Annotated in this window: 100 protein-coding genes, 1 tRNA gene, 26 pseudogenes, 1 riboswitch and 1 other annotated feature (1 of these 129 running past the window's edge); of the genes and pseudogenes, 11 read left to right on the plus strand and 116 right to left on the minus strand. The window is 44.1% G+C overall.

The features are described from left to right. Positions 1–261: IS3 family transposase (locus XI25_RS24280; RefSeq protein ID WP_046680651.1), on the plus strand; the 261-nt coding region annotated here is incomplete at its 5' end. 707 nt (positions 262–968) lie between these two features. Here the strand turns inward: XI25_RS24280 and XI25_RS24285 are convergent. The 29 genes and pseudogenes from XI25_RS24285 to XI25_RS31655 all read right to left on the minus strand — a co-directional run bounded on the left by XI25_RS24285 (position 969) and on the right by XI25_RS31655 (position 25,075). After that, a pseudogene (locus tag XI25_RS24285) lies at positions 969–2,831 on the minus strand (alpha/beta fold hydrolase). A 72-nt stretch (positions 2,832–2,903) separates the two neighbouring features. Then, positions 2,904–3,458: pseudogene (locus tag XI25_RS24290) on the minus strand (TetR/AcrR family transcriptional regulator). A gap of 295 nt (positions 3,459–3,753) precedes the next feature. Then, a pseudogene (locus tag XI25_RS37040) lies at positions 3,754–3,861 on the minus strand (ArsA-related P-loop ATPase); the annotation flags it as partial. Positions 3,862–4,248: 387 nt separating this feature from the next. Further along, a complete protein-coding gene (locus XI25_RS35925) occupies positions 4,249–4,971 on the minus strand; it encodes an alanine--tRNA ligase-related protein (protein WP_327204858.1) in 723 nt (240 codons plus the stop codon). Beyond that, positions 4,940–5,068 (minus strand): hypothetical protein, encoded by a 129-nt coding sequence (locus XI25_RS35930; RefSeq protein ID WP_268794574.1) that lies wholly within the window; start codon positions 5,066–5,068, stop codon positions 4,940–4,942. Before XI25_RS35930 ends, XI25_RS35925 begins: the two co-directional genes overlap by 32 nt. Beyond that, a pseudogene (locus tag XI25_RS35285) lies at positions 5,025–6,101 on the minus strand (alanine--tRNA ligase-related protein). Before XI25_RS35285 ends, XI25_RS35930 begins: the two are co-directional and overlap by 44 nt. 96 nt (positions 6,102–6,197) lie before the next feature. Further along, positions 6,198–6,441, minus strand: a binding site (T-box leader). A 599-nt stretch (positions 6,442–7,040) separates the two neighbouring features. Next, positions 7,041–7,487: a GNAT family N-acetyltransferase gene (locus XI25_RS24305; RefSeq protein WP_235440237.1), complete on the minus strand. Its 447-nt coding sequence runs from the start codon at positions 7,485–7,487 to the stop codon at positions 7,041–7,043. A gap of 1,978 nt (positions 7,488–9,465) precedes the next feature. Beyond that, positions 9,466–10,064: pseudogene (locus XI25_RS24315) on the minus strand (chloramphenicol phosphotransferase CPT family protein). A 200-nt stretch (positions 10,065–10,264) separates the two neighbouring features. After that, entirely contained in the window at positions 10,265–10,633 is a 369-nt protein-coding gene (locus XI25_RS24320; protein WP_046680654.1) for a hypothetical protein, read from the minus strand. Between the two features lie 639 nt (positions 10,634–11,272). Continuing rightward, complete coding sequence (locus tag XI25_RS24325; protein WP_046680655.1) at positions 11,273–11,989, minus strand: nucleotidyltransferase family protein; 717 nt, start codon at positions 11,987–11,989, stop codon at positions 11,273–11,275. A gap of 612 nt (positions 11,990–12,601) precedes the next feature. Further along, entirely contained in the window at positions 12,602–12,790 is a 189-nt protein-coding gene (locus XI25_RS35290) for a hypothetical protein (RefSeq protein WP_235440239.1), read from the minus strand. Positions 12,791–12,794: 4 nt separating this feature from the next. Next, positions 12,795–13,685 (minus strand): nucleotidyltransferase domain-containing protein, encoded by an 891-nt coding sequence (locus XI25_RS24335; RefSeq protein ID WP_235440241.1) that lies wholly within the window; start codon positions 13,683–13,685, stop codon positions 12,795–12,797. A 155-nt stretch (positions 13,686–13,840) separates the two neighbouring features. Next, positions 13,841–14,107 (minus strand): CD3324 family protein, encoded by a 267-nt coding sequence (locus XI25_RS24340; protein ID WP_046680656.1) that lies wholly within the window; start codon positions 14,105–14,107, stop codon positions 13,841–13,843. Positions 14,108–14,913: 806 nt separating this feature from the next. Continuing rightward, positions 14,914–15,318, minus strand: coding sequence for a hypothetical protein (locus XI25_RS24350; RefSeq protein ID WP_046680658.1), 405 nt, complete (start codon positions 15,316–15,318; stop codon positions 14,914–14,916). Positions 15,319–15,365: 47 nt separating this feature from the next. Next, the gene (locus XI25_RS35295) at positions 15,366–15,725 is read right to left on the minus strand and encodes a hypothetical protein (RefSeq protein ID WP_235440243.1); all 360 of its coding nucleotides are present in this window, start codon (positions 15,723–15,725) and stop codon (positions 15,366–15,368) included. A 230-nt stretch (positions 15,726–15,955) separates the two neighbouring features. Further along, positions 15,956–16,330 carry a hypothetical protein gene (locus tag XI25_RS24360; RefSeq protein ID WP_046680659.1) on the minus strand — a complete coding sequence of 125 codons (375 nt, stop codon included), beginning with the start codon at positions 16,328–16,330 and terminating at the stop codon, positions 15,956–15,958. Positions 16,331–16,918: 588 nt separating this feature from the next. After that, positions 16,919–17,319, minus strand: a pseudogene (locus XI25_RS32490) (phosphotransferase-like protein). Between the two features lie 379 nt (positions 17,320–17,698). Next, positions 17,699–18,304: an SGNH/GDSL hydrolase family protein gene (locus XI25_RS24365; RefSeq protein WP_046680660.1), complete on the minus strand. Its 606-nt coding sequence runs from the start codon at positions 18,302–18,304 to the stop codon at positions 17,699–17,701. Positions 18,305–19,441: 1,137 nt separating this feature from the next. After that, positions 19,442–19,849, minus strand: a complete 408-nt coding sequence (locus tag XI25_RS35300) for a copper amine oxidase N-terminal domain-containing protein (RefSeq protein ID WP_235440245.1) — start codon at positions 19,847–19,849, stop codon at positions 19,442–19,444. Further along, a complete protein-coding gene (locus XI25_RS35305; protein ID WP_235440247.1) occupies positions 19,836–20,078 on the minus strand; it encodes a stalk domain-containing protein in 243 nt (80 codons plus the stop codon). The genes XI25_RS35300 and XI25_RS35305 overlap by 14 nt, the downstream gene beginning before the upstream one ends. 115 nt (positions 20,079–20,193) lie before the next feature. Next, positions 20,194–21,438 carry a stalk domain-containing protein gene (locus tag XI25_RS24375; protein WP_235440266.1) on the minus strand — a complete coding sequence of 415 codons (1,245 nt, stop codon included), beginning with the start codon at positions 21,436–21,438 and terminating at the stop codon, positions 20,194–20,196. A 25-nt stretch (positions 21,439–21,463) separates the two neighbouring features. Then, positions 21,464–21,613 (minus strand): hypothetical protein, encoded by a 150-nt coding sequence (locus tag XI25_RS35310; protein ID WP_235440280.1) that lies wholly within the window; start codon positions 21,611–21,613, stop codon positions 21,464–21,466. A gap of 19 nt (positions 21,614–21,632) precedes the next feature. Continuing rightward, positions 21,633–21,800, minus strand: coding sequence for a hypothetical protein (locus XI25_RS33510; RefSeq protein ID WP_160308954.1), 168 nt, complete (start codon positions 21,798–21,800; stop codon positions 21,633–21,635). Between the two features lie 431 nt (positions 21,801–22,231). After that, positions 22,232–22,645: a GNAT family N-acetyltransferase gene (locus XI25_RS24380; protein WP_046680661.1), complete on the minus strand. Its 414-nt coding sequence runs from the start codon at positions 22,643–22,645 to the stop codon at positions 22,232–22,234. 420 nt (positions 22,646–23,065) lie between these two features. Then, a riboswitch (cyclic di-GMP riboswitch) is annotated at positions 23,066–23,150 on the minus strand. A 166-nt stretch (positions 23,151–23,316) separates the two neighbouring features. Further along, on the minus strand, positions 23,317–23,604 hold the full coding sequence (locus tag XI25_RS35315; RefSeq protein ID WP_235440287.1) for a UbiA family prenyltransferase: 288 nt from the start codon (positions 23,602–23,604) through the stop codon (positions 23,317–23,319). Beyond that, entirely contained in the window at positions 23,538–24,134 is a 597-nt protein-coding gene (locus tag XI25_RS24385) for a protoheme IX farnesyltransferase (protein ID WP_235440289.1), read from the minus strand. The genes XI25_RS35315 and XI25_RS24385 overlap by 67 nt, the downstream gene beginning before the upstream one ends. A gap of 37 nt (positions 24,135–24,171) precedes the next feature. Beyond that, positions 24,172–24,245: transfer RNA gene (locus tag XI25_RS24390), tRNA-Cys, on the minus strand. 193 nt (positions 24,246–24,438) lie between these two features. After that, positions 24,439–24,822 (minus strand): HAD family hydrolase, encoded by a 384-nt coding sequence (locus XI25_RS37045; protein WP_442950433.1) that lies wholly within the window; start codon positions 24,820–24,822, stop codon positions 24,439–24,441. Next, positions 24,716–25,075, minus strand: a complete 360-nt coding sequence (locus tag XI25_RS31655; protein ID WP_052759754.1) for an HAD hydrolase-like protein — start codon at positions 25,073–25,075, stop codon at positions 24,716–24,718. The genes XI25_RS37045 and XI25_RS31655 overlap by 107 nt, the downstream gene beginning before the upstream one ends. A 124-nt stretch (positions 25,076–25,199) precedes the next feature. On the opposite strand from XI25_RS31655, the pseudogene XI25_RS24400 reads away from it, so the two are divergent. Continuing rightward, positions 25,200–26,097 (plus strand): annotated as a pseudogene (locus XI25_RS24400) (LysR substrate-binding domain-containing protein). Positions 26,098–26,122: 25 nt separating this feature from the next. On the opposite strand, the gene XI25_RS24405 reads toward XI25_RS24400, so the two are convergent. From XI25_RS24405 to glyA, 8 genes and pseudogenes are all read right to left on the minus strand, one after another. Further along, a complete protein-coding gene (locus XI25_RS24405; RefSeq protein WP_046680662.1) occupies positions 26,123–26,884 on the minus strand; it encodes a type 1 glutamine amidotransferase in 762 nt (253 codons plus the stop codon). 1 nt (position 26,885) lies between these two features. Then, on the minus strand, positions 26,886–28,115 hold the full coding sequence (locus tag XI25_RS24410; RefSeq protein WP_082112499.1) for a cysteine desulfurase: 1,230 nt from the start codon (positions 28,113–28,115) through the stop codon (positions 26,886–26,888). Next, complete coding sequence (gene hemL, locus XI25_RS24415; protein WP_046680663.1) at positions 28,115–29,428, minus strand: glutamate-1-semialdehyde 2,1-aminomutase; 1,314 nt, start codon at positions 29,426–29,428, stop codon at positions 28,115–28,117. Before hemL ends, XI25_RS24410 begins: the two co-directional genes overlap by 1 nt. 17 nt (positions 29,429–29,445) lie before the next feature. Continuing rightward, positions 29,446–30,915: an aminotransferase class I/II-fold pyridoxal phosphate-dependent enzyme gene (locus tag XI25_RS24420; RefSeq protein ID WP_046680664.1), complete on the minus strand. Its 1,470-nt coding sequence runs from the start codon at positions 30,913–30,915 to the stop codon at positions 29,446–29,448. A 171-nt stretch (positions 30,916–31,086) separates the two neighbouring features. Further along, on the minus strand, positions 31,087–31,614 hold the full coding sequence (locus XI25_RS24425; RefSeq protein ID WP_235440295.1) for a MarR family winged helix-turn-helix transcriptional regulator: 528 nt from the start codon (positions 31,612–31,614) through the stop codon (positions 31,087–31,089). Positions 31,615–31,874: 260 nt separating this feature from the next. After that, positions 31,875–32,075: pseudogene (locus XI25_RS24430) on the minus strand (thioredoxin family protein); the annotation flags it as partial. Positions 32,076–32,230: 155 nt separating this feature from the next. Further along, positions 32,231–33,317: pseudogene (gene serC, locus XI25_RS24435) on the minus strand (3-phosphoserine/phosphohydroxythreonine transaminase). Positions 33,318–33,323: 6 nt separating this feature from the next. Then, complete coding sequence (gene glyA, locus XI25_RS24440) at positions 33,324–34,571, minus strand: serine hydroxymethyltransferase (protein ID WP_152669223.1); 1,248 nt, start codon at positions 34,569–34,571, stop codon at positions 33,324–33,326. 143 nt (positions 34,572–34,714) lie between these two features. On the opposite strand from glyA, the gene pdxR (XI25_RS24445) reads away from it, so the two are divergent. After that, the gene (gene pdxR / locus XI25_RS24445) at positions 34,715–36,151 is read left to right on the plus strand and encodes a MocR-like pyridoxine biosynthesis transcription factor PdxR (protein ID WP_046680667.1); all 1,437 of its coding nucleotides are present in this window, start codon (positions 34,715–34,717) and stop codon (positions 36,149–36,151) included. Between the two features lie 102 nt (positions 36,152–36,253). Here the strand turns inward: pdxR (XI25_RS24445) and XI25_RS24450 are convergent, their stop codons facing one another. The 12 genes and pseudogenes from XI25_RS24450 to XI25_RS37055 all read right to left on the minus strand — a co-directional run bounded on the left by XI25_RS24450 (position 36,254) and on the right by XI25_RS37055 (position 45,278). After that, positions 36,254–36,607, minus strand: a complete 354-nt coding sequence (locus XI25_RS24450; RefSeq protein WP_046680668.1) for an aminotransferase class III-fold pyridoxal phosphate-dependent enzyme — start codon at positions 36,605–36,607, stop codon at positions 36,254–36,256. A gap of 2 nt (positions 36,608–36,609) precedes the next feature. Next, positions 36,610–37,491, minus strand: coding sequence for a pyridoxal 5'-phosphate synthase lyase subunit PdxS (pdxS, locus tag XI25_RS24455; protein WP_046680757.1), 882 nt, complete (start codon positions 37,489–37,491; stop codon positions 36,610–36,612). A 26-nt stretch (positions 37,492–37,517) separates the two neighbouring features. Beyond that, positions 37,518–38,147 (minus strand): annotated as a pseudogene (locus XI25_RS24460) (benzoate/H(+) symporter BenE family transporter); the annotation flags it as partial. Between the two features lie 143 nt (positions 38,148–38,290). Beyond that, the gene (locus tag XI25_RS24465; RefSeq protein WP_046680669.1) at positions 38,291–39,034 is read right to left on the minus strand and encodes a YggS family pyridoxal phosphate-dependent enzyme; all 744 of its coding nucleotides are present in this window, start codon (positions 39,032–39,034) and stop codon (positions 38,291–38,293) included. A 30-nt stretch (positions 39,035–39,064) separates the two neighbouring features. Next, on the minus strand, positions 39,065–40,654 hold the full coding sequence (gene serA, locus XI25_RS24470; protein WP_442950434.1) for a phosphoglycerate dehydrogenase: 1,590 nt from the start codon (positions 40,652–40,654) through the stop codon (positions 39,065–39,067). Between the two features lie 191 nt (positions 40,655–40,845). Next, on the minus strand, positions 40,846–42,033 hold the full coding sequence (locus tag XI25_RS24475) for a MalY/PatB family protein (RefSeq protein WP_046680670.1): 1,188 nt from the start codon (positions 42,031–42,033) through the stop codon (positions 40,846–40,848). A gap of 20 nt (positions 42,034–42,053) precedes the next feature. Next, positions 42,054–42,161, minus strand: a complete 108-nt coding sequence (locus XI25_RS37050; protein WP_442950435.1) for a PLP-dependent transferase — start codon at positions 42,159–42,161, stop codon at positions 42,054–42,056. A gap of 55 nt (positions 42,162–42,216) precedes the next feature. Then, positions 42,217–42,605: pseudogene (locus XI25_RS32500) on the minus strand (PLP-dependent transferase); the annotation flags it as partial. Positions 42,606–42,632: 27 nt separating this feature from the next. After that, positions 42,633–43,328 (minus strand): YggS family pyridoxal phosphate-dependent enzyme, encoded by a 696-nt coding sequence (locus XI25_RS24485; RefSeq protein WP_046680671.1) that lies wholly within the window; start codon positions 43,326–43,328, stop codon positions 42,633–42,635. 280 nt (positions 43,329–43,608) lie between these two features. Further along, positions 43,609–44,146: pseudogene (locus XI25_RS24490) on the minus strand (aminotransferase class III-fold pyridoxal phosphate-dependent enzyme); the annotation flags it as partial. A 109-nt stretch (positions 44,147–44,255) separates the two neighbouring features. Continuing rightward, a pseudogene (locus XI25_RS24495) lies at positions 44,256–44,940 on the minus strand (MOSC domain-containing protein). Positions 44,941–44,954: 14 nt separating this feature from the next. Continuing rightward, the gene (locus XI25_RS37055; RefSeq protein WP_082112500.1) at positions 44,955–45,278 is read right to left on the minus strand and encodes a dihydroneopterin aldolase; all 324 of its coding nucleotides are present in this window, start codon (positions 45,276–45,278) and stop codon (positions 44,955–44,957) included. A gap of 154 nt (positions 45,279–45,432) precedes the next feature. Between XI25_RS37055 and pdxR (XI25_RS24505) the strand changes: the two genes are divergently transcribed. Next, positions 45,433–46,851, plus strand: a complete 1,419-nt coding sequence (gene pdxR, locus XI25_RS24505) for a MocR-like pyridoxine biosynthesis transcription factor PdxR (protein WP_046680672.1) — start codon at positions 45,433–45,435, stop codon at positions 46,849–46,851. A 42-nt stretch (positions 46,852–46,893) separates the two neighbouring features. Here the strand turns inward: pdxR (XI25_RS24505) and XI25_RS24510 are convergent, their stop codons facing one another. From XI25_RS24510 to pdxT, 3 genes and pseudogenes are all read right to left on the minus strand, one after another. Beyond that, on the minus strand, positions 46,894–47,454 hold the full coding sequence (locus XI25_RS24510; RefSeq protein WP_046680760.1) for a peroxiredoxin: 561 nt from the start codon (positions 47,452–47,454) through the stop codon (positions 46,894–46,896). A gap of 82 nt (positions 47,455–47,536) precedes the next feature. After that, positions 47,537–48,469: pseudogene (locus XI25_RS24515) on the minus strand (pyridoxal phosphate-dependent aminotransferase). A gap of 168 nt (positions 48,470–48,637) precedes the next feature. Next, complete coding sequence (gene pdxT / locus XI25_RS24520; RefSeq protein ID WP_046680673.1) at positions 48,638–49,231, minus strand: pyridoxal 5'-phosphate synthase glutaminase subunit PdxT; 594 nt, start codon at positions 49,229–49,231, stop codon at positions 48,638–48,640. A 249-nt stretch (positions 49,232–49,480) separates the two neighbouring features. Here pdxT and asd point away from each other — a divergent pair, with 249 nt between their 5' ends. Continuing rightward, a complete protein-coding gene (gene asd / locus XI25_RS24525) occupies positions 49,481–50,305 on the plus strand; it encodes an archaetidylserine decarboxylase (RefSeq protein ID WP_046680674.1) in 825 nt (274 codons plus the stop codon). 426 nt (positions 50,306–50,731) lie between these two features. Here asd and XI25_RS24530 read toward each other — a convergent pair whose 3' ends face one another. From XI25_RS24530 to XI25_RS24595, 16 genes and pseudogenes are all read right to left on the minus strand, one after another. Beyond that, positions 50,732–51,391 (minus strand): hypothetical protein, encoded by a 660-nt coding sequence (locus XI25_RS24530; protein ID WP_327204857.1) that lies wholly within the window; start codon positions 51,389–51,391, stop codon positions 50,732–50,734. A 336-nt stretch (positions 51,392–51,727) separates the two neighbouring features. After that, on the minus strand, positions 51,728–52,132 hold the full coding sequence (locus XI25_RS35325) for a hypothetical protein (RefSeq protein WP_235440305.1): 405 nt from the start codon (positions 52,130–52,132) through the stop codon (positions 51,728–51,730). Positions 52,133–52,228: 96 nt separating this feature from the next. After that, positions 52,229–53,182 carry an MFS transporter gene (locus tag XI25_RS24540; RefSeq protein ID WP_046680675.1) on the minus strand — a complete coding sequence of 318 codons (954 nt, stop codon included), beginning with the start codon at positions 53,180–53,182 and terminating at the stop codon, positions 52,229–52,231. Continuing rightward, positions 53,179–53,972, minus strand: a pseudogene (locus XI25_RS24545) (ABC transporter ATP-binding protein). Before XI25_RS24545 ends, XI25_RS24540 begins: the two are co-directional and overlap by 4 nt. 1 nt (position 53,973) lies before the next feature. After that, a pseudogene (locus XI25_RS37060) lies at positions 53,974–54,281 on the minus strand (iron chelate uptake ABC transporter family permease subunit). Continuing rightward, positions 54,163–54,969 (minus strand): FecCD family ABC transporter permease, encoded by an 807-nt coding sequence (locus tag XI25_RS36560; RefSeq protein WP_442950436.1) that lies wholly within the window; start codon positions 54,967–54,969, stop codon positions 54,163–54,165. Before XI25_RS36560 ends, XI25_RS37060 begins: the two are co-directional and overlap by 119 nt. Beyond that, entirely contained in the window at positions 54,857–55,456 is a 600-nt protein-coding gene (locus XI25_RS35330) for a hypothetical protein (protein WP_235440390.1), read from the minus strand. Before XI25_RS35330 ends, XI25_RS36560 begins: the two co-directional genes overlap by 113 nt. Positions 55,457–55,617: 161 nt before the next feature. Next, the gene (locus tag XI25_RS24555) at positions 55,618–56,616 is read right to left on the minus strand and encodes a helix-turn-helix domain-containing protein (RefSeq protein ID WP_046680676.1); all 999 of its coding nucleotides are present in this window, start codon (positions 56,614–56,616) and stop codon (positions 55,618–55,620) included. Between the two features lie 151 nt (positions 56,617–56,767). Continuing rightward, positions 56,768–57,182: pseudogene (locus tag XI25_RS32510) on the minus strand (CatB-related O-acetyltransferase); the annotation flags it as partial. Positions 57,183–57,279: 97 nt separating this feature from the next. Continuing rightward, positions 57,280–57,612, minus strand: coding sequence for a hypothetical protein (locus tag XI25_RS24565; protein ID WP_235440347.1), 333 nt, complete (start codon positions 57,610–57,612; stop codon positions 57,280–57,282). Positions 57,613–58,122: 510 nt separating this feature from the next. Continuing rightward, on the minus strand, positions 58,123–58,581 hold the full coding sequence (locus tag XI25_RS24570) for a hypothetical protein (RefSeq protein WP_152669218.1): 459 nt from the start codon (positions 58,579–58,581) through the stop codon (positions 58,123–58,125). A 372-nt stretch (positions 58,582–58,953) separates the two neighbouring features. Continuing rightward, positions 58,954–60,295, minus strand: a pseudogene (locus tag XI25_RS24575) (erythromycin esterase family protein). A 1,059-nt stretch (positions 60,296–61,354) separates the two neighbouring features. Next, a pseudogene (locus XI25_RS24580) lies at positions 61,355–62,106 on the minus strand (MerR family transcriptional regulator). After that, on the minus strand, positions 62,081–63,007 hold the full coding sequence (locus XI25_RS24585; protein WP_046680679.1) for a DUF2268 domain-containing protein: 927 nt from the start codon (positions 63,005–63,007) through the stop codon (positions 62,081–62,083). Before XI25_RS24585 ends, XI25_RS24580 begins: the two are co-directional and overlap by 26 nt. A gap of 446 nt (positions 63,008–63,453) precedes the next feature. After that, positions 63,454–63,678, minus strand: a complete 225-nt coding sequence (locus XI25_RS24590; RefSeq protein ID WP_046680680.1) for a hypothetical protein — start codon at positions 63,676–63,678, stop codon at positions 63,454–63,456. Between the two features lie 264 nt (positions 63,679–63,942). Beyond that, positions 63,943–64,526, minus strand: a pseudogene (locus XI25_RS24595) (chloramphenicol phosphotransferase CPT family protein). A gap of 700 nt (positions 64,527–65,226) precedes the next feature. Here XI25_RS24595 and XI25_RS24600 point away from each other — a divergent pair. Both XI25_RS24600 and map read left to right on the plus strand, forming a co-directional pair. After that, complete coding sequence (locus tag XI25_RS24600; protein WP_046680681.1) at positions 65,227–65,811, plus strand: TetR/AcrR family transcriptional regulator; 585 nt, start codon at positions 65,227–65,229, stop codon at positions 65,809–65,811. Between the two features lie 7 nt (positions 65,812–65,818). Continuing rightward, positions 65,819–66,565, plus strand: a complete 747-nt coding sequence (gene map / locus XI25_RS24605) for a type I methionyl aminopeptidase (RefSeq protein WP_046680682.1) — start codon at positions 65,819–65,821, stop codon at positions 66,563–66,565. Between the two features lie 2,681 nt (positions 66,566–69,246). Here the strand turns inward: map and XI25_RS24615 are convergent. The 10 genes and pseudogenes from XI25_RS24615 to XI25_RS24655 form a co-directional block, all read right to left on the minus strand. Beyond that, positions 69,247–70,141 (minus strand): annotated as a pseudogene (locus XI25_RS24615) (DMT family transporter). 34 nt (positions 70,142–70,175) lie between these two features. After that, a complete protein-coding gene (locus tag XI25_RS24620) occupies positions 70,176–71,588 on the minus strand; it encodes an NAD(P)-binding domain-containing protein (RefSeq protein ID WP_046680762.1) in 1,413 nt (470 codons plus the stop codon). 734 nt (positions 71,589–72,322) lie between these two features. Beyond that, the gene (locus XI25_RS33515; RefSeq protein ID WP_160308958.1) at positions 72,323–72,478 is read right to left on the minus strand and encodes a hypothetical protein; all 156 of its coding nucleotides are present in this window, start codon (positions 72,476–72,478) and stop codon (positions 72,323–72,325) included. A 411-nt stretch (positions 72,479–72,889) separates the two neighbouring features. Continuing rightward, the gene (locus XI25_RS24625; RefSeq protein WP_046680684.1) at positions 72,890–73,786 is read right to left on the minus strand and encodes an AraC family transcriptional regulator; all 897 of its coding nucleotides are present in this window, start codon (positions 73,784–73,786) and stop codon (positions 72,890–72,892) included. Between the two features lie 515 nt (positions 73,787–74,301). Further along, on the minus strand, positions 74,302–74,736 hold the full coding sequence (locus XI25_RS24630) for a hypothetical protein (protein WP_235440307.1): 435 nt from the start codon (positions 74,734–74,736) through the stop codon (positions 74,302–74,304). A 698-nt stretch (positions 74,737–75,434) separates the two neighbouring features. Next, positions 75,435–75,959 (minus strand): hypothetical protein, encoded by a 525-nt coding sequence (locus XI25_RS24635; RefSeq protein WP_046680685.1) that lies wholly within the window; start codon positions 75,957–75,959, stop codon positions 75,435–75,437. An 86-nt stretch (positions 75,960–76,045) separates the two neighbouring features. Continuing rightward, on the minus strand, positions 76,046–77,377 hold the full coding sequence (murD, locus tag XI25_RS24640) for a UDP-N-acetylmuramoyl-L-alanine--D-glutamate ligase (protein WP_046680686.1): 1,332 nt from the start codon (positions 77,375–77,377) through the stop codon (positions 76,046–76,048). 546 nt (positions 77,378–77,923) lie between these two features. Further along, positions 77,924–78,283: a hypothetical protein gene (locus XI25_RS24645; protein WP_046680687.1), complete on the minus strand. Its 360-nt coding sequence runs from the start codon at positions 78,281–78,283 to the stop codon at positions 77,924–77,926. Positions 78,284–78,675: 392 nt separating this feature from the next. Further along, positions 78,676–79,254: a dihydrofolate reductase family protein gene (locus tag XI25_RS24650; protein WP_052759760.1), complete on the minus strand. Its 579-nt coding sequence runs from the start codon at positions 79,252–79,254 to the stop codon at positions 78,676–78,678. Continuing rightward, entirely contained in the window at positions 79,255–79,554 is a 300-nt protein-coding gene (locus XI25_RS24655) for an SRPBCC family protein (RefSeq protein WP_052759761.1), read from the minus strand. It lies immediately after the preceding gene. A 109-nt stretch (positions 79,555–79,663) separates the two neighbouring features. On the opposite strand from XI25_RS24655, the gene XI25_RS24660 reads away from it, so the two are divergent. After that, positions 79,664–79,945, plus strand: a complete 282-nt coding sequence (locus tag XI25_RS24660; RefSeq protein ID WP_046680688.1) for an ArsR/SmtB family transcription factor — start codon at positions 79,664–79,666, stop codon at positions 79,943–79,945. Positions 79,946–80,304: 359 nt separating this feature from the next. Here the strand turns inward: XI25_RS24660 and XI25_RS24665 are convergent, their stop codons facing one another. The 33 genes and pseudogenes from XI25_RS24665 to XI25_RS24825 form a co-directional block, all read right to left on the minus strand. Then, a complete protein-coding gene (locus tag XI25_RS24665; RefSeq protein WP_046680689.1) occupies positions 80,305–80,760 on the minus strand; it encodes a DinB family protein in 456 nt (151 codons plus the stop codon). A gap of 455 nt (positions 80,761–81,215) precedes the next feature. After that, positions 81,216–81,974, minus strand: coding sequence for an ABC transporter permease (locus XI25_RS24670; RefSeq protein ID WP_046680690.1), 759 nt, complete (start codon positions 81,972–81,974; stop codon positions 81,216–81,218). Beyond that, positions 81,971–82,756, minus strand: a complete 786-nt coding sequence (locus tag XI25_RS24675) for an ABC transporter permease (protein WP_046680691.1) — start codon at positions 82,754–82,756, stop codon at positions 81,971–81,973. The genes XI25_RS24670 and XI25_RS24675 overlap by 4 nt, the downstream gene beginning before the upstream one ends. Before the next feature lie 18 nt (positions 82,757–82,774). Next, a complete protein-coding gene (locus XI25_RS24680; RefSeq protein ID WP_046680692.1) occupies positions 82,775–83,467 on the minus strand; it encodes an ABC transporter ATP-binding protein in 693 nt (230 codons plus the stop codon). Between the two features lie 141 nt (positions 83,468–83,608). Next, positions 83,609–84,577, minus strand: a complete 969-nt coding sequence (locus XI25_RS24685; protein WP_235440309.1) for a HAMP domain-containing sensor histidine kinase — start codon at positions 84,575–84,577, stop codon at positions 83,609–83,611. After that, positions 84,574–85,252, minus strand: a pseudogene (locus tag XI25_RS24690) (response regulator transcription factor). The gene XI25_RS24685 and the pseudogene XI25_RS24690 overlap by 4 nt, the downstream one beginning before the upstream one ends. A 597-nt stretch (positions 85,253–85,849) precedes the next feature. After that, positions 85,850–86,668, minus strand: a complete 819-nt coding sequence (locus XI25_RS24695) for a CPBP family glutamic-type intramembrane protease (protein ID WP_052759762.1) — start codon at positions 86,666–86,668, stop codon at positions 85,850–85,852. 890 nt (positions 86,669–87,558) lie between these two features. Then, positions 87,559–88,326, minus strand: a complete 768-nt coding sequence (locus tag XI25_RS24700; protein ID WP_046680693.1) for an ABC transporter permease — start codon at positions 88,324–88,326, stop codon at positions 87,559–87,561. Beyond that, on the minus strand, positions 88,327–89,085 hold the full coding sequence (locus XI25_RS24705) for an ABC transporter ATP-binding protein (RefSeq protein ID WP_046680694.1): 759 nt from the start codon (positions 89,083–89,085) through the stop codon (positions 88,327–88,329). A 15-nt stretch (positions 89,086–89,100) separates the two neighbouring features. After that, a complete protein-coding gene (locus XI25_RS24710) occupies positions 89,101–89,451 on the minus strand; it encodes a DUF1048 domain-containing protein (RefSeq protein ID WP_046680695.1) in 351 nt (116 codons plus the stop codon). 13 nt (positions 89,452–89,464) lie between these two features. After that, positions 89,465–89,813, minus strand: a pseudogene (locus XI25_RS24715) (DUF1048 domain-containing protein). Beyond that, positions 89,810–90,119 (minus strand): annotated as a pseudogene (locus XI25_RS24720) (PadR family transcriptional regulator). Before XI25_RS24720 ends, XI25_RS24715 begins: the two co-directional pseudogenes overlap by 4 nt. 396 nt (positions 90,120–90,515) lie before the next feature. Next, entirely contained in the window at positions 90,516–90,803 is a 288-nt protein-coding gene (locus XI25_RS24725) for a hypothetical protein (protein WP_046680696.1), read from the minus strand. Positions 90,804–90,807: 4 nt separating this feature from the next. Further along, positions 90,808–91,806 carry a DMT family transporter gene (locus XI25_RS24730; RefSeq protein ID WP_046680697.1) on the minus strand — a complete coding sequence of 333 codons (999 nt, stop codon included), beginning with the start codon at positions 91,804–91,806 and terminating at the stop codon, positions 90,808–90,810. A gap of 43 nt (positions 91,807–91,849) precedes the next feature. Then, positions 91,850–92,794: a response regulator transcription factor gene (locus tag XI25_RS24735; RefSeq protein ID WP_235440311.1), complete on the minus strand. Its 945-nt coding sequence runs from the start codon at positions 92,792–92,794 to the stop codon at positions 91,850–91,852. A 7-nt stretch (positions 92,795–92,801) separates the two neighbouring features. Next, positions 92,802–93,980, minus strand: coding sequence for a histidine kinase (locus XI25_RS24740; protein WP_046680698.1), 1,179 nt, complete (start codon positions 93,978–93,980; stop codon positions 92,802–92,804). Positions 93,981–94,233: 253 nt separating this feature from the next. After that, the gene (gene eutM, locus XI25_RS24745) at positions 94,234–94,515 is read right to left on the minus strand and encodes an ethanolamine utilization microcompartment protein EutM (RefSeq protein ID WP_019419482.1); all 282 of its coding nucleotides are present in this window, start codon (positions 94,513–94,515) and stop codon (positions 94,234–94,236) included. 94 nt (positions 94,516–94,609) lie between these two features. After that, the gene (locus XI25_RS24750) at positions 94,610–94,891 is read right to left on the minus strand and encodes a BMC domain-containing protein (protein ID WP_046680699.1); all 282 of its coding nucleotides are present in this window, start codon (positions 94,889–94,891) and stop codon (positions 94,610–94,612) included. Further along, the gene (locus tag XI25_RS24755; protein ID WP_046680700.1) at positions 94,863–95,552 is read right to left on the minus strand and encodes a phosphate propanoyltransferase; all 690 of its coding nucleotides are present in this window, start codon (positions 95,550–95,552) and stop codon (positions 94,863–94,865) included. Before XI25_RS24755 ends, XI25_RS24750 begins: the two co-directional genes overlap by 29 nt. Then, the gene (locus tag XI25_RS24760; RefSeq protein ID WP_082112502.1) at positions 95,552–97,024 is read right to left on the minus strand and encodes an acetaldehyde dehydrogenase (acetylating); all 1,473 of its coding nucleotides are present in this window, start codon (positions 97,022–97,024) and stop codon (positions 95,552–95,554) included. The genes XI25_RS24755 and XI25_RS24760 overlap by 1 nt, the downstream gene beginning before the upstream one ends. Before the next feature lie 27 nt (positions 97,025–97,051). Further along, positions 97,052–97,846, minus strand: a complete 795-nt coding sequence (locus XI25_RS36565; RefSeq protein WP_046680701.1) for a BMC domain-containing protein — start codon at positions 97,844–97,846, stop codon at positions 97,052–97,054. 14 nt (positions 97,847–97,860) lie between these two features. Then, positions 97,861–98,517 (minus strand): cupin domain-containing protein, encoded by a 657-nt coding sequence (locus XI25_RS24770; protein WP_046680702.1) that lies wholly within the window; start codon positions 98,515–98,517, stop codon positions 97,861–97,863. A gap of 228 nt (positions 98,518–98,745) precedes the next feature. After that, a complete protein-coding gene (locus XI25_RS24775; protein ID WP_046680703.1) occupies positions 98,746–99,009 on the minus strand; it encodes a EutN/CcmL family microcompartment protein in 264 nt (87 codons plus the stop codon). Then, positions 98,996–99,316: a hypothetical protein gene (locus XI25_RS24780; RefSeq protein WP_006677923.1), complete on the minus strand. Its 321-nt coding sequence runs from the start codon at positions 99,314–99,316 to the stop codon at positions 98,996–98,998. Before XI25_RS24780 ends, XI25_RS24775 begins: the two co-directional genes overlap by 14 nt. Beyond that, positions 99,317–100,156, minus strand: coding sequence for an ethanolamine utilization protein EutJ (eutJ, locus tag XI25_RS24785; RefSeq protein ID WP_046680704.1), 840 nt, complete (start codon positions 100,154–100,156; stop codon positions 99,317–99,319). Continuing rightward, the gene (locus tag XI25_RS24790) at positions 100,114–100,818 is read right to left on the minus strand and encodes an ethanolamine utilization cobalamin adenosyltransferase (RefSeq protein ID WP_046680705.1); all 705 of its coding nucleotides are present in this window, start codon (positions 100,816–100,818) and stop codon (positions 100,114–100,116) included. The genes eutJ and XI25_RS24790 overlap by 43 nt, the downstream gene beginning before the upstream one ends. Before the next feature lie 19 nt (positions 100,819–100,837). Next, the gene (locus XI25_RS24795) at positions 100,838–101,269 is read right to left on the minus strand and encodes a EutP/PduV family microcompartment system protein (protein WP_046680706.1); all 432 of its coding nucleotides are present in this window, start codon (positions 101,267–101,269) and stop codon (positions 100,838–100,840) included. Next, positions 101,266–101,619 carry a BMC domain-containing protein gene (locus XI25_RS24800; protein WP_046680707.1) on the minus strand — a complete coding sequence of 118 codons (354 nt, stop codon included), beginning with the start codon at positions 101,617–101,619 and terminating at the stop codon, positions 101,266–101,268. Before XI25_RS24800 ends, XI25_RS24795 begins: the two co-directional genes overlap by 4 nt. A gap of 84 nt (positions 101,620–101,703) precedes the next feature. Continuing rightward, the gene (gene cutD / locus XI25_RS24805; RefSeq protein ID WP_046680708.1) at positions 101,704–102,666 is read right to left on the minus strand and encodes a choline TMA-lyase-activating enzyme; all 963 of its coding nucleotides are present in this window, start codon (positions 102,664–102,666) and stop codon (positions 101,704–101,706) included. Positions 102,667–102,753: 87 nt separating this feature from the next. Further along, complete coding sequence (gene cutC, locus XI25_RS24810) at positions 102,754–105,309, minus strand: choline trimethylamine-lyase (protein ID WP_046680709.1); 2,556 nt, start codon at positions 105,307–105,309, stop codon at positions 102,754–102,756. A gap of 46 nt (positions 105,310–105,355) precedes the next feature. Continuing rightward, positions 105,356–106,498 (minus strand): 1-propanol dehydrogenase PduQ, encoded by a 1,143-nt coding sequence (locus XI25_RS24815; RefSeq protein WP_046680710.1) that lies wholly within the window; start codon positions 106,496–106,498, stop codon positions 105,356–105,358. 36 nt (positions 106,499–106,534) lie between these two features. Continuing rightward, a complete protein-coding gene (locus XI25_RS24820) occupies positions 106,535–106,828 on the minus strand; it encodes a BMC domain-containing protein (RefSeq protein WP_006677931.1) in 294 nt (97 codons plus the stop codon). 23 nt (positions 106,829–106,851) lie between these two features. After that, positions 106,852–107,148: a BMC domain-containing protein gene (locus XI25_RS24825; RefSeq protein ID WP_046680711.1), complete on the minus strand. Its 297-nt coding sequence runs from the start codon at positions 107,146–107,148 to the stop codon at positions 106,852–106,854. A gap of 409 nt (positions 107,149–107,557) precedes the next feature. On the opposite strand from XI25_RS24825, the gene XI25_RS24830 reads away from it, so the two are divergent. Beyond that, positions 107,558–108,415, plus strand: coding sequence for a choline kinase family protein (locus XI25_RS24830; protein ID WP_235440312.1), 858 nt, complete (start codon positions 107,558–107,560; stop codon positions 108,413–108,415). A gap of 757 nt (positions 108,416–109,172) precedes the next feature. Here XI25_RS24830 and rarD read toward each other — a convergent pair. After that, positions 109,173–110,050, minus strand: a pseudogene (gene rarD, locus XI25_RS24835) (EamA family transporter RarD). 529 nt (positions 110,051–110,579) lie between these two features. On the opposite strand from rarD, the gene rsgA reads away from it, so the two are divergent. Both rsgA and XI25_RS24845 read left to right on the plus strand, forming a co-directional pair. Then, a complete protein-coding gene (gene rsgA / locus XI25_RS24840) occupies positions 110,580–111,653 on the plus strand; it encodes a ribosome small subunit-dependent GTPase A (protein WP_052759768.1) in 1,074 nt (357 codons plus the stop codon). Further along, entirely contained in the window at positions 111,650–112,660 is a 1,011-nt protein-coding gene (locus tag XI25_RS24845) for an aminoglycoside phosphotransferase family protein (protein WP_046680712.1), read from the plus strand. The genes rsgA and XI25_RS24845 overlap by 4 nt, the downstream gene beginning before the upstream one ends. Positions 112,661–112,861: 201 nt before the next feature. Here the strand turns inward: XI25_RS24845 and XI25_RS24850 are convergent, their stop codons facing one another. The 4 genes and pseudogenes from XI25_RS24850 to XI25_RS24860 all read right to left on the minus strand — a co-directional run. Beyond that, a complete protein-coding gene (locus XI25_RS24850) occupies positions 112,862–113,320 on the minus strand; it encodes a cupin domain-containing protein (RefSeq protein ID WP_046680713.1) in 459 nt (152 codons plus the stop codon). An 88-nt stretch (positions 113,321–113,408) separates the two neighbouring features. Then, positions 113,409–113,604 (minus strand): annotated as a pseudogene (locus tag XI25_RS32525) (ethanolamine ammonia-lyase reactivating factor EutA); the annotation flags it as partial. 495 nt (positions 113,605–114,099) lie between these two features. Next, complete coding sequence (locus XI25_RS24855) at positions 114,100–114,657, minus strand: class I SAM-dependent methyltransferase (RefSeq protein WP_046680714.1); 558 nt, start codon at positions 114,655–114,657, stop codon at positions 114,100–114,102. 358 nt (positions 114,658–115,015) lie between these two features. Beyond that, a protein-coding gene (locus XI25_RS24860) for a DUF4367 domain-containing protein (RefSeq protein ID WP_046680715.1) crosses the window boundary here: on the minus strand, positions 115,016–115,343 show its 3' end. Its footprint extends 452 nt past the window's final position; the window shows 328 of its 780 coding nt (coding positions 453–780); its start codon lies off the right edge, out of view; its stop codon occupies positions 115,016–115,018.

Consider the following 115,343-nt stretch of genomic DNA (forward strand, 5'->3'; position numbering starts at 1 on the left):
ATGGATGCGTTGTTAAAGACCTTTAATATTGGTCGTTCGCTGAGCATGAAGGGATGCCCTTACGACAACGCCGTTGCTGAAGCCACCTACAAAGTAATGAAAACCGAGTTCATAAATCAAATCAATTTCCAAAGTCTTCACCATCTAAACGTAGAATTATATGATTATGTGAACTGGTTCAACAGGCATCGAGTTCATGGCTCACTAGGTTACATGACACCAGTTCAGTACAAAGCTGCAGCCCTTAAAAAAGTTGTCTGATTTACTGTTGACAGTCCAGTACAAGTTCTTGTCCCTCGACAGTCGTCGAAATAAAATAGCCTCCGTTATAAAAAAAAACGAAGGCATCTACTCATTAGTAAAGATGTTTTTGAAACTTCTATTTATCTTTTGTAGACATAAGATCAGAAAATATAGCTCTTATCAATTCAATATGTGCTTTGTCGTAAGTCAGAATGCCGACTTCCTGCAGTAGATACTCACTCTTGACAGGAAACGGTTCGAGGTGAATTGTTAACATGTACTCATTATCTACTATAATACGAGTTCCTCTGACATCAGAGAATTCCTTAGTCGCAGCACTCTTTTCATTTATCTTCCCTATTTATAATTGGCTTATTGCCATTTCACTTGATAAGAGTACTTATAAGCGTCCATTTTTTCTAACAGCGAATAACTTGAAGATCACTTTCCATCAAAATCACCTCTCTGTATCTTTCATAACTGAGATTATCTTATATTTTATTTGCTATACAAATTTATTCAATCCCCTCAGTCCATTTAATTAGATTATACCAAAATAATCCAAACCCCTGTTGAACTATTCTCCCCTTAGCCATCCATGTCGCGTACAATCAACACTACACCACAGAAAATGAAAGATTATTACGTTCTTTCATGGGAGTTTAAGTATATTTCTTCAAAAGACACAACGATCTTACTACCCACTTTTTATTTATCCCACACACTCATCTGCTAGTACTACTATTTTTTTATTACCAAATTAGCCGTTTCACTCGGATGGTTAAGAGGAAAATGATGACCATATGGAACAAAATCAACCTTACCCAGATGCGAAGGAGCAGAATAGCCTCTGTCAGAATCCCCCCAAATAATGTGAAGATTATACTTTGTTACTTCATTGAAATCACCTTGAACGTTTTTCGATAGTAAACTGTTAAGCTGAACGGTAGTATTTAAAATTCTAGGAGAAGTAAAACTTTTACTTATTTTTTCAATATAATGTTCAGGGATGCTCTCTATACTTTCAAATAAACCATTACTTAATAAATATCGCTCTATCAAATTAGTAGTTGCCAATTTCAATGTCCATTTGTTCATAAATTGAGGAACATATATCGATTTAGCATTTTTTTTTAGCAATAGGTGGCTGAAGTAAAGTAATTGTATACTTCTTATCTATGTACTTTTGTACTAATGCTTCCAAAAGAATATACGCACCAAATGAATGGCCAATTAGATGGGCACCGTTAGTAGCTTTCTCCAATAACTTTTTTAATACATTCAAATAGATATTTAAAAGATTTTTCTCTCGTTTAAAAGGAGAACGTCCCAAACCTGGAAGATCCAAGATCCATACAGGTTGACCCGTTTTTTCATGAAGCTCTTGCGCTAAAGGAAATAAATCCTCTCCATCACTCAATAAACCATGTAATAAAATAAACGGTTTCCCCTCTCCTTGTAATTGGTAAAGGGCATTGTTATCGCATAATGTTCGCTCAAATAAATGATGATGCTCACCATTTTGATACATCAATCGATAATCCAGATCAGCTACTACGGCAGGGAAAAAGTTCATGACACTCATCTTCTTAAACCAATCTCCCCCCCTCATGTTTTTCACCGAAACATTTGAAAATGTTCGTTTTGTTATAAAATTCAGTCCATCAGAAGGAATGTTTGTTATTTTACTTACTCCACTTTTCATTATTGTTTTCATAAGCGGCATTGGAACAGAGATTTTTGGTGCCCTCATATTCATACTTACCGACATAACACTTAATAATTCAGCAATGTTCGGATCGTTCTCTTTGTCTTCAACAAGTGTATATGTTTGAATAGCCGGCTGCTCCAATTTGAAAACCTGCACAATAAACTTCGCAAACTCATCGTTTGAAATCAGTGGCAACCTATATCCCTTACCTCCAGGAATCACTGGCATGAGCCCTCTTCGCATACTTGTCACAAGCAAACCTAATCCTGCTATCTGCTCTGTACTCCCTGTTTTACTACTACCGACCACAGTTGGCGGATTAATGACAGACAGCGGATAACCTACTGCTGATGCCTGTTGACGGATATAAAGATCTGCTAAAAAATTTTGTTTTCTCATATGGATTTTTTTATTTTCAAATAATTGTTTCCTTCTTTAAACACATCAATTGCAATCTTGCTATTTTTATCATCAAAGGGACTCATATAACCTACAACATGAATAAATTGCTGCAAGCCCTTCAATTGGTGAATACTTTTAGCGAATTCACTAATATGTTTGGCACCATTCAAAAATACAGAAGCTGCCTCTTTGCTTGTCGCTTGAATATCCATGGAGCCTCCTGCGTGAATAATCACATCCGTTTTCAATACCAACTCCTTATCTTCAGCACTTAGACCTAAGTCTATTTTTGTCAAATCACCTTCAATAAACTGCATAACTGCCTTTTTTTAAGATGCCTCTTTCCTGAAAAATGTGTGTTGCTTTACTTTTCGACCTCACTAAAAGAAGAATGTTCACATCCTCTTTGGCTAATTCATTCACTAATTGCTTTCCAATAAAACCTGTTCCACCCGTTAAAAAATACTGTTCTCATAAAAATCCTCCTTGTAGTACTATTTAGTACTAATTTGATGTAAAAAAAAAATGCTTCTTTTACCGAAGCAAGTTAAAAAAAATGATCTGCTGTTTTCGTGATTACTGTTGCATCCTCCAGTGTTTCTGAAATAAATAGCGCTCCTTCAAGATTTGTAATAAAAAAGAGATGCAACCTCGTCAATATTTATTGTCTTTCTAAATTCACCATTCTCTACCCCTTGTTTAAGTAATGAGAAACTTTCGTTTGTAATCCATTAAAAAAAAAGACCTATTTTCTCTTTTACTTTTGTGGCATTTGTAGGACTTTGAATATAAAGCGTAATAAACGGACAGCTCCCCCTTATATTCTCTCGTCTGCACTCCTTGTGATAATTGCTTTAAAAAACAGTTGGATACGATCTTCAACTAATAATTGGTTTTGAGATAGTAAGCCATCAATTGCAGATTGATACATTTCAATCCAATAATCAACTACCCCTTCCAACAATTCTTCCTTATTAGAGAAGTGATAATACACATTAGACTTTGAAACTTTGCTTACACGAACTAATTCATCCATGCTTGTATAAGCAAACCCTTTTTCTAAAAATAATGATGCAGCTACTTCAATCACACGTTTTTTGATTCATTAATTTTACCTTTGTCATAATTAGTACTGTACAGTACTACAATAGGTATTGCAAGTATTTTTGTTAGTTTAATAAAAAAATTGATCAAAAAAGCTATACTTTAATTGATTTTACTGCTAAAAATTAATTTCATTTTAAACAAAGTTGAACTGAACCCCAAAACTGTTTTGGATGCTTGCAATTTTTCAATTGTGTTTTAACGCTAGGTTCATATATTTTTAAAAAGAAAACAAATATGTTTTTTTTGGAAGATACATACGAATTTATTTTTTGTAGTCACTAAATTGTTTAGATGGCTATTGATAGGCTACAAGCAACAGATGTTTTTCCTACGCCCCCCTTCCCCGTAAAAAACAGGAACGGGGTGTCAGGGAAATAACTTCTTGTAAAACGTTCCATTTTAGGTATCTCCTTTTAGTGACAAGCGTACTTTCGGCTTTTGTAATAGTTCTTCCTCTGAAAGTCCTGACCAATGTGAAAATTGGAACATGTTCTTATCCATTTCGGCAATCGGTACAAGTTCTTGTCCTTGGCTCGGGACAAGAACTTGTACCGATAAAATAAAAAAGCCGCTAAAATAGCGACTTTCAATGGGACCATGTTCTTGTCCCTCGACAATTTAATCCGAATTGCTTTTTCTTTGAATACTGTGCTCCGGTACCGCCAACCGATTGCCGGATTTATCATTCATCATGGATTCCCGGCAACTCATAACGTTGTTACAAATGGCAATCCTAAAACATCAGCTATTGTTCCGCGTTTTTATTAATTACTCCTTTAATCCTTCTAACTCCAGCAGCAGAAGATTGTTCTTTTTTTAATACTGAACTTTCCTAAGTTTGTTGTATCTTCTACATGAGGTCCTCCACATACTTCTCGACTCCAAACTTTCCCTTTGTTATCTTTGATTGTATACACCTTAACGATATCCGGATATTTATCCCAAAAATTCCCTTCAACATTACTTTCTTTCGCTTCAATTTTAGGCATCTCTGAAATATAGGTAACTGCTTTTGATGAAATCGCATCATTCACATACTTTTCCACCTCAGCTATTTGCTCTGGCGTAAGTTTTTCATCATGGTTGAAGTCAAACCGTAATCGTTCTGAAGTAATATTACTACCTTGTTGATGAACATGATCACCTAAAACTTCCCTTAAACCAGCAAGTAATAAATGAGATACCGTGTGCAGCGCTGTTGTTTCTGTTGAATGTTCAGCTAATCCACCTTTAAATTTACCCGCAGAAGCAGTTCTGCTCTTTTCAGCATGTTTCTTTGCCGCCTCTATATAAGACGCCTTGTCCTCCATGCTATATCCACTTTCAGTTAGAAACTCTTCCGTCAACTCCAAGGGAAACCCATATGTTTCGTAAAAATAAAAGGCATCTGCACCTGTAACTTTACCCTTATTCTTAAGATGTTTTTGTATTTCAAATTCTCCTTGCTGTAAAGTTCTATAGAAAAGATTTTCTTCCTTATTTACTATTTCGATAACTTTCTTTTTTATTACCGATCAAATCTTCATAAGCTGTTGCTTCATCAATATAAACTTCAGACAAATCACCCACAAAACTTCCTTGTATACCTATTTTTTTTACCTGCACGAATCGCCCTTCTTAATAACCTTCTTGTTATATACCCTGCATCACTATTAGCTGGCTCCGCACCATCATTAATTAGAAAAGTAGCCGCTCTCACATGATCAAGTATGATTCTAAACGACTTTAAATCGTCAGTATATTGTTTACCACTTAACTCCATCAATTTTTTTCTTGGGATTAAGGAAGAAAGCCGTATTATAAATATCCTTGTCACCATTAAGGGCTGTTGCAACCCTTTCTAATCCGCCTCCATAATCAATATTGGGATTTTGCATTTTTTACAAATCCTGTGTCTTCTTTTTTTGTAACACATAAATACGTTGTTCCCAATTTCTAAAAACCTCTCGCTTACAGAAGCAGGATGATCCAGTGAATCACCGCCTGGTTCAAGATCATAGAACATTTCACTATCAGGCCCACCCGGTTCACCAACAGGCATATCCAATGGACTTCCGGCTCGACTCCACCAATTTTCTTTTTCATCGTATAAGAATATTCTTCCACCTCTAGATGCCCCATATTGATAGGGATCATCTTCAATGATAGGTTCTATACCAACTGATTTAAATTTTTCTGACCAGATTTGAATGGCTTCCGTATCTTTCTGTATATTCAAATCATCACTTCCTATAAAAGCACTGATATACAGCCTGCCAGGATCAATTCCTAATTCGATAATATGCCAATTCCAAATAGCATCGATTTGCTTTTTCTTATAGTTATTTTCATTTGCTTTAAACTCCCATCGACCTATCATTTCAAAAAATGTCAGATGCGACGTATCTCCTACTTCATCAATATCCACTGTCCTTAAACACTTCTGAATATTAGCAATCTCATTACCTATCGGATGCTTTTCCCCCAATAAATATGGAACCATAGGTTGCATTCCACTTCCTGTAAACAACGTTGAGGGATCATTTTCTGGTAACAAGCTAGAAGAGGGCACTTGGCTAGCCCCTATTCCTTTCATAAAATCAATATATGATTTTCTTAACTCATCTGGTGTCATTTTCACCATGCTCAATACCTCCATTTCAATTATTATTTATTCTCGGAAAATTATTTTGCAAATATTCAAAAGAGAAGAAATAAAAACAAAAAAAGCCCTAAGCTGACATATTTCTTGTCAACTTAGGGCGAACTATTATGTCCGTGTTACCACCTAATTTCAGATTTCTCTGCACTCTATCAATACGGGATATCTCCGATATTGTTTCCTGAATAACGGTGGAACTCCGTTGAAGCCTACTAAGATTCCTCTGTTCGGTTCACAGCTCCGAGACTGCTTCACTATTAGATCAATGAAGATTCGCACCAACCATCTTCTCTCTGTGAGATCCCTAATACCTACTATTTCTCATCATAGCCTTTTTCGTTTTAAGTTAAACCAATGCTATCACACTCAACTTGCTCCGTCAATTAACATTTGTGTTAAATTCTGATAAGGGGGGATTAGTTAATCTGACCTTTTCTTTGAAGGTTATTGCTTGTTAAAGAGATAGGATTCATTCGTTGATAAACTTCTCAAATTCATTTTTCAGCCAATGCTGATGGGTTATTGATCCAGAAGGAATAGGTATCCACCAAAACACAATTCGTAAGAACCAAGAACTTTAAACAACACTAGGTGTGCTTCTGAGAGAGGGCGTTGCTGGACAATTACCTGGAAAGCGGTCAGCAGGAGGACTTCCGTCAGCCTTTGATTTGTCCGAAACAGTTCGGTCAGAAACTTGTTCGCAGTGGAGCCTCACTAGCCATAACTGCCGTACTTTTTATATTCGCAATTGAAAACGATTGAGAATCAAGATTATCTCTAAAACTTGGAATTTATCAATTTGACTTTCATAATAGCATTTAAAGGCATATTACATTATCAATTGTTTTTTTATTTTGTATTATGCTCATTTTGTTCGCTCTACAGAATACAGAAAAAAATTCCATATCTATATTCCTAAAATTCTTAGTATCTTTATCAATAATATTCATACCGTTTCGAACAGCAACTTTTTTGAGAGGCTATATTTGTGTCCCTAATAATAGAATAAACCCTATTTGCATTAAGAACTGAGAAAGCGTATTCCTTGCAAGCAATTGCCGCTTCTGTTGCGTAACCTTTGTGCCAATACGCTTTTTGAAACAAAAATCCTATTTCCAAAATTTCTTTTTCTCTCCAGCCTTGCATTGTCAAGCCACATTGACCAATCATTTCGTTTGTTTCTTTTAATACAACAGCCCAAAGTCCAAAACCATACTCTTCATATCTTTTAAGATGTCTGTTAAGCCAATTTTGTGCTTCTTCTAAGTTGAATGCACTTTCATAAGCAGCACGCATTACTTCCTCATCACACAATATTCCGCACAATGCATCATAATCGGACTGCACCATTTCTCTAATTATAAGACGTTTTGTTTCTATCAAAAATCTCCCACCTTTCTATCATCTCCATCCCCCAATTATTTACTTAAATAGATTCGACATTGTTTGATATCACACCTTGTTCAAGTACCAATAATTCGCTTTATGGACATACCTAGCCGCCTCTGTTCGCCTCTCCTCAAAGAGTTGTTCCATAACAATGTGAAAAACTGTCATGCATCATGGTGTTATTGAGGTTTTAACTACATATGCTTATTATTTAGATGATCATCTAATCGGTAATCGGAATATGTTCTTGTCCATTTCGGCAATCGGTACAAGTTCTTGTCCTTGGCTCGGGACAAGAACTTGTACCGATAACAATAAAAAAGCCGCTAAAATAGCGACTTTTCAAGAACGGTTCTCATCGAGCTAATCTACAATTAGTGCTCTCGGAGTTATCCATAATTTTAGTGATTATGTAGGTATCTGTGTCATCTATATATTCTTTTGCCGATTTCGATTGAGTTAATCTTGATTTGACTTCTTCAAGTATTTTTTATGGCTTCTGCTAGTTTTTAAGGAATCTTTTTTTATTTATAAATGCAGATAGGTTAACATCAATAATGTTTTTGATTTCTTTTTAGTTCAGGATCTTTTCTTGTTGCTTTTGCAGTATTTCCATAAACCAATGAAATCGATTTGTAACTGACTCACTTTAAGTGCTGAATTGTTTCTTTTCTTTAGACCCACCAGTGCTAAATTTACTGAATAATATATGTTTCTTATCTTCTTAGATTCTATTTTATTCTTACGATCTTGATAATACTGTCCAATAGTATCAAAGATGATATATGATAAAAAATGCTTCCTTTATTGTAGGAAGAAGAATATTCATTGTCTTCGCGTAATCATTGTAAACAACTTCCTGATTAATCATATTGCCGAACCAAGACATGAACGGATAAAATAAATTGCCAAATATACCAGATGTAAATAAAGTTAAATTTGAGAAGACATACACTCCTCCAGCAATCCAATACAAACCTATCCTGAATTTAAATTTAATATACAATATAAAAAATAAATATAAGCGCTACGAAGTAAAAATGATCCACTTAAGATAATGGAATCTAAATTCGATAATTGTTTCATGTAAAATATAACATTAGATATATCCAAGTGTTTATTATTCAAGTAACTCATGAATGCATCATTCTTCACTAACTCTTCCTTGAGTAAATCTTCATCTGCTAGCAGATCTGAAAACAGCTGTTGTTTAGTAGAGGGAACCTCCTTGTTCTGTAAATCTAGAATCGTTTTTATAGTGGTAAGTACTTTCGTTTGAGAATCGACTTTCTCCGAGAAGTATACATCCTCTGCAAATTTATCTTCTGTAGCAAACCTGTAATATATTCCAGTATCAACGTAATTAACTACATTGAAGAAAAGCATATACGTTAAAAAAACATGCAGGAATATAGAGCACTACCATCAAAACTATAACAAATAACAATTTTGTAGATCTGTCCATGTAACTACTCCATCTCACAATCTCAAAAGGGTATTTTTTTATTATTGTACTTGCCCCCATAGCATAAAAATTTTTTTTAGTTTATGTTAGTCTCATAAGCTTCCGTTTAATAAATCAAGACTAATATTGGATTATGGTCTAATTTTACTGTATAAAGTTGGACATCCGATCATAGACGTTTTTACCATAGTAGATCTTTTTTCAATAAAGTGTTTCTAGTATATATCGGTCAGTCTCTATTTTTGATGAATAAACATATTATGCCTCTTGAAACATTAAGAACATAACCATCTATTTTATTCCTTGTAAAAATCTAGGCTAAGCTATATAAATATAGCGTAATAAAATTAGCTCAAAAAACCGCCGTTTTTGCATCCATCTCACTAACATAAGTTATTTTTGAACAATTCATAAACCCTTCGCTTAGTTTTATTATTTACATTCTTACTATTTATACAAATTTATAGCCGCAATGCTTAAATATGTTTTTTCTGATGGGTTCGCCTTCTATGAAACACTAATCTCTCTTTTACTTAATTTCTTATATACAGAGTAATCCTGATCGGACTTAATAAAACTCAATATTTTTTTCTGCACATTCGGTTGGACTCAACTCTTCCGTATTTACTTCAAGATCATATTCATTATAGGAATATACTTTTTCGAACTGGGAATGTGCTAGTCCAATCAATCGATCTCCCCTGCTCTGCTCTCTTCTTGTGAGTTCTTCTTTCGAGCATAATACGCCTACAAACAATATAGGAAAATCAGAAAGTAACTCATGAAAATCATTAAACCGCTTGTCGTTCTCGATGACGGTATCAACGATGACATTCAAACCCATTTCGGAGAACAATTTAATGGTTGCATAGTATACTGAGGCTATGGGATCAAAAAGTATTTCTGCGACAACTTGATCATCCAATTCTCTTGTAGGTTCCATATCTGGATATGTATTATCAATAAAATGATTGTAATTACCGAAAAAATCATCTATAGATAAATGATGAAATGGAATCTCTTTCTGATTTTTTTAGTTCCATAGAAATACTAGTCTTTCCTGAACTTGAAGTTCCGTTCAATAACACAATAAGTCCTTGCTTCAAACGAATCACCCTCATTTCAACAAATTTTGTTAAATTACTCAACTGATAAAATATTCGAGAAACGATTCAACTATCCTGCCCGTTAGCTTAATGAACTAGAGCAGTGAAATGTAGTTAAATGCTTGTTTAATCGGTAATCGGATCATGCTCTAATCCCCCGACAGATCTTTGTGGCCGACTGCAGCTGGTTGTTTTTTTTACTATTTCTTTTTCTTCTTTTTTCCATATAGGGCTAGCTTCAGCAAATTTGCTCCGTCTTTTTTGATAAATGGAATGGTTGCAATTCCTAATACGACGATATAAATAAATGCAACTGTAAAACAAGTTGAGGTAATTTTAGTGAATTGGAACAAACTCTGAGTATCCGTAAAATAGCAAATTAATTTCAGGAAAAATATGTTCAAGGCTATGGAGGCCAAAGTGACAAAACCTGAGATTGTACGTTTCCCCTCATTTTCAAATTTTTGGGCACGAAATATCATCGACCAGAATAAAGCTGTCCATAAATAATATAGAACAACAATCAAAAACCAAATAAACCAGAAAAATGCATAGATTAACAAAAGCATGTCTCCAACTCCCTTCTGTGTTAAATCGTAGCTTTATGGATGATATTGCTGTTTGGAGGAAATCTCTTGATGACCATTGTGTTACTTTCAATTACAGATTACTCTCAGCCTACTTCCACAAGCTCCCGCATATATTTTAATTCTATTGTAAAAGATTTTACTGTAAGTCGGGGAAAACAATCGATCGACACTCCACTAAACTGCCCGTTAGCTTAATGAAATATAGTTAGATAATTATCAAATCGGTAATCGGAACTTGTTCTTGTCCTTTTCGGCAATCGGTACAACTTCTTGTCCTCGGCTTTGAGACAAGAACTTGTACCGACAAAACAAAAAAAGCCGCTATAATAGCGACTCTCATTGGGACTATGTTCTTGTCCCCCGACAACCTTTGTCCCTATCTTCGGCAAGAACAGTTAATTATCCTGCCCGTTGGATTGGCTGCCGTTTCTCTGTCCTTTATTGATCTATCGTGTCCCGTTAGCTTAACGACCTAGTCTCTTATCTATGTACGGTTCACCGTAATGTATCTAAACACAAGTAAAGTTTGACCACAATATTTACATCAGTCTACAAAGACAAAGCCACTCCCGACATGGAGTGGTTTCATTGGATAGAACCCCTGTGTTTTATCTATAATCAAGAGCATTCTTTGAAGTTGGCTACTCGTTTTGATATTCCTGTAGCTATATCTAATAATGCTATAAGTACATCTGTTGGTGCTAAGGTAATATCTTGATTAAACTTCTCTTTATCGAGAACCCATTCTACTGCTTTGGTTTGTGGTAAACCTAAGGACAGATTTAAGAGTTCCTTAAAGTTTCGTGGGTAGTTTTGAATTATTATATATCGCTCAATTCGTAAAGCCACACACAAGGGTTTCAACACCCATCTTTTAAGTCGTCCATCCACTAAATTTTCCACAGGTTCTTGTGCAGTTATATAATGTCGAATACTCATTATGACTTCAGAAATGATATTTTCAAACAAAGGAATAAATTCTCCTTTGGAAGGTTTTGTGCCAAAGTCTTCACCGTACATCACTTTTGATTCAAAATATTTAATTGGTGTAACAAAGGCTCTGCCAAACCCTTGACGAGTGTATTCATCCACCGTCATACATTGGAGATTCAATTCAAATTTATTATATAGAGAAGGGAGTTTTCCAACAATCTCACCAGTCGTTATCAATTCCCATGATGTTAAATTTTCAAATAAACAATAAATGTCCATGTCAGAATCTTCGGTATTATCTCCTCGTACATAACTTCCGCACAAAACAATGGACTTAATGTTATCACCAAACGTTTCCGTCATTTGTTTTACAAATTGAGATATTAGATATTCGGCGTCCAATTCATATCCCTCCTTTTGCGCTATTGTTCCTCGTTAGCTGAATCGCTAAATTTTAATAAACCTTGTCCCATCATCTTTGCGGTTTCCAAATAAATCCTTCTCTTTAACAATCATATCGCTACACTGACCCGAAGGCCCCAGATGTATCTGATGCTGGTTTTCATCATTCGGTGCTACCTCCTTTAAGGATTTGGGACAAAGAGTTAATTACCCTTTCCTTTATCTCTACGGGAATTCGAGGACTCAACGTGATCAGTACATCATCGTTGACCTTGACCGTTTCATGATTATTGTTGGGCTGATAAAAGGGCATGAGTTCCCCGATTTTACGAATTTCTTCGACTGACATGGTGCTAAGCTTTTCTTGGACTACCTGCAAGGACTCGCCTGCCTTTGACAGAGTACGGATTGCGCGAAAATAGTGCCCGTTAGCGTAATGCTTCCGCCTTTTTGCTCGTTCAAACTCTTTATGTAAAAACTCTTTAGCCGTTCCTCCAAATGAAAAAGACCGTATAGAAACTAATTCTACACGGCCCTTCAAAAATCCTATTTTATTGGATAGATTGTCAACAGTCACGTTTCCGCGGACTTATTACGAACTGGGATATAAGATCAATGATTGATATAATGGGCATATAATTGCTCGAAGGTTGTAAAACGTTTGACTTCTCTGCCGACCTTACCATATTCGTCTACATATTCATCCATCATTTCAAGGAACTTCTCTTTCATTACTGGTAAATCACTTGCATCAAAGTACTGCATGAGATCAAATTTCTTGGTTCCTTTCTCCGCAACCATTTCATCAAGATATCCTTGTGCTCCAAAGGCCGAAAGAAAGGCATAGGATGCATCGTTCGTTTTTAACACTGTTCAAGATTTTATTGCGGTAGTTGCACCACAATTCTTCGTAAGTTCCCTTCAGATTATCAAAAGTCGGAGCAGGTTTAACAATGAAGTTATCACACATCTTGCTATGTAACCTCGTAACGCTATTCAACATATTAAATGAAGTAATTCGGATATCCTCAATGGTATGAGCTTCGATGACTAACATGTATAAGGATTCGAGATCATCCGGAACATAGCGATACGAGCGTATTTCTTCTAAATATCGCTTGATTCCTCGTTTGATGCATGTGTTATTCATGCTGACCAAAGCATTGACCAGATTGTACAGAACGCCGGCAGATGCATGTCGCACTGAACCGATATTATCACCCAGCATCGTATCGCTGTATGCTTGCTTAGCCAGATCGATCCATTTTTTTGCTCGATTAAGACACGCTTCTCCTATCGGCTCAGCAAGCGCATCAAGAGCTTTTTGCCTAAAGTCGTTCAATTTCTCCAAATCCTCAGGCTTTGCATAATAGAGAATTTTGAGCTCGGTTAGGCTCGATACGTTAGGACTCTCTAAGATGGATTGCGCGTGTATTCTTGTATCCCATGGCGTGCAATAGATGTCATAGCCAACGTCATCTAAGATGAAGCAATCGGATATTTCCCATCCCCTTTCTGTATTATTAATGATAATTAAATCAAGATCGCTCTTCTCGTGAAAGTCTCCGGTGCTAAACGAACCAGTAAGCCCAATAATTGCGATATCGTCTAGAAAATCTCTTCTTGCGCGTTCGATCACCATGTTGATCAGCAGTTCATTTTTGTCCAGCAGCTTCTTCTTTATGATTTCGTTCATTCGTTACACCCCTTCGTATGAACCGGCCGTCCTTCATCACAACAACCTCAACTAGAGTCTATCGATTTAGAGGTGCGGTTGCTATGTATAAGTTGATTTAATTCATCTTTGCACAAAATCCGCTAAACCGTCGATATGACGATTTAGCGGATTCATTAGTTCTTTTTATAAATAATTTTCTTTATGCTTTCGCAGGACAAGAAATACCGATCCGCCAACTCCCTTATGCTGACTCCATTGCGGAATAGGGATTGAATCTCGGCGTTTCGAGCAGAGACCATACTTTTGCTACGTGTTTTCTCGCCCCACTTTAAGTGTGCCTCTTTGGGTTTTGGGATATAAACCAATTCGCCTTGAACGTATTCTTGAATGATACGAAGCAATTCTTCCGGAAAAATAAACTCGGCTTTTGAATATTTCACGTGCCTCACTCCTTATTTAATAAATCAATAAGGTGCAAAGCCAGTTAGAAGAATATTACGATTCGTCGTTGGCAATGTGATTGTTCCTAATCTCTATGCAAAGCATTGCCATATCCTTCACTGGCTTTGCATAGAGCCATGCATGTAAGAATCCTACCCCGATTGTTTTCAATAGCCTCACCTCCATAAAAAAATAGATGTCTGCTATCTGCTATTATATCAGAGCTTTGTTGTTCAAGTGTTTATGAACCATGTCTTTTATGGCTGACACGGATGTACGCTTATATTGAAGTCCCAGCCGAAGCACTTTCAATTGCTCCCTGCGAGAGAGGTGCTTGAACCGAGGTCCTGCTTCAAGAAGCGCTGGATGCATCGCCCAGCTGTTTGCCGGGGGCCGTTCCCGTTTGATGTACGGTGCTTCATATGGCAAATTCGGCTTGCGCATACATACATGAATCCTCAATGAGCCAGAGCTCCTGTTGATCCACGGCACTAGAAGACTGATACCTATGAAGACGGCTGGATCATTAAAAAATTATCATACAAAACGAATTTCTACTCTGATTTTTCACCGAAGAGTTAAACTATCCTGCCAGTTAGTTTAATAAAAGGGCGTCTGCCGCCGTCGATAAAATCATATCGGGAATGTATCAATGTTCTTGTCATCTGTCGGGAATGTTATCAAGTTCTTGTCATTGTGATTTGACAAGAACTTAATAACATAAATACAAAAAGCCGCTAATCAGCGGCTTCTAATGTTACTATGTTTTTGTCACCCGACACATGTTTGTATAAGCATCTTGCTACTATTGATAATAGATGTCTTTCTGCTTCCAGATGCCATTATCACACTCTATGTTGGATCTTAACTCTACGTTTACATAATCTCCCCAATATCCCATTGTAATAGAGTTTTCAAGTAATGAAATCCACTGTAAGGACACGATAAAATTTTCTATTTTAAAATTACTGTTTTCATAGACCTCTTTACAATAAAGCTGCACTCCATTATCAAATAGATCAATTTTAGATAGAAAGTGTTCAAACATTTGATGAGAGATATTTTGGATACCGTCTACTTCTATTGACCAATCCGAATTGGCAGATTCTAATAGTATTACATCTTTTGATTTATCCGCGTTTTCCCATGCTGTCAAAACTTCATTTGCTGAGAATCTGTTGAATTTAAATAACAGATGTTGTTTTATCATTAGTGTCACTTCCTTTCAAACTTCAATTACCTCTGCTCCTAAATTCATCAAGCGTCTTTTTTGCTTTCTCCTAATGAGCGAAGTTGGACAATATCCCCTCTTTCATTTAAAGTAAAATGTCCTTTGAAAGCATCTGGCATGGCATTATATTGTTTTTCTTCCTGCTCATATGCCTGAATAAAACAAGCATATCCATATTGATTTACTAAATACGGTAGCCCAAAAGCAGAACGAAGCAGCTCATATTCTTGAAAGTTATAAGGGGTGCTTTTAGGACGCTTCATCAGAATTTCTATGAATTTAGACATCAGTTTCTCTACTTCTTTTTCAGTCGCATACTTTGCATAGCCTCGAATTGCAGTCAGTCTCATATCTAGGTAGCGCTCTTTTTTAAACGCTTTTTTCACGGCTAACTCACGAGTGGCATAAACACCTATTGGAAAGAATTTGGAAAAGCAGTTGTTTCAGCAACAACGAAAATTCCCCATACGTAATCATTTGGCACATCATTAACCCTTATCCTTTTAACTTCTTAAACCTAGTTAAATATTCATTGACCAATTGGATTAAATTGCGATAAAAAACAGCCAATCGCTTATCTTGCTCTCCTTGTGTTAAATTGCACTAACGTGTCCCGTTAGTGCAATGGAGTGTCACCTAAATATAATTCTGAATTGTATAGATTGTTTTCTTTAAGAAATGTTTTTAAAGTGTCGCCTTTAATATAGACAGCCACAAAATTATTTTCCTTAGTAAAAACCAGCATGGTTGGATTATAAGCTTGTATCTTCCCAACAAAAATAACTACTTCCGTAACTGTTCCCGTTATCCATTTATTCTGAACTATGTAAGGAGGAGTAAGCGGGAACTTAATCGCTATGCCATCGCTTGGTTCGATTCTTAATGCCCCTGCTATACCGCTTACAGATGAAGACAACCAGTTTTTAACTTGGTTTTGTAAAGAATTTGAATTGGGGAGGGTAAGTACGATCTCACCTTTTTTTAATATCAAACACTTCTGGTCCCTCTGTGGCGTCAACTGTTAGAGAATTATAGCAACAAACTATTCCCACTACAAGCAGCATACAAAACATCTTCATATCAGATTTATACCTCCACATTATTATAAAGGTAACATTCCCCATCTGCCTGATAATAATGACCACCCATTACGCAAAACTGCCCGTTAGATTAATGAAATTGCATGGAAAACATAGTTAGATGCTTATCTAATCGGTAATCGGCTCATGTTTTGTCCTTTTTGGCAATCGGGACAAGAACTTGTACCGATAAAACAAAAAAGCCGCTAAATTAGCGACTTTCTATGGACCATGTTCTTGTCCCTCGACATTTTCTCTCCCTAAGTGTAGAAGGAGCAAGATCTCGTGGATCTTGCTCCTTGTTTGTTGTGTTTTGGTGTTTTGGAATGTGTCTCGGGATTCGTGCCTTTCAACTTCATACTGGATGATCACATGACCGGCTGCCGCTGAGTACATTCAACTATCGTTCCTCGTTAGCTTAATTCCGAAATCCCTCGGGCAGGCCCAGGGGCGATAGCCCCAATGCTTGAAAATATGGTGTTATCTGATGGATACGCCATCTAGGAAACACTAACATTTCTTTTACTTAATTTCTTAAATACCGAGTACTCCTTATTGGACTTAATAAAACTTAATATTTTTTCGGCGCATTCTTTTGGATTCAACTCTTCAGTATTTACTTCAAGGTCATATTCATCAATGCAATATACTTTGCTGAACTGTGAAGCTGCTAGTCCAATCTTTCTATCTCCTCTTGTTTGCTCTCTTCTTATGAGTTCTTCTTTCGAGCATATTACACCTATAAATAATGTAGGCTGATCAGAAAATACATCAAGACACTCATTAAACCACTTGATAAATGATGGAAAAGAATCTCTTTCTGATTCATCAGCTCCATAGAAATACTAGTCTTCCCTGAACTTGAAGTTCCGTTCATCAACACAATGAGTCCTTGCTTCAAACGAATCACCCTCACTTATAAGATTTGTGTATCTTTCAGATAACTTTAAATTGGACAAAGTTTATAAAATTTTCTAAGTCAGAAAATATTCGAGAAACGATTGAACTATCCTGCCCGTTAGTTTAATAAAAGGGCGTCTGCCGCCGTTGATGAAATCATATTGGGAATGTAACAATGTTCTTGTCATAAGTCGGGAATGTTATTAGTTCTTGTCATTGTGTTTTAACAATTAGCGACTTTCAATGGGACCATAATCTTGTCCCCCGACAAGCTTTCACAATTTCTTCTGAATGGTGTACTAAATTGCTTCTTGTTTTATTGAACTATCGTTTCCCGTTAGCGTAATGATTTCTATTCCAATGATTTATATCACATGTTACTACAACCAGGTCCTAACGATTTCGGCAAGCGTTATTTTAGTCGATCCCTCGTCCGAAGGGTGAATTCCATCCGGAATAAGCCGATCGAATTCGGCGGGGGTTACGTCTAACATTCTCCGCCAAACCGGGTAATGGTCTATGAGCAAAAGTCCGCGCTTACGAGCCGTATCTCTATACACCTGATAATATTGCTCAATCAGAGGACGAATTTCTAGGTGTTCCCGAACCGGTGGATTCATGGTCATCAACAGAATTTCGCAATTCTTGTTGGCAGCATGAACTCGATCGATAAGAGCATTCAGGTTTTCACCGCATTTCGTAACACTCGTCTGATAAGGCAAATACGAGTCGTTTATAGCGAATTCCAGAAAAACGGCGTCGGGAGCGAAAGCGATTACACGTTCCTCCAAATTTTCAAGTCCCCAGCCCGACCATTGTGCAGCTTTGGCGCTGTTAGTCAACTTAACTTGCCCCGGAAACCGGCGATCCAGAATCTCCTTTAATCCACTGACCCAAGCGCCGCCTTCGGTTAGACTGGTTCCATAAACGACGATGTGCTGATGTTTGCCGTTTTCCAAATTGCTGATTGTTGCCGATAGGCTCATACTGCTCAGCTCATCCTTCCATTTCTGATTTAGATAAAAGCAGTTTTTTGCTTATTCTATTCGCCCTTGAGCCGCGCAATCCTGCCCGTTTGCTTAATGAGATTGCATGGAAACCCAGTTAGATACTTATCTAATCGGCAATCGGCTCATATTCTTGTCCTTTACGGCAATCGGTACAAGTTCTTGTTCCCTGACATTAAAGGACAAGAACTTGTACACTTTGCCGTAACTTGCCCTTTTCCCTCTTAGATTTCTTCCATCATCGTTTTCCACGTATATGAGCAGAAGACGTTCTGTTTATGCGAGGTGCGTGAGTTTGGAACCAGAGTAGCTGACGATTATTAATTAGATTTCTGTCTAATCGGTTATCGGACCAAGTTCTTGTCCTTGGCTCGGGACAAGAACTTGTACCTATAAAATAAAAAAAGCCGCTACAATAGCGACTTTCAATAGGACTATGTTCTTGTCTCTCGACATTTGTTTGTTGTATTTGGTGTCAAACACTCCTGCGTTAGCTTAGCTTAATGGATCACATTTGTAGTCTTAATGCAACCTACCACCACTTATTCCATTAATCTCCCTTTACTTCAATGCCAGCCATTCCGCTGACTTTCCGGATTCCATCAATCGTTCATTCAGTAAGCAACGTCCTAGTTCAAATTTCAAGAAGCGATGACCTGCCTGCATAAGATGATACTTAACCTTAAGCGTTGTCCATTGCCAGCATGAATATACTTCATAAAGGGCCCCATAACGATGAAGTTCCCCATGAGTCTGCCCAATTTGTTGGGCGAGTTCCATCGCCGGGCTATATCATTTCAAATAAAATTATATAACCATAAAACCACACCATAACTGAATTAAACTGCCCGTTAGCTGAACAAAAGCAGCCGATCCCCGTGGATCGGCTGTTTCAAAAACCTCCTGTGAAGATATCATCCAACGACATCTTAATTCATCTAGCCAAAATCCTGCCCTCGTCCGTATTATGGCGCAATAATTTGTCTGCCCACGTTCACATCGTCTACCTTCCATTGGTTATCAACAAATCTATAGAATACATATCGATCAACGAGCTCGAGATTGATAGGACCGCTTTCAAAGTAAGCCGATTGGTGCATTCTCGCCGCTGTGGTACTACTGTAGGTAATATCGGCCTTTTTTTGTTAGTATAGCGTTATTTTTAATGCCATTACTGTAAATAATCTTGTTTATAAAGGAGTCCGTGAAATAAGGTCTGAAATGTGTTCGGATTTGCGAATAGCTTGACAGATCGGTGGCTTCATTTATCTTTTCATTAAGTACGTTTATTCTCTCTTGACTCATTCTCCAATGCTTGTGCGGCTCTGTATGGATAAAGACCTGTTGCAGACCGATCGTAATGGTTGCTTTTCGTTCTTGTTCGGACCACAGCGCTGTACCGCCAAAGGCTTCAGCAAAAACACGTGCTGGTACATAAGTTGTTCCATTTTCAATTTTTGCTGGCACATCAAGGCTGAAAGCAGCGTTATTTAATAAAGCAGTGCGAGAATTAACATGCAGCAATAGATCTCGTTTGCCACGAATAATCGAAATGCTTTTTTTTTGCCTGGTTCCAAGTCACTTCTGAATTGAATCTCTTTGAAACAGCACGTAATGGAATCAGCATTCGTCCATTTTCAATTTTTCCATTGTCAACCGTATTCGAAAGGTTATTGGCGAAGCTTATCGCTGGATTACCGAGTAGTAAGGTACACACTAAAGAAAGTGTTAGTGCGATTATTGTTTTTTTCATAGATGATTCCTCCCACGGTTCCATTATATCCTTGACCCTAACTCAATTCTTGTTTTTTTTAAAACAAAACCCTCCAGCAAATTATGCCGGAGGGATCAGGCAGTACGTAATGAAGCTATTTTTGCTCAAATATGATTACCGTTTTGGGATTCGCCATGTATTCTACGGGGGATCCTAACAGCTCGGACACTAAGCGTACGGGTATAAACGAACTATTCTTCTTCAACAGTAACGGCGCATCAAATGAAACGGTTTTTCCATTCACGTTTGCTTTCTTCTCATTCACTTTCCAACGGATCGTCGTGTTGTCTTTGCTGATCGTTACCTCTTGTTTGCTTTGGTTCCACCCTACCTTCGAACCCAATCGCTCGGATACAAATCGAATCGGGACATAAGTGCGGCTCGATGCAATAAACGGGGCTTCGCTTAACTTAAAGGAACTCTCTCCTACGTAAGCAGTTCTACTCCCGATCACTAATCGCTGGGCTTTCAGTTGGGAAGACCCATCTCCACCAAGCTTATTGAGAAGTTGATACGTTTTGGTCGTACTTCTTAAATCCAAATAGTTACCGCTTAAATCCAACGCGTATCTAATTGCTCCCGTGTCAAAATGAGGAGGATCGAACGTATGATTTCGAATGGGATTCAAATTCCATACACGGTTATCCGCTAGATGTAAATAATGAAGTTCGCTTAGGGATTTCAAAGGCTCAAGATTGTAAACCAAATTAGAGTTTAGATTCAAGGAAGACAGGTTAGATATTTTTTTCAGTGGATCTAGTTTCTTGATCTGATTGTTTTCCGCGGAAAGAGCCCTCATTAGCGTCATCCCTTCAAGCGCACGGAGATCCGAAATTCGATTGCTTCCGATGTTAAGGCTCATTAAACTTTTGGATAGCGGTTTAAGTGGACTCAGGTCCGAGAATCGATTGCTCGCTAGTTCCAAATTCTTTAGCTTGGTTAATCTGCTCAAGGGCTGAATTTTCGCGATCTGGTTCCCGTTCAGTTGTAACCATGTTAATTCGGTGGCCGACGATAATGCCGTAATATTCGAGATTTGATTATCGTTCGCTTCGAATGTATGCAGACGCCCAAGCTGCTTGATCACATCAATCGACGAAATTTGGTTCCGGTTTACGATCAACATTTCCAAATCCGTCATGGCGGACAAATCCTGAATTGAAGCGATCTGATTGTCCGCAATATCAAGTTCGCGAATCTTAGTCAATGGCTTGAGTGGCGTAATATCGTCAATTTCATTATTGGACAAGTCAAGATATGTCACATTGGAAGCATATTGCAAGCCTTGAATGCTTTTAATTCCTCGTCTTGAAAGATCAAGTAATGTTAATGGTTCCATATCTTTCTGTGTAACAGCCGCATTTTCATCCTTTTTTTAAAATTTCTTTTATTGCTTGCTCCAACTGTTCGTCCTGAAAACTTACTTCCAAGGAAGCCTGCTCCATAGATCCCTGGCCCGGTAAGCTGATCATCATTACCAAAACGAATACCAGCCCTGATAAAGCCTTATTCATTTTGTTCCTATCCCCTCTTCTACTGGTGTCTTATGGTAATGACGATATAACCGATAAAAAAGTTGCGGGCCACTTTTTTCCATTCTGCCACGCTTTGTACCATAGCGACCCAGTCCGGATTCAAAATCATGGCATGGCCAAGCTCAAGCTCGCCATCATGTCTGGCTGGATAGTGCTCAATCTGCACTTACCGTGCTCGCACTCTCCCTTTCTATCGTTGCCTGGGCGCGTTGTCCGAGCTCGGACTTCATGCCTCTTGCAGCAACCATCATTACACCCGCGTCAGGAGAGGCACATTATATTAGATATGCGTCAAATCGGTAATCGGAACATGTTCTTGTCCTTTCCGGCAATCGGGCAAAGTTCTTGTCCTCGACTCGGGACAAATACTTGAACCGATAAGAGCAAAAAGCCGATAAAATAGCGACTTTCAATGGGAATATGTTCTTGTCGTCGGCTTTAGACAAGAACATATATCGTTAAAATACAAAAAGCCGCAAGCTCCGCGGCTATTAAGCGTGTATGTTCTTGTCGTCTTAATTTGTTTCTCTCCCTTCTGTAGTATAATACATCTATACGCTGTTAGACGATGTTAATGCACCCTCGAATTACTGAAAACTAGTTTAGATCTTTCTTGTAGTAATAGTGTTTATTACCTAAAGGAGCATTATCAATTACTGCCATTTCGTAATATCCATACTTCTTATAGAATACTGGTGCTTGAAAACTGAAGGTGTTTAACTTAATGAATGAACAATTCTTTGCTCTTGCAATTCGTTCAGCTTCCTCCAATAATCTTCTTCCGAAGCCTTGTCCACGATGGTCATCTTCTACCCATAAAATATCAATCTCCATCCAATTCCAACATATTGCACTATTGAGGCCGGCTATAATCTCGTCTTTATCATCCTTTAAACACAAATTAATTTCCTCATAAGTTCCGTTTGGTACTTGCTTTGAATTGAACTCAATAAGTTTATTCCTTACATAATTCGCTTCATCATTTGTCCCGTTTATTATCTTTATTGACATGAGATCCTCCTGTAATTTTTGTGTTATTATCTCGCATTAATTTCGTCTAACGTCTTTATCCACGAACTTCGTGAATTACTCCATAATGTAGATATTCGCGAAATTATTGAGCTATCCTGCCCGTTTCTCTATCTGTAATTGCATACTTGCTTGAATCGCTGTTTCTTTTGTTGAAACAATTCGATACTTTCATATCCGGTTCAGAATTGATTAACGTAGCGTGACGTTGTTGCCAATCATGGTCACTGTCAGCCAGTAATACTTTTTATGCTCCGGCTCTCTCTAAGAATCAATTCTTTAATCTCTTCTTGAATAATTCTCCAATCTATCCATAAATAATAACCTCTTTTCCACTTTAAAAACAGAAACAGACACAGCCTCCTCCGAGCTGCATCTGTTTCTCAGCATCGTGTATTTCGAGAGGGGAACCCGGCGATCATTGCATTAAGCAGAAGACCCGTGGCTTTGCGTCCCAGTCTTTCGATCTGGTTTGCCATTATCCTTCAAGGTAGAGATAACATAGAGCAAGTTCGCTTACATATTAAATGTGCCGAAAGCTGCACCTATGCCAATCAGATGACTAAAATAGAGCAATCTCAAATATCATCATCAACAAAGAAAACGTCAGGAAATAAAGAGAGAGTCGAAAGTTGTTTGAAGCCCATCTCGCTTCATTTTTTTGTAATCAACCCATGTAGACATGCGATCAACCAAATTATTAACAGCGCACCAGAAACGATCAAATATCCTACACCAACGTAGTTATAATCAAATAACAAATAATTAACGAAAAATAAGCTCACAACATACGGTAGCATCTGTATTTTTGTGCGATATACACCTTTTATAACGGGAAGTAGCGGATATCCTGCTGCCCGGTATTCTTCTTTTTTTAAAATCCCAAGTGACCAAAAATGCGGTGGCTGCCATAAAAAAAAGAAACAAGAATAAAAAGCCATGCGCCGAGTTCCAGCTCATTTGAAAAACCGCAGTAGCCGATCATTGGTGGCATAGATCCGGAAATACCTCCGATTGAAGTACTCCAGGTTGATGTCGGTTTAAGCCAAGCCGTATAGATCACTACGTAAACAAAAAGTCCAATGAAGCCCAAGGCTGCGCTTAATGGATTAACGAAAATATACAAAGTAGCCAATCCAACGAACCCCGTTATAATCCCAACTATCAATACATTTCGAGGTTTCAGTCGCCTGCTCGGTAACGGGCGAACACGGGTCCGTTCCATTTTTAAATCTCGGACACGATCCAAGAAGTTATTTAACATCGAAGCAGCCGCAACAACTAATGTTGTTCCAAACAGAATGAATATCAAAGTTATGTCGTCAAACTTCAATCTTGAAGCAAGACAATAACCAGCAAACGCACAAAATAAATTAGAAGCCAAAATTCCTGGTTTAATAACAGAAATCCAATCTCTCCAGGGTTGGATTTCTATTAACGACTGGCCTGAGGCTCCACTGCTGTTCTGCATTTTGTTCCACCTCGTATCTTCCAGAAAAAAATGATGTTGGAGGAGGTATCTGGATTCGAACCAGAAGTGAGGGTTTTGCAGACCCTTGCCTTACCTTTTGGCTATACCTCCAATAGTAGAAGATAAAGTGATTATCTTTGATAATTAAATCTTAGTCGCTTCCTTTCATAGGATCAATTCTAATTACAGGATGATAACGATTAGTTTTTCCTATGATAATGAGTGTTTCTCAATCACAAATGGTTGTGCAGACTGAAACTTCAGCAACAAAAGGCTGAAATTTCAGTCTATATTGTATCTTTTTTCAATTCGTGTAATCATTACCTACAATGCGGAGTAGGTCATCAGGTCGATTCAATCTGTAATTTGCGACAGTGCGTTCTGGTTGCTTGGCTCCCCACATCGCTATAGCGAAGTCAATTTGAGCACCGTTCGCGCATTGCTGATCAAATACGGTATCTCCGACATAAAGCGTTGTTGTCGGGTCGATTCTGGTTTGCTCTACATATTTGATTAACGGATCAGGCTCAGGCTTATGCTTGGACGTATCATCTGCACAAATAATGTGCGAGAAGTACTCACTAATACCGTGCGGCATAAAGTCGAATTTGAATTCCTCGCGTGTTTTGGACGTAACAACACCCGTATGGATGCCTTTTCCGGCCAACTTTTTTAAGCATATCTTCAATCCCGGGATAGAGGGTCATCAGATAAGTATTCTTTTTTACATAAAGCGTCAGCTTTGCAGCAGCATGCTTTACATCCGGAACCCCCAAGAGGTTCATACTATTCTCACTAGTCATCCCCAATACAGGAATCAATTCTTCACTTGGGTACTCCATGTTCTTTTCTTCTCTTAAAACCTGCTGCAAGGCTAGAATGATCGCTTGGTCTGAATTAAGAAGAGTCCCATCCACGTCAAATATAACGGTTTGAATCATATTAAAAACCTCCTTTTTTCATTCACAATTCCCGCTAAAAACCCATTAGTAATTCAATATCATTTATCGTATAATAATAGAAAATTCCTATCATTATAAAAGCAACACAAAAGGAGGAAGTCCAGTGGAACTGAAGCAATTGGAATACTTCATGACGTTAAGTCAAGAACTGCATTTTACCCGTGCTGCCGAAAAACTAGGTATTACCCAGCCCTCGCTTAGCCAGCAGATTCGTTTGCTGGAGCACGAGGTCGGCATGCCTCTCTTTGATCGTGTCGGCAAAAAAAACAATGCTTACCGAAGCAGGCAAAGCGTTACAACATCACGGCTACAATGTGTTTCATGAACTCTCACAGGCGCGTGCAGTAATCAGTGAACTACAAGGCTTAAAGAGAGGTACATTGAAAATTGGCGCACTCTTGACCGTTGTTAATTACTTGCTTCCTCCTACGGTGATGGGATTCCATAACCGTTATCCCAATGTAGAGCTTTCTGTGCTTGGGATGCGGACCGGCGATATCTATAACGGACTTCTGCAAAATGAGCTTGATCTGGGAATTGTATTCTTGCCAATGGAACATGAAGAGCTTGAAACTATCCCACTTTATAAGGAATATCTTGCCCTTGCAGTATCTGTAGATCATTCCTTGGCCCAAGCATCGTTTGTGACGCTTGACATTTTAAAGGAAACACCTTCTGTTCTATTGCCGAATTCCTATTTCTTACGGCAAGTGATTAATGAACAGTGCCGGTCATTGGCATTCACGCCCCAGCCAGTGATGGAAATGACAACGATGGAATCGATCATCACGATGGTTGGCAGAGGTGTCGGCGTTACCGTCCTGCCGAAAGGGTACTTGGATTATATTGATCATCCACAAATCCGAACGATTCCGATTCAAAATCCGGTGCTCACCACACAAATTGGAGTCGTATATCGTAAGAATAAACATTTATGTGCAGCTAGCCGTGTATTTATGGAACAATTAGTTTCAACGGTTAAAAACAAAAACTTTTTGTAAACGAAAAGCTACCGGCGAAACTTGCTTAGTCGCCAATAATAGGGTAGGGTACATTGCTTTTATAAATCAAATCCTGACCCTTATTAAGAGTTCGATAATTTTTTTCCATTGTATCGAGCAAATGTACCAAAATGGTATTCGAATGAGCCAAGAAAGACGTCTGATCCAACATGTGACCCGGAAGTTGGACGTACATACCGGGTTCGATTTCATCACTACAATATTCAATCAGCTTTTTGATGCTGTCATTGCTGCTCTCCAGATGAAATTGCAGCCCAATCACATGACCACTATACTCGAATGCCTGATTAGCGCAACCAAGACTGATTGCAGCCGTCTTGACTTCATCAGGTAATTCAAACGTATCTCCATGCCAATGAAAAGGAACATACTCCTTCGGAAATTGTTTGAAAAATACAGAACTCTGAGACTCTTCAGTCATTTTTACAGGATGCCAGCCCATTTCCTTATAGTGATTTCTGTATACTTTTCCGCCAAGCGCTTCAGCAATCAGTTGCGCGCCCAAGCATATGCCGAGTACCATCTTCCGCTGCCGGATCGTTTCTTTAATAAACGCCTTTTCACGGACAAGCCATGGAAACTTCTCCTCATCGTACACCCCCATCGGGCCGCCCAAAATGACAAGCATATCGAACTCCGACTGAAGTGGGAAATGCGTGCTTTCGTATAATAAAGTGCCCGTTAACTTATAGCCTTTGTCCCTAACCCAATCCGATATTCGTTCAGGCGATTCGAATGGAACATGCTGCAAGTAATGAATTCTCATCTTATTCCACTTCCCTAAAGTATTCTTTCGTTTTGTTCAGTGCAAAAAGAAGTTGCTCTACATCCTCTTCCGTATTATATAAATAAAAGCTGGCACGAGCCGTAGCACTGGCTCCAAAATGTCTCATCAACGGTTGACAGCAATGATGCCCGGCACGAATCGCTACGCCGTACGAGTCCAAAACCGTAGCCAGATCATGCGGATGGATCGTGCCCAAATTAAACGTCACCAGTCCAAACCGACCTTCCTCCGGACCATACATCGTTAAATGTTCGATTTGCTTCATTCGTTCTACCGCATAGCTGGTCAATAGCTTGTCATGCGCTTCGATGACATCCAGCCCGATTTGCTCAAGAAAATCAATAGCCGAGCCCAAGCCAACTGCGCCTGCGATAATTGGCGTGCCCCCTTCGAATTTCCACGGGAGCTCCTTCCAGGTTGCGTCATACAGACCTACACCAGCAATCATTTCTCCACCGAATTCAATCGGCTCCATTTGCTCGAGATAAGCTTTTTTTCCATATAACACCCCAATGCCGGTTGGCCCGCACATTTTATGTCCCGAAAAGGCATAAAAATCGCAATCCAGCTCTTGCACATCCACCTTGATATGGGGGGTACTCTGAGCTCCATCTACCATGACGACTGCCCCATGCTTATGGGCGATTGCCGCGATTTGCTTCACTGGATTGGCAACACCCAATACATTGGAAATATGTGAAACAGATACGATTTTCGTGCGATCTGTGATCGTTTTCCCTGCTTCTTCGATCGAAAATGTCCCATCGGCTTGCAGCGGTATATATTTCAATACTGCCCCCGTCGCCTTTGCTGCTTGCTGCCAAGGAAGAAGATTGCTGTGGTGTTCCATAGCGGAGACAACAATCTCATCGCCCTCTTTACATATCGCTCGTGCATAGCTGCTGGCCACAAGGTTAATAGATGAAGTTGTCCCGCGCGTAAAAATAATTTCCTCAACCCGTTCTGCATGGATAAAACGGGCAACTTTCGCCCGCGCCCCTTCATAAGCCTCCGTTGCGCGTGAGCCTAACGTGTGAACACCCCGATGGACGTTCGCGTTATCTCGTTCATAAAAGTGTTTCAAGGTCTCTATCACCTGAATCGGTTTTTGAGCCGATGCCGCGCTATCCAAATAGACGAGCGGGTGACCGTTAATTTTTTGACCCAATATAGGGAAAAGTTTTCTTATGTTAAAAGTATCCAGAACCATCACCTCCTATTGCTGATTTTAATCAATGCCTGATAATGAGCACTGATCGTCCTTTCGATATCTTCGTCGGAATGAGCTGCCGAAACGAAACTCACCTCGTAAGGTGTAGGGGCAGTTAAAATGCCGTGCTCCAGCATGGCTACATAATATGCTTTAAAAAACTGCATATTTGAACTTTTAACTGTATCGTAGTCCACAACCTCCTGCTCCGAAAAAAAGGCTGAAAACATGGAGCCGACCCTGTTTATTTTTAGCGGTATGCCGGCCAGTTTGGCATTTTGTGCAAAACCTTCTGCCAATCTGGCCGCTTTTCTATCCAACTCCTCATACAATCCTGGCTCTTCAAGCAATCGCAAGGTTCTATACCCGGCTGCCATGGCGAGCGGATTGCCTGATAATGTGCCCGCCTGATAGATGGATCCAACAGGAGCAACCTGTTCCATAATCTTACGTTTACCGCCGTAAGCGCCGACGGGCAACCCGCCTCCAATGATCTTGCCAAGACAGGTAAGATCCGGGATAATTCCATACAGCCCTTGCGCCCCATGAAAACCTACGCGATATCCCGTTATGACTTCGTCAAAAATAAGCAAGCTGCCATACTGCTTCGTAATCTCGCGCAACCCTTGGAGAAATCCAGGAGCTGGCGGTATGACCCCCATGTTCCCCGCAACAGGCTCGACGATAACAGCAGCAATTTGTTCTCCAAGTTGTTCAAATAGAAAGCGGACACTGTCCATGCTATTATAGGGCGCTGTAAGCGTATGGGCAGCAACACTATCGGGTACTCCCGGGCTATCCGGTAATCCCAGGGTAGCGGCGGCCGATCCTGACTTGATTAATAACGCATCGGCATGTCCGTGGTATCCGCCTTGAAATTTTACGATTTTTTGCCGCTTCGTATAACCTCTTGCTAATCGCAATGCGCTCATCGAAGCTTCCGTACCGGAATTCACCATACGCACCATTTCAATAGATGGCATACTTTTGCATATCCATTCAGCCATTTTGATTTCAACCTCCGTAGACAAGCCAAAGCTGGTTCCGCGAGACGCTGCTTTCTTGATCGCCTCCACCACTTCAGGATGAGCATGCCCGAGGATCAAAGGCCCCCACGACCCGATATAATCGATAAATTCGTTGCCGTCGATATCGAATACGCGCGCCCCTTGACCTCTTGCTGCAAAAACAGGCGTTAAATCGACCGATGAAAATGCGCGAACAGGGCTGTTTACCCCGCCAGGTATTACTCTTTTGGCTTGCTCAAATGCTGCTATAGAATACGAATCCTTTCTTTTTGTGCTGAGATTCATAGATGCTCCCCCTTTGGCTAAATCGCCTTGGTTTCGATAACTACCTTGATATTTTGCACTTTTAAATCTTGAGGTCCTCTCACAGGAAGACCAACTTCCAAATGCTCTCGAATGTAACGAATATGTTGTTCCGCGATGACTTCTCCAGGCAGTAAAATAGGAATACCCGGAGGATACACATAAACGGACTCTGCCATAATGCGCCCGGCAGATTGCTCAAAAGGAATAAGTTCAACCTCCCCATAAAAAGCATCTCTCGGTGTCAGAGCAAGCAGCGGAATTTCAGGTAATTTTACATCAATGGCTTCAGCTTCCGCTTTTGGTTTTTGATGAGCTTTGGCCAGTTCAGTTAAAGCGTCCAGCAAGCAATCTACCGTTTCTGTCGAATCACCTGGTGTGACCAAGCAAAGAATGTTGTACAAATCGCTCAGTTCTACTTCAATATTGCAGTACTTCCGCAGCCATTCTTCCGCAGCATATCCGGTAATGCCTAACTCTCGGACATGTACGGTAAGCTTCGTAGGGTCGAAATCAAAGGCCGCATCCGTCCACAGAATCTCCCTTCCGAAAGAAGCCAGACCGGGAATTTGGTTGATTTGAACTCTAGCGTATTCTGCCAGTTGAATTGCTTTTGAAGCCATTTTCGAGCCATTCAAGGCAAGATGCTTCCGTGCTGCGTCCAGGGAAGCCAAAAGAATATAAGAAGTGGATGTGGTTGTCAGCATGCTAAAGATGGTTTGTACTTTTTCACGCTGAATGAGCCCTTTTTTGATATGGAGCAGCGAGCTTTGTGTCAGCGATCCACCAAGCTTGTGCATGCTTGTTGCAGCCATATCTGCTCCAGCCTGCATGGCGGATAACGGAAGCATGTTATGAAAGTGGAGCAATGCCCCGTGCGCCTCGTCGACAAGTACCGGTATGCCGTAATCATGAGCTGAATCAACAATGGCTTTCAGATCGGTACATACACCGAAATAGGTTGGATTGATTACCAGCACCGCTTTGGCGTCCGTATGCCTTTCAATCGCTTTCTTCACCGAACGAATAGAGATGCCATGGTCGATCCCCCATCGTTTGTCTCTTTCAGGAGTGACAAATACAGGCTTGGCTCCTGCAAAAACGATTGCAGATAAAATCGACTTATGCAGGTTGCGCGGCACGATGATTTTATCGCCAGGTCCACATACAGACATGATCATCGTTATAATCGCACTGCTCGTTCCTTGCACAGAAAATAATGTATAATCTGCGTCAAAAGCATGAGCAGCCATGCGCTGTGCTTCGTCGATCACGCCAGTAGGCTGGTGCAAATCATCCAATGGCGCAATATTAATCAAATCGATGGATAAGGCATTTTCACCCAGAAATGTTTTAAACCCGTATTCCATCCCTTCTCCTTTTTTATGGCCTGGTATATGAAAAGGAATCGGGTTTCGACTCGCATGTTCTATCAAAGCAGTAAACAACGGTGTACGACGATGATCCATCCTATTGTTCAATTCCTTTCGAAACGAGATATCGAAATCAATAACATTAATCATAAATCGAGCTAGATTATTGTTCAATCCAATTAATTATATAATAACGATAGGATGTGCCTATGATAAAGAAGAAGGAAATCAAGCCAGATGCAAGGATGGCGTTCATCCACTGCCATTCTAGACTTGGAATGAGGAAGTATGTTCGGGGCATTCTTGGAGTGAGGCTTCGTGGGTAAGATACTTTTGGATCATCTTGCAATAATGAGGCGCTGCTATATCGCCGGTATTCGGGAGAAAATGAATGCAACCTAGACAGGGTTCCGATACAATGAGATGCCCCTCCTTTTGCAGGGTAGAAATAATAGAGCCAATCCCAATCTCGAAATGCGCCAGCAACTCCTCCGGAATAGGCTGGAGCGCATCATCTAGTAGATGTCCCCAATTGTCAAGCTTGTTAACGATCTCCCTTCCCTTTGAAGTTAAAGAGAGCAAGGTCACTCGACGATCTTCGGCTTTTTGCGATTTATTGATCAGTTCTCTTCTCACTAATCCATTGAGTATTTTCACAGCCGTTACATGAGTCGTACCGATCGTATTGGCGAAGTTGCCTACCGTGGCCACATCGCTTCGTGTGTAAGCTGCGAACAGCAGTGCCTGGATTTGTACAGGGGATAATCCCAGGGTATCGCTTTCGGCCTGTGTCACTTTTTTTGATCGCCTGGGACATTCGGAACAAAGCCATGCCGATGCGCGCTGAGCGATTATCCTTTCGATGCTGAGGGTCAAATATCATTGCTTGTCGTACCTTCCATATTCATTTTGCTTACCTCTGACGGTGCCCCGTAACAGCGGGATAGTTGTCTCTTATATATATATTACATGCAAAATAAGTCGAATAAAAGCAGATTCAATGAAATGTGTTGACAAAAAAAAGGCCCCGCTAAGGGCACCTTCTTTTGTGATGTTTAACCTTTTACGTCCTCGAGACTTGCGCCGAAATTGATATGATATACATTTCCGCCAATCACCAAGGCTGGAACGGATTTAACACCCGCCTTCTCCGCTTCTTCGATCCGGTTTCGCGCTGTACCGAGATGCACAATTTCCGTAGTAATCTTTGATTCGTCAAGATAATTAACCACCACTTGCGCCGCATCTACACAAACGGGACAACCTGCATGATAAAAAAACTGCTTGTGCCATTGACATTCGCTCCTTTAAATTTTATGTAGCTTTGCTACTTATTAAAAGTATAAAAAAGGATACGGGTATGATCAATCTCAAATTGCTTATCGTTATCATAGGTAAATGTAATGATTATTCAGCCGTTCCTCTTTTGAAACTCAGTCAGAAAATCCGCCAGTGCTTTGCAATGCTCATAAGGTACCGCATTATAAATGGAAGCTCGGAGATGCCCCGCATTCCGATGGCCTTTTAATCCCATGAATCCTTCCTGCTCCAGTTCAACGAGCAACTTATTCTCAATTTCCGGACTGGATACACGGAAGGTAACGTTCATCATGGACCTGCTGTCCTGATAAGCCAATCCTTTATAAAATCCGCCGCTGTTGTCGAGTACATGATAAAGTAATTCCGCTTTTCGCTGGTTGCGGACAGCTATGCTCTGTACTCCCCCCTGATTCACAATCCACTTCAATACAAGGTTCACCATATACACAGAAAAAACGGGGGGTGTATTGTAGAGCGAATGATGTTTAACTTGTGTGCGATAACTTAATATATCGGGGATTGTTTCAGGAATGCACTCCAGCAAAGAGCGGCGGACAATGACAATCGTAACACCCGCAGGTCCCAGGTTTTTCTGAGCGCCTGCATATATTAATGAAAATTGAGATGGTTCAATGGGACGAGAAAAAATATCACTAGACATATCCACTACTAAGGGTACATGTCCGGTATCAGGGAAGCGTTGGTACTGTATGCCGTCAACCGTTTCGTTTGATATGAGATGGACATACGCCATATCCTTCGGAATATTCAAGTTGCTTAGATCGGGCATCTGTTTAAAACTTTGTTTCTCCCCGCTTGCCAACAGGAGGGTCTTCCCTATTTTCTGCGCTTCATGCCACGCCTTTCCCGACCATGTCCCACAGTGTATATACCCCGCTATTTTTCCTTCTGTCAAAAAAGTTGATCGGCACCATCGAAAATTGCAGGCTTGCCCCTCCGTGAAGAAATAAAACCTCATAATCTGAAGAGAGACCCATCAGCTCTTTAATTAACTGTTGCGCTTCATGATGGATGGCTTCGTATGCTTTGCTTCGATGGGAAATTTCCAGAATGGATGCGCCAATCCCTTGATAATTTTGCAGTTCTTCTCGTGCTTCCTGCAATACTTCCGCCGGCAAAGCTCCCGGACCGGCATTAAAATTATAGGTATTAGCCACAGCTCATCACTCCTGTAGACCTTCATATAAAGGGAATTGCGACGTGATTTCCTGCACGCTTCTTCGTATTTGCTCCTTGGCGACTGAACTCTCGGGATTTTTAAGTGCAAGTCCAATCAGCCGAGCAATTTCTTTCATTTCTTGGGGTCCCAATCCTCTTGTTGTCATAGCTGGAGTCCCGAAGCGAATGCCGCTCGTCACAAGCGGGCTTGCCGTATCATGAGGAATCGCGTTTTTATTCGCCGTAATCCCCACCTCATCGAGTATGCTTTCAGCTTCTTTTCCAGTTAATCCAATCGGGCGTAGGTCGAGCAAAATAATATGATTGTCCGTCCCTTCCGATACAACAGTTAACCCTTCATTTAATAATGCCTCAGCCAATACTTTGGCGTTAACCAGCACTTTTTCGATATAAGATTTGAATTCTGGTTGCAATGCTTCGCCGAAGGCAACCGCTTTTGCCGCGATGGCATGCATAAGAGGACCGCCTTGGACTCCAGGGAAGATCGCGTTATCAATCGCTTGCGCCCACGCCTTGTGGCACATGATGATGCCGCCTCTTGGGCCTCGCAGCGTTTTATGCGTTGTCGTCGTAACAAAGTGCGCATGCGGAATGGGGCTAGGATGGAATCCTGCCGCGACAATTCCTGCAATATGCGCCATATCCACAAAGAAAAGAGCTCCCACTTCGGCTGCGATTTGAGCAAACGGCTCAAAATCGATCGTTCGCGGATAAGCGCTGGCGCCAGCGACGATCATGCGCGGATGATGTTTATGAGCGAGTCTTCGCACTTGGTCAAAGTCTATGCGCCCCGTCTGTTCATCGACGCCATAAGAGACAAAATTATAAAGTCTCCCGGAAAAATTCACCGGACTCCCGTGTGTAAGATGGCCGCCATGAGATAGATTCATGCCCAAAATCGTGTCACCTGGATTGACTGAAGCAAAATAAACCGCCATATTCGCCTGTGCGCCGGAGTGAGGTTGCACATTGGCATGTTCAGCACCAAAAAGCTCTTTGACACGTTGAATGGCGAGCTCCTCGATCCTATCGACATACGCACATCCGCCATAATATCTTCTTCCCGGATACCCTTCAGCGTATTTGTTGGTCAGCACCGTACCCGTGGCTTCCATGACAGCCCTGCTTACAAAATTCTCCGAAGCAATCAGCTCTATTTTATTCTGTTGCCGAGTAGCTTCTTGCCAAATGCCGTTCGCAATTGTTTTGTCCTGTTGTTCCAATAATTTCACAGACATCTTCCTTTCCACCAACGCGTTGCAATAGCAACGATTTTCATGATAGTATATCAATCAATGGATTATAAATAACTATCCATAAACCATTCATCTGAACAATCCATAATTTCAAAATAAATGTTGGAGGTGAATCCGAGCTGCTCAAAGTGAACCGAGATGACGAACGTCCCATTTGGCAGCAGTTGCTTGACCAAGCGATCCATAATATTACGACCGGAAAATGGCCGCCTGGTGAATTATTGCTCCCATCCCGCGAGCTTGCGCAACTGATTGGGGTTTCCCGTTCAACCATCCAAATTGTGTATGAGGAGCTATTCAGTCGCGGATACACCGTAACCTCTCGCCGCGGCGGAACAAGAGTTAGCGAATGGACGTATAAGCCTCACTCGGCAGACGAAGTTCCAGCCCAAGGACCTGTTCCGCCGGAATTACCGCTATTAGACACCGCCATCGGCCATTTGCATAGCTGGTTCGGAAACAAAGAAAATGGTAGAGATGAGATCGATTTCAGTCCCCATGAACCGTATTTGGATGAGCACTTTCTAAATAATTGGCGGCAATCCTTTTTACAGGCTTCCACAGAAACAGCCCTTGACAGTTGGGCCTACGGCGATGCCTATGGATATCTGCCGCTGCGAGAACAGATTCAACGCTATTTGTCGCTTGAACGAGGCGTTCATGTGGGCGTCGATCAAATTCTGCTGACCTCAGGCGCACAACATAGCCTCGATTTGATTGCCCAAGCCCTGTTGCATGAAGGAGCAATCGTTTCGGTCGAAGATCCCGGCTTCCCTGCTGCCTGGATGGCGATGAAGTACCGGCGAATGCAAGTTGTATCTGTCCCGGTCGACGAGCATGGGCTATGCGTAGACGGCATTCACCCTGAATCCAGACTTGTATATGTTACGCCATCGCATCAGTGTGCGGTTGGCGTGATTATGTCGGAACCTCGCAGGCAGCAATTGCTGCATTTGGCTGCGGAGCAGCAGTTTTGGATCGTTGAGGATGATTACGACAGCGAATTTCGCTATCGCGGCGACCCGCTTCCCACTTTGCTCAGTCAGCGGCCTCAGAACACGTTATATATGTTGAGTTTTTCCAAAATGATCGCTCCCGGTATTCGAATGTCGGCCCTCGTTGGTCCCAAAGAGGCCATTCGTCAGCTCGCTCGCGTCCATGAATTAACTTATCGTCATCTTCCGATTATGGAGCAATTAACGCTCGCCCATTTTATCGAACACGGTCACTTCATGCGCCATATGAGAAAAGTGCGGAATATATACCGACGCAGACACGCAGCCATGACGAAAGCCCTCATTTCGACAGGCTTGACCGAACACTTCACGCTAAGCGGCGCAGAAACAGGGCTGCATATGCTGCTTGAAGCTGAGCCATCGTTTGACGAGGCTGCCGTGACGAACCTGGCGCTGGAAAGAGGAATCCGTATCTATCCGCTCAGCCAGTATGGTTTGGAAAGCACGCGACAAGGCTGGGTGCTGGGTTTCGCTAAAGTTGATGAAGCGACCATTAAAGAAGGGATTGAACGCCTGGCAGAGATCCTTTTAAACAAGTAGCTCTGCCAGCGTTTGATTATAGGGCAGCTCCGTCTGCGCTGCCATCCCGTTCTTTCAGCACCTTGCTCAGAATGCCGATCGCTTGATCGATCTCATCGCAGGTTACGCATAGGCTTGGCATAAAACGGATGACGTGAGTTCCCCCGGTAAAACAAGCAGTCCGTTCTGATGCAGTTTCTGAATGATCGGCGCAACTGGTTCTGTAAATTCAATGCCTATCAGCAATCCTAGTCCTCGAACGATACGGATGGCTGGATAAGCTTTTAACTCCTTGCGCAGCTTATCCAGCGCATATGCTCCCGTCTGTTGCGCAAGTCCCGCCATAAAGTCCAAATACGATTTCCCTTCATCATCCCATAAGGTTGTCCGATGCCCACTCACCAGTGTGAGCGGGAACTTATTATAGGTAGGAAATAAATAACTTTTATTCAGGTTAACCACCGCTTTCTCATACACTGTTACTTACCGCGTTCCTGCATCCGTTCATGCTCCTGCAAACTGGATATTTCAATTCCTTTCATCGGCGTCCCCAAGTTTTTCGATACACTAGCGATTAACGTATAATCTTCATAGTGTGTCGTGGCTTCAACAATCGCGCGCGCAAACTTCTCAGGGCTATCCGACTTAAAAATACCTGATCCTACAAAGACGCCGTCAGCGCCCAGATGCATCATTAGCGCCGCATCGGCTGGTGTTGCCACCCCGCCTGCAGCAAAGTTGACTACCGGCAGCTTGCCGGATTCGTGAACCTGCAGCAGCAAGTCATACGATACGCCGTGCAGTTTCGCTTCGTGGTACAATTCGTCTTTAGACAAACCCTGCACTTTGCGAATTTGACCGTTGATCAAGCGCATGTGACGTACCGCTTCCACAATGTTACCTGTCCCTGGTTCGCCCTTCGTGCGAAGCATGGCGGCTCCTTCCTGAATACGGCGCAGCGCTTCGCCAAGGTCTTTAGCACCACATACAAACGGTACGGTGAATTCATTCTTGCTAATATGGAAAACTTCGTCTGCAGGCGTCAACACTTCGCTCTCGTCGATATAGTCTACGCCTAACGATTCGAGTACTTTGGCTTCTACATAATGGCCGATGCGGGCTTTGGCCATCACCGGTATCGATACAACCTTCATTACCTCTTCCACAATGGTCGGATCAGCCATGCGGGCTACTCCGCCAGCTGCGCGAATATCGGAAGGCACGCGCTCCAGCGCCATAACGGCTGTTGCTCCGGCCGCTTCTGCAATCTTGGCTTGCTCGGCATTCATCACGTCCATGATGACGCCGCCTTTTTGCATTTCCGCCATCCCTCTTTTGACCCGCTCTGTACCTGTATTCATGTTCGTATTCATGTTCACGCCTCCTGTTATTTTTGTTCGGCTCGTTGTGCATCACTGAGCCGGTATTGCTTCTTACGAAACTTCCCATGAATCAATAAATGTGCAGCCAACCCCGCGACAAGTCCCCAAAATGCGCCGCCGACGCCAAGCAAGGTCACATTTGCAGCTGTTGCTAAAAACGTAATCAATGCGGTCTCACGTCCCTTTGGCTCCGTTAAAGCATTAGCGAGACTGCTGCCAATGGTACCCAGCAATGCCAATCCTGCTAATGTAGCGATGTAGGTTGCAGGAAGAATTAAAAACAGCGCAGCCAACGTCACGCCAAAAATACCGACAATCGTGTAGAAAATGCTGTAAGCAATGCCTGCAATATAACGCTTTGACGCATCCTCATGCGCGTCTTTTCCTGTGCAAATCGCTGCTGTAATGGCTGCCACATTAAAAGCATGCGAGCCAAACGGCGCTGTAAGGAGTGAGCCCAAACCCGTTACGGTCAAAATCGGATTCGCGCTTGTCTTGAACCCGTCATTGCGTAATACGAGCATACCGGGCATGTATTGTCCTTTTAAAGTAATCATAAACAGCGGCAAGGCAAGCCCCAATAAAGCCTGTAATGAAAACTCCGGAGCGACAAATACCGGTGATGCAATGCCCAGCGACTCTTGCCGCCTGAAACACGAAAATAAATGTTCCGCCGTAGTTGACGATAACAGAGATTAAAGCTGCGATTGTCGGTGATATAAAGTCGCGGCCACACAGCGCGGTTTGTTGATGTGTTCATATTTTTTCTCACCCCCTTTCACTCGTCCTGACGCGCATTTTCGTCCCAGTAATAGTTGTCCGGCAAATAACGCTCTCCGAATACTTTTGTCCCTACCCGAATGATTGTCGCTCCTTCCTCAATGGCTACCTTGAAATCACCGGACATGCCCATCGAGAGTACGTCCATTTCTACAAGCGGGAAGCTTCTTTCCTTAATTTGGGCTTGTATGGATTTCAAAAGCCGGAAGCAATGCCGGGTCTCCTCGTTTGTCGCATTCAGTTTGCCAATCGTCATCAGACCTTTTAGGTTTAACGTTTCGAATTGGGACAGTTGTTCTACCAACTCTAGTGCTGTTTCAGGAGAAGCCCCGAATTTGCTCTCCTCGTAGGACGTATTGATTTGCACCAAAATATCCATCGTCTTGTTCTCTTTGATGAGCTGCTGGTGCAGGGCCTGCCCCAATTTCAAACGGTCCACAGAATGAATGAGCGTCACATATTTGACGACATCCTTTACTTTATTTGTCTGCAAATGCCCGATAAAATGCCACTCCACCCGGTTATATTGCTGCATAAGCGGGAATTTGTCCCGAAGCTCCTGGGCTTTGTTTTCCCCAAACAGAACCTCCCCCGCCTGCATCGCCATTTGCAATTTTTCAAGCGTTACAGTTTTGGTTGCTAGCAATAATTTCACGTCCTCGGTTTTACGCCCCGATGTTTGGCAAGCTAATTCCATCTGCTGTCTTACGCTTTTGAGATTCTCTTCAACTAAATTGCTCATGTCTCCTCCCCTCTTTCCTCACGGCCCTCGTCAAAGGAGATTTCCCGTACGCGCTTGATTTCCGGTATCGCGAGTAAGGACTCCATCACGTTCCTTGATGTTTTTTTTATCGATTTTTAAGATCATCACTGCTGAGCCGCCAACTTCGTTTCGCCCGACTTGCATCGTGGCGATATTAATGCCGCTATCCCCAAGCAATGTTCCAACACGTCCAATGATGCCGGGCTTATCTTGCTGTGAAATCAACAAAACATGTCCTTCAGGTGGAAGCTCAACCGGATAGGGACCAATTTGGACAAGACGTCCGCCAACGCCGGGCAGTGATGTCCCTGTCACCCATCTCTCTTCGATGGTTGTCTTTAGTCGGATGGTAATCTCGCTGGACGCGTTCTCGGTGAGCAACGATTTTCGTACCGAAAGATGAATGTCGCGAAGCTTCGCCAGGTGAATGGCATTGACGATATTGACCTGTTCCGCGCCGAGATGGCGAGAAAGTATCCCCTTAAGCACATACGGGATGAGCGGCGATGTGTCCAAATCCGCAAGTTCGCCTGCGCATTCCACCGTGACTTCTCGGATCGCGCCATCTGTCATCTGGACAAGCGATTTCCCCAGTTGTTCACATAAGGTGAACCAGGGCTGTAATTGATTGAGCAGGTCGGATGGAACGGTTGGCATATTGACTGCACTTTTAAACGGTTCTTCTCGCAGGATATGAATCACTTGTTCAGAAACATCAACAGCGACATTCTCTTGCGCTTCCAAAGTGGACGCGCCCAAGTGAGGGGTAACGATGATTTTGGGATGCCTTAGGAATGGGTGATCCGGCGCCGGAGGCTCGTGCTCAAATACATCGAAGGCGGCGCCTGCCACAATCCCTTCATCGAGTGCTTCAACAAGCGCCGACTCGTCAATAATTCCCCCGCGCGCGCAGTTGATAATCCGCATTCCCCGTTTCATGACATCGAATTGCAGCCCCGCAATCATATGATGCGTTTCATCCGTCAGCGGCGTATGCACCGTTATAAAATCAGCTGTCCGTATGATGGTATCTACGGTCGCCAGCTTGATCCCCAGTTTTCCCGCCCTTTCCTCCGATAGAAAAGGATCGTAGCCAATAACGGTCATGCCAAACGCCGTTGCGCGTTTAGCTACTTCGATCCCGATACGGCCCAGCCCAAGTACGCCAAGCGTCTTGTTTCGCAATTCAACGCCAAGGAATGATTTGCGATCCCACTGCCCAGCAACGGTTTTGGTATAGGCTTGCGGAATATGCCGGGCGAGTGACATCATCATCGCAAAGGTATGCTCGCACGTCGTGACCGTATTGCCGTCGGGTGCATTGACCACGACAATCCCTCGGCTTGTCGCAGCATCCAGATCAATGTTGTCCACCCCAACTCCTGCCCGACCTATGACTTGCAAGCGAACGCCTGCCTCTATGATGCGCTTAGTCACTTTCGTTTGAGAACGGACGAGCAGCGCATCATAGGAATGAATGACAGAAATGAGCTCCTCTTCGCTCAGCTCCGTTATTTTGGCGACCTCCACATCTTCAGCATGCGTCAACTGCTGCAATCCAAAATCACTTATTGGATCTGATACCAGAACTTTAAACATGATCTTCCCTCCCTCTCTATGCGAAGACTGTACGATAATGAATGCGGGCTTGTAGTCTGTATACCCAGGTGTTTGAGAAACACAACGTCAGTTTATCAAAGTATGGTTTGTTTCTATATATCCAAAAACGATGTATTTGAGCAATCCATAAAAACCGCAAGAATCGCCAGGATTCCTGCGGTCTATTTTTGTTATGAACGGATTGCGTTCTCCTCCTGAATCGCTCCGGCAAACTTATCCAGCGCCTTCAGCAGCAAAGCGCGCGGACATGCCAGATTCACGCGCAAGTAACCGGCTCCTTGTTCGCCGAATACGGAGCCTTCGACGAAGGCGACGCCCGCCTTGTCGAACATGAGCCGTTTCAGCTCCGCAGGCTTGTCCGAGATCGCTGTACAGTCCAGCCATACCATATACGTTCCTTCCGGCGACATCGCTTTCACCTGCGGCAAATGCTCCGTCACGTAGGCGAGCAACGCATCGCGATTGCCCTCCAAATAGACGAGCAGTTGGTCCAGCCATTCGTCACCGTGCGTATAGCTTGCCTCGGTCGCGGTCAGGCCGAAGTACGACTCCATATGAATGGACAGCGTTTTGAGCGCCGTATTGTATTGGCGGCGAATATCCGCATTCGGGATGACGACGGCTGCCGCCTGCAAGCCCGCGAGATTGAACGTTTTGCTCGGCGCAATGCAGGTAATGGAGTGCTGCGCGCACGCCTCGGACAAAGCGGCGTACGGCACGTGCTTATGCCCGGAGAAGACGAGATCGTGATGAATTTCGTCCGCGACGACAAGCAATCCGTGCTTTGTGCAAATTTCCGCCACCCGCTCCAACTCCTCGCGCGTCCACACGCGTCCGCCCGGATTGTGCGGCGTACACAGCAGTAGCACTTTCGCCCCGGCCGCGGCCTGCTTTTCAAGCAGCTCGAAATTCATCTCGTATCGGCCGTCCCGAAGGATTAGCGAATTGTTCACGATCTCCCGCCCATTCATTCGAATGACATCGTAGAACGGATAATAAACCGGCGATTGCAAAATAATGCCGTCTCCCGGCTGCGTGAACGTCTGCACCGCCAGACTCAGGGCAGGCACGACTCCTCGGCTGGATGAAAGCCAGTCTTGCTCGATTCTCCATCCATGGCGTCGCGACAGCCATCCGACAATCGCATCGTAATAGCTTTGCGGTCGCATCGTATACCCGTAAATGCCATGCTCCGCTCGATGTTTAATTGCCTCTACGACTTCCTTCGGGGGTTCGAAATCCATGTCCGCTATCCACAAAGGCAAAATATCGGAGCGCCCGAACAGCTTCTCGGATTGATCCCACTTGTAGGAGGCTGTCCCCGTCCGGTCGATGTGTTTGTCGAAATCGTATTTCATGAGTTTTCCTCCGATCCGTTTTATCCGCTGATTTCCTGTTCCGCAGCCTCGATCGCTTGCCGCAGATCCTCCAAAATATCGTCCGCATGCTCGAGCCCGACGGAAAACCGCAGCAGCCGGTCATCCATGCCGACCGCGCGGTGAATTTCTTCCGGAATGTCTGCGTGCGTCTGCACCGCCAAATGGGATCGTAGGCGTCTCAATCAGCATGGCCTTCGTATTCAGCTTGCGGTGCGATTCCAGCGCATCCAGATCTTTCGTATCGATATAGGTCGCCGTCACGTCGAATCCGGACAGCACTTGCTCCAGCAGACGTTAGGTTCCCCCGTACAGATCGAGCGACACGAGCAAATGATCTCCGGTACTGAACAAGGAGAAGACGATCTGCAGCGCGGCCATGCCCGAGCTAGTCGTAAAGCCTGCGTCCCCGCTTTCCAGATCGGCGCGTGTCGGGCTTTTCGATCGGGGTAATCGAAGCCTGTGCTCTGCCCAAGGCGGGGATGTTGAAATGCGGTGGACGGATAGATCGGAAAGCTTACCGCTCCGGTCTGAGGATCGTTCTGCGATCCGATTTGGGCTAAGCGATCTTTCCATTTTCATCATGATTCGTGTGCCTCCTTTCCAACTAATACCGATCCAAGCCTCAACCAGGTAGCCCCTTCTTCGATCGCAACTTCGAAATCATTGGACATCCCCATGGAAAGATGTTCCACAGGATAGGAAAAAATATCTCTTATATTAAGTTCATCGCGTAACCGTTTCAATTCTCTAAAAACCGGTCTAGTCGCTTCAGCATCGAGCTCGTACGGGGCCATCGTCATCAACCCCACGACTCGAATCTGTTTCATCCGTGAAACTTCCTGCGCAAATGAAAATAAAGCTTCCGGAGAAAGTCCTTGTTTACTCTCCTCCCCCGAAACGTTAACCTGAATAAAACAATTTACGACGATATTCAAATCAGCGGCCTTCTTCTCTATTTCTTTCATCAAGGATAAGCGATCTAATGAATGTATATACTCAAATTTACCGATAACATCTTTTACTTTATTGGTTTGCAAATGACCGATAAAATGCCACGTTCCTCGTGGATGGAAGGCCTCCCATTTAGATTGAGCTTCTTGCGTACGGCTTTCGCCGACATGGCCTATACCAGACAACAATACTTGCTCCACGGTTTCCATCGTCGTATATTTCGTCACAGCTATGATCTGGATCTCCTCTTCGCTTCTGCCGCATCGCCCGCAAGCTTCGCGGATGCGATGTTCGACCGTGGACAGACGATCTTGCAAATTCATTGGATCACTCCTCTTATCTTACGGGTTGCTTGTCCCTCTCAAAATTTCCGATTGCAAAGCCAAAAGCGGCGTTCGTTCTGTCGTCACTATTTTTGTCCATTTCGCGAAAGGAGGCTTCGGCCGCCTCAAGCGTGTCGTCGATATCCTGCTCCGTATGGGCCGTCGTCAGAAACCAAGCTTCGTATTTCGACGGTGCCAGATTGACGTTGCGATCGAGCATATGCCGAAAAAAAGCGGCAAATGCTTCGCCGTCCGTGTCCTGCGCCTCATCATAATTGGTGACTTCCTGCGCGATGCTGAACGGCACACCTGCACTATCCGGCATCCCCAGTGTGGAAGGCCCAGATCCCGCCGCAACGAGCACAAGATCCGAATGGCCGTGGTAGCAGCCAGCAAATTTGATGATTTTAATCCTGCCCGTATAAGCGCGTGCGATGCGGATCGTCGTCATGACCGATTCGGTGCCGGAATTGACGAAACGGACCTTTTCCATGGAAGGGATGGCTTCTTTGAGCATACATGCCATTTTTATTTCGAGCTCGGTAGGTGTGCCGTATAGCAAGCCGTTTTCAGCGACGCGCGTGATCGCCGCTGTGATGTGAGGGTGGGCATGTCCAGTAATGATCGGGCCAAAGGCCGCCAAATAATCGATGTAGCGGTTGCCGTCTTCATCCCAGAAGTAAGCGCCTCTGGCCCTCTTCATAAATACGGGCGCTCCGCCGCCTACCGCCTTAAATGAACGAGACGGGCTGTTGACGCCCCCGACGGATATGCTGAAGTGCTTCCCGGTAAAGCTGTTCAGAACGAGTACGATTCATTATGGATTCAATTCTTCATTACAAAATACGCGCCATTAACGACGTGAATAAACGAAGTTTCATGGATGGATGTTCGGCCAGGGACAGACGACATTGCAGATTCATTGCCTTACGTGTTGCCTGTAAGTCTTTCTCGAGAATCCGTCTCGGTTCCCGCCAAACGTTTTAGAAACGTATTTCTCCAATTCAAGGACAATTCTTCCACTTCGAGGATTTGTCTGATGCCCTCGATATTATCCTTCTCTCGGTGCATAATCCGATTGGCAAATGAAACTGAAATTTCCTTAGGATGACGATGAAGAAGCGATAGTCCGTCGTCTTTAGAGACAACCCCCTCTGCCAGAACGCGGAAGTAAAATCCCGTATAGCCCGTTTGTTGTACCTTCAAGAGCATATCCGGTACACCGTGCCTGATCGTCAACTTGTAACAAGGTTGTCTCGGCTGACTAACTTGAACGATTGCTTTACCAAGCTCAAAAAACGTCCCCAATGCAGACATCAGTTTCCAACAAGCCTTTTATCGTTAAATTTTCCCCTAAGGCCCCATACTCTAACGGTCTTTTCAATTCATTTTCCCAAAATGGATAGTGTTCGTAAGGATAGACGCATACAGCCTTCTCCCTGCCTCCATGATGAACGAGATCACCCTGCCCATCCCCTTCAAAGTTTAGATAAGATAAATGCAAAGCTTCGTCTGTAGCCGTTTTGAATATTCCTGTGGACACATCTTTCTGTTGAAATTGGACCTGCTTGGGCATGCCCACATTTAATGAAAGAATTTCAATAGATGCCATTTGAATCACCTCACTCAAAGATTTGGATCAATAAGTTTGCTGTTGCGACTATATACCACGTTCTTGTATTCGTTTACGACGAATCTCAACAGCAAGCCCTGAAAAATGAATTGCAACCGGAGGGTTCTCTTGGTCACACGAATCGTAACCTCACTGATCCTGGAGTACGAATCCAGAAGGGTGGATGCAATGTTTTCGGCCAAAGCTTCTACCAAGGCAACTGGTGGACCCTCGACTACTTTTTTAATCACCTCATACAAATCGGCATAATTTATTGTCAACTCCAAACCATCCGCCACCCCTGCGGGAGACGAATCAAGATATAAAACTACATCGATCGTCCACTATGCGAAAACTGTACGGCATTGCATAGAAGAAGAACACTATGCTAGTATATCAATAGGTGGATTGGTTACATACATCCAAAAGTTATGTATTCGAGCAATCCAAAAAGGGCGCTAATTTCACTTCATTCCATACGGGGGGATCAAATTGCTGAAAGTAAACCGGGACGATAAAAGACCCCTATGGCAGCAATTGCTCGATCAAGCCATCGATCATATTAACAATGGTGTCTGGAAACCAGGGCAGCTCTTGACGCCCACTCGAGAGCTCGCCCAGCAGTTGGGAGTGTCCCGCTCCACCATCCAAATTGTGTATGATGAACTGCTAACCCGTGGTTATACGGTAACATCAGGACGCGGGGGGACACGCGTTAATGATTGGATTCAGATCACTGACAAATGTGCTCCCTCACTTGATCCGCCACAGCTTCCTGAACTGCCTTTGCTGGTCGAACAGTCGCAACACTGGTTTAGAAGTAAGGATAATCAGGAATCGGTCATTGATTTTAGTCCCTATCAACCTTTTGTAGATACGCAGTTGTTAAAAGCGTGGCGCAAATCGTATTTGAATGCCTCTTCCCAATTCAATGTTTCTTCCTGGTTTTACGGGGATGCTTATGGTTTTGAGCCGTTACGCCGACAAATCCAACGATATTTATCGCTAGAACGCGGGATTCATGTGCAAACGGATCAAATCTTGCTAACATCCGGGGCCCAGCACAGTATTGATCTCATCGCACAAGCACTTTTGACCAAAGGAGATATCGTAACCGTCGAGGACCCAGGCTATCCGGTTGCTTGGATGACGATGAAATACCGGCAAATGAAGGTTACTCCAGTTCCTGTTGATGAGCACGGCCTTGTCATAGAGAAGGTGCCCGCTGACGCGAAGCTCATACTTGTGACCCCTGCTCATCAGTGTGCCGTAGGTGTAATGTTATCAGAACCACGCAGGCAACAGCTTTTGCATAGAGCCGCTCAGCAACGTGCATGGATTGTCGAGGATGATTATGACAGTGAATTCCGGTACCGTGGAGATCCGATGCTCACTTTATTTAGCCAACTTCCACAAAATTGTCTCTATTTAATGAGTTTCTCGAAATTGACCATGCCGGGCATTCGCATATCCGCTATTGTCGGCCCTGCCGAAGCCATTGCACAACTGGCTCGCGTGCAAGCATTCACCTATCGCCACCTCCCGATCATGGAACAAGTGGCACTAGCACATTTTATCGAGCATGGGTATTTTATGCGCCATATGCGACGAGCCAGAAATATTTATAGACGTCGTCATGAAGTCATGCAAAAGGCGATTACAGCCAGTGGTCTCGGAAACAAGTTCACGTTGCAAGGGATTGAAACCGGCTTGCATGTACTACTGGAAGCGGATGAATCGTTTGACGAGGATACGATGACCCTTCGGGCGCTTCAGGGCGGAGTTCGGGTACACCAGCTTCATTCCTATTGTTTGGAGAGTAGACGCAAAGGGTGGGTATTGGGCTTTGCCAAGGTAGACGAAAGGCTTATCGTGGAAGGCATGTATCGACTTGCTGAAACGGTCTTGTAGCATGCTCTGGATATAACACATCATCCTGTGATGTAACAGGTTTTAGGTTTTTCGCGATGAAAGCCACGCCATTACATCCGAGGCATTTCGCTCCGGTAGAAACACTGGATAGAACACATGCTCAATCCTTCCATTATCGATAATCAAGGTTAGCCTTTTGATGAGTGTCATTCCTCCCACTTCAAGAAGTGGGAGTTCCAAAGCGCGAGAAAGGGAGAGCGAACTGTCTGACAACAGAGGGAACGGCAGATGAAGCCGCTCGGCGGCTTCTTTTTGGTAGTCCGTGGATTGAGTTGAAAGACCGAACAGCCGCTCGACGCCCATCCCCTTCAGCTCGGCAAAATGATCGCGAAATGCGCACGATTGCGAAGTGCAGCCGCGTGCCCCGGGGATTGCATCCCATCCTTCCAGAGCGCCGCCGACTGCGGGGCTTGTACGCGGATACGCGTAGACAACGGTTAAGCCGCCTTCTGCAAGGTCAACAGTAGTGCCGTCAGTTGCAGCCAGACCGATGCTGGGGATCTGTAGGCAACTAAGATGCGCGACCTTCCCGACATCTTCCGGCAGGGCAAGATGCCCCGGCCCAAATTCTTTTTCAGCCATTGCAGCTTCTCTTCCCTTCTCCATCTGTCCTTATTTCTTACGCTTAATCACAAAACCATTTTCTATTTTCTCAAACCCGACTTTAGGATAGTACGCCATTGCACTTGGTGCGGCCAATAATCTTGTCGTTCTGTTCAGCACTTCCAACCGTTACTCTGATGTGGGTTGGAAAACCCAGGGCATGGCCTCCCCGTATGATAATGCCTCTCTTAAGCAACTCATCAAACATGGTTTTGGACGGGCGTTGTACATCAACCAAGATAAAGTTGCCATGCGGTTCGAAATAACGTAATCCCATATTGTCAAATTCTGAACTGAGTTGAATGACCCCTTCCCGATTGTGCATACGGCATCTCTCGACGAACGCCTGATCTTCCAGCGATGCAAAGGCTGCTGCCTGTGCGAATCGACTCGTATTAAACGGTTCCCTGACCTGATTGATTGTACGGATCACATCAGGGTGTCCGATCCCGTATCCAATTCGCATGGAAGCCAGTCCATATATTTTCGAAAATGTCCGGAGAAGAACAAGATTAGGATAGTCCTTCAACAGACGAAGCCCGTCCGGATAATCTTTATGCGTGACATAATCGGAATAGGCTTCGTCCACCACGACACGAGCACATGTGGCGGAACCAGGCGCAGAAAGCGCTCTAATTCAGAATGACTAACCATCGTTCCCGTCGAATTATTGGGATTGCAAATCCAGACAATTTTAAGTTCGCTCGTTCATTCTTGACAGCATGCCATGGAGATCATGTTTCCCCTCTTTATTATGCGGGACCTCAATGCAGACTGCGTTTTCTATCTCTGAATTATGTTTGTATTGGGGAAAAGTGTGCGTCGACATCATCGTCTCATCCCCCGCAACCAAATAAGCACGAGCCAGCATCAGAATCACCTCATCCGACCCTGAGCCCAAAATAATCTGATTGAGCTGAACATCGAGCAGCTCAGCCACCTTGAGCCGCAATGCACCAGCTTCGCCGTCTGTATAGTAATGGATGTTTTCCATTTATGCACGGATTGCCACAATCGCTCTTGGTGAGCAACCAAATGGATTTTCGTTGGAGGCTAGCTTGATCACCTCCGTCAAACCCAATTCACGCTTCACTTCTTCAATCGGTTTCCCCGGCTGATATACAGGCAAATGCAGCACATTCGTTTTCGGTTCATTCGTTTCTCATCCTCTTACGCAATCTCTTGATTCAAGGACCATTTGTAGAAAATAGGAATGTAATGAAGTATCATCAGTCAATTCAGGGTGAAAGGAGGTCGCGAGTAAAAGTCCTTGTCTTGCTGCTACAATTCGGTCATGAATGGTTGCTAAAACCTCGACACCAGTGCCTACCTCTTGGATTAGAGGAGCTCGAATAAATACGGCCCGAACAGATTGAGGGATACCTTTTATCGACAAAACAGTTTCGAAGCTTTCTTTCTGCCGTCCGAAGGCATTGCGAGATACTCTCATATTCATGAGAGAAAGATGAGCTTCCTCACCACTATCTATTTCATTGGCAAGAACAATCAGTCCTGCGCAGGTACCAAATATAGGTTTTCCAGACATAGCAAACAATCGAATCTCCTCGATAAACCCATATTTCTTCATCATTTTCCCTATTGTTGTGCTTTCACCTCCAGGAATAATGATGCCATCTATACCGGTTAATTGTTCTTTTCGTTTGATGGCAATGCCAACTGCACCAACTTCATGAATCATGTTCAGATGCTCTTCCACTGCCCCTTGTAGTGCTAAAACGCCTATTTTCGTTTCCATAATCGCCCTCGTTCCTGCATGCTATTTATTCGCTTAAAATTTGGAAATCTCGATACAAGATCATAAGTTGAGTATAATATCGAATTTACGATAAGACTATTCTGTTAATATTATAAAAACGATAGTTTTATCCTATGATTCAAGCAAACCTATCATTGCGATAGGCAAATCATAATTGATGCGGCTTGAAACCCTGTTATATAATGCTTCTTAAATCATTTTATAATCAAAGAAAAGTTGGCGATACTTATGGCGATTCAACGTTTATTTCATACGTTAACTGAACTGACATCTCATAAATGGTCCTCAAAGTTGATCGGGTCATTTACTAAAACAAGAACCAGCCGCTGGCTTCTTCCCTGGTATTCCAGAGCGTATGGAATTCGTACCGAGGATGCTGAAAAGCCTTTGAAAGCTTATCAGTCATTAAATGAGTTTTTTATTCGACGTTTGAAGGACGGCCTTCGTCCGATTAATCCAGATAACGCCGCGTTAGTCAGTCCCGTGGATGCCACCATTACCGGAATAGGCCGAATAGACGATAAAAGTGCAATCCATGTTAAAGGCCAGAATTATACTACGGACGAGTTGTTGGGTTCTGCTCCAACCTTTAACAGATATCGTGGAGGTTTCTTTATTGTACTTTATTTGAGTCCATCTGATTATCATCGCGTTCACTCACCGGTTACCGGAACGATCATTGCGAAGAACCATATTTTAGGAAGAACGTATCCTGTAAACGAGTTTGGGTTAAAGCATATGCACAAAGTATTAAGTCGTAACGAGCGACTGATCACTTATATGAGGCATCTATACGGCATTTTATCTATCGTTAAAGTCGGTGCAATGAACGTAAGCAGTATCAATTATACGAACTCGCTCGCGACCCATCTCAATAAAGGGGATGAGCTTGCTTATTTTGAGTTCGGGTCAACCGTTGTTCTTTTCGTTGAGAACGGATCTTTCGAGTTTCTCCAAGAGCTATGTTTAGGAAGCCAGGTACGTGTAGGTGAACCACTAGGTTATTGGGGGGCAGGCTTTCAGAACGGACAGAAAATGGATGCGGGCAACTAACAACGTAAATTTAGTTACTCATCTCGTTTGCACCTATTAAACCATTTCCTACATCAACATTCGTAATGTAGGAAAGCTGCATATCTGATATATTGAGCAGTTCCGCCAATTCTGTTTGGAACACCTAATCGACAAGGGTCCTCCACAATGTACCCAATTTTGTGACAAAATCCTACAATGTGGTCACTTTTTTGCATTTTTTAATTACAATTTTGGGTACATAAAAATAATAAAAGCCCGACAAATCAGGCCTTTCAGCTTTATTAAATGTAGACACTTTTGTGTCATTAGACAGGACCGTTTCAGCCCTCTTTCTCGGGTAAACATAAAATAAACCAAAGATCCGCAACAAAGAAGCGTCAAAGAGGTAGTGAACTGTTGTTTGACGCTTCAATTAACGAGAATTTGTGGATCCCCGCGTTGCTTCTATCGGCAAGTCAGGTTAGCCAATCGCCGTATCTCATCGCTCAACCTTCGATTGACTGGATACACTTCTTCTATGAAATTTAAAATACGAAGAGCCGATTCGGGAACATGATCGTAACCCTGTATCATATCTCCTATGATTTCCGCAAAACGGGGGTATCTCCTCTCTAGCCGCCTCTCATTGCCGAATGGGTCGGGAAAGTAGTCCACCTCTTGCTCCAGTAGATGGAGCACGGATAGAATCCTGTCCACTGCGTAACCTTGAACAAACCTCGTCGCGGATAGACGCTCTCCCCTTGCATAGCGACCGAGCCCCACGTATAGATTTGTTAACGCTTCATTCAAAGGAAAGTCCAAGGAATCCACTTTTAGGCTGGGGACCGGATTGGAAGGTTTGGCGATTGCCGTATTGGCATACATGGGGTCCTTCCATATGACCCGGCCTTCCGTATAGGTCGCGTTCGCCAGCTCCCATTCCTCGAATACAGCATATTCCCCGAAAATACCGTCCTCGAACAGTACTTTGTAGCCAACATCCGAATTCTTAAACGAATAGGCAAGAGGGTGTACGTCCTCGAGCCAATCCAATCGGTCTATATATCTGTTTTTCTCCCCGGGCTTTACAATGACAAAGAAATCTAAATCCGAATATTCATCCAACCGTCTTGTCTCGACCCCAACGGAACCAACTCCTAATAATAAAAAAAGCTCCCCCCTTGCGTTCGAGCGACTTGCCGATCTCGCCCAGCCGCTGTAACAGCAATTCTGTTCTCAACATTACGAATCCTCCCCTAGTTTTGGAATACAAAAAGGGTCCAACCCACTTCTCAGCGAGGTTGAACCCAAAGGTTGCATTGCCTTTATTATCCTGCCATTAAATTATCACGTATTCTTGTTGCTGTCAATCGAAAAGGAAATCTAAATTTAAAATCCACAATTAAATTAAAGACTAAGCCAAGTAATTAATACCTCAAGGGTATGCTACCTGAAATTACATTACTTCCGCTCTCCCTTGAGCATACAAATGCAACCAAATGCGGCAAAAGCTAATGTTCCGCACACAGCAGCCGATACGGAGAAGGCTCTGACGTAATCCGATAGGCCTGCTTCAGCAAAGGACGCATGGAGCGAAAAGGAAAACAAAATGCTTATAAGCGCCACGCCCAAAGCATTCGCTATATACATAAAGGTGGTAAACAGCCCTGAACCGGTTCCAGCCGATGCCGTCGGCACGCGCTTCAATATCGTGTTGGCAAGCGGCGTTGTAGCCATGCCCAGCCCAAATCCATATACCAACAGAATCAATATGTTTTGGATCTGGAGTAAATGGACCCCATCCGCATGCAGAGACCAAATCAACAAAAATAAGCAAGTCCCCATCGTAAGAACGCCTGTTTTCAATACCTTATCCCCCCCATCTTTTCACCATTCGCGACGAAAATAATGAAGTGGAAAAACATCCTAAGCCAATCGGCAAAAAAAACAAGGCTTGTCGATTTAAGATCGAAATGCAGTCCCGCCTGCAAATAATAATTTAATATGAAGAAAAAAAGTAAACATGCTGGAATAAACAACTACCTCCGTGATAATTCCGATCCGGAATGAACCTATTTTGAAGATGGAAAGTTCCATGAGCGGCGTGCGTCCCGTCTCTTCTCTCCGCTTCTGCGTAAGAACAAATACCAGCAAAAGCAAAACGGATAAAAGCAAGCATCCCCAGGTCCATATCGGCCAGCCTTGTTTTTGCCCTATCGTTAACGGATAAATGAGTGATAGCAATCCAGGCATAACTAGAGCCAGACCGATCCAGTCGATACCTTGATTGGCATGCCCGCGCGATTCCGGAACAATCGGCAATCCCATCAGCACTAGCAACCCAAATGGCACATTAAAGAAAAAGACAATTCTCCAGCCAAGGCCGAATAGGTTCCAGTCCACCAAAAAACCGCCCAAAATCAGGCCAAGGGTGAAGCCAATGCCAATTACGGCCCCGTAGATGGCAAAAACTAACCCCTTTTCGCTCTGATGGAAGCCGCTCTGCAAAATTGACAGAACCTGCGGTTGAATCATCGCTGCTGATAATCCCTGAATGATGCGAATGATAATGAGTAAAGTTGGGTCCGACACCAATCCTGCGAACAGGCACATACAAGTAAAACCCAAAACTCCGATCATTAACATGCGTCTTCTGCCATAGATGTCACCCAGCTTCCCGCCCAAAATCAAAGCAACGGCAAGACCTACCGAATAACCTGAGAAAATAAGCTGCGCTTCGGCGAAGCTGGCATGTACGCTCGTTTGCATCAACGGAAGTGCCACCTGCATCATGTAATTATTCAACGAAATCAAAAGCGTCGGCAGCAAGATCAAGCTCAAAGCAACCCAGCGGCGCGGATCGGCCTGCGGTGCCGCATCAAGTTCCCTTGTATGGACAGTGGATGGTTCATTCATTTAATTCCCTCCCTACACCGGTCTCTAATCGGATTAAACGCAAAGGCCAGTCTCCCGTTCACCGGATTGGCGTAGATTTCACAGTCGATATCATAGACATGCTGGACAAGAGCTTTGGTCAACACTTGCTCTGGTGTGCCGCTCGCCACGATCTCCCCATTCTTAACTGCATACAGCACATCGCAATACAGCGCCGCAAGCGACAAGGTCATGCAGTGCCGCCAAGGTGCCGATTCGCAGCGATTTGACGGCAGACAATAGCTGCAGCTGATATTTGATGTCCAAATGATTGGTTGGTTCATCCATAACAAGCAGCTCAGGCTGTTGTGCAATGGCACGGGCCAGAATGACCCGCTGCTTCTCGCCCCCAGAAAGCGTAAAATAACTGCGGTCCGAATAATGGAGAAGATCCACCTTGCTAAGGGCCTCATTCACGATTGTATAGTCCTCTTTGCGATCGAACTCCAAAAGTTGTTTATGCGGGGTACGACCCATCATCACCATTTCATGCACCGTGAAATCAAAATTCATATCGTTAAATTGTCCGACTACGGCCATCTTTTTTGGAGACGGTCTTCGGACTCGATTTACAAACATCGATCCCATCCAAAAACACCGCCCCCCGCTGCGGTTTGATCACCTTGTAGATCGTTTTTAGCAGCGTGGATTTACAGCAGCCGTTAGGTCCGATTAAACCAACGAATTTGCCTCGACCAACATAAAGCGAAATCTCATTGACAATACGGATTCCGTTCATGGAAACAACAACCTCATTGACCGCCAGCTCCATGTTACTTCCCTCCAAATCCGTAATTTTTCTTCAACAGCATATACATCAGCATTGGTGCGCCAAGAATTGCCGTTACAATTCCGAGCGGGAGTTCGCTGTTTGGAATAATCGTCCTCGCCAGCACATCCGTCCAAATGAGAAAGATAGCGCTACAGGCAAAAGCCGTTTGTGGTCTGAGCCCACCATGCTCCTAGCGATATGCGGAACGATAAGCCCGACGAAACCGATAATGCCGCATGTGGCAACAAGCGTCCCCGTCAAAACCGAAGAAATGACCATATACAATCCTCGATAGGCTTTCAGGTTCATGCCAAGCGTCACGGCCGCTTCGTCCCCCATCAGCATCGTATTTAGCACCCGCGCCTGCATGATAAAAAAAGAATACGGCGACGGCCGTTATGCTTCCAATCAGCGGCAAGTTGTCCCATTTGGCGGAAGCAAGGCTTCCCATCGTCCAGAATGTGACTGTGCGGATTCCCTCGGAACTGCTGGCCATATATATGATGAAATTGGAGCATGCACTGCATAATGCATTGACTACGGTACCCATCAGCACCAGCTTCGCAGATGATATTTTCCCGCCCAAATTTGCCAGTGTCATCACTGCTCCGGCCGCTACTAACGCCCCGGTAAAAGCCCAGAAGGCGACTCCCATGTTTCCTGCTATACCGGCTGCCCCGATCCCCAACATAATGGAGAATGTTGCACCTAACGAGGCGCCTGACGAGATGCCGAGAATATAAGGATCCGCGAGCGGATTCTGCACGAAAGCCTGCATGACCGTCCCGCATAAGGCAAGCCCTGCGCCAACAATCATGGCCAGCAATACCCTTGGAAAACGAATGTTCCAAATGATATCGGCGGCAGCCGCTGGCATCGTCTCATCAAAATGATCTGGCGCAATCCCAAGGATCTGCTTTATGACAATCCGCATCGCATCCGCAAAAGATACCGATACTTGCCCGATCGACAAAGCCAATCCGATGGAATAAATCAAAGCGAAAGCCAACATACAAATCATGAGGACAAAAGCAGAACGTCTTCTTGCCAGCTTTCCTAAATCGGGCCAACGTCCTTTTGTTGGCTTCTGTTTTTGCAGTGCAAACATAATTTATCGCCCTCCGAATAACTCTGATGTATGAATTGGGCCACTTTCTTATACAAATCTGCGAGGGTTCTAAGCTGCCCCGGACGGCATTGGTATAATCGGCAACCATGACATTCCCGCTCTGAATCTCTTTGATATTCTTGAAACGCGGATTTGTGAGCAGCTTGTTTTTGATTTTTTCAAGATCTGTTTCCTGAAAATGGGTTAGTATGATTTTATCCGGATTCGCGGCAATGATCGCCTCGGTTTGTATTTCGATACCCCCGTCCGACATCTGCATGTACTCTCCGCCCGACCCTTCGATCATTCCATCAATCACGCACCACGATGGAGGATAATAATCATAATTTTCACGTCCGGAGCTTGCAAGCAGCATATCAAATCTCGAATATAGCATGACCAATTGATAATCATTATCATTGAAAATGAAACTGCGTTCTACCTGCTAAGGTATTTTCTTTCCCTATAAAAGGAGCGGAGCAAACAAAAAAGGATTCCGAACATGAGAGGCATGCCCGAAGTCCCTTTTCAAATCTCTTAATCCATTTTTACTTCACGATGAGGCAACATTTTTAGATATTCGCTCGGATTGTATCCATAAATTTTGCGGAAAGCTGCCGTGAAATTGCTGACGTTGCTGTAGCCAACAGACACGGCCGCTTCCCCGACATTCATCCGCTGCACTTCCATATAATAAAGGGCCTTTTCCATCCTTTGCTTGCGCACCAGTTCAAATACGGTCATGCCAAAACGTTCCCGAAAACCCTTTTTCAGCTTGAATTCATTGAGTCCGATCTTTCTGGAGAGTTCTTGAATTGACATTGGGTGTTCGAAATGACGTATAACCAGCTCTTTGGCTTGATCCAGCTTCTCCAAGTCATCACGGGTCAAAAATCGGCTTCCTTCCGCCGCCTTATGTTCAGCTACTCCACCATACAAAGCGATTAGCTCCATGGCTTTGCTTTCCATGTATAACCTCTTCATCGCCCCGTCATAAGAACAGTTCAGCATATCCGAAACACATCTATGGATTTCCGGCGTATTCGGGTATTTATCGATTCGGCCCTTATGCCGCTGCAACCAGGATTCCATCCTATGTTTCTCGGTAATATCGGCCGCGTAATGAAACAACTCCTGCGGAGATAACCGGATTTCCACCATATGATTGCGGATATTGGCTTTCATCTCTTCATACACCAATTCATTTTCGAAAAACAAAACGTTGCCCGTCCAGTTATCCGTCAAGTTTTCCTTGCCATCCCACTCGCAATAAATTTCGCCATTAAGGCAATAGCTTAATTCAAATAGCGGACAAGCTTCCTGAATATGCAGCTTCATATTCTGCTTGTAGGTTATGTCAGTCACCACGATTTCCATACCGGAGCGGATTCGCGTCCTGAGGATAAATCCCTGCCCAACTTCAGGCGGGATGGAAATATGCTGCTCCGATGCACAATACAGCGATTGCCCTTGCATGAGGTTCGCAAATTGATCGAAGAGGCTGTGAACCTCTCTATTAATGATATTCAAAGTCACGTCGGCACCTTCTTACTTGGTTAACTGGCATTAGCTGCATTGTACTCTGTATGCCCCGGGGAAGACAACTGTGTTTTTTCACGCCTGACGCTTTTGAATAAGTAACTATCCCCTTGCAGACCATTATTAGTCATCTGCCAAACACCGATGCTTATCTATGCTGCTTCATTTTTTTCATCGTTTCGATGTTTCCGCTCACGATTGCACCGATATATTGATTGATGACTTCGACAACGTAATTCCACCATTGGATGTCCAGCAGTTCATCGATGACCTCCGGCGCGAAACGCTTTCGAATAGCCTTGGCAGGATTACCGCCAACGATGGTATAAGGCTCCACGTCTTTAACGACGACGGCTTCAGCGGCGATTATCGCTCCTTCTCCGACATGGACGCCTTGCATGATGGTTGCCCGGCTTCCAATCCAGGCATCATAGCCAATGACCGTATCGCCTTTTAAGCTTGATCTCTTCCAGCGTAGGCGTAAACGCCTCCCAGCCTCTGCCGAAAATATTAAACGGATAGGTAGAGCCGTCGATTCGATGGTTGCCGCCATCCATCATAAACCTAAATAAGCTTCTAACACTTAGGGGTAACATTTCGGACATTACCAATTTCTTCAGACAATACGGAAGGACAAATATGAGCTGTTTTTAATTCAAGTTATATTGATAAATTTTCGATCTTGGATATTATTTTGTTATATATTACTTTCATATGAGATTCATTAGAATACATATTTATTTCCCTAAACGGAATCCATTGAACACTGCTGTTCTCATCAGGCTTAACAACAAGTGTTTCATTTTCATCACCCTCTAACAAATAGGCAACTGATAAGTGTAAGTCTCCGTCTGCATGTCCTCCTGCCCAAGACCAAGAATTGAATATATTATGATGTACCATTAAAGCTTTATTTCTATTTTTGTTTACAACAAAAGCGGAGCTTGTTACATGTGCAATTTCATTATCTCTTGTTAGAACATCATCAAACATTTCCAAACATTTAAGAATGACCTCTTTATCTTTTTTTTTCTTGTTTATTAAAAACTGTATAATTTTTTTATGGATTTTTTTAAAGCTTTCTTCCCCTTTGCTCGAAATGTAACTAAATATTTATTTTTTTATCGAACTTATGTATCCCTGTTAAAAGAATTCTGGAACTTACAACATTATTAATCTAAACTGCCCGTTAGCTTAACCATGACTTACTATTTCAGAATCATATTAGACTCAATAGCTCATCACGGAGTTCGTAATAAGAATCATTCCATCCCATCTTCGAGTAAAAGCGTAATCCTATCTATCCATTATAATATTTAGCCCCAATTAATCTCTCTTTAAAATTCGGTATGGTAATACCCATTTCTTGCTGATAATTTCGGTAAATTTGGACCAGATCGAGATTCAAGTATGTTTTTTATGTGCCAGTCTAAAGTTGCAATGTCGATAAGAAAATCTCCATATTTTCCATTGCTATCAATGACTCCAGTTATTCGTTGCCCATCAGTTAAAAATGTTGTACTGGTGGAAATCACCGTGAATAAAATAACAATATGGTTCATTGTAGGTAGAATAAGCTAACAATCTGTTGTAGAATTCATCAAACACATCTTTCTCTAGACAGGATGTTTTGAATAAGCTGTGCCAGCCTTCCCAGAAGCTATCCGCTTGTTCTTCAGCATAGGTAGCAATAATATGTTCTCTCCAGGAATTATAAGTACCATCACCACTAGAATTTATCACCCCATATCCTTTTGTTGTTCCTAATTTTACCTGGTTCATTCGTGTTGGAATCTGAATGACCTCCGGAAGCATTCTCTGTTGTTGCTCATAAGAGCAACTGTTCAGAATCTGTCCAGCTATCTTTTCTGAAAAAAAACTCCCAGCTAAATCGCAGACATGAGATCCTCCTGTAATTTTTATGTTATTATCTCGCATTAATTTCTCTAACGTCTTACCCACGAACTTCGAGAATTAACTTGATAATGTAGATATTCGCGAAATTATTGAGCTATCCTGCCCGTTAGCTGAAAAGACAGCCGATGATCTCAGCTGCCTTTCGTCATGGTGCTATCGTGTCCCGTTAGTTCAATAAAAGAGCGACTAATCGGTAATCGGCTCATGTTCTTGTCCTTTACGGCAATCGGTACAATTCTTGTCTTTAACTCGGGACAAGAACTTGTACCGATAAAACAAAAGAAGCTGAAACTAAGCGACTTTTAAGCATACATGTTSTCTACAAATCAATAAGCCCAAGGACTTCGTCGTTGACTAGAAATGTCACTATTTCTTTTGCTTCTTCGAAACTCATCCATTTGTACTTTAATTAAGATTTTATTGATTCAGTTGAGATGGCTTCACTTTCTGAATTTGAACGATGATGTCAAATGTTTTACCTAATGATACATCAACAGTTGTTGGGAAACCTGGACCTACCGTTGTTACTCCGGCAAAAATGGGATGTTGCTCGTTTAGCCAAGTTTTAGTCACTCCGCTTGCCTTACGTAAATCAACAAAAAAACTGGTCGTATTTTACTTGTCCAAAGGTATAGTTGTAACTATTCGGGTCATCTAATTTTAATGTTCCATAGGGACCGAATTCTTGGTTACTGTTGTAAACATTGTAACGTCCCTCATAGACAGATGTTCCAATGGATACATACCGTTTTCCATAATGTTCTGCTAAATGCTGCCCAGCTACTTTAGGGTATACGAAAGGGATCATGTTTGTTTTCGAAACGTGCCCATTATGGCCCCACACGATTGTTTTTCCTATATGTTCTTCTGTCCATTTCGCATTCTCATACATGGCAATATCGTGTTTCAAATAAAAGTCTTCCAGGTTATCAGGATATGCGGCTGTCATTGTCGTAAATTGCTCGATAATACGTGCATTTTGTTTGATCCATGCGAACTCTGGGGATTTTCCATTCAGTTTATTTTTATTTTGATCTAATAAAGCGCTGATTTGTTTCGCATCTGAAACATACCGTGCTTTCGTTTCTTTCTTAAGACCGCCAAAGGTATCTAAATCCTTGGTTACAGGAATAAGGCCTTTCATCTTTTGTTCGAAACGAGTGACAAGTTTCGGATCGTATTTCTTTACATACGCTAGGATATTGTTATAAACACTCTCGTTTACGGTTTGTATATCCATCCCGATGATCCGTATTTTGGATTTATGCTTTGGATCAGCATTATATTGGCGTATCCATTGAAGCAGATCTATGATTTCTTTCGTGTTAAATACAGGACTTAGATATTGGCTTGGGTCCCCTTTACCCGTAAGAACATAGCGATCGAGTCCCAATGCTCTGTCCCATCCCTCTTCTAACACTAAGGCCTTAAAGCCCATTTCAGCTGTCAAATAATTAACAATGCGATGCTTCATGGTAAAAACTTCGTGAGCTCCATGCGTCGCTTCGCCTAATCCAACAATTGTAGCTGATCCGATCATATCCTTAAGCGGTCTTAAATCCTGAAGAGATGCTGTTGGATCCGTTGACTTTAATGGCATGGCATGCTTTTCTAACCATTTTATCTGTTGAGCCATTTGATTTGTGTTGTAGGGAGCTGTAACAGAAACTTCTGCTTTCGAAGTTGCATGAGTCCCTCCTGTAAAACTAGTTAGAGTGATAATAGAAGCAGCAATTGCGATACCCATTTTCTTTTTCATAAAATCCTCCTGAAATACTTTATAAGTTGTTTTGTTGAGATAAATATATTCTAGTTCCTAAAAGTCTCTTATTTCTTACTAGATTCTTAAGTAAACCTTAAGATGCTTATGTATATACAAAAAACAAAGCAGCTGCAATCCTTATTTGAAGGATCACAACTGCCTCATCCAGTTTTATGACTACTGCATCGAGTTTTCTTTGCAGTCATTGTCGGCCTGATTAACAAGCTTCTGGGGCCGGAGTTAACGGTCTTTTGTACACGTTATTGATTACCTTTTCGAATCCTGACATATCTATTTTGAAAACCTCCGACGTTCAGTTGCTTGCTTTATAACCGTCATTCCCTATACGGTTACGGTTACTAGCAACGGAAGCGGGAATATCTATGGTTATTTTTTGCGATCCTTTTTGGCATATGACATCTGATTAATCGGCATATAATTGTGCCGTTATTTTTTTGTTGCTAACTTGATCTGCCTGTAATCTTAATGAAATATCTATCAAATTGTTATTGAACATATTGTCAAATCGGTAATCGGACCAAGTTCTTGTGCTTTACGGCTAAGTGAACAAAAAAAACCGCCATTTAGGCGACTCCTGATGGGTCTATGTTCTTGTCCCCCGACAGTTTCCCTCGTTAATGACACAATTTTGCCCTCTTCTACTTGTTTCAAACACATAAAAGTCTTCCGATAATCATAAACATTAGACACTCATCAAATCGGCAATAGGATCACGCTCTTGTCCTTTACGGCAATCGGTACAAGTTCTTGTCCTTGGCTCGGGACAAGAACTTGTACCGATAAAAACAAAAAAAAGCCGCTTCAATAGCGACTTTCAATGGGAATATGTTGTTGTCACCCGACAGCACCTTCCTATCTTCAAAGAAAGTGTAATCATCTCATAATTATGAACGCTAGAAGTTAACGAATAATTCATTATTAATACCCGTTACTTTAATGTAAAACGGCAACCGATCGGGTGGCCCGCTGCCGTAATGTCTTGGTACTGTTTGAGTTTTTACAATGCCCTTCCTATTTTCAGCCGAATTTTCCTGTTCACGATTGAGATATATAATGCATAATAGCACGGTGTAGAAAATCTGCTAAATCCTCATTGCTATATTGATTAAAGTAGTTATTGAATCGTGCATCGAATTTGTAAGTATCGGCAATGCAAGCCAGTAACTCTGTATCACATGGCATGAATTGCATTAGATTTTTTTTCCACTCCTCGATTAATCGCTGAACTTCATCGGAGGAAGGATGCTGATCGACACAAGACGCAATTTGCTTGAATACTTCCTCCATCGATTGAAAACGTTCATCTATTTCATCTTGTGATAGTTTATCCAACGTTTCATTAAACACATTATACGCTTCTGTTTCACCATAAATGAATCTCGCCTCATTTGCGTATTGTTCTTTTAATGGCAAAGCGGAAGAACTGTTGAAGATTTGCAAATGACTAATATCATTCCCCGAAACGTATTCTTCGAGAGCTACCATGATGGTTTCTATTCTTTGTTTTTTTCGATGATAAGGTTTGACTTTGCTTCTTTAATATTTGTTTCTGTTCTTGCCTGGTCAGCTTTAAAAATGTCCGCAATTTCTTTCAAGGAAAAATCCATTTCCTTTAAGAACAAAATAGTTTGAAGTTTTTCCAAACTGCTTCGATCATATAAGCGATACCCTTTTTCCGTCAGATGTGTCGGTTTAAATAAATCAATCCTATCGTAATAATGCAAGGTCCGGCTTGTAATGCCTGTAATCTGAACAATATCTTTAACTGCTAATAATGGTTTCTTCATCCCAAAATCCTTTTACTTCGTCTAGTATTTGTGCAGCAGGTGTTATTGTGGCCTCAAAGATCGTTCTTCCTGTTTTTCTTAAATAATATTGGATTAAATAATATCCGCAAGCGTAGCCAGCACTATAAGGCATATTGACCGGTTCAAAGTTTTGAAGTTTGGCGATCTCGTCACCGTAAAGATACGGAGCAAATTTATCAAACCCTGTTAATTGCAATTGCTCTCTAAGGACAGGCTTTATGCGCCTGTTAAGTGTGTCTGCGTTTGTTTTCGTTACCCAAGGGCCGAGCAATTCTTCGCCAAACATGAACGTAGCATAGTTTTCAGCTAATCCTTCACTTACAATGAGCTCGCCCAAATTAACGGTGTGATCCCACTGAATAAATTGATATCGCACATTATGGTTGCATTCGTGCGCCAGCGCAGCCTTCATTCGAGGAATCGTGTACTCATTTGGCAAGAGTGTACCCCAGATAAACCCGGGAATGCCCCCAAAGCCGCTATATCCTTCGTTTATTGTTAAGGCACGGCTTTCCGGATTCCCTAGTTGAATGGTAAACAAATATTCAGATACGGGGAGACTTATTTCATGTTTTATAAATAGACCGAGGCTTTTCCTTACCGCGTGCTCACACGCTGACCAAAAAGAATCTGACGAAATCAACTCTATCTCAGGTAAGAGCTGCTGGGTAATCTGATCAGGGGATCGATGCATCATATTATTCATCGTAATCACGTCAAAACCGTTAGCCTCTTCAGCTCTAAAAGGGATCTGTTGGATTTGCCATTGTTTCATAAAAGGAGCCATCATTTCGTTTCTGAATAATTCAAGTTTTTCCTCGGGCGAAGTTTGGGCAACTTTTTGATAAATGTGGTCTGAACGCAATGTTATTATGTTCATATCTCTCACTCCTAGTCGTTTATAGTGAGAATTATGCACTATGACCTAACGTCAGAGTCAAGAATTTTGGATCAAATACTGAAAATTAGGTACATGGTGCTCCATGAGATACCTCCAAGAATGAGTTAAATAATGATTAAATAAATCTCCCAATCTTCAACATACTATCCTGCCCGTTAGCTTAATGAGATTGTTTGGAAACATAGTTAGATACTTATCTAATCGGTAATCAGCTCAATTTCTTGTCCCTCAACATCTTTCGAGATGTGTCACATTTCGTAAATCGTGATAATTGCAAACAAAAGAAGCCTCACTGGCTCCTTTTGTTCAACGAACATTAAAAATCCCCGTTTGGGGATTATAATAATTTTTTGCGTCTTCGATACCTTGGTTATAAATGTTCAATATTGTAGCAAGATCAATTGTTGTGCTCTCTATCCTTTCAACTAGTTATTCTTCTGCTTTGCAACTTGCATACCGCCGATGATAAGCATGATAATCCCAATTACTGCTAGAATAATCCGAACTAAGAATGGACTCAATGAAAACACAGTTTCACCTTGCCAGTACAATCCGAACAACCTTTCATTCAGCCCCACAATCGCCAATAATGGCTTAAGAAACAAACTCAGCGCTAATAATACTATCCCCCAAATAATTTTGCTATTCATTGATTCAAAACCTCTTTTCCAATTAAGATAAATGAAGATTAGTTCACAATAAAACGATCTATTATTGCCTTTCTATAATTTTATCCGATATTGTCAATGTTTGCTTGATAATATCCAATAAAAAAGTGTCCACCATCTACCGTATGAAAAGTCGCTGCCACACCTGCATAATATCTCCACTCGCACATGTCACACTATAGAAACTGTGGTCGTTGCGACCATTAATGATTGTAATGCCTGGCAATCGATGAAATTCAAGTTTGGTTATGTAACATTTCTTTTATTTAATTTCTTAAATACCGAGAAATCTTTATTGGACTTAATAAAACTTAATATCTTTTCGGCGCATTCTTTTGGATTCAACTCTTCAGTATTTACTTCAAGGTCATATTCATCAATGCAATATACTTTGCTGAACTGTGAAGCTGCTAGTCCAATCTTTCTATCTCCTCTTGTGTGCTCTCTTCTTATGAGTTCTTCTTTCGAGCATATTACACCTATAAATAATGTAGGCTGATCAAAAAAATACATCAAGGCACTCATTAAACCACTTGTCATTTTCGATTACAGTATCTACAATTACATTCAAACCCATTTCTGAAAACAATTTAATTGTCGAATAGTACATTGAGTTTAATGGATCAAACATTATTTGTGCGATAACTTGCTCATCTACTTCTCTTGTAGGTTCAATATCTGAAAATTTATTATTAAAAAAAATCCTTGATAAAATCATCTATTGATAAATGATGAAAAAGAATCTCTTTCTGATTCATCAGTTCCGTAGAAATACTAGTCTTTCCTGAACTTGAAGTTCCGTTCATCAACACAATGATTCCTTGCTTCAAACGAATCACCCTCACATATAAGATTTGCGTATCTTTGAGATAAAGTTAAGTTCATAAAGTTCATAAAATTATCCAACTCAGAAAATATTCGAGAAACGATTGAATTATCCTGCCCGTTAGTTTAGAAAACGGCAGCTAATGAATGGCTGTCGTTTCTCTGTCTTTTATTGATCTATCGTGTCTCGTTAGGTCAATGACGAGACAATGACGAGACAATGACTGTGCCATCCCGGAATATCCCAAAGAAGAAGTTTATAAAGTCTTCTCAAGTACAAGTTCTTGTCCCCCGATAAGGATGTTCAACACAAAAACGAGATCTTCATGTTCTTTTTTTGCATTTCCTTAGCGTGAAGCCTACACATATATTCAAACCCCATGCGCTGCAAGGAATTCCGCAAAAAACTTGCCCTTATTTAGGTTGTAGTTCTCCGCAAATGATCTCAAACTATCCTGCCCGTTAGTTCAATAAAGCCAGCCGGTCAGAGTGATCGGCTGGCTTCTTGTCTTTATTGAGCTATCGTGTCCCGTTAGGTTAACGACAGCGCCCAGTGTACAACTTTAATTATTACGGTCCTAGTTCTTTATTGTTCAGTACTTCATTTTATCGAACACCAACAAATCTTTTGCATTTCTCCATCCCATGTGTTACTTTTTTTTATATTGACAAATTTGCAGGTCTATATAAGGAGGTTAAGACGCTATGTGCCCCCGTACCAAAGAACAAAATGAGCTTATACGCATACAGCGCAGAGAACAGATCCTGGACGCTGCCGCGCGCTCCTACTTTCGCACGGGCGGCAGCTTTGATATTCGCGACGTCGCCCGCGAGGCAGGGCTTGGTTACGGCACAGTATACCATTATTACCCCAACCGGCATTTATTAATAGAAGATGTGTTAGGAAGCGGCTTCGAGCGATGCGAGCAAGTTATCGCAAAATGGGCCAACATCAGCGGCAGCCCCCCGGAAGACTGGCAGTTGTTGACGTATTTTAAAGCACTGCTCCGGCTGTGGCAGTCGGACGCCCGCGCATATCTCGTCTACAAAATGGCGGCGGAACATTATGCAGGCTTACCTGAAAGGGATCGACACCTCGCCAAAAGAAAATTTATGGAACAGCTGTACGTTCCACTCCAATCGATCGCCCAGTGCGAAGACGACAGCGTCGACCATATGCTTGCCGTGCTGGTCGGTTGCTGTGGGCTGCACTACTATGCGGGCAATTCCGACCTGGACGTCGATCGAATCGCCCGACTCGCTATGCAAGCTATTACGAAGGAGTCCTGATACGAACATGGTCATTATAAAAAGCAAGCATGAAATTGAGTCTATCCGCAAGGCATGCCAAGTGGTGGCTGAATGCCATCGTACAATCGCCCCGCTTATCAAACCGGGTATTACCACCAACGAGATTGAGCGCATATTCGAGGACATTATGTTGAAGCACGGCGCAAAGCCATACCAGAAAGGATATAAGGGCTATCCATATGCGACCTGTGCCTCCGCCAACGATGTGATCGCACATGGCTTCCCTAGCAATAAGCCACTTGAGGAAGGCGATATCGTAACGATCGATACGGTCGCTGAGCTCGATGGCTGGCTCGGCGATTCGGCCTGGAGTTATGCGGTCGGGCAGATCTCGCCGACGGCCAAGAAGTTGATGCGTGTCACGAAGGAATGTCTTGACCTGGGCATCGATCAGGCGCAGCCCGGCAATCGACTCGGCGACGTGACGAGCGCGATTCAGCGGCATGCGGAATCACACGGTTTCGGCGTCGTGCGCGACCTTCTCGCCCATGGCATCGGCCGCGACCTGCACGAGGAGCCGACTTATATGCATGTCGGCAAGCCTGGAAAAGGCCTCCGTATCAAGGAAGGTATGGTGTTCACGATTGAGCCCATGATCACCGAAGGTACCTACTTCATGACAATCGATCCGGACGGCTGGACCGCACGGACGATGGATAACAAGCTCGCCGCCCAATACGAGCATACGATCGCCATCACGGCTGAAGGTCCACAAATTTTGACCGCGCAATAGAAAAATTAGAAGTCGACCAACGAAATGGTCGACTTCTTTTTTTCGTATTCGGCATAGCATCTTTCTTTATTCGTTACAGGTGATCATGTAAACGATACCCTCTTCTCATCTTCAAGCCGAAGCAGGTTCGGGGACAGCGTGTCCATAGATCTGATGAGGCTGCTCGCTTGGACGCGATCATATTCAGTGCGAACAATTCATCTCAGGTAAACCGCGAAGCAAATTTGGAAACGCCGAGTGACTCGGACAATAACCAGGTCAGATGACGCAATTATGTTCTCCTGCAGGATACCACGGGTGCAGAGTATCCACTAATCGAGCAATTTTTTTGTCCTTTATTTCAACTGCGGTCCCATTCCGATAGCCTGCCCGTTAGCTTAAAGAAACAGATGTCAAATTAAACTAGCTATTTATCTAATCGGCAATAGTAATATGTTCTTTCCTTTACGGCAAAGGAACCAAGTCGTTGTCCGGCGACAGCACTCCACTACCTGGCCGCCCCATGTTCGCGCGTTTCCCTCGCCCCGGTCGTTTCCTGGAACACAATTGGCACCCGGCCATGTGCAGCTGATTCCAATTGGAAGTGGTTATCCTCCCTGTATTTGCCCTTTTTCGGTATACTTAGTTGTTTGGGCTATAAGTGCGGAACTGTTTTAGATCATCATTAATTAGGTAATCGGAACATGTTTTTGTCCTACGACACCTTCGTATTGTTTAATGCGCATTTCCACATATCTTTTTTCTTTTAAAAATCTTATCATGCAGCATACTTATAACTCATCGTTTGTTATTACTCTTTAGTTTAGGGATAATCCTGGCTATAACCATTATTATCAATACTATTAGAAATGAGGATAAAAGAAGTAACAAGTAATATCCTACTCCCAATATAAATCCCTTTTCAAAACTCTCAAAAAACTCACTCAGATTAAACAGTAGTTCTAGAATTAAATTAAAGACAAAGATTACTACAGCACAAACTGCTGCTTCTTTAACAATTTTCAATTCGAATCTCCTTTCAATCTTGTACGGATATCTTCTTCAGCAATACCCGCATAATAATCGTTGAGGAGCCTAATGCGATCAAAATAAGAATTATTCATGCCAGAAAATTTCCCGTTGTATATTTATCGTTCTTTGCTAAGGATACGGATACACGTCAACTATTGGCTCAATCGCTTCATCAGAACGATCCAATTCAATCTAAATAACTGTGTCAGTATCCACAAGAAAGCTTATTATACCCTCACCCTGTTCTGGTATCCAAAATAAAATATGAGCTGTCTACATTGTAGGAAAAGTTCTTCTAATAATGTCTAGAAATCTACGCATAGAAGAGTCATTGAATAAATAGTATTTTGAGCTTTTTAAGCTCTTCTCGATATGCTTGCTCCGTAAGAGTCCCTCTAAGTTTCATCTTATCCTTCTTCCCCATGCCCTCAATTAAACTAACGTTTCCCGTTAAAATAATGATAGTGGGGTAGATTGCTTCAATAATCAAATACAAAACTGGTTACTGTACGTAGGTGCCAATCGGTCGCTCGAAGTCAGTCCAGAACGCAAACACCATCGGAGATCGTCCACTCGATATTGCCGAGCTCGTCCTCAATGTAACCGTCCAAAGATACGTTAGCAGCGTAGATCAGTTTAGCCATTTCAATAACGCCCTCCAATTTTCAGTTTCCAACGAGACCAAGGCCTGCCCCTCTGAGTTTGAACAAAGAAACATCATTCTATATTAACTCATATTGGAAGTATTCTGCCCGTTAGCTTAATGAACTAGAGCAATGAGAATTACTATATTTTTCTGAATTTACAAGCCACTCATGTTTAATATACGGTAAGCAACAATGCAGCCCTTTCTTATTCATATCTGCTCGTTCCCTCATTATATTTTTTTAAAAGAGTGCTATACTTATTAAAATAATCAAACCAGTTAAATTCATAGACAGCACAATACTTAAGTGGAACTCGTAAGTGAAGGATAATGTCCCCCTCCTTGAAGTTGAAACCGCAAAAAATCTCCTTTTAGAATATGTTGTTCTACTGATTCATTTGCTACGAAACAAAAAAATAGGTTTTTTTAACGAAATTCTTATTTTTTTATTGATAAATATATACTCATGTTTATATAGTTATGTTTTAAGGTTTTAGATTTATGGCCTTTAGCAACATACTTTTTTTTTTATTGATAAGTTCAACTAGTACATTTGGATGTTGAATAGTATATAATTCTAAATACTCTTTGGTTTTTTGTCGAGAACTTCAATTTAATAGCCACCTTATGAAGCATTTACTTGGATATTATATTAACCACATAATGTAATAAATAATTACAAAATTAGCTGCATTTCTCCTTGCTTTTAAACTTCTTTAATATCTTGAGCCTCGGTCTTCAGCTCAGCATAATAATATTTAAATTTCATCTCTATTTAACTTATGGCCTAAGAAAGACGTGAAATTCGTCCCCATTTTCTCCCCTTCCCTTAAACCAATTTCAAGAACTCCTGAATAAAGAAGGAAACAAAAGCATGTACAGCTCCTGACAACTCAATTTTAACACATATTGGAACTATCCTGCCCGTTAGCTTAATAAAACAAAAAAAGCCGCTGTTACGCGGCTTTTAAGCATATTATGTTCTTGTCATCCCACATCTTCCGTATTAAATTTTGTCTGCGATCTATTGATCAATGAAGCACTCACCTTTTTTTCCGCGATAATTCACGAAATAAATACTTAGACCTACTAATAACAGTCCTACGACAAGGCGGTAAGTTAGCGGTTCATCTAAAAACACTGTACTGTTGAATACTGCAATGATCGGTACAAGAAACGTGAATGTCCCGACTTTGCTTGCCTCTCCCGCATTAATAAGTTTGTAGTAAATGATATATGCCAGTGGAATGCCAAAAGTGGAGGCGTATCCGAGTCCCAAAAGATACTTGCTATTCCATTCAATAGCTGACCAGTTTTCAAAAATTGTTCCCGTACCTAAGAGAATAGCTCCACCAATAATAAACTGCAGTGCAACCATCCAGTAAGCATCTACTTCGCTGCTCACCTTCTTCACATAAACCACACCAAGGGCCCAGCTAAATGCCATAAGCAACCCTAAGACTACACCAATGATTGATACATGAACGGTTAATCCGTCCACACTGACAATTACAATTCCAAAAAATCCAATAATCAAACCCATGATTTTTTAACGGAGACATGTATTCTCCAAGCCAAATCCAAGCAAACAATCCAAGTAGAACGGGCTGAAAATAAACTAGCACGGAAAACAATCCTCCTGGCAAATACATAAGCCCTATGGTCTGTAACCCAAAAAAGAGAATCGTATTAAAGAATGCTGAAATACAATATTTCGCCCAATTCTCGCGCCATCTGATCCTGTTCCTCATCTTATATATGAGAGCTGCAAGTATAAGGCCCCCAATCAATGCACGCATACCCGCAAATAATAACGGGGGCGTATAAGGGACAGCCACTTTATAGATCGGATAACTTCCACCCCAAATAAAGACTAGTAATAGTAATGCCCAAGTCGATTTTGAAAAGACTTTCCCCAATTGTCTATCCTCCCTTCAATAGATGAATAGTAAATTAAGACTTTGTCCATTCTCCAACAAATTCAGCTTCATTATAAGAATAGTAATTTTTCAGAATCTCCTCACGATTATCAGAGAACAGCTGGTCTGCCACAGCTGAAACTAGTCTAGGTATCCCATATCTCATTCCCGGAAGCGAAGAAGCTGAGATACCACAGCTAACTAAAGCTGAATAGTTAAAAGCGAAAAGCCCATATAGAAGCTTTGTATCCGTTTTGTCCCGGCATGTGAAAGTAAAGCCAGGGCCAAGGTAAGGATACGCATCAAGCTTGTGGTTGGCGATCTCAGCAGGTGCATGATAATAGTCGTCCCAACGTGCAATATGGCGTTCGAAAAGCTTTAGCTCTGGACGTAAAGAATGATCAGTCATTAGACCAGTGGAAATGATTAAAAAATCAAAAGTGAAATTACCTTGTGGAGTAGTGACAACAGCCTTCTCAGCTTCAACCTGTACGTCAAGCCATGGTGCACCTAAGTGGAGTGTAAAGCCGGAATGTGAGGCTGCACGTTCAAAGGTGTCATTTGTAGGAGGTTGATGTTCTAAGTAATGGGCTATAACGGAATACTTATCAGCATCAGATAGAACATGAAAACGTTCAATTATACCTGCAGCCCCCATTTTTCGAATTGGGTTAATGCGTGGTATCTCCGTGCGGCGAACAAACACATGAGCCGAACCCACGCCTTCAGATAATGCAAAATTGGCATTATCAAAAGCTGAGGCTCCACCGCCTAGAATGGCCACCTTCTTGCCTTTTAGGGCCTTAAAATCAATGTCTTCTGAGGTGTGTGCATAGAGGTGACGAGGTAATGTTTCGGAAATCATGGATGGTACGTGCCATTCCCCACTGCCTTTAATACCAGTGGCTAAGATAACCTTACGGGCCAGCAATGTATTAGAAGATGCTCCCGCTCCTTCAATATGCAGTCGATAAACATTTTCCCCTGCAGGCTCAATAAGCTTCACCTTTACCTCATTAACAACAGGTAAATGAAGAACCTTTCGATACCAACGTAGATAGTTCATCCAATCGTTCCGTGGAATCTTATCGACGTTCTCCCAACTTTGTGGTCCAAATTGCGCTTCCCACCAGGAGCGAAAGGTCAGAGAAGGCACTCCAAGATCAATGGATATCAAATGTTTAGCCGTACGCAATGTCATCATACGAGCGTACGTTACCCAAGGCCCTTCATATCCTTCAACGTTTTCGTCGATGACAAGGATATTAGATATTCTTTCACGCAAAAGACCAAAGGCCGCACCTAAGCCACACTGGCCCCCTCCAATAATCACGGCATCGTAGACATGCCCCTCAGGATGGTGGGCCCGGCATACCCAGTCCTCTCCCCCAAATGCAAGATAAGAAAGATCCCTTTTTACTTGTTCATTTAAAGCTTCTAAACTCATCATTTTTCATTCCCTTCAAAATATGGCTTATTATCTTCTGAACTAATCGTTAAGTTTTCTTTGAATTTTATATAGAACTCATCCCTCGAATTTCCGTCGATTCGAATTAATTTTGTTGTTCAGTTATTCTTTACTTTATCTGAATGGTGGCTTTTCCTTGCACCGTCTTATGAGCAGCATTGATCGATTTCAACAATCATTAGGAAAATTCCTTGAATCGCCGACATTTTGCATCACCTCCTTAATTTTACAAATAATATACCCTACCCACCTATAGTATGTAAAGACTTATTACAAAAAATTTACAAAAGTGTCTGAACATCTTCAGGTAAAGTCATGTTCCAAATGATGTTGGAATCAAATAGCGCCCGCCTGCCGGATTCACCAATTACAGCGACGTATCGCTCCACTTGTTTTGTTCGGCACCAGCATGTTTCTGCCCGTCTTTAGCATCCTCTCGCCCACGCGCTCCGCGCCTGCCGGGCCGACTCTACAGGCGCGGATTCCTTAGGCATCTGCCAGTACGCCCTAGATCTCCCCAAGCTCAATCCAGTAACCCTGCAGCTTCACACCTGTGGCACGATCCGAAGCAGCCGAACCGAAAAGTTAAGCGAGACCAAGAAGCAGTTACAATAGCGTGAGGTCCCGCCTCTCTGCGGCACCTTCAGCCCAGTCGTTAACATGCGCTTGCAGCCCTCGCTGCAGATGGCGAACACACTGCACCTGGGCGGCTGCTACAGCTCCTTGTGGTACCGGGCTTGGTTCAGTACAAACCAGGCTCCACTATTGACGGTGGAGCAGGTAATGCTCACGCTTCTCTGGAGGCCGCGGATCGATACGCTTATATATGCCGCATCGCTTGCCTCGGCATAAGGCTCTTGATTAGACATTCATCAACTCGGCAATAGGACCATGTTCTTGTCCTCAGCTCGGGACAAGAACTTGTTCCCTTAAAACAAAAAAAAGCCGCTAATTTAGCGACTTCGAATGGGGCTATGTTCTTGTCCTTTGACAAATATTTATGTTTCCGTTTGATAATCAACATCCTGTAAACAAAAAAGAGACCTCTCATCTACTTCAGAACCATATGACAAAGAAAAAGGTACACTTGCTTTTTGTGAGTAAAGCCTTGTTAGTACCTGCCGTTCTATCCTGGTTGCATGTTTTGAAACAAGCGACAACTTCGAGGTTTCGTCAAGTATTTTTTTGTGTTCCGTTACTTCAATGATCCCTCATACCGAAACAAAGACGGTTTTTATCCCTCTATTGATGATCTCCAATGCTCTGTTTGTCTTCATCATTCAGGAGGTTTTTCGTACCGCGAACCACAACTCCACATAATTAAGGCCGTTTCTGCCTCCATAGACTTCGAATTCCATCCCATCGACCTGCTCGTACCCTGCTGTTGGAAGCCATTCTGAATAAAAGCGGTGGTATAACGACTCGATGGAATCATTAAATTGATCCCATGTAAACAGTTCTGATGGGAATATAGCCCACGTGTGTGAAGGGATCGTGATTTCCAAATATCCATCCGTTTTACTGGAATCGCTCTTAAATGAACACAGCATATACGGAAACGTATCATTTTCGGTTTTTCGATAGCTGCACACTGCATGCACTTTATACAAATCCTTACTCAGATAAACAGGCAATTCACCCGCATTGGAAGTAAGTCTCTCTACCTCGCCATTGGCATGGCATTGTTGCCATAATCCTCCCGGTGTAGTCTGTCCATCGCCATCTCCGCTCGTTTTAAACACTCCTTCAATGCCAAATACCTGGAAAGATTCCTTGGTTTCGATCCGATAATTCATCGCCTCAACCCCTTTGATTGAAATAAGAAAGGAAAGCCGTGGATATGCTTTTAACGCGACGCTTTCTTGACGAGCCGTAGTTGGATTGACACCATGCATCGATTGAAAAGCTCTTGCAAAAGAAACCGGTGAATCGTAACCGTACTTAATGGCAATATCAATCACTTTCATATCGCTATTCAACAAATCAATCGCTGCAAGAGTAAGCCGTCTGCGTCGTATATATTCCGCCAGTGTAACATCCGTAATGAAGGAGAACATTCTTTGAAACTGATAAGACGAACAGCAAGCTTGACTTGCTATCTCCGTCAGGTCGATTTCTCCGGATATATTCATTTCGATATAATCCAATGCCCGATTCATCCTCGTAAGCCAATCCATTTCTTTCCCTCCTCTCAATCGAAGTATAGAGTAACAGCGACTTTGTATCGCAACTTTTTTATGCACAAGTAAGTTGGTTTTTTTTTCATCTACATAATTCAGCAGGGACAGGATAAACTCCTTTATTAAACAAAACTTTAAACAAAACTTGCCCGTTAGTTGAACTCTTGTGTCCTCGACTCGGGACAAGAACTTGTACCGAGAAAACAAAAAAACCGCTAAAATAGCGACTTTCTATGGAACCATGTTCTTGTCCCTCGACAACATGACACACAGTTGATTTCACTCTAAGCTCTGCAGCAGCATACCACCCGTTAGCTTTAAAAGGCAGCTGATCGCGCTGACCAGCTGCCTTCTCTTCTTTATTTAACTAAGACAAATCCTATGTATTCAAAAAATCATCCATGGTATGACTTGACTTATTTTGACGTCTTCCATAGTTGGGGATACCATGTTCCATTCCTTCAAATGTAACAAACGTTATCACAGGCTAACTTTTATTTGAATCTAACTATTTACCTCTTTAACTCTAAATAATTCATATTATAATCTTCTCCTAAGAAATTCATCACTCCAGAAAATCCATTTAATTCCCACGCTCCATTTTTGTTTGGAGTAAAAATGTATTCTCTTTTCCAATCCTTTAACTTCTCATCATCACCAACATATTCTTCCTTAATGCTTAATCTAGTTTGATTAAAAAACTCATTCTCGAAGTAACTCTTATAAATGACCGCATTTGTTAGTGTTATTCCTTTATGAAAGACAGTTGGGTATAATGTGTTCTGTTGTACATACATATCTGACTCGGGATCAGAATCCGTATTATTGATAAATAATATGGATAGAATATCCTTAGCATGGACTCCAAACTCTTCGGTAAAAGATTTCTCTAATTCCTTATACTCCAGTTTTGACACCTTTTCTCTCAACGCTAAATCAATGATCATTTTTTTCTTTTTTTCTCAACCATTTCAATTGCAGTGTTTATGTCGAAATCAATTGTTTCTTCTTTTATCGGCTTTAATTGTTCTGATGATTGACAAGCCGATAAAAACAAAATAACCATAATAAGTAAAGATAAGTAGAATCTCCTCATAATTAGCCACTCTCCCCTACAATTACACCCTTTTATTATGTATGTAAATTATAGTTTTTACTAAGTTTGGGTGTGGTCGCGTAATTCTAAAATTATAATGTTCTCCGTAATCAGTCTTCCTCCTCTTTGTTCCACTAATCTGCCCGTTAGTTTAATAAGGTGCAATCGCACCTGACATTAGATAATCATCTAATCGTCCAAGTAATCAAGTTCTTGTCAATTTCGGCAAAGTATATAAGTGTCTTGTCATTGAGTTATGACAAGAACTTATATACTTAAAACAAAAAGACCGCAACTTATGCGGCTTTCAATGTCTATATATTCTTGTCGTTCGACAAAGGCGTCGTTCAGTTCATCCATCAACTTTATTATCTTTTCTCCATATATTAGGAATTTATAGCCTTCGGCATTTAAAGTCATGCCCCTCCAGTGACTTATGGATTTTTATGGTATAGTTATAGTTTCTTGTTTTCAAAACGAGGCTACCGATCGTCCCCTCGGCACCCTCGATTTCCTGATGTTGAGTTCTCGTTTCGCGTTAACTTAATCTTATGGATTATTACCTGCCCCAACCACAACTGAGAAAGTTCCTTTATCGTCGTGCTTCAAGATGACGATAAAGGTACCAGGCTTGGATTCGGGATCGAGAGTTTCAGCGAAATCATAATATCCTTTCAGCCGTTCAGCAAGGAGTTTGCTCTCATACTGAACGACATCTCGGCCCTCGTCAGCCGTATATTGCTTGACCTTGACAGCGTCACTTGGAATGACCGAGGAAGCCTCGAGTAATGCTTCCTCTGCAGACCGCCGTGGCGAATCCGTAGCTTCAAACGACAGGGTTACGTTGTTGGCCGTGTTCTTCTTCGTCACGTCATCTTCTGCATACATTACGAGAATTGTATTGTTCTGATAAGAGCTAATCCCAGCGTCTCCGTCATTCTCATCTGCTCCCCGAAACTGCTCGGTAGCCTCCTTGGTATCGCCAAGACCTCCTGCTTTGGTGATCAAGGGGTCTCCAGCTACGGCTTCTTCATCGGCTGGTTCTGGTGTGTTGTTGTTAGTGTAACGAATCAATTCAAACAGCTCCTCTTAAGAACCATCTTTGAAATGAAAATACATCAGAGCAATATCAGGTTTCACGGCAAACGCCTATGTCGAGTTTAATCCTTTCCCTTCAACCGGTGCAACGATCCTACCAGCTCTACAAAGTGATGCCCACGCTCTTCAAAGTTACGGTATTGGTCAAACGCAGTGCATGCAGGACTCAGTAGCACAGTGTCGCCCGGTGCGGCCAGCTTGTGCGCCTGCGCCACTGCCTCGGCCAGGCCTTCGCAGTGGACAATAGGCGGGCAACTCGGTACTCTGCGAGCCGCAGCCTCGATTTGACCGGCCGCTTCTCCTATCAACAGCAGCACCTTGACATGATCAGGCAGCAGCCTAGCCATCTCGTCAAACGGTACTTTCTTATCCCGACCTCCTGCGATCAGCAGGACTTTGCCCACATGCGCATGCAGCGTGGCTACGGTACGGGCAGGGCTGGAGCCGATTGAATTGTTGTAATATTGCACGCCGCCCACAGTTGCCACCCACTGATTTCGGTGCTCCACGCCGACGAAGTTGCGCACCGTCTCCAGGATTGCCTCATCTGACACGGTCCCCCTCACAGCTGTCATGGCAGCCATAACGTTTTCCACGTTATACCACCCCGGCAATCGAATGTCACTGATGGGTAATAGACCGTCGATTATGCCATCGTGGACAGTGTGCCCGCCAAAATACTTGGTTTTTCCTCGCCCCCGGAGTGCGGCGGTCGCCGGATTATCGCCGTTTAGGACGGCAAAGTCGTCAGCACTCTGAAAATCCAGCAGGCGACGCTTTGCGGCGGTATATTCATCCATATCGCGGTGCCAATCGAGGTGATTGGGCGAGAGGTTAGTAATCACCGCCACATGGGGAGAGCGCGTCAAGTCCATCAGTTGGAAGCTGGACAGTTCGACTGCGCACGCGTCTAGCGGCGACATCTCGCCCGCGCGCGTCAGCAGTGGCGTGCCAATGTTGCCACCCAGATGTACCGTACGCCCTCCGTCAGCCAGCATGTCTGCTATCAGCGACGTGGTGGTGGTCTTACCGTCCGAACCGGTCACGCCGAAAATGGGGCATGGACATAACGCAAAGAACTCCTCCATCTCACTGGTCACACGGCTACCGCCAGCGCGGGCCGAGTTCAGCGCAGGATGATCTGGACGCATGCCCGGAGTGCGGAACACCACGTCACCCCCAACGCGATCCAGATAATTCTCCCCCAGATGCAACCTGACGCCTAGATTGTCCCACTCCTCCCGGGGCAGGGCCGGATTGCGGTCGCGCACGGTGACGAGCGCCCTGGCCGAGCACAACATACGGATCAGCGGTGAATTGCTGACGCCGGCGCCGATGATGGTTACGTCCCGACCGGCCAGCGATTGGATATAGGTGTCGAAAGCAAAATTCATAAGCACCTCCGATTAGAAAATGTCATTAAATCAAATATACCACATATTGGAACTACCCTGCCCGTTGCTTATAAAGGTCCGATCGCACCAGACATTTATTCATATAATCGGGCAAGTATCCAAGTTCTTGTCATTTAGTTACGACAAGAACTTATATACTTAAAACAAATAATGCCGCATTTTATGCGGCTTTAAAAGTTTTCATGTTCTTGTCGTCCTACAGTTTTTGTCGGTCGGACTTTTCTTCCAGAAAATTTCGAACTAAATTTTTTGGCGATATTACTTTATTGTTTGAAATTCACTCTCAACATTCTAGATAACTGCCTTATTGCTTCTTTTGCTGATATGGCCTGCCATTCTCGAAACCGGGACGTAGTAATTGTCATCGGAGCTGACGCCAGCAACTCCCGAGAACCAGAATGTGCGTAACGCGAAACTACCTTAACTGCCCGTTAGCGCAACGCGGCTGCCGAACTAAGCTGGCCGCTGCGTTTTAGTTATTTATTTAACTATATTTCTCCGTTAATTGAATGAATGTTGATTATATCAATGTGTATAATTATCGTTCTTTGCTAAATCCAAGGCTACTGCAATTTTGATTTGATTTATTTTACTGAGTCCCTTCAAATAAAACTCAATTGGATACACGTCAACTATTGGCTCAATCGCTTCATCAGAACGATCCAATTCAATCTTAATCACTGTGTCAGTATCCACAAGAAAGCTTATTATATCCTCACCCTGTTCCGGTGTCCAAAATAAAATATGAGCTGTCTTCATTGCAGGAAAAGTCCTTCTAATAATGTCTAGAAATCTACGCATAGAAGAGTCATTGAATAAATAGTATTTTGAGTTTTTTAGTTCTTCTCGATATGCTTGCTCCGTAAGAGTCCCTCTAAGTTTCATCTTATCCTTCTTCCCCATGCCCTCAATTAAACTAACGTTTCCCGTTAGTTCAATAAATTATTGAAATTTCATTAGTGAGAGAGTGTTAGGACAACGCACAGGCCTTATCTTCACTGATGAATTGACATATGGTATCTGCATATAAATCCGGATCTTCGATTCGGGGAAAATGCGCACTATTATTAAACTCCACTAATCATCCCTTCTGGAATCAGTTGTCGATACACATCTTCTTGATCTTGACAGAACACCGTATCATATTTACCTTTAACCGACTAGAGAAGTTCCCTCATTTCCCTTAGTCCGTTCTTGTCAATTTCGGCCAAGTATATATGTTCTTGTCCTGTATCATGTTGACGATCATGACCATGAAAGGAAATTACGTTCCTTGGTCATTTTACGAACTTATAACGAAGTCTCATAGAACCGCTCGTTTCATAAAGTTGTGTACCAATGAGCTTCAGGTCGTTTCTTGCGGCAATGCTATCCAAGTATCTCTTACCGCTCCCGAGGATGACAGGGTGGATAATCATATTGATTTCGTCCAGGAGACCTGTATTCAATAGACTTTGCACAAGGCCAGCACTCCCCGGAACGATGATGCAGCCTTGGACGTCGCTTTTAAGTGCAGCTACACGTTCATTTAAATCACCGGTGAGAAGTGAAATCGAGTCGCCAAAGTCCCCCCATTGTACTTCCGTAAGCTCGCGATTTCGCGTGGCCACATATTTGGGAGTCTTATTCATGGCTTCGGCGAACTCTCCCTCCTGGTATGGCCAGTAGCTCGCAAGCCCTTCATAATTTACCCGCCCCATTAAAATGGCATCAGCTTTCTGGAACATAACCAGATTGTCGGTGGTAGAGTCTATAATTCCGGGCATTGCCCAGCTCACCATGTTATTATCGTCACCATATGGCCCTGTATAGACTCCATCCAACGTGCAGCTTACCGATGCAATAATTTTACCCATCTATATCTCCTCAATTCCTAATATGTATGAATTGAATTCGAGCCGCTCCATCGGCACGATTTTCTTATACACCCCCGCTGAGTATGACTCGATACCGCCCTGAGTAATCGGAGTGCGCATGCAGAACACGTATTTTCCGCCTTCACGAAAATCAATCTCGCATCGAGGAGAGGTATAGTTCGTCGGCCCCCACCATTTCATGACAAGTGTTGGATCCGTCCAAGCCTTCCAAACTAGTTCCAACGGATAATCGTACTCGCGTGTAATGACAATATCTTGCTTCTTGGGATTAACATTCATCGGGCATTGCTCCTATTCCTTATTTTTTTTGGAACTTGGAGCGAACGATATATGCTGGCAGATATATTCTCAGCATTAGCTGATCCCACAAGGCGAAAAAATTGTAGAAATGCTGGCAGATAACGACGGGTACCCCGCATCAGACATTCATAACCAATTCCAGTTCAGCCCTCAATCCATTTCCCAGCATCTTAAAATTCTTCGAGAAGTCAATTTGGTGCACGTGGAGAAAAAAGCTCAACAGCGTATATATCGGATTAACACAGAGGCCTTGGTTGAATTGGAAGAATGGATAGGTAATATGAGACGGCGCTGGAGCAGCCGACTGGACGCACTGGATGCCGTGTTGAAAGCTGAAATGGAGACGGAGTTTCGTTATCATACTTATTAGTTTAACGTTTTCTGACAACCAATGGACTGCTAGAGAACCCTGATATCTCTCCCATTTCGGCTGAATTTGTGCAGCCAAAGTACTTTTGAAATGTATAGGAAGATAGGGATTAGCGAATCTGATTCTAATTACTGCTACAATTATCTTCTATCAGGTAGCATTGGAATTATACGGACTTGGGTTGAAAGTGAATTGGACGATGCCCGAAAAACAGTCGGTCGGTATGTGCTACGGCGAAGCTGGAACTCCGATCTGAAAGGGACGAAAATTTCCAAACTCAAATGCGGCCCTGCATTTTCCGTTTTTTTCCCGTGGTCCAATGCCAATTCCATTCCAAGTAATGATGATTATTAGCCCTGTTAGAGCCTCGCGAACGTAATGTAATCGACTTGGACAGGCTCTGCCGATTCGATCCGAAGTGCCCGGTTGATCTGTCCCCGGTGATATTGCCCATGTAAGAGGACCTGCAATATGATGTCCCGGACGGACGTTCGGAACGGAACCCCGCTCTGGTTCGCATAGTCGATCATCTCGTCCAACTCGGATTCTTCGAGCCCTTCGATATAGACGCGATATTGCTCGGCGTTTTCTTCGAACATCGTCCGGATCGCCGTCAGGTCTTCCGCTTCCTCCCACAACGAATATTGCGTACTGCCCTTGCCCTGCAATCGGGACAGCCAGACTCGTTCCGCGACCGCGACGTGCCGAACCAGCTTCAGAAGGTCCTTGTTCTTCGTCTCACTCTCCTCGAGCGCGTCCAAGATTCGTCCGTCCGCCCAGTACAGGTGGTCCATCATACACTTGATCGTCTTCATTTCGGTTTCCCCCTCTTCGTCTCATCGATTACTTGAACCTACTGTTATCCGTTAGTTTAATCATTTGAATGACGGATTGTCAAAAGCGACTTTAAATGGGACCTTGTTCTTGTCCCTCGACAACTTTTTTTTCTTTTGATTTATAAAATAAAACGGACACTCATATTGGTGTCCGTTCTTAGATGAAATACTTATTCATTGAATTGCTTAAAAAACATCTTTTATCCAAACATCATTGTTTGTTGCGATATATTTTTCTAGTTTAATGACCATATCAGCTAGTTCAGATTTAGTAAGTTTCATGTACCTTCTTTTCAATCAATCTAAATCACGATCGACCTTTATATTTTTTAAATATTACAAGAGCATCGTCTGAAATATCAGTTGAAGTCATTTTCTTTGAATAGGTTTGTTCTCTTAACTCAAAAGTTCTTCGCTTTCGCTCTTCATAAATCTTAGGCATCTCGTTTACGGTAAAATACAATAGCTGTTGCAATAAAGATCAGCGTCCATAACATTGAAATACCTGTCCCTTGCATTGGTGTAAGGACATTTATTTCATCAGAGGAAGGCGGCATATACATATAATTTCCTGCCGTATCCGGAAAATATTTTTTAATACTAGGTAGAAAATCTCTCGTCAATGGACTGACAATGTAATAATAACCAAGCAGTACCACTAAAGCAGGAGTGGTTCGTCTTAGTAAACCACCTATAGCTGCACTGAGAAGTGTGGTTAATGTTAGATAGCCTGTTGCACCTACTAATGTTTTTATCATTGTGTCTATTTCAATCACTGCTGCTGCGTCTCTCATCATAATAAAAGTACATAGCACACCTGATGCAGCAATAATAAAAGCCACAGGAATGGTTATAATTGCCAATGCCAAATGCTTCATGGATATTTGAAACCCACGCCAAGGTATCGCAGTTAAAGTAGTTCGAATCTGTCCACCAGTATACTCCGAACAAGTAGCTAAGATACCAAGAATAATGAACCCTGCTTGAAGATATCCCATAGAAGCAAGTCCTATATTCAGTATACTTTGCGTTCCTGCTGCTCCTTGTAGACCAACAGAAGTAAAAGCTGCGGCTAAAACTAAATTAAGAATGAATGTACCCATAAGAGTGAGCCATATCAATGGCAATGTAACTAATTTATCCAGTTCAGCACCAAGGATTTGTGCTATCTTTCTACCAGAAGAGACACTCATGATGCAACGTCCCTCCTATGGAATATAATAACTGCAACAATGAAAATAACGGCTAACCATGCAAACATGACTAAACCGCCTGTAAAGGGGGTGTGAAATCTGTCGAATAAACTGCCTGTGGACGGGGTGTGAAATCTGTCGTTCGTAAACATAAACATCTCAATGCCAGCCCTATCCGGTAAGTAAAACGCCAACTTTGTAACCTTAGAAAGCAGGACACTAAATGATACAATAGATGAATTTATCATGAGCACAGCAAGCGGGATAATGCCATTCTTTGTTAGAACAGTAATCCCAAATGCTAAAAGAGCAGTAAATGTCCAGTAACAAACCACGCCGATAAGTCTAGATGCTTCAAATGCAGGGGCGTATTCACCAAGAATAAGATGCGTTGCTGACACAGTCGTCATCATAGCAACAATACAAAGCAGTATGCTGCTCACGGTCACAGCGCCTGCTTTTGCCACTAAAAAATGAAGCCTTGATGAAACAACAGTTAAACTTGTTGTAATCTGTCGTCCTCCACCAGATTCACTGCTCTCTGTCAAATACTCACTGCTGACAGCAAGCACACCAAGAATAATGACACCTTGCACACCAAAACCTAATCCGGAATAGCCAACTTCCGATAGCCGTGTGCTAACTCCAGCTATAATCTCCTCTTTTTCTACCATACTGTCCAAGGCAGCAATGACCGCTGGGGCAAATGCTCCAATAAGAAAGGCAAGCCAAATGCCCGGCAGGGAGAACAATTTAGATAGTTCCGCGTTGAATACTCTCATACAACATTACCTGCATTTTCAGATGTCAGGGCGAAAAAAGGCTTTCTCCAACGTGGAATGGTTACCTATTACTTCTTCCAATGTTCCATCTGCAACGACTTTTCCGTGATTAATAATCACCACATCATCAACCGTCTCTGCAAGCTCTCCCATTAGATGACTGGATAGCAACACCGTGTTACCAGACGCAGCACGTTCACGTAAAAATGTCCGAATAAAGCGAATTCCTTGTGGGTCGAGCCCGTTAACGGGTTCATCTAAAACCAATATTTTTGGATCACCAAGAAGTGCAGCTGCCATTCCGAGTCTTCTCCCCATGCCAAGGGAATAATTCCCGACCCTTTTCCCGGCTGCATTAGTAAGACCTACTATTTTCAGAACTTCCTCGACACGTGAGCGAGGCAATCCTGCGGCACGAGCAATCCAACGCAAATGTGCCCGTCCTGTTCGCATACGATGAGCTCCAAATCCATCAAGTGCAGCACCTACTGTTGCTAGAGGATTATGTAATTCTGCGAATGGCTTTCCATTAATTAGTGCACTGCCTGAGGTGGCTCGATCTAATCCAAGCAGGATGCGAAGCGTAGAACTTTTACCTGCCCCATTTGGACCTAAAAAACCAGTTACTCTGCCTGGTCTAGCTTTAAAACTGATACCTGATAAGACTTCTTGAGTTCCGCGATGTTTGACTAAGTTATTAATTGTAAGCAACCATAACACTTCCTTTCTGTTATGGTTCTCATTATAAAGAAGCAAAGTTACATCTCGGTTATCATGCTGTTTACTTCTGAGTTAACTTTAGGTTAAGCTTTACTAATAGCTACTCTTGTTCCATTTTCATTTGATGTAAAGTCAGCTTTCAGCTTCATTTTTTTTCAACATATAATTTGAAGTCGATAAACCAATCCCCGCCCCACGCTCATAAGAAGAGTTATCCATACCTGGACCTCTGTCTGCAACAATGATCTGTTCTTTTTCTACATCAACCACAATGTTTGCATATTTCCCCTCTGCTGCATGGCGAAGAATATTCTGAAATAAATTATCCAGAACCCGTGTCATCCATTTAGGATCTGCTTTCCAATAAAAAGTCTCCTCTGTCGGTAAATCAACATCGAGCTGAATTTCTTTTTCTTCAAATACAGGATACCACGCAGCAACAGATGCTCTTACTAAACGCACAATATCTGTTGAAGTGGGATGAAAAGGATGTTTCCCTGATGTAAGCAATGTATAGGAAAGTAAATCATCCATTAGATCTCCTACTCTTGTAATCGTATGGTTCATCTCTGTTAATGAGTTTTGTCCTTCTATACTCAATGGTTCCTTATTTAATCTGGTGATATGTCCTCTCAAAATGGTAAGTGGCGTTCGTAAGTCGTGAGATATATTCGCAATGAGACGATGTCGTAATAATTCCTCTTCATATTCTCGTTTGCGACTGTCTTCAAGCTGCTGAATCATCCAATTAAAAGAACTTCCTAACTGGTCTATTTCATCCATACGATCCGATTGAACAGATATTGGTTTAGGAAATGAATTATTATTAGCTGAAAATGACATGACTTCCTGTAAGCGGGTGAGTCGTTTACGAAGTCTCACGAAGAAAAGCCAAGACATTACAACAAATGCGACAATAATAAAACCAAATAAAAGTAGTGTAACGTAAAATTGATTTAACGTATTGATATTCAGATCTTCTTCATTGATAGAAACCCCAAAAGAACGCAGAGAAGAAAATAAGCACAATTGGAGGAAAAAAAGATAAATAGAAAATGTCCTTTTAAAAAAATGACGAAATAATGGTCTAGTCTGTTTCATAGTTTCACCCGATAGCCTATTCCCTTCAACGTTTCAATAATCTCTGGGGAATCTGGATTACGTTCCAACTTTTGACGCAGTCGACGGATATGCACCATTAATGTTTTATCACCAGTTATATAAGCTTCTTCCCAAATGGCTTCATAAATTTGTTCTTTTGGTAAAACTTGATTAGGGTGGCGTAAGAAATACATTAAAATTTGATGTTGTTTCCCTGTCAATATAATTTCTTCTCCAGTGCGTTTGTCAAATACCATTTGGGCTTCTGGGTCTACTTCAATATGATTTCTTAATGAAATGCGTTCGGATTGTGTTCCACCACTTCGACGTATTAATACTTCTAATCTTGCAACTAATTCATCCGTATGGAATGGTTTCGTTAAATAGTCATCAGCAAATTGTAAACCATCTACCTTATCATTTATCGATGTTCGAGCAGATAACAGCAAAATAGGAACAGCAGGAGCTGCCTTTTTTTAATCGTTTTCCCACAGTAAATCCGTCTAAACCGGGTAACATGATATCCAAAATAACGATTTCATGCTGATTTACTTCATTTTCGGCTCCTTCACCAGAAAGCAGCCACTGAACTGAAAATCCTCGCTGTTCCAATTCTTCTTTTACCCAACTGCCTATTTTCTCATTATCTTCAATATATAATACGCTTCTTTTCAAGTAACATCCCTCTCTCTAAATTGAGTTCACTATTAGATAGATTAACACAATCTAAAAAATGGTTTCAGAAAAACCGCGCGGGGCGCAGTTTCTTAAATCTTGCATAGATCCGCGTTCAAACTGATACGTGAACTCAACTGGCCCCTTCTACCGAAACGGCGGAATCCTGTTACGCATCATTCCGACAGAAGTGTGACCTACCTTGCTCCTATGGTCCGCATGATGTAAATACAAGCTCCTGCGAGCTTTTCCTTTGCCGCTACTTATGATGCGGTTCTCCGCACTGACTTTAGCCGCAAGTTTTTAGACCATTCCTGCCGGATCGTCTCGTCTAGCCCCATCGCTCCAATATTTCTTTATAATATAACGCATCGCTTCCGAAGACATGCCGTACACACGAGGCGACTGGCCATCCTCCGGGGTGATGTATTCCTAATGTTTCCCGGCAAGTTGTTCGTCGCCACGGAGTAATAATGAAGCATACTCGATGATTCGCTGGGCAGCTTTCGAGAGGCATCCGAATCCGGGGCTTCGTGCATATGGAGATGAATGTCTCTAAGAATATCAGCCCATTCCATCTCGACAGGCCCGTCTTGTTTACTGTTTTCGTATTACTCGACTCATCCGTTGCCGCAAATGGAATAACCCTGCGACGAAAATCCCACCCAGAATAACCATCCCAAATAAGATGAAAAGGTTACCTATCTCCTCGTATCGTTCAGTGTATGTGACCAAATGAGGGACATTCTGAGCGACAACGAATCTTGAAATTTCCAAGTAACCTAGATGAAATCCTATGGAAGTCCATAAGGAACCGGTAATGTTGCGCAGCAATTGTAACACTGTTCCGAAAGCAAACAGTAAGATGACATAGTCTGTGTTAATGTCAACTCCGGGCTCCATACCCGCCATTTGTTGTAAGAAATTTACTGTGACAGGCACACCTATGAACAGAAGGACTTGCCCAACATAAGCACCGACATAATGGAACTTAGTTCGCAATCCACTATAGACCAAGCCACGCATGGTCAACTCCTCAGGCAATGCTTCATACAAAAATGCCATGCCTGTATTGACAGCTACCGCAGTTACAAATTGAAATGAAAAATGCCATTCCACGATGTCGATCCATTCGAATTGAATAGCCAATAAAAAACCGCAAGCAGCTAGAACTACAGGAAAGCCAGCTCCAATCAACAGCTGAACCATAGCGGCTTTGGTCAACGGAAGCAACTTGTCAATCGGGTACCGTCTTCGGATCCAATTTACTGCTGCAATAACAATTAAAGAGACAAGAACGCATTTGGTCATGGCTGCGGTCCAATCCGGACCCCCTACTTCCTCTATGAGATGTCCAGTCCATGTCGCCGTAAACAACCCAATAACCATGGATACCCAACCCAGCAATGCAACCAAGAACCCTTTCCTAAGATGCGAGACGTTTTTCGACCTTCTTTATTATTATATTCCTCATGAATTACGATCCCTCCTTCTCAAATCATAAACCCTTCGGTATAGGTCAGGGTCAAGATGTGAAGGAGGGATTCTTTAACCGTAGGACTTAACGCTTTTACAGTTCATGTTTCGGTTATTTGTGATACGGTTTAGCGCGAATGATCATAAACTATACTGACCGCTAGCTTAACGAAAAACAGCCGGTCACAGTGGCAGGCTGCCTTCTTGTCTTTATTGAGCAATCGTTTCTATAAGTATTTTGTATAAGAATTTTGGTCCAAACATCGTTCAAGCACACCAGAAAGGAATTGTTTTTATGAAAACAATCGAGATCGTGAAAGAAAATTTGTTGTTTATTCTTGGACTTGGCGCATTAGCTCTAGTGAGACCCATTTACCGTCATCCTTAGCGGCGTAGTCTCTCCACTTCTTGATGGAAAATTGCAAGGTCCATTAACTAATCCGGTTGCCCTTGTAAGTGTCTTTGCTTTAAATGCGATTTGGGGATTCATCGTTGGATTGATTGCCAAAGCACTTCGTCGTTAACGATAGATACAACCGTAGGTTGATATTTGCGCATCAGGAGCTGAAACGACACGAACTTGGCAGATTGTCCGAGATAGAAATAAACCGGCTGCATGTTTGCAGCCGGTTTATGTTGATTCGAGTCCAATAATATAGAAGAAAGGCCGTACTTGGCACCTTCCTCGACTCATCTAAATGTATCGCGATTCCTTTATATCCCAGAAGTGCCAAGTCGCTATTGCAATTATAACATTTCCCAATCGAAAAAAGGGAGCAAACTACTATAACTATTCGGCCCGATAAAAGGAGTAATGGAACATCACTTCACTAAGCTGCATTCCGTTTGTATGCGCGCACCGCAAATAGATATGCGACGATCATTATCCCTAAGCACCACGCTAAAGCGACCCAGATATCATTGCCTACCGGTTGACTTGATAATAGTGCACGGATGGTCTCTACGATAGACGTCACCGGCTGGTTTTCGGCAAAGGCGCGTACGACTGACGGCATCGTTTCGGTAGGCACAAAGGCAGAACTGATGAATGGCAGGAAGATCAACGGATAGGAAAAGGCGCTTGCTCCTTCCACCGTTTTTGCGGATAGTCCGGCAATGGCCGCGACCCAAGTCAAAGCCAGCGTAAACAGCACGAGTATACCTGCTACGGCAAACCAAGACAGTACGCCTGCCGACGAGCGAAAGCCCATAATGTGCGCTACGAGAATGATGACGACAATAGAAATGATGTTGGATACCACCGAGGTCAGCACGTGCCCCCAAAGCACGGTGGAACGCGCAATCGGCATGGAGTGGAACCGCTCAATGATGCCCCGTTGCTTATCCAAAAACAGGCGGTAAGCCACGTAGGCCACCCCGCTGGCAATCGCCATAAGCAGTATACCAGGCAACAGGAAGTTCACATAATTATCCGTACCGGTTTCGATTGCGCCGCCAAACACATAGACGAACAGCAGCATCATTGCAATCGGAGTGATGCAGACGGTGAAGATGGTGTCCATACTGCGGAAAATATGGCGCATGGAACGTCCAAGCATTACGCTCATGTCGCTGAAAAAGTGGTTTTTTGCCTCCATTTACATGGCCTCCTTTTTACCGATGATTGCGAGGAATACTTCCTCCAATGTCGGCTGTTTTTCAACATACTCTACCTTAGCTTTCGGGAACAGCTGTTTCAGCTCCGCGAGCGTGCCGCTGGCGATAATCCTGCCCTCGTGCAGAATGGAAATTCGGTTGGCAAGCTGCTCAGCTTCCTCTAAATACTGCGTGGTCAGGAATACCGTCGTGCCGCCTTCGGCAAGCTCCTTTACAATCTTCCAAACCTCGATACGTGCCTCAGGGTCAAGCCCTGTGGTTGGCTCGTCAAGGAAAATGATCTGCGGTTTGCCCACGAGGCTCAAAGCGATGTCGAGCCTGCGGCGCATACCACCCGAATAAGTAGATGGCTTACGGTCGGCGGCATCAGTTAAACCGAAGCGTTTCAGCAAGTCGTCCGCAACTTGGCGCGGATGATCCAGATGCCGCAACTTGGCAATCATGATCAGATTTTCCCGTCCGGTCAATATCTCGTCCACGGCGGCAAATTGCCCGGTCAGACTGATCGCATGCCGCACATTCTCGGGTTTTGACGCGACGTCAAATCCGTTTACGGTGGCGGTGCCGCCGTCCTGTTTGAGCAGCGTGGTGAGGATTCTGACAATCGTCGTCTTACCCGCGCCGTTGGAGCCAAGCAGGGCGAATATCTCACCTCGCTTCACTTCAAAATCGACGCCCTTTAGGACTTCTGTATCCTTGAAGGACTTTCGCAGACCTCTCACTTCAATTGCTTTTTCCACCCCGATATCCCCCTTTTACTTTGTTTTATCCGTAACCTTTTTCATGGCCTTGTTAACTTCTTGGTCAACAGATTCTTGATAGATGTCAGCGAAAGTTTTTGAATCTTTGATTAGATCGTCGCAGAAAGCCGCTACGTCACTGCCAGTCACTTCGAGCACGCCTTTCCCCAGGGCCGCACCCTCTTCGAAAAGATCGATAATCCCCGAGAGCAAACCCGTCCCGTCGGTTAGCTGGACAGGGCCGACCTTAAAGAGATATTTTTGAATCTCTCTATAAACAATCTGATAATCTTGCGGGAGCGCTTTGACACGCGCCACGTGCGCTCGCCACTCCTTTTTGCCTTCGATGATATCTCGAATTCTCATTTTATCTTTCCTCCTATTTACCTAGTTTTTTAGCGATATTATTGTTGAGTTGCTCGCGCCACTTGTCCCGAAGAGACTTTGCCCCTTCTTCGCCGGCGAGCGCTGAACAGAAGCCTTTGATATCGTCGCCCAAAACCTCTTGGACACTCTGACCATCCGCCGCCGATTCTTCGAGTAGGCCAAGCACGCCGTCAAGAATTGGCATAAGGTTACGACCGGTGAAATCGGAGTACGTCCAAATATTTTCATTTATTTTTTCCCATGCTGCTTGATAATCGGCTGGCAGCTTTTTTGGCTCGTGATTCAAAAGCTTTCATTTCTTTAGTCATGTCGCTGCCGGTGATCTTTTCCCAAAAATTCATCGTTCTCTCTCCTTTAACTCGTTAATTTTTGATGATACGAACTCCCATTTTTCCCAGAACTTCCGCAGCTCTTCGCGGCCCGCGTCGTTGATCGCGAAAAAACTTCCGCGGCGGTCCCATGTCGGAGGGCTTCTTGGTGATCTCCACCAACTTGTTTTTTTCAAGCCGGATCAGGATGGTGTACACCGTTCCCTCCACAACATCTGAGAAGCCGAGGGCGTTTAGTCGACGCGTGATTTCGTAGCCGTAGGTTTCTTTGCGGCTTATAATTTCAAGGACACAGCCCTCAAGCACGCCTTTGAGCATTTCCGTTAGGTTTTCCAGCACAATCACCCCTTGCTATTCTGTATGACTGGTATCAAGTGTTACTTACTACTGCTATATAGTAACACGTAGTAGTTGGTCTGTCAATGGCATTTGCTCTGACACGGATTTTACATTTTCAACTATCCTGCCCGTTAGCTTAATGAATTAGAGCAGTGATAAGTAGTTAAATACTTATCCAATCGATAATCGGACCATCTTCTTGTCCTTTACGGCAATCGGTACAAGTTCTTGTCCTCGACTCGGGACAAGAACTTGTACCGATAAAACAAAAAAAGCCGCTAAAATAGCGACTTTTCAATGGGACTTAGGAGAATAATTTTCAATGGAATTAAAAGCAGTGTAACCCGGCCTTAGGCCGGGTGTATGAGATTGTTCTTATTTTTGCGTCCATTTTTTAGGCAAATATTTATTGATCGTATGGATTCCCTCATTGTTGATTGCATAGTACATACATAATTCCCCGTTAGCATCCAGCTCGTAATGGACCTCGTCAATCAGTCCGTTTGCCTGCAAGGACAGCATATGATCCAGAAAGTTTGCTCTTGTAAATTGACGTTCTCCACCGTATTCGCTTTTCAAAGCGTCCATTGCATCATCAATATTTGCTTGCTGCACAGTGGACATGAAAAGCAGCACCCGGGAGCGAATCGGCAACAATGGCATTTGCTTACGCCTCCTTCTTTTTGAACAGATCCATTGGATTCATTGAAACTAAAAGCGCTCCAAGTGTAATGATAATTGCACCGGCAATTATCGTTGGAGTCAACGCATTGCCGAGGAAGATAGCTGCAAAGACAACCCCCCATAGCACATAGGTAATGTTGAGCGACATTCCGACAGCAACGCCAACCATATTGTTGGCCATATACCAAGTCAGGAAAGAGATTGCCGTAAACAGGGCCGCAGCCGCGATAATGAGCATTGGCGATACGGAGCCAAGCGCGGAAGCAAAGAGATCCGTCGCGCTGAAGATAGGGATCAGTACGGCAATGTAAACGATTCCGGAAACGCCCTCGCGAATGGTAATGGCAATATTGGAATCCAGCATGGACATCCCGAAAGTGGCAAATACGCCTTCCAGTCCCCAGCCAAGTGCGGCCACCAGTGCAAAAATAATGCCTAGTGTGAAATTATCCACTCCACCTTCAGGCTTGACATAAGAAATGAGCGCCGCTCCGATAACACAGATGAACATGCCGACGGCCACGCGTTTATCAATCTTCTGCTTCAGGAACATTCGCGCGAAAATAGCACCAAACATCGGACAAAGCGCCGAAATCGGGATAGCCGCTGCTCCGGCCATATCAATCCCAACCAGATAGGCCCCGTTGGCGATCGGGCCGCCAAACACCGCGGCAATTGCGACCATCAACCCTGGTATGGTTACCAGACTGCGGCCGATTTCTTTGATCTTCCCATTCTTTAAGTTCCAGATCAGAAGCCAGATCGCCGCCAAAGCATCATTAATCGCCGATGCCACTATAGGCGCCGCAAACGCTCCTACGACCCCCAGAAAGGGATCCTTCATCATAGCCAAAGCAACAATAGTACTGTAAAGGCCGAACGTTAACCCGGAAATCAGTCCGTAAACGATTCCATTTCTTCGGAAACGACTGTTCATCTTTTGTTTCAGCATGCCGGCCGAAGCCACTGCTTCCTTCATCATCCATACACCTCTGTTAAGTAGATTTGTCTTTGTAGATGTATCTTCATTGTATAACAAAGCGGCTATTGCGCCTGTTACTAACCGTACCTCTTGTTGGACTTCCTAAATCACTTTTTTTCTTCAATCTGGTACTTTTTCGTACTTTTAGGACGACGTAGTAAAAATAAAAAAAACTCCCACCCGACACTTCGTCGGGGGAAGTTTCCTTGATTCTGTCTATAAAGGTTTTTTTTACACTCGAGCTAGAACGCTTTTTTTTGTATTCCTTCGGCGTCATATTCATTTGCTTGTAGAATACCCGGTTGAAATAAGACGGATCGGTAAAGCCGCATTCTGTGGAGATGCGATAGGCGGGATACCCGGTAGTCTCAAGAAGCTTGCAGGCATGTGCAATCTTGAGCTTGTTGACATAATCCGTATAAGTAACGCCGAGCTCCCTTTTGAATATGCGGCTAAAATATTGGGCATTCATGTACACATGACTCGCCACCATTTGCAGGGTCAGCTTATCTTTGTAATTTTGCTGAATATAATCGACGGCTTCTTGAATAAAGCGCTGACATTCTTGAGCCGATTCGATCTGATAAGTTTCGTTTGCTCCATTTTCTTCTGATTGAGCGGCCTTCTCCAGCCCCTTACGAATCATTTGCCGCAATTTTTCCGGCTTGACCGGCTTAAGCAGATATTCGTGTACCTGCAGACTGATTGCCGCCTGTGCATAGGAGAAATCCGAGCTGGCCGACAAAATCGTCACGCAGGCGTTAGGGAGAAAGCGGCGAATTTCCTGCAACGAGGATATTCCATCCATTTCAGGCAGCATGATATCCATAAAAATAATATCCGGCCGATATTGCTTGGCGAGCTTAATCGCTTGCATACCGGTATCGCAAATAAGAAGCTTATCTTCAGCACCTAGCATTTCCTGCGTGATGGATTGAAGAAATTCCTGTTCTATCGGTTCATCTTCAACAAACATAACTATGCTCATTGCATCATCACCTCGCATTTGGTTGGGTGGGGATGCGGATGTTAACCGTGCTCCCGCTGTAATCGGATTTCACGATCGATAACCCATACTCTTCTCCGAAATAACGCTTCAAACGGCTATCGGTACTCCGAAAGCCCACGCCGATCTTGCTGTCCGGCTGATGAATGAGCTTTAGTACCTCCGGCGAGAACCCGTTGCCGTTGTCTATAACAGAAATGGTGATATCATTTCTGTACTTTTCGGCAATCAGACGAACGATCCCCCCGTCCCGCTTAGGGGTTATTCCATGAATGACTGCATTTTCAACAATAGGCTGAATCACCAAATTAGGAATGCGATAAGCCTTTAATTCATTAGGAACAATGATTTCATACTGCAGACGATTTTTGAAACGCGCCTTTTGTATATACAAATACTTCTCAATGTTATCTATTTCGGATGCGATGGTATGAAGCTGATCATCCTGCTTCACATTGTATCGCAGCAAGTCGGACAGGCAATAGATCAATTCCTCCGTCGTATGGGAGTGTTCGAAATAGGCGATGCGGGCAATGGAATTCAAGGTATTGAACAGGAAATGTGGATTGATGACGAGAGACATATTTTTGGCTTCTAAGTCAATCACTTTCTTCTCCAGTATTTCTTTTTCCGCAGACAGACGATTGATAATCCCTGTGTTGTCCTGCGCGCTTTCGGCGATGTCGAGCGCAATATTCCTTGCGATATGATGGCAAAGCTGCTCGTGAATATCTGCTTTATCCTGGTCAATGGTTGGAAAAGCCGATATCGCCTTCGCGACAACCTCCAAATCCAGCCCCTTCATTTCGGCCAATTCCGCCGTATTAATCAGATACTTCTGAAATTCCCTCTCCTGGGAATACGCCTGCATCCCCGATATGAAGCCAACAACCTCATCTTTGATCATAATAGGCAGCAAAATATTCTCCAGGCCGTAACAGCAAACAAATCGCCCCTGTTCGCCGGTATTAAAGCGCTTCAAATAATCCGCGCAAGGTCGCGTAGGATTCTCCCAACAAATATGCCTGCAGAAATCAGGGGACGGATTGAACTCCAGCAACACGTCTCCATTGTTATCGTGCAGCAGCAGCGAGAACTTGGAAAGAGACAGGATGCCGCTGTATCGTGCGTATACTTTGGTTGCGATCGGACTATTGGTTTTCAGCATAATCTCGTTGCACCCTTTCACCGAAAATGAACGGGAAAATAGACGTTGCATGCTAAATTTTTCACAATATATTATCTTTATTATAGCAATTTTCAACCTGTTTGGAAATAGTACATCCCTCCTCCTCAAAGCCTTATTTATAGAAAATACACCACTTCGACAAGCTTTCGACAAGCGGATTGTTACAGACAAAAATAAAAAGGCCAGAACCCGTTTTACCGAGTTTTGGCCCTTTTCAGAACATCGATATAAATTATTGCTTAGCAGCGGGAAGAATATTTTCCACTTCACTGTGAGGACGAGGAATCACATGTACGGATATCAGTTCCCCTACGCGCTGTGCAGCTGCTGCACCAGCGTCCGTTGCCGCTTTCACAGCACCTACATCGCCCCGTACCATTACGGTAACAAGGCCGCCGCCTACCATCTCTTTGCCAATCAGGGTGACATTGGCTGCTTTGACCATAGCGTCCGCTGCTTCGATAGAACCTACCAAACCTTTTGTTTCAATTAAACCCAATGCTTCCGATTTCATGTTACATTCCTCCTAAAGTTTTGTAAGATTATAGCGCTAGCTTACCGAACAAAACTTGCTTCGGAAGCATAGGCTTATTTTATAGCTTTTTTAATTATGCCTTAGTAGTCGGAAGGATGATCTCCACTTCGCTGTGGGGACGAGGAATCACATGTACCGATACGAGTTCCCCTACATTCTTCGCGGCCGCGGCGCCGGCATCTGTTGCTGCCTTCACAGCACCTACATCGCCTCGTACCATCACGGTAACAAGGCCGCCGCCTGCCATCTCTTTGCCAATCAGGGTGACATTGGCTGCTTTGACCATAGCGTCCGCTGCTTCGATAGAACCGACCAATCCTTTTGTTTCAACCAAACCAAGAGCTTCCGATCTCATGTTCATTTCCTCCTAGCGATTTTTTTATGATTGTGACAACAGACGCCGATGTGAGATCCATCGCGTTAGCCTCTTCAACGTCGATATGACAGTCGAGAGCGGCGTCACTGCTAACTCGGATTGCGACCTGATTGTACCCTCCGCCCCGGAGACCATCAAATTGAATACTGACCATTTCTCCGTCAGTTACGCTAAAGAAAAGGGCATCATCAGGCGTCATATGAATGTGGCGCTGTGCAACCATCAAGCCGCAGGTAATATAGACGCTTCCCTTAGGCCCGACCAACGTGACGCCCGGTGTGCCTTCAAGCTCCCCGGATAAGCGCACTGGAGCTTTCACGCCCAGCTTAAAACAGTCTCCCCGCATAATTTCTACTTGGCTCTGTTTCCGCACTGGGCCGAGAACCCGCACTTTTTCGATGGCCCCCTTGGGACCGCAGACCGTAACGGTCTCATTACATGCATACTGTCCGGGTTGGGACAAATCACGCATTTTGGATAGCGTATATCCGGCTCCGAAGAGCGTCTCCACATCAGCCTGAGAAAGATGCACATGGCGGTTTGAAATTCCTAAAGGGATGGAGCGCGGCTCCTTTTCCGCCTTGCCAGCACCGGATACAACCTCCATTAACAAGGAAAGCACTTGCTCATAGTTCCCCATTAGCTGTCACCGCTTTTCTGCAAAATAGACACCAGCTCATCGACCAGATTCAACAGCAGCGCATCCTCCTGTTGCTTCGGCGGTTGTGGAGAGGAGACAGAATCAGGGTTTTGTGCCGTACAGTCCTTAATGCCATAAGCCACACGCTTGATATTAATCAAGTGCTGTGGTCCCACATTATCTGAAGTGGCGCTGCCCCCCCAGGTTCCACATCCCAAAGTGAAGGCCGGGGCAAGCCCGGTGCTTGCGCCCACACCGCCCTGAGTGGATCCCGTATTCACCAAAATGCGGAATACAGGTTTTTGCGCAAATTCCATGACCATATCATGATTCTGCGTATGGATGGAGAAGCTATGGCCTATTCCTCCATTACGCAGCAGTCCAAAACTTAGATCGCAAGCCTCATGCCAGTCCTGTACGGTGTAAAACGCCAATACGGTAGTAAGCTTCTCATAGGACAGCGGGAATTTCTCTCCCACGCCCTGCTGTTCGCCTAACAGCACCTTGACCCCTGCTGGAATTTGGATACCGGCCGCTTCCGCGATCACCTGAGGCGAACGTCCCACTAGTCTTGAATTCATGGCATGGCCTTTTACAAACAACTTTGCTGCGACTTTAGCAGTTTCCTCCTGATTCATAAAGTAACCGCCCTGACGCTCAAACTCCGCGATCACCTGAGGACGGATGCATTCCTCCACGATAACAGCCTGTTCAGAGGCGCAGATTGTACCGTAATCGAAGGTTTTGCTGGCAATGATATTTGCTACTGCCTTTGGAATATCAGCGGTGCGCTCAATATAGGCCGGTACATTGCCCGGTCCCACCCCCAGCGCCGGCTTACCCGCACTGTAGGCGGATTTCACCATCGCCGAGCCGCCTGTGGCGATAATCATGGCGATTTCATCGCACTTCATCAGTTCCTGCGTCGCCGGCATAGAAGGCTTGGTAACGCAGCCAATGATTCCTTCGGGAGCCCCTGCCTCGACAGCGGCTGCGTGCATGAGTTCTGCGGCCCGCATGATGGATTTCTTAGCCGAAGGATGCGGCGAAAAGATGATTCCATTACGAGCCTTTATCGCAATGATCGATTTGAAAATCGTAGTGGATGTCGGATTGGTTGATGGAATAATACCCATGAGCAGTCCGACTGGCTCGGCAATCTCTATTAATTGATTTGTCTTGTCCTCGCGGATAACCCCAATCGTTTTCGTATCCCGAATGGATTCATACAGCTCCGTGGAAGCCAGACGGTTTTTGAAGATTTTATCCTGGGTTTTGCCAAATCCGGTTTCCTCCACGGCCAGCGCAGCCAGTTCCGCGGCATTGACCTCCGCTGTCCGCACCATGTTTTGTACAATTTTGTCAATCTGATCAGCATTGTACCCTGCAAGAATATCGGTGGCGGCTTTTCCTGCACGAGCCAATTCCCGGGTTTCCTGAATCGATTGCAAGTCATAATCAAAATTTTCCAAGTGAAATATCCCCCTCTCGAATCCTGCTTACTGTTGATAATAATGGCGGAACCGCTTGAGCAGTTTCACCTTGTTGGCCTTGGAAATGGTCGTCCTGCTCATCCCATACGCAGGACCGCACTCTCTGGCCAGTCGGCGCAGCTTCACGGCTGTCATCGATTCCAGTTGCTCCATTGCTTTGTCAAGCCCTGATTCCTTTACCAGCACGTCAATCTGGTGTTTGAATGGGCTGTCCAGCACTGCCTGCTCTCCATCTGTCGGATTTTCATTGTCCGTTCCCGGACTTAAGTCTTCAGACGCAAGATCCTGAGCGGGATCGGCCGCCAGTACAGGTAAGCCTTCTTCACTACCACGATTGATTGAAACATCGGGCAGCGTGTTCAATGGAATATCGAGAGCCGTATCCAGTGGAACATCAGACGCTGCATCCGGTTCCGGAGTCTGCTTCGTCGTTTGCTCGGGCATCTGCTCCGCAAACTGTTCCGCTGCCTGAGTATGCTGCACTGGCAGCGCCGTCTCGTCCTTCTCCTTGGCAAGGTTCGAAACGCAGCGCCGGCCGATGATGCTCTCAATGTCGTTGTGGGGTCTTGGAATGACATGCCGGCTGACCAGCACATCACTGCCCAATTGTTGCGCCGCGGAGGCCCCTGCTTCCACGGATGCTTGAACAGCGCCGACATCGCCGGTTACCGCGATTGTCACTAGCCCGCCGCCCACATTGCATTTTTCTATCAGTTCGACCTGAGCTGATTTGAGCATGATGTCCAGACATTCAATCGCCGGAAGAAGTCCCCGCGTTTCAATTAATCCAAGCGCCTGCATGCTATCACCTCCTGTTACTGCAGCTTCCGATCAGGTTCGCCCGTCGGATACGTCATATAAAACATCCTCGCGCAGGCCGACGATCCCTTGGTCGCTTTCACCCCTTTGGGGATGAAGAGCACATCCCCCTCATGGGCGGTGAACATTCTCTCGTTCAAAGTGACATCAAGCGTGCCTTCCAACACGATATAAGTTTCTTCGTGGGCCGTCACCTGCGAGAAGCTATCGTGATCGACAGACAGAAACCCTGCGCTCATGGAACAATCCGGCCCCCCGATTACTTCTTGACGATATACCTTGGCACCAGATGTTCCCGTTTCGCAAGCTTCCATTTTTACCGTCCGGCCCCGCACAAGTTTCAAGCCAGTCGGATCCGTTTCCGCCTGATAAGGTGGCTCAAGAGCCGTTCCCAACAGCTTTTCAACCAGTCCTTTTTCCGATAACAACTTGAAAAATGTAAAAATGGCATTCATGTCGAGATCAGCCTGAGTTTCGCAGTCTGCGGCCTCGAAACTCATCGTCCCACAAGGCTCATGGGTAAACTCTAACCCCAGCTCTATTGCCCTATCTCGGGCCGCCGGTGTCACAATCGTGTTTCGGTCAATGCAGCACCGCTTCTGTCCGGAAGCTACCCATTCCTCCACATCCGCAGCGCATATCAGTTTTTTCACAGTTCTCGCCCCCTTTCGAATTATAAGTAAGTGTTCAAAAAGTCAGACTTTCAGCACCGAGAAGGTTGGATGAAGCTAGGGCCTGAGGAGCGGAGCGTACGTTTTGGGTACGTGAGCACCGGAAGGCCCGGCTGAATTCAAGATTCGATGTCGAATATGCATTCAGTGTTTCTTCGTGATCAAAGGGGGACTTTTTGAACAACCTCTATTCGATTTCTGTTCGAATATTTATTCGAACACGCAGTCTGCGTCAATGATGCCGACGACGACGGCATCCACAGGAACATCGTCTGCATGCAGCATTTTGCGGGCCGAGGAGCCGGTGCAGACAATCACTCGATCGCCTATGCCAGCGCCGATCGTATCGACGACAATCAAGCGGCGCCCGTCGTCGCTTCCACCAATCACCTCGGCCAGCATCAGTTTCATTCCCACAAGAGAATCTGCTTTACGGGTAGACCAGATATTGTGAATCAATTCAGCCGCAATCATAGCAATCCTTCCTCCCCGCTTTTCCGCTCCTCCGCTTAATCTCGGCGATGGCGTCCTCTACGGAAGCCGTGTCACCAAAAATGGCGAGAAGTATCATGTTCTGCGGGCAGCTGCCGCGAATATCCTCCACTGTCACGCCCACCACTTTTTCAGCTACATCAGCGGCCCATACCATATCAATCAGCCTTCCCTGCACCAGTCCGACCGCATCGCATTGGGGAACTTCCCGACTGCTGGGCGCTCCTCTGCGACGCAGCAAAATGTCCAGCGTCCCCTTGGAAGGAGATTTGATAATCCGAAATTCCATTCACATCGCCTCCCGCGTACAATTCAGAGCAATGCCCAGCGGCGTGACAAACAGGGGGTTGCTAGGCTTATAGGTAGCAATGCCGGTCTTCTGCTCAATGATCGTCTCCATCCCGGACAGGCAGCATGTGCCTCCTACTAAGTACAATTCCTTAACCTCATGGCCCACAACATGGCGGTTGACGATGGAGGCAACCTTATCGATGACCGGCCGGAGCAGCGGCAACAATTCTTGGTGATGGGCAGGGTCGCGCTTGAAACAGTCCGCTTCAGAAAAACTCATCTGGTATGCCCCGGCAATGACTAAAGAAAAGTGGGTGCCACCCGTTGCTTCGTCGGCGACATAGACAACCTTGCCATCCTTCAGAATCGAAATGCCCGTCGTACCGCCGCCAATGTCTACAATGGCTCCATCGGATATTTGCAGCACGGCATTAGCCGCCGTAGGTTCATCCAGTAAAGCCGTAACTTCAAAACCCGCACCCTGGAGCACATGCTTGATGGCGCCAGCATCCAGTAAATCGGTTCCCGGAGGAATCGCCGAAGCCGCATATTCAAGTTCTACACCCAATTGCTGCTCCAACTGTGCTTTAAGCTCCCTTACGATCTGTATCGCTCCCAAGTAGTCCACCACCATTCCGTCGCGGACGACATCGGCGTAGCGGTAAGCTCCCGCTACCGGCTTCCGGGTGTCGTCCAACACCGTAAGCACCACACAGGCCGTTCCCAAATCCACACCGGTATAGTAGAACGAAGACCGTCCTGGAATCGGCTTCTGGATGACCGCTTCAAATTGCTTTACGAGTTGATCGCAGTATGCAAAGGGTTTTGTCTCTGGCATGTTCTACCTCCTGTAGTTCTGCAAATAAGCGAGCTCAATGCGTTAATCATATAGTTGATTCCAGGAATAACAGGTTTCTCCGGCTTTTCTTGGGGACTGCCTGCTGCGGCTTCCAACACCGCAAACCCAAGCTCCCGCAAAGCGCAGCGCAAACGGTGGAGCAAAGCAATTTCTCTGCCCTTTTCCAATTGAATGTGAAACTCGGTTACCTCAAAGCAATCTCCCGCATCGTCAAGAAGAACATCGGCAGTAATTCCGGTACAACCCTGGAAAAATAAATCGGCAGTGGATGCGCCGCTTCCTTCCCCTTTCTGGAGGGCCGAAAACAGCCTTGACAGCTCCAGCACCTTCTGGGCCAGCAGCACATCCCGCTCCAGCAGCTCCTGCCCGGTTAACAAGAACAGGGCTGAGACGGATTGCATCTGACAGCGCAGCTTCCCACGCCGCCAATCAGGTTTTTCCGCCTGTCGCTCCGTATTCGGGAGTGGTTCTTGCTTTTGTTCTTGATTTTGCTCTTGCGCACCATAGGACACGGCGATCTGACGATCCGTCAAAAACTGGCGCGCCTCCGGCGTCAATCGGCTTCCATGCTCCACCATGTATGATGTAAAAGGCTCTATTCTGTACACATTGCGCAATTCCATTTCGGTAATAAATTTCATGGTATCAACTCCACTCTTATTACCCGAACAAATAACGTTTCAATTCCCCGATTCCCCTTCCCACGGGAAGACTAATGCGGAAAAAGGGTTCGGTTATCCCGGTACGTTTTAAAACTTGTACACCGTAATTCTCATTTTCCAGCGCAAGATCGGTTTTCGTGATTACCCCGACAACCGGCTTTGTGAAAGAAGACGCAAATCCGGGCGAGTAGACTTCCAGATGCCGGGACTGATCCACTAATATCAAAATGTGGCTCGCGTTCTGCGCCGTTGCAATCAAATGGCTGTACATCCAGGTATTTTCGACATACGCGCCCGGTGTATCGATCGTCTTCGGCCCGTAGATCATATCCTGCGTCCGCCGCAATGGACGATTCGTACCGTCAAGCGCATGGGCCAGCGTCGTTTTTCCGCAACCTGTAGGGCCGATCAGCAAAATACGTTTTTTCATGTCCGTGTAATTTCCGCCGTCGCAAAACCCAGGCTATTGCAGAACGTCTCAATGATGGCTCGCAGCGCTGTTTCCACACTGGCTATATCTCCGGTGAGAAGCACCGAACCCGTAAAGCGATCCAGAAAGCCGATTTCCACATCTGCCGCCTTGGTGGCGATATCGGCGGCAATAATGGAGGTTTCGCTGGGCGACAGTGTTAATATGCCAATAGCCCCCGCTTCATCGATGCCCAGTCTTTCATACATTTCAGGCACGGGTGAAGCAATGATATGGGCCAGCGTCACTTGTTTGCCCGGCACCGACTCCTGAATCATCCGACCGAGATCCGGCCCAGCAGGCTGCTGCATCAACGACCTCGCCTCCTCATAAAAGTTTTGCGAGTTTGTAAAGCGCTAGCTTTACCGAACAAAACTGACTTCGAAAGCATCCGCTTAATGTTTGACTACCCGAACCGGGAGATCGTATTGGCTGATTTGACGTTCAATACGCTCCAGATCGGCTTCATTCAGGCTTAAATCGCGTTCAACGCTGTAAACCATATCCAATTGCCTGTATTTGTTAATTCCCAGCTTGTGATACGGGAGCAAATCGATGCCTTGAAAATTCCGGTATTCCTTGTAGGGAAGCAGAAACTCCACCGTTTTGCGGATGGTGTCCGCATCATCATTGAGCCCCTTCATCAGCGGCATCCGCACCATCACGTTATGTTTGCGGGTAATCAGTTCCCGCAAATTGTCGAGAATGCGCTCGTTGCGTACACCCGTCAGTTGATAATGGCGATCCGAATCCATATGTTTCAGATCGTACAATATCAGATCGGTGAATTCGGCCATGGCCAAAATCGCTTCCGGTTTGGTATGCCCGGAGGTTTCTATGGCCGTATGGATTCCGGCGCGCTTGCATTCCTTGAGCAAATTGACCGCAAATTCGGATTGCGCGCTGACCTCGCCGCCGCCCAAGGTGACGCCGCCGCCGGACGTCGTGTAGAACAGCATATCCTGCTCTACAATGTCCACAATTTCCGATACTGTCATATTCATCCCGACGATAGAAAGCGCCCGCGCGGGACAAACCTTCTCACATTCCCGGCAGCCCATGCACTCGATCTTCCGGTCAACTACATGCTGCGGCTTGGACGGCTCCTGCGAGCCGGAAGTGTCCATACGGTGGATTTCCCGGGGACACGCCGCAACACATGCGCCGCAATCGTTGCACAAATCCCGTTGGTACATCACCTGATATTTCTTTTCCAGACCCTCCGGGTTAGCACACCACTGACAGCGCAGGGGGCATCCCTTGAAGAAAACAAGCGTCCGGATACCGGGGCCGTCGTATATGGAATATTTTTGAATGTTGAAAATACGTGCCTGCTTTTCCGGCATACCTGACTCCATAGCTGTGGCTCCTTCCTTGGCGCATATCTAAATGCCGGTATGTCTCTTCCCCGGCGTGCAGCGCCGGAGAAGAGGCACGGGGCTATTTTAGAAATGCTCAATCATCGTTCTGCTGATGATCTCATCCTGCACTTCTTTACACAATTCCACAAAGTATGCGCTATAGCCGGCGACCCGAATAATCAAATCACGGTATTGATCAGGATTTTGCTGCGCTTTAATCAGCGTTTCATTATCCACATAACTGAACTGCATTTGGCCGTTTCCGAGAATGGAGGCTGTCCTGAGCAGATTAATCAGTCCGTTCTCTCCTTCTGGTGTTTCCAGCAAACCGCGCAAAAGCTTGAAGTTATGCACCATGCCAATATTCATGGCCTCGACATCGATCTTGCTTATCGATTTGATGATAGCCGTCGGTCCCTTCTTGTCATGGCCCTGGGTAGGGCTGATACCGTCGGACAGCGGCAACCAAGCTTTGCGCCCATTGGCGGTAGCACCGGTCATCTCGCCGAAAGGCGTATTGTTCGAAATCGAAAGCGTGCCATGGCTGAAGGTAGAGTACAGCGTTTTAAAGTTGCGGTGATAGTTCTCGGTCCACCCGGTGATATCGGCGGCGATGCGATCGGCATAATCGTCGTCGTTGCCGAATTTTGGCGCGTCCAGACAATCCTTGTGAACCTGCTCATAACCTACGAAATCGGCCAGCAACGCGTCACGGATTTGCTCAAGCGAATATTTTTTGTCATCGTAAACCAGCTTCTTGATGGCAGCCATCGAATCGGCGTAAGTTGCCAGACCGGACCAAATCAAGCCAGGTCCCCAGTTATACATGGCGCCGCCGGCGGAAACGTCGCGGCCGCTCTCCATCGTGCCTTCATACATGATCGACATAAGCGGCTTCGGCGCATAATCGCGGTGAACGCGCTGGCTGATTACCGTACCCACTGCGGAAAGCTCGGTGATGTATTCTACCTGCTTCTTCACCGCCGCTTCAAATTCTTCATAGGTCTTGAAGTTGCTCAAATCGCCCATGTCCAATCCCGGCTCGCTTCCGTGCCAGAGCATTTTGCCGCGGTTAAGGACGAACTCAATGGCAATCGGCCACTGGGTGTATCCGGTGGAAGTCCACTGATACAAGCGTCCGGATTTTTGCGGTTCCACACAGCCCATCAGACAGTAATCGCGGGCATCTTCGATACTGCAGCCCTTCATCAGCATCATCTTGATGTGGGAATCGTCAAAATGGCAGGCCGGGAAGCCCAAACCCGCACGGACGACATCCACAATCTTCTTCAAATATTTCTGAGGAGAACTATTGTGAATGCGGCAAGCGAGCGAAGGCTGATAAACGCCGACATGGCGTACCGCATCCATGAGCAGATAAGTCAAGTCATTGGTGGCGTCGCCGCCCTCTCGTTTTTGCCCGCCGACACACATATTGACGAACGGCTGGTAGCCGGCAAAAAACTTGGAGCCGCCCGCGCTAGACACCCACATCATTTCCGAGCATTTGATCAGGAAACAACCTGCAATCTCAAATGCTTCAAACTCAGTCAGACGGCCGGCTTTTCTGTCCGCCTCATAGAAAGGATACATATATTGATCCACACGACCGACAGACATGCCTGTCTGATTTTCTTCCACCACGAGCAAAGATTCTACGGTCCAGACCGATTGCATGGCCTCATGGAATGTGGTCGGCGCATGAGCCGGCACGCGAGCATTGACCTCGCCGATTTTTTGCAACTCCGCCTTGCGCTTCGGATTTGTTTCTTTAGCAGCCAGCTGGTATGCATATTCAGACATCCGTTTGGCATACGCCATCACGCCTTCGGTCGTATCCAGCACGGATTTATAGTAATAGATTTTGTCGATGTCTTCGGGGTTTTGCATGGACAGCTTCGCAAGATGCTCCTTGGCTTCCCGCTGGATATCCAGCATCCCTTTCTTCATTAGAATGACATCGTAGCCCGGGTTGGAGTCTCCGCCGCCGTTGATCTGATGATAGGACAGATCGCTGACGAACGCTTCGCCGGAAAACTCCCAAAGACCAGCATCCCGGTATTGCTGTTCACATATTTCATCTACCGATTTGCCTTCCCAGAACGGGAACAGCTCCTCGCGCATGATCCGCTTGTCTTCCTCGGAGATGTAGAACGGATCCTGAGGACGATTGTGAATGGTGTCAAGCTCATCCCGGGTCCAGCGCCAAGCGATGTCAGGCGAGAAAGCGCCCGCGCGCGGCGCGCCGCAAGGATGACCAACGATCAACTCGTTGTCCTGGATGAGCAGCGGAGCCTCTTCACACGCTTTGCGGAAAGCCTTGGCACGCAGCATAATCGCTGGTAGACCTGGATTTTCCTTGTATACCTGAGTAAAGGCTCTGGCACGATAGGTTGTAATGCTTGGCGTAGCGGTTAAATAATGTTCTTTCAAAGCCCGCAAACGCTCGGTCATTCCTTCCGGGTATGCGCATTCTTCCTTATGAAGCTGGCCGAGGCTGTTTTCAACCTGCGGCTTAGCCCCTTTATCCGAAAGCTCTTTTGAAATTCCCTGGAACAGCTTCATGATCGCTGCTCGTTCTTGGGGAGCCATGGCCTTCGTTGCTTCAGCAAATTTGCTTGAAAACTCGTGAATGTTCAATATTATTCCCTCGCAATCTTGTGAGATTATCATTTAGAGGTAGCATTTAAAAGCTTGTACGATAAATGTGCTCCAACTCTTCTGCTGTTGGCTGACGAGGATTGGTTGGCGTACAGCGGTCAGCCATCGCGGTCTGCGCCATGCGGGACAACGCCTCGTCAAAAGCATCCTGGTCAACGCCAAGCTCACGAATTCCGTGTTCGATACCGATGGAACGCTTCAGCTTGCCAATTGCCTGCATCAAACTTACGGTTCCTTCACGGGCGGTCCGTGCCGGCAAGTGCAGCAGCGAAGCGAGCCTAGCATAGCGTTCGCAAACCCTGTCTATGACTTTTCCGCCCAGGTTGGCGTTATACTCCATTACCGCCTCCAGAAGCAGGGAATTCACCCGTCCGTGAGCAATGTGAAACGTTCCGCCAAAGGCGTGGGACATACTGTGAATGATACCAAGACCAGCGTTAGTAAATGCCATTCCCGCCATACAGGACGCATTCTGCACCCGGTCCCGCGCTTCAGCATCTGCCGGATCATGGTAAAGCGTTTCCAGATGAGCAAATACCAATTGGACGGCTTTTTCGGCTAACGCATCGGTAAAGTCGGTCGCTTTGGTGGAGACATAAGCCTCCAGCGCATGGGTAAGAACGTCCATTCCGGTGTCCACCACGATTTTGTTTGGCAATTGCTTGGTAAGGGTGGAATCGAGAATCGCTATGTCCGGTGCGATAAAATCATCCACGATCACGATTTTGTCTCCATCCACCGTAATCACCGAAAAGTCGGTCACTTCCGATCCGGTGCCGCTGGTAGAAGGAATGGCGACAAACGATGGTTTGACAAAAGGCGCGTCTTTCTCCTGCGCATATTGCCGGGCGAAGTACAGAACGCCCTTTGCTGTATCAATGACCGATCCGCCGCCTAGCGCCAGTAACACATCAGCGCCGCTTTCCCAATACACTTGAAGCGCTTCAGCCACAATACTCACGCTCGGATCGGGCTTAACACCGGTAAACACGGTAGTGGAGATTCCACCGCTTTGCAGCAGATCAACCACCTGACCCAGATATCCCAGCTTCTCCATCATCTGATCGGATACGATGCAGGCTTTCGTGCCTGGAATTTCCGCTAGTTTTTTCAGTGACTGTTCGCCTGAAAATACCTTCGATTTCATAACAAAGATGTCGTTTATCACGGGCACCTCCCTTGAATTTCTGCAGATAACCTGCCCCTAAGATGGAAGGGCATAGCGGGCAATGATCTTTTCGATGTCTGGGTGTGGGTTGGGAATAACGTTTGAAGAGTAAACCTCGGTCCCCATCGCCTGTACAGCGGCGACGCCAGCATCTACTGCAGCCCTTACAGCCCCTACATCTCCACGAACAAGGACAGATATATAACCGGACGCCACGTTTTCGTAACCTATCAAATCTACATCGGCCGCTTTACACATGGCATCCGCCGCTTCCATGACGAATACAATTCCAAAGGTTTCAATGAAACCCAGTGCATCATGCTTGCTCATGAACCTATCTTCCCTCCCGGCAATTATGCGTTAATTGCATGCGTTTTCACGATTCCTGCAATAGAACTGAGCGGACGCGGCATCACATTATGGGCAGTGACTTTGCCAATCTTCGCTGCCGCTTCAGCGCCAGCCTCTACTGCCGAACGAACCGCCGCGACATCACCTTTTACCATGATCGTTACGAGCGTGGAACCAACATTCTCGTAGGATACCAGAACAACATCTGCTGCTTTAAGCATAGCGTCCGCTGCTTGGATGGCAGGAACCATGCCCAAAGTTTCCACAAGCCCGAGAGCTTCTTCTCCCCGGTATTCCATTCGAACCTCACCTCACCTGGGTAATTATTATTTGTGAATCCGCTGTAATATCAGATACTCAACTCCTACTTGCAGGTTAACATAGGTTCGCCCCGTTATTATGGAAGATTCGGTAGCTGATTTTTAGTATTTTAATGCCCCTTTTACCAACAATCTGGTACAAAAACGTCTTTCTTGCATCACAAGTACCAGAATGCCCTCAAGCTCGTTCGTTCATTGAATTTCTCCGCCTATCTTGCTATAATTGTGGCAAAATCTGTGCGGCGAATGTGTGCCATGTTTAACGCATGCATATGGAATGCCGAGAAAAGGTCATCATGAAACCTCTAAACGACTTTTTATCCAAACAAATGAATATGGAAGACCTGGTGCAGCAAAAACTACGTCTTTTTTTTTGAAGATGATCGTATTGTTTTTTGAAAAATCTCGTTTTGCGGGCGGGTTGACCAATTATAACTACATTATGAATATCCACGGAACGGAGTATGTGATTCGTAAGCCCGGTAACCTGACGGATCAAATGATCGACCGCAGGATAGAACGTGTGAACAACGGCATCGCTTCGGAGTTTGGCGTGAATTCGGAATGTATATATTTTGATGAGGAAAGCGGCATTAAAATCAGCAAGTATATTCCCGATAGCAAAACGCTAGCCGCGGCAGGCCCCTTGGCWTTGCAAAGCCTGAAGGCCGTTTCTTCTTTACTGAAGAAGATTCATGGCAGTCCCAAGCACTTCCCTAACCAGTTTGATTGGCTCAGTGAACTTGCCAAATATGAAGCCATTGTCACGCAAATCAACGGAGAATTGTTTTTTGACTACGCCTCCTTAAAAGAGCAATTGCTTCGTTTTATGGAAGTGAATGTCAAGCATGTCATTTCCGTACCTTGCCATAATGATACGGTTCCCGAGAATTTTCTCGTAGATGGGAATGGCAGTGTCTATTTGATAGATTGGGAATATTCCGGAATGAACGATCCGGCCTTTGATATTGCCGCGTATATCATCGAATCGCGTTTGACAGCAGAGGCGATTGACCAACTGTTTGAAGCCTATTACGGCAATACGTTTACGCAGGATGATCTGATGAAGGTCAAATGTTATATGATGGCCCAGGATTTGTTATGGACGGTATGGGCCCTGCTGCGCCATTATACGGGGGATGATTACCTGGATTACTGCTCGCTGCGCTATAACCGCCTGCGTCGAAATATTCAAGTATTAAGCATGCAGCCGGATTACCCTATTGCCGACATGGTGATGCGTTAGCACTAGTCGTTGCTTGCTCTGGAATGAGAAACTTTCGGAGGTTTAATCAATCCCTTTCAAAACGATTGACCAGGTAGATCATATACAAAAACCTGTACTTTCTTATCTGCATGGATAAAAAAGTACAGGTTTTTTGTAATTTGACAATGTGATTCCTGACATAACCCCAAGATCGCGGTGCCTATACGGCTGTAAATCATGGGGTTACTTGCATGCGTAAAGAAGTCATCATCTATAACATTTGATATAATACTCCACACCATAACTGACTTGCAGAAGATGATGTTCTGAAGATTGACAGGTTGAGATGAGTCTATATGTTCGAAGGAGCGGGTTTGTGGCAAATGCAGTTCTAAATTATTTATCTAAGATACTTACTTGCAAACTCCAGAATCTCATCAGCCGCTTGTACATATCCACCTGATTTGCGAAAGGATTGCTGCATGTTTGCAGCGTCTTCTTTGAAAGTTGAATGGCTTAACACATGTTCTGTGGCATTGCCCAGTTGCTGTGCAGTCAAGCTTTTTTGAGACATGGGAGTGAGAATCACTAGGGCGAAGTGGAAACGCGCATATATGGAATAATATGGGTGATCGCATTTCACCCTTGTTTCGTCATGTACTTTCTACAAATCCCAGCTACCACTTTCGCTCTTGCCTTCTTCCTCCACGTTAACTTCAGGGTAAAATCCTGCGAATTCATCTCCGCCCCATCGGACGGAAATGGCCGGTATGTCCGTACCGTGGCGCCCTTACCGTCAGCTCGCCTTCGCGAGTTTCGTGCTGCGAACCGATGCCACAGCGTATACAACGAGCGCTGTCCAGATGAGCGCGAAGCCGATAAGCAGAACCGGCGACACCGATTCCTTGAACACGAATACGCTCAGTAACAGCATGATCGTCGGCCCGATGTATTGTACGAAGCCGAGCGTGGACAGCGCCATCCGGGCGCCGCCCGCGCAAAGAAGAGCAGCGGCAGCGCCGTTACCACGCCGGAAAGAAGCAGTTCGACGAACACCGGCGCAGGCAGCGTCCATGCCGTCGTCTTGCCCACGGCGGCCAAATAGATCCAGTAACCGAGCGCGACGGGCAGGATTACAGCCGTCTCCGCTAACAAGCCTACAGAAGCGTCTTGCACGATCTTCTTCTTCGCGAGGCCGTACAAGCCAAACGAAACGGCCAGCGAGATCGCGACCCACGGGAACCGCCCGTAGTCGATGGCGATGATGAGCACCGCTGCGCCAGCGATGGCAATCGCGAGCCATTGGCCGCGGTTTGGCTTCTCACGAAGGAAGACGACCGCTAGCAGTACGTTCAGCAACGGGTTCAAATAATAGCCGAGACTTGTCTCGACAACATGGCCGTTGTTGACCGCCCAGATGAAGATGAGCCAATTAGCAGCGATCAGCAGTCCGCTGGCGGCGAGCGACAGCAGGAGCGAGCGGCTAGCCGCAATCCGCTTCATGTCACCCCAGCGGCGCTGGACGGCGACGAGAATACCCATGAAGACGAACGACCAGATAACCCGATGTGACAAAATTTCGCCTGCCGGCACATCGTCAAACAACTTCCAATAAAGCGGGAGAACCCCCCACATGATATACGCGATGATAGCGTTGATCAACCCATTGTTCATTATGATTTCCCCTCTTATAGCTCCGATGTCTTAACGGATTATACGCCTCGATCCTCGCTTAAGTAAAGAAAATAATTAATGTCCGCTGGCAGACAGTCACGCTCTTGTTCGATTCTCGTTGTATTTTGAGCTATCGTTTTCCGTTCGTTCGCAGACTCGATGGAGCAAGCTGACACATTCTGCGCTGTTAGTCATTGATTTTTTTTTCCAAAATAGGTTATTTTATAGACAGCTTAGCGATAAGCAAGTTCCTATCACGAAAGGAGATGTGTTTTAATGGCGACTACTTATATGGTGGTTTGGTCTTAAAACTGAATAGCAGGCATACGGGAATAAAGCGGGACAACGCCCGCATTATTTGGTGTGCCATCCAAAGTAACCTTTCGTGAATATTGCTGTTTGCGAGATACGATGAAGGTCGTATCTTTTTTGCGTCTTGATGCCGCGCGACAGCAGCTTCTTTAGAGGCTGCTTGTCCGTGGCATTTTTGCGTCCAAAAAACAACATTAAAGGAGCTAACAAAAAAATCATGATGGATTTGAAAATTTATGGCTACACAGAAATAGAAGCAATTCAAGGCGGCTTATTGCCCGGCAGGGTGACGGAGCTTCGGCGCGAGCGCTTCAGGGTCATGACCGAGCGCGGCGAGGTAACGGCGGTGCTCAAGGGGACGTTTTATCACAGTGCGGAAACGCGAGTAGACTTTCCTTGCGTCGGTGATTTTGTTTTGCTGCACTACAACGAAAGCGGAGATTCTCTTATCGTTAGGGTACTGCCCCGCCGCTCCAAGTTTTCACGCGCGGATTACTCAGGGCATGCCGCAGGCTATGCCAAAACCGTGCGGGAACAGGTCGTTGCAACCAACTTTGACTATGTATTTATCCTTTCTTCTCTGAATTGGGATTTCAATGTTACCCGTATCATGCGGTATCTGACACAAGCCAGGCAGAGCGGCGGCCAGCCGGTCATCATTCTGACCAAGGCTGATCTCGCCCCAGATTATAATCTCCTGCTCGCAGAAGTCACACAAAGCATCCCCGATGTGCCGGTTCACGCGATCTGCAGTCATACAGGCCTGGGGATGAACGAACTCGATCCCTACTTGATGCCTGGTAAAACGGTCGTCTTTCTCGGCATGTCCGGCGTCGGTAAATCGTCTTTGCTCAATGCGTTGATGGAACAGGACGTAATGAAGGTTCAGGCGATCCGGGAGGTCGACAGCCGGGGGCGGCATACGACAACGCACCGTCAGCTGTTCATGCTCCCCTCCGGTACGATGGTCATCGATACGCCGGGTATGCGTGAGCTTGGGCTTTTTGATGCCGACGAAGGCATACACGCAAGCTTTACCGATGTGGAGGAATGGTTCCCGCAATGCCGATTTACGGATTGCCGCCATCAGGCCGAGCCGGGCTGTGCCGTTCTCGCCGCGCTTGCCGACGGTTCGTTGCCGCGTGAACGGTGGGAGCAATATGTTGCCCAGCAGCATGAGAACAAGTATGTCCAGGATAAAACCAGCTACCTCATCGACAAGAGGGCTCGAAACAAAACGATCGCCATGTGGAGCAAGCAAACGAAGAAAAACGGAGGATGGAAGAAATGAATATTAAATTCGAAACGCTGATCTATGCCTTAAGCCGACGGTTCAAGAAGGATATCATCTCGGCCGACAGCCAAACCATGCCGTTACAGGGCGGAACTGTGGGAAATGTGTACCTGGTAACGGGGATCGCCGAAACCGCGGATGGAGAAAAACTGCCGTACCGTATCGTGCTGAAAATCCAGAAGAAATGGGAGCGTTACGGCGATCCGGGTTCATGGCGCCGGGAATATGATCTCTATGCGTCTGACTTGGGAGCGACGTTCTCGGATGCCTTCCGCTGGCCGACATGTTATCACGCCGAGATGAATGCCGAAGAAAATGAATTCCAGCTGTGGCTGGAATATATCGATGGCGTAACCGGTTTAGATTTGACCGGTGACATGTATGAACAGGCCGCGCTGGAGTTAGGACGCTATCAAGGCAAGCTGTATGCGGAGCAGCCCGCTGTGCTGCAGAGCCTGAGCAACCTGAGCCATGCGGATCTCATGAAGAATACGTATCTCCATTACCGGTCTTGGTCGGTCGTCTACGATTATATACGCTCGGAGAACTGCGCATTCCCGCAGCACGTGCGGCAAATGCTCATCGACATCGATGAGCACGCAGACGAGATACTCGCCCGCATCGAAAAATTGCCCCTCGTGCTATGCCACCGGGACTTCTGGGTGACCAACCTGATCTATGCCGACGGGAAAATCGCGCTCATCGACTGGGATACTTCCGGATGGGGCTACCTGGGCGAGGATCTCGCAAGCCTGATTGCGGATGAAGCGGATATCGATAACATGGTCGAAAACTACCAGCGATGTGTCCCCGCGTATTACAAAGGCTTTTCGGAGTATGCGGATGTATCCCCTATCGCCGATCATTGCGTCTATGAGCTGATCCTTCTCGTATTCGGGTACAGGCTTGTGGAGTGGTATCTCCACACAGAGGACGATGACGAGAAGACGAAGCATGTCCATACGCTTCAAAAAATCTATGAAATGAAGACCATCCCTGCGTAGGGTTGACTCTAAAAAAAGATCTCCGAAAACCCTTGAATGTAGTGGGTTTTCGGAGTTTCTTTCATTACTCCCATTCGATCGTCGCCCGCGGCTTGCTCGTGCTGGCAAAAAGTCTCGGATGACAAGAACATATATCGTTAAAGGACAAGAACATATATTGTTAAAGAAAAAAAATAAAAAAACCACCTTGAAATTAGAATGTTACGCTTGTTCTGCCCAGTTAGCCGGATATGTTACATAGATAAATCGTGCATATTCTGGCACAGAAAATTGAATCTTACTTCCTTTTGGAATCAGGATCACTTCTCCTGGACCAGCTGACACCTTTGTACCCTCAATGATAACATCCAGATGTCCCTCAATCACATAATCAATTTCATCATAGTTAAGTGTCCAGTCAAAGGTTGTTTCTTTCATCTCCATGATACCGCAGCCAAGTCTTGGACTTTCCTTTAGCGAAAAAAGATCTTTACAATAGACGATATCCTTAGGGTTTCCTGTATCGAGACGATCCTCTTCTGTTACTTTCATATTTGGCACTTTAACAGAAGTAATCCCTCCAGAACCTCTATGAACGTTCTGTTCAATAGCATCAGCCCCTACTTTTTCCATGATGATTTTACGAACCATCTCTTCAATCATCTTTTTATCGATACTCATGGGTACCCTCCTCTGCTTCTTAGGTGCAGCTTTTTGGAATCATTTTACTTGCAATGAGCATAGCAACCATTACAGCTGTGATACACTTTTGAACATCGATTCTGTTCTCGGCTAAAAGGAAGTGTAAAACAAATTTCACTGCGGTATATGACTTCTTTCTCCGTAATCACAGTACGCGGAACGGAAAACGATGACGCCATATTCTGGATATAAAGTTTGGATAGGACAAGTTGTATTGTTGATGTTCCCATATCTATTCCTACACTTAACAATTCTTCTGCCATTTCCTGATCTCCCATACCAGAGAAAAAACACAAAGAGGCCTAAAGTTATACCGCTTCCGATCAAATAGGAATGCTATAACCTTAAGCCTCTTTGCTTTAGTAAGACTACGCCTTTGTAGTCCTCTATACATTTTAAACGTGAATGAAACTGTTGTTTCACACGCTGTAGATTCAAATTGCATGCTCCCTTTTAGTTTATCCTCTACATGGCTATTTACAATAGATAAACTAAACTTTTTTGTGAACATTCTTCAACGTTGAATCCTTTGCCATCATCTATTACTCCAATCGTGCAAAAGCCGTTGTTGGAACTCATAGAAATAACGATGTTAAATGTGAATCTTTATGCATATTTACAAGTTTTTGGACAAAAAAAATTGAACCAAAAATGCCCTTTTGTGTTGTATTTCACTATTATAACACTATTCCTCCTATGAATATTTTCAAAGTTACAGCAGGAAAATTGCATGGTGACCCTTAACTAACGTGTCAATCTTAACTATTATTTCTTATTAGCAACGGCTTTTTTGCATCAATAATAATGGATACCATCCCTAATTCATTTATGGAATTCCTTGTATCAAACCGAAATGATCTTCCTATCTTCCCGTCCATTTCATTCCAGTATGTATAATGAAAATCTCCGTTCTCATCGCAATACTCCAACAAGGTTACTTCAAACCCTACCATTTCAAATACTGATACAAAAGTTTTTGCATCATAAACTATTTTATGAGATGCCGCAGGATGATCCGCTGGCCCAGGACCTCCGACTTGAACCATCTGTTGATACCAATCGTTACGGAAATTTTTATCGGGAACTGCACAACGAATGTACCCACCAGGTTTTAGAAACTGATAACAATGCTTCGCAGCCGTAATCCCTTCCTCGTAAGTTAAATGTTCCCACACATGTTCAGCCAAAAGTGCATCAATACTCTCTGGTTTAGATAATTTGATCCAACTTTCCAATGATAGTAAATTCAATTCATCTTCTTGGGTACTGAGCCAACTATCATACTTTGTCTGCCCTGCTCCAATGACCACTTTCATCTAATACCACCATCCAATTTTGTTTGAATAATACCGCAGACCGTTCTGAAGGACCTCAACCTTTTGAGCCATTCTTGCCAGCCTGAATTGCTCCATATGGAACACTGTAAAATACGATATCCGTTCGCTTCTCGTCGCGGCTAAGATATTAGACCAAGTCCCTCATAAAGCCGTACTGTGTTAGGATGTAACCCAATGCTACGAGCAATCTCCGTCGTTTTGTAGGTATTCATATAAACACTCCCCCCATTCCCTACAGTATATATTACACAAGAGTTTGGTGTTATAGTGGAGGGTCTTATATAGGAAAAGAGTCCGCATATGCAGACTCTTAAGATATAACTAATTCTCTTGCGAGTTACTCTTGGATCATGCTCTCTGCAATCGCTACAAGATCTTCCTTGATAAGAGGGCTTTTCTTATAGATGGAAATCTCGTATTGAAATTGCTTTTCTGCATCTTCCCATCGTAACTTGGTAGAGTACAGATCATTGGAGTTCGTAGAATAAATCGCGTCGGTTCCATTGATGCTTAAGTTTTCAAACTTTTCAGCTTTACTAGGTACACGGGTGACTTCCGTAATGAGCGGCTGAACTTTTTGGGAACTGATGCGGATTACGTCCGAATCCTTAGAGAAGATGACTGCTGCCCCACCGGCTTCATTCCATTTCAGTTTTTTCGCGTAA

Source organism: Paenibacillus sp. DMB20, from assembly GCF_000987955.1.
In the GTDB taxonomy this organism is placed as follows: Bacteria; Bacillota; Bacilli; order Paenibacillales; family Paenibacillaceae; genus Paenibacillus_AQ.

Excerpts from the sequence above, each read along its gene's own strand:
- XI25_RS24475 (WP_046680670.1), bottom strand. The coding sequence starts at position 42,033 with ATGAAATACGATTTCGACAAACACATCGACCGGACGGGGACAGCCTCC.
- eutM (WP_019419482.1), bottom strand. The coding sequence starts at position 94,515 with ATGAAATCGGAAGCATTGGGTTTAATTGAAACAAAAGGTTTGGTAGGT.
- XI25_RS24420 (WP_046680664.1), bottom strand. The coding sequence starts at position 30,915 with ATGGATCATCGTCGTACACCGTTGTTTACTGCTTTGATAGAACATGCG.
- XI25_RS24585 (WP_046680679.1), bottom strand. The coding sequence starts at position 63,007 with ATGAACATAATAACATTGCGTTCAGACCACATTTATCAAAAAGTTGCC.
- XI25_RS35315 (WP_235440287.1), bottom strand. The coding sequence starts at position 23,604 with ATGGCTTTTTATTCTTGTTTCTTTTTTTTATGGCAGCCACCGCATTTT.
- XI25_RS24405 (WP_046680662.1), bottom strand. The coding sequence starts at position 26,884 with ATGAGAATTCATTACTTGCAGCATGTTCCATTCGAATCGCCTGAACGA.
- rsgA (WP_052759768.1), top strand. The coding sequence starts at position 110,580 with ATGATGGATTTGAAAATTTATGGCTACACAGAAATAGAAGCAATTCAA.
- XI25_RS35310 (WP_235440280.1), bottom strand. The coding sequence starts at position 21,613 with ATGAATAAGGCTTTATCAGGGCTGGTATTCGTTTTGGTAATGATGATC.
- pdxT (WP_046680673.1), bottom strand. The coding sequence starts at position 49,231 with ATGGAAACGAAAATAGGCGTTTTAGCACTACAAGGGGCAGTGGAAGAG.
- XI25_RS24590 (WP_046680680.1), bottom strand. The coding sequence starts at position 63,678 with ATGAATAGCAAAATTATTTGGGGGATAGTATTATTAGCGCTGAGTTTG.
- map (WP_046680682.1), top strand. The coding sequence starts at position 65,819 with ATGGTCATTATAAAAAGCAAGCATGAAATTGAGTCTATCCGCAAGGCA.
- XI25_RS24735 (WP_235440311.1), bottom strand. The coding sequence starts at position 92,794 with ATGAGCATAGTTATGTTTGTTGAAGATGAACCGATAGAACAGGAATTT.
- XI25_RS24800 (WP_046680707.1), bottom strand. The coding sequence starts at position 101,619 with ATGCAGCAGCCTGCTGGGCCGGATCTCGGTCGGATGATTCAGGAGTCG.
- XI25_RS24855 (WP_046680714.1), bottom strand. The coding sequence starts at position 114,657 with ATGAAAGTGGTCATTGGAGCAGGGCAGACAAAGTATGATAGTTGGCTC.
- XI25_RS24710 (WP_046680695.1), bottom strand. The coding sequence starts at position 89,451 with ATGAGAATTCGAGATATCATCGAAGGCAAAAAGGAGTGGCGAGCGCAC.
- XI25_RS31655 (WP_052759754.1), bottom strand. The coding sequence starts at position 25,075 with ATGATTCAAACCGTTATATTTGACGTGGATGGGACTCTTCTTAATTCA.
- XI25_RS24410 (WP_082112499.1), bottom strand. The coding sequence starts at position 28,115 with ATGGTTCTGGATACTTTTAACATAAGAAAACTTTTCCCTATATTGGGT.
- XI25_RS35305 (WP_235440247.1), bottom strand. The coding sequence starts at position 20,078 with ATGAAAAAAACAATAATCGCACTAACACTTTCTTTAGTGTGTACCTTA.
- XI25_RS24385 (WP_235440289.1), bottom strand. The coding sequence starts at position 24,134 with ATGCAGAACAGCAGTGGAGCCTCAGGCCAGTCGTTAATAGAAATCCAA.
- XI25_RS24850 (WP_046680713.1), bottom strand. The coding sequence starts at position 113,320 with ATGAGTATCGATAAAAAGATGATTGAAGAGATGGTTCGTAAAATCATC.
- XI25_RS24485 (WP_046680671.1), bottom strand. The coding sequence starts at position 43,328 with ATGAATTTGCAAGATCGTCTGTCCACGGTCGAACATCGCATCCGCGAA.
- XI25_RS24725 (WP_046680696.1), bottom strand. The coding sequence starts at position 90,803 with ATGCCATTGTTGCCGATTCGCTCCCGGGTGCTGCTTTTCATGTCCACT.
- XI25_RS24740 (WP_046680698.1), bottom strand. The coding sequence starts at position 93,980 with ATGCTGAAAACCAATAGTCCGATCGCAACCAAAGTATACGCACGATAC.
- asd (WP_046680674.1), top strand. The coding sequence starts at position 49,481 with ATGGCGATTCAACGTTTATTTCATACGTTAACTGAACTGACATCTCAT.
- XI25_RS37050 (WP_442950435.1), bottom strand. The coding sequence starts at position 42,161 with ATGGATGACCGGCTGCTGCGGTTTTCCGTCGGGCTCGAGCATGCGGAC.
- XI25_RS24465 (WP_046680669.1), bottom strand. The coding sequence starts at position 39,034 with ATGAGCAATTTAGTTGAAGAGAATCTCAAAAGCGTAAGACAGCAGATG.
- XI25_RS24510 (WP_046680760.1), bottom strand. The coding sequence starts at position 47,454 with ATGGCTGAAAAAGAATTTGGGCCGGGGCATCTTGCCCTGCCGGAAGAT.
- XI25_RS24600 (WP_046680681.1), top strand. The coding sequence starts at position 65,227 with ATGTGCCCCCGTACCAAAGAACAAAATGAGCTTATACGCATACAGCGC.
- XI25_RS24335 (WP_235440241.1), bottom strand. The coding sequence starts at position 13,685 with ATGAACGAAATCATAAAGAAGAAGCTGCTGGACAAAAATGAACTGCTG.
- XI25_RS24380 (WP_046680661.1), bottom strand. The coding sequence starts at position 22,645 with ATGTCAATAAAGATAATAAACGGGACAAATGATGAAGCGAATTATGTA.
- XI25_RS24375 (WP_235440266.1), bottom strand. The coding sequence starts at position 21,438 with ATGGAACCATTAACATTACTTGATCTTTCAAGACGAGGAATTAAAAGC.
- cutD (WP_046680708.1), bottom strand. The coding sequence starts at position 102,666 with ATGGAGTCAGGTATGCCGGAAAAGCAGGCACGTATTTTCAACATTCAA.
- XI25_RS35290 (WP_235440239.1), bottom strand. The coding sequence starts at position 12,790 with ATGGTTGCGGAGAAAGGAACCAAGAAATTTGATCTCATGCAGTACTTT.
- XI25_RS24655 (WP_052759761.1), bottom strand. The coding sequence starts at position 79,554 with ATGAATGTTAATCCCAAGAAGCAAGATATTGTCATTACACGCGAGTAC.
- eutJ (WP_046680704.1), bottom strand. The coding sequence starts at position 100,156 with ATGCCAGAGACAAAACCCTTTGCATACTGCGATCAACTCGTAAAGCAA.
- XI25_RS24685 (WP_235440309.1), bottom strand. The coding sequence starts at position 84,577 with ATGAAACAGACTAGACCATTATTTCGTCATTTTTTTAAAAGGACATTT.
- XI25_RS24365 (WP_046680660.1), bottom strand. The coding sequence starts at position 18,304 with ATGAGCCTATCGGCAACAATCAGCAATTTGGAAAACGGCAAACATCAG.
- XI25_RS35330 (WP_235440390.1), bottom strand. The coding sequence starts at position 55,456 with ATGCTGCTTGCAAGCTCCGGACGTGAAAATTATGATTATTATCCTCCA.
- XI25_RS24630 (WP_235440307.1), bottom strand. The coding sequence starts at position 74,736 with ATGATCATTGATTTAGCGTTGAGAGAAAAGGTGTCAAAACTGGAGTAT.
- XI25_RS24350 (WP_046680658.1), bottom strand. The coding sequence starts at position 15,318 with ATGATAAAACAACATCTGTTATTTAAATTCAACAGATTCTCAGCAAAT.
- XI25_RS24565 (WP_235440347.1), bottom strand. The coding sequence starts at position 57,612 with ATGTTTGATGATGTTCTAACAAGAGATAATGAAATTGCACATGTAACA.
- XI25_RS24730 (WP_046680697.1), bottom strand. The coding sequence starts at position 91,806 with ATGATGAAGGAAGCAGTGGCTTCGGCCGGCATGCTGAAACAAAAGATG.
- XI25_RS24670 (WP_046680690.1), bottom strand. The coding sequence starts at position 81,974 with ATGAGTGTCTCTTCTGGTAGAAAGATAGCACAAATCCTTGGTGCTGAA.
- XI25_RS24625 (WP_046680684.1), bottom strand. The coding sequence starts at position 73,786 with ATGGATTGGCTTACGAGGATGAATCGGGCATTGGATTATATCGAAATG.
- XI25_RS24700 (WP_046680693.1), bottom strand. The coding sequence starts at position 88,326 with ATGGAGGCAAAAAACCACTTTTTCAGCGACATGAGCGTAATGCTTGGA.
- XI25_RS24790 (WP_046680705.1), bottom strand. The coding sequence starts at position 100,818 with ATGAAATTTATTACCGAAATGGAATTGCGCAATGTGTACAGAATAGAG.
- XI25_RS24650 (WP_052759760.1), bottom strand. The coding sequence starts at position 79,254 with ATGGGTAAAATTATTGCATCGGTAAGCTGCACGTTGGATGGAGTCTAT.
- XI25_RS24665 (WP_046680689.1), bottom strand. The coding sequence starts at position 80,760 with ATGAAGACGATCAAGTGTATGATGGACCACCTGTACTGGGCGGACGGA.
- XI25_RS24845 (WP_046680712.1), top strand. The coding sequence starts at position 111,650 with ATGAATATTAAATTCGAAACGCTGATCTATGCCTTAAGCCGACGGTTC.
- XI25_RS36565 (WP_046680701.1), bottom strand. The coding sequence starts at position 97,846 with ATGCAGGCGCTTGGATTAATTGAAACGCGGGGACTTCTTCCGGCGATT.
- XI25_RS24775 (WP_046680703.1), bottom strand. The coding sequence starts at position 99,009 with ATGATTGCGGCTGAATTGATTCACAATATCTGGTCTACCCGTAAAGCA.
- murD (WP_046680686.1), bottom strand. The coding sequence starts at position 77,377 with ATGAATTTTGCTTTCGACACCTATATCCAATCGCTGGCCGGTCGGGAC.
- XI25_RS24645 (WP_046680687.1), bottom strand. The coding sequence starts at position 78,283 with ATGAAACTTAGAGGGACTCTTACGGAGCAAGCATATCGAGAAGAACTA.
- XI25_RS24820 (WP_006677931.1), bottom strand. The coding sequence starts at position 106,828 with ATGAGCAAGCATGATGCACTGGGTTTCATTGAAACCTTTGGAATTGTA.
- XI25_RS24320 (WP_046680654.1), bottom strand. The coding sequence starts at position 10,633 with ATGCTTTTGTTAATCTATGCATTTTTCTGGTTTATTTGGTTTTTGATT.
- XI25_RS24750 (WP_046680699.1), bottom strand. The coding sequence starts at position 94,891 with ATGAGATCGGAAGCTCTTGGTTTGGTTGAAACAAAAGGATTGGTCGGT.
- XI25_RS24780 (WP_006677923.1), bottom strand. The coding sequence starts at position 99,316 with ATGGAATTTCGGATTATCAAATCTCCTTCCAAGGGGACGCTGGACATT.
- serA (WP_442950434.1), bottom strand. The coding sequence starts at position 40,654 with ATGTTTAAAGTTCTGGTATCAGATCCAATAAGTGATTTTGGATTGCAG.
- XI25_RS24755 (WP_046680700.1), bottom strand. The coding sequence starts at position 95,552 with ATGGGGAACTATGAGCAAGTGCTTTCCTTGTTAATGGAGGTTGTATCC.
- XI25_RS33515 (WP_160308958.1), bottom strand. The coding sequence starts at position 72,478 with ATGTCTAATCAAGAGCCTTATGCCGAGGCAAGCGATGCGGCATATATA.
- pdxS (WP_046680757.1), bottom strand. The coding sequence starts at position 37,491 with ATGAATACAGGTACAGAGCGGGTCAAAAGAGGGATGGCGGAAATGCAA.
- XI25_RS24825 (WP_046680711.1), bottom strand. The coding sequence starts at position 107,148 with ATGGAATACCGGGGAGAAGAAGCTCTCGGGCTTGTGGAAACTTTGGGC.
- XI25_RS24540 (WP_046680675.1), bottom strand. The coding sequence starts at position 53,182 with ATGAATGAACCATCCACTGTCCATACAAGGGAACTTGATGCGGCACCG.
- XI25_RS24660 (WP_046680688.1), top strand. The coding sequence starts at position 79,664 with ATGCTGGCAGATAACGACGGGTACCCCGCATCAGACATTCATAACCAA.
- XI25_RS24675 (WP_046680691.1), bottom strand. The coding sequence starts at position 82,756 with ATGAGAGTATTCAACGCGGAACTATCTAAATTGTTCTCCCTGCCGGGC.
- XI25_RS24620 (WP_046680762.1), bottom strand. The coding sequence starts at position 71,588 with ATGAGTTTAGAAGCTTTAAATGAACAAGTAAAAAGGGATCTTTCTTAT.
- hemL (WP_046680663.1), bottom strand. The coding sequence starts at position 29,428 with ATGAATCTCAGCACAAAAAGAAAGGATTCGTATTCTATAGCAGCATTT.
- XI25_RS24795 (WP_046680706.1), bottom strand. The coding sequence starts at position 101,269 with ATGAAAAAACGTATTTTGCTGATCGGCCCTACAGGTTGCGGAAAAACG.